This window comes from Devosia sp. LjRoot16 (assembly GCF_964252795.1).
In the GTDB taxonomy this organism is placed as follows: domain Bacteria; phylum Pseudomonadota; class Alphaproteobacteria; order Rhizobiales; family Devosiaceae; genus Devosia_A.
Genome location: NZ_CAXUPH020000007.1, coordinates 1 through 115,343, shown reverse-complemented (window position 1 = coordinate 115,343; position 115,343 = coordinate 1). Strand labels below are relative to the sequence as shown.

Below are 115,343 nucleotides of genomic sequence, written 5' to 3'. Positions count from 1 at the left end.
CGGTGGGTGGGGTTTCCGCCGAGACCACCGGCGCTTCGCTCACTTTGAAGCTCAACGCCCCGGCGCTGTGGTCGACCGAGACGCCGAACCTGCATTCCCTGAAGCTCGAACTGATCGCCAACGGCGAAGTGGTCGACAGCACCACGCATAGCTTTGGGTTCAGGACGATCGAGACCCGCGACGGCAAGTTCTTCCTCAACGGCCAGCCGCTCTACCTGCGTGGCGCGCTCGACCAGGATTACTACCCGGATGGCATCTGCACCCCGCCCTCGCTGGAATTCCTCGAGGACCAGTTGCAGAAGGCCAAGCATCTCGGCCTCAACCTCCTGCGCGTCCACATCAAGGTGCCGGATCCGCGCTATTACGAAGTCGCCGACCGGCTGGGTGTGCTGATCTGGACCGAAATCCCCAACGTCCAGTACTTCACCGCCGCTGCCGCGCAGCGCATGCGCGACACCATGGCCGGCATTATCGCCAGGGATGGCAACCACCCCTCGATCATCGCCTGGACCATCATCAACGAGGATTGGGGCACTCGGCTGATCGAGAACGCCGATCACCGCCAGTGGCTCAAGGACACCTATGACTGGCTGAAAGCCAAGGACCCGCGCCGGCTTGTCGTCGACAACTCGGCCTGTATCCCGAACTTCCACGTCAAGACCGACATCAACGACTACCACTATTACCGCTCGGTGCCGGAACGCCGCGCCGAATGGGAAAAGCTCACTGAGGAGTTCGCCGGCGCCGCCGACTGGACCTGGACGCCCTTTGGCGATGGCGAGCGTCGCGGCGACGAGCCGCTGGTGGTGTCCGAGTTCGGCGTCTGGGGCCTGCCCCATCCCGACCAGGTGAAGACCCCTGCCGGCGCGGAGCCCTGGTGGGCCGAGACCGGCGGCAACTGGGGCGACGGCGCGGCCTATCCGCACGGTATCCAGAACCGCTTCGCCACCTACCACCTCGACAAGGTGTTCCAGAGCTTCGGCGACTTCATCACCAACGTGCAGTGGTACCAGTTCGCCAATCTCAAATACGAGATCGAGTCGATGCGCGCCCACGCACCGATCCAGGGCTACGTCATCACCGAAATGACCGACGTGCATTGGGAGGCCAACGGCCTGCTCGACATCAACCGCAACCCGCGCGCCTTCCACGATCGCTTCGCCGAGATCAACACCGACACGGTGATCGTGCCGCAGCTGGCCCATCACGCCATCACTTCGGGCGACAGCTTCGCGCTGAACCTCAAGGTGGCGACCGGCGGCAAGGCGGTTCCGGCTGGCGCGACGCTCACCTGGTCGGTCGAGGGCACGAGCGGCAAGCTCGATGTCCCGGCGACGGAAGGTCTGGCGGTCGCCGACCTCGGCGCCACCACGATCACGCTGGGCGGTGAGGCACGCGTCGCCAGTATTGCGTTGAAGCTCGAAGCCGGCGGCAAGCTGCTGGCCAAAAACGAGATCCAGGTCTCGGTCTACTCGAAGCGCACGGCCGGCCCGGCAAGGATCGCCGCCGCCAGCCCCGAACTCGCAGCCTTCGCCAAGGGTCTCGGCTATACGGTGACCACCGATACCGCTGCCGCCGACCTGGTGCTCACCCATGCGCTCGGCGCCGCCGACATCGAAGCGATGCGCCACGGCGCCCGCTACCTGGTGCTGGCCGACGGTTCGGTCGAGACGCACCGGAACCTCCGCACCGACCCACCCCGCGCCGAGCCGCCGACTATGCCGGCAGGCAAGGAGCGGGCCCGTCACCTCGGCTCGGAAACCCAGCTCCCCAATATCGGGCTGGTGCTGCGTGATGGCACGCTGTGGCGCGGCGACTGGATCGCCAACTTCTCCTGGATCAAGCGGACAGGGGCATTCGCCACCCTGCCCGGCGGCCCGCTGCTTGATATCTCGTTCGATCGCGTCGTGCCGCACCACGTGCTGACCGGCTTCCGCTCCTGGGAATATGAGGGGCTGATCGATGCCGGCGTGGTCATCGGCTGGATCAACAAGCCGGCCGCCACCATCGCCCGCCGCACCGTCGGCAAAGGCGGCCTGGTGGTCACCACCTTCCGCCTGACCAATGACGCGCCGGGCGTTGATCCGGTCGCGGCGGCACTGTTCGACGGCCTTGTCACCACCACGGCAAATCTGGAGACGGACTGAAGGAAACTGAATCAGCTTTTCGGGTAGGAAACACAGGAAACGCGTCATCACCGGATGACGGTTTCCTCTAACTATCTGAAACTTAAGATGAATTTTCCGCTTTCTTTTGATACAGGATTGACAATATTGTCAGCCGCAATAGCATCAGCACCGGTCCGCGAGATCCCCAAGGGACACGCGGGCCGGGGACGACCCGGGAGGAACGCGATTTGGCCGATATCAGGCTCGTAAACGTCAGCAAGCACTTCGGTCAGGTCCGGGTCATCGAGAACGTTTCGATGACCATCGGCTCCGGCGAGTTCATGGTCTTTCTCGGCCCATCGGGTTGCGGCAAGTCCACGCTGCTGCGGATGATCGCGGGCCTCGAGGACATCGACGGCGGCGAAATCCACATCGGCGACAGGCGCGTCGACGAGCTGCCGCCCGCCGAGCGCGGCGTCGCCATGGTGTTCCAGAACTACGCGCTCTACCCGCACATGACGGTGCGCGAGAACATGTCGTTCGGGCTGCAGAACATCCGCACCCCCAAGCAGGAGATTGCGAAACGCGTCGCCGCCGCGGCCAAAACCCTCGAGCTCGAACACCTGATCGATAGGAAGCCCGGGCAGCTCTCGGGCGGCCAGCGCCAGCGCGTCGCCATCGGCCGCGCCATCGTGCGCGACCCCAAGGCGTTCCTGTTCGACGAACCGCTGTCGAACCTCGACGCGGGCCTGCGCGCCCGCACCCGCATCGAATTTGCTCAACTGCATCAACGCCTCAAGACCACCATGATCTTCGTGACGCACGACCAGATCGAGGCCATGACGCTGGCCGACCGGATCGTGGTGATGAACAATCGCAAGATCGAGCAGATCGGCACGCCGATGGAGATCTACTCCCGGCCGGCCTCGCGCTTCGTCGCCGCTTTCGTCGGTTCGCCCTCGATGAACTTCTTGGCCGTGCAGCAGCTCTCCGATCGTGACGGCAAGGCTGTGGTCCGGCTGCCCGACAACTCGGAAATCCTCACCGGCATCGCCTCATCCCGCCTGCCCAGTGACGGCCAGGTGACCTTCGGCATCCGGCCGGAATCGGTGAAGGTGTCGGCCAATGGCGCGGTCAGCGGCAAGGCCGATGTGGTCGAGCGGCTGGGCGAGCGCACCCTCGCCTATGTGCGTCTGTCAGACAATTCGGTGGTGATCGCCGAGGACGAAGGCCAGTCGCGCATCAATGTCGGCGACCAGGTGAAGCTCGATTTCGACGGCGCCTCTTCGCACCTGTTTGACGTGAGGGACGTCGCCTACAGCGCCGGCTGAAACTCGTATCCATCAATAGGGAAGATACGCCCTTATGCATCCGAATTTCTGATCCATATCACAAGATAGGTCAGCAATAATGTCCCGAACGGCCACCCCACTGCTCAATGCGCAGGGCCCGGGACAGGGACGGTCCGCACCGATCCGCAACGCCTGCGCATGGAGCTAACCCGATGGGAGGAAATGCAATGATGAAATCGTTTCTGAAGATGGCGCTGCTGTCGACGGCCCTGCTGATGCCGGCCGTGGCGCAGGCCCAGGAAGTCGTGACCTGGTGGGACTTCCTCGGCGGCGGCGACGGCGTCCGCATGAAGGCGCTGATCGAGAAGTTCAACGCCGAGAACGCCGGCAAGATCGAAATCCAGGCTACCACGCTCGAGTGGGGCACCCCGTTCTACACCAAGGTCCAGACCTCGGCCGCCATTGGCGAAGGCCCGGACGTGATGACTTATCATCTGTCGCGCCTGCCGCTCGGCGTCTCCTCGGGCGCCCTCAGCGAGATCACCACCGACGAGCTGACCGCCGCCGGTCTCTCGGGCGCTGACTTCGCCGAGTCCAACTGGAAAGCCGCCCAGGTCGACGGCAAGCAGTATGCCGTGCCGTTCGATATCCACTCGGTCGTCCTCTACTACAACAAGGACAAGCTGGCCGCTGCCGGTCTGATCGGCGACAACGGCCTGCCCACCGGCCTCGACGGCGTCGACAACTTCAAGGCGGCGCTGCAGAAGCTGAAGGATGGTGGTTCCGAGTACGGCATCTCGATCCACTCCGCCGCCGGCGACAGCCAGTGGCGCATTTTCTACTCGCTGCTCGGCCAGCAGGACGGTCAGTTCCTCGATGCCGACGGCAACTTCCTGTCGGGCGACAACCTCGACAAGGCGGTCAAGGCGACCACCGTGGTTGCCGACTGGGTGAAGGACGGGCTGGCCCCGGCCGCCACCGAATACCCGGCCTCGATCGCGCTGTTCACCGGCGGCAAGGCGCCGCTGCACATCAATGGCGTGTGGGAAGTCCCGACCATGACCGACCTGAGCGCCAAGGGTGAGCTCGGCTTCGAATGGGGCGCGATTGCGCTGCCGACCTTCTTCGATCACCCGGCAACCTGGGCCGACTCCCACTCCTTTGCCATCCCGAACCGCGTCGGCAACGAAGTCTCGCCCGAAAAGCGCGCCGCCGTGCTCCAGGTCATTGCCTGGATGAACAAGAACTCCCTCGCCTGGGCTGACGCCGGCCACATCCCGGCCTACTCGCCGGTCCGCGACAGCGAAGAGTTCAAGACCAAGCAGCCGAACGCCACCTACTCGATCCTCGCCGACACCGCCGTGTTCGACCCCTCGTCGGTGCTCGCCGGCGTTGCCTCCCCGGTCTACGACGCTGCCGGCAACTACCTGATGCCCGCCGTCAACGGCGAAATCGATCCGCAGTCCGCCATGGAACAGATGCGCGACGATCTGCAGGGTCAGGTGGAGTAATCCAACCGGCCGGCGCCCACCCGGGCGCCGGCCGGATTTTGCTCGGAGCGTTTTCAGGAAAAGTTGCAGACTTTTCCGGTTCGAAAGCGCGACAATTCAAAGGCTTGGCGCATTTCGCCGTTCGGCGAACGGTGAAAATGCACCACTGGGGAGGCCAGAACCGATGTCAGCCACTGATACCGCCACCGACGTGCCGCTGCCGGCGCGCAAGAAACGCTTCAACCGCAACGAGGTGCTGGCGGCGCTGATCTTCGTTCTGCCCTTTGTCGTCGTCTACGCCGTGCTGTTCATCTACCCGACGCTGCAGATGATCTGGCTCAGCTTCCACAAGGCGCCGCTGATCGGCCCAGGCACCTTCATCGGCCTGGACAATTACGCCAAGCTGTTCAAGGACAAGCTGTTCGGCGTGGCGTTCTGGAACACCGTCTATTTCGTGGTGCTCACCGTGGTGCCGGCCACCCTCACGGCGCTCGCCATCGCCATCGGCGTCAACCGGCTCAAGGGCTGGATGCAGTCGCTGATCCTTGCCTGCTTTTTCATTCCCTACATCCTGCCGGTCTCGGTGGTGTTCCGCGTCTGGGGCTGGATGTTCGACAGCCAGTTCGGCGTGCTGCAACCGCTGATCGCGCTGGTCGCCGGCGACAACGTGCCGGTGTTCCGCACCCTGCCGCTGTTCATGCCGACGGTCGCCTTCATCACCGTGTGGTGGACCATCGGCTTCAACATCCTCTTATTCATCGCCGGTCTCAGGAACATCTCGCCCGAGATCTACGAGGCGGCGGCGCTCGACGGCACGTCGAAATGGCGCCAGTTCACCCGCATCACCTGGCCGCTGATCTGGCCGGTGACCGTGCTGGTGCTGACCATCCAGCTGATTGCCCAGTTCAAGATCTTCGATCAGGTCTACCTGTTCGGTAATGGCGGCCGCTCGGACGCCACCATGGGGCTGGTGCAGCTGATCTACCGGAGCGCCTTCCAGAAGAACAATGGCGGCTACGGCGCCACCGTCGCGGTCGTGCTGTTCCTCATCATCGTGGTGTTCTCCGTGCTGCAGTTCCAGATGCTCCGCGCCCGAGGTGAAAAATGAGCTCCGTCGCCACCACCCCGTCTGCCGGCGAAGTCGTGGGCATGAGCCCGCGCAAACGGCGGATCATCAGGACGCTCGACATTGTCGGGCTGATCGCCACTGTCATCACCGTGCTGGGCGCCATCTTCTGGGCCTTCCCGCTCTACTGGGCGGTGGTGACGACCCTGAAGGTCGAAAACGACATCGTGCAGCCGGGCATCGACCTCTGGCCCCGGCGCTTCACGCTCGACGCCTATACCCACGTGCTGTTCAACACCAAGATCGGCACCTGGTACATCAACTCGCTGGTGACTGCGGTGTCGGTGACGGTGCTGGTGGTGATGATGTCGGCGCTCGCCGGCTACGCCATCAGCCAGCTGAAATTCCCCGGCCGCCGCATCCTCTGGTGGATCATCCTTGCGAGCTTCATGATCCCGATCCCGGCGCTGATCGTGAACCACTTCGTCCTGATCAGTCAGTTCAAGCTGTTCAACACCTGGCTTGGGGTGATCCTGCCGCAGCTGGTCTATGGGCCGGTGACCGTCATCATCTACAAGCAGTTCTTCGACTCGGTGCCCAAGGAGCTGCGCGAGGCGGCCAAGATCGACAACGCCAACGAATTCCAGATGTTCTTCAAGCTCTATCTGCCGATGAACTGGGGCATCACCACTGCGCTGGCCATCATCACCTTCATCGGCGCCTGGAACCAGTTCCTGTGGCCCTTCCTCGCCGTCACCGACGAAAAGATGATGAACGTCACCGTCGGCATCACCCAGGTCACCGATGCCTTCGGCGTGAAATATGCCCGCGACCTCGGCAGCGCCATCCTCGCCGGCCTGCCGGTGGCGATCGTCTACCTGATCTTCCAGCGCAAGGTCACCGAAGCGATCATGCTGTCGGCCGGCATCAAGGGCTGACCTTCGCCGCACGTACGCATAACGGGGGCGTCGGTATAGCCGGCGCCCTCTTCGTTTGAGAATGTGATCACGCCGCATGGCCAGGGTTAAGAAACGCTTAACCGCCTCCCTTCGATAACGATGTCACTGGCAACGGGTTCGCTATGGGTCAGGCGCTTCTCAACGACGAGTACGAACCCGCCGCGGACCGCCAGCGGCTCGCGGCCCTCGATCGCTACGACGTGCTCGATACCGGGCGCGAAGAAGCCTTCGACCGCATCGCGCGGCTGATCAAGCTCACCCTCGGCGTCGAGGTCGGCATCGTCTCGCTGATGGATGCGCACCGGCAGTGGTACAAGGCGGTCGACGGTTTCTCGACCGATGAGGTGCCGCTGCAGAGCGCCTTCTGCCGCTACCTGTTGGCCGACCCCACCCCGATCGTCGTGCCGGATGCGCGGCTCGACGACCGCTTCCGCGACAACCCTTATGTCACCGGCGACCCGCATGTGCGCTTTTATGCCGGGGCGCCGCTGACCACCAGCGACGGCTTCCATATCGGTTCGGTCTGCGCCATCGATTCCGCCACCCGCCATTTCGGACCGCGCGAGAGGGCCATCCTGACCGAACTGGCGCACGTCGCCATGAACGAGCTGGAGCTGCGGCGTCTTGCTTCTACCGACGCGCTGACCGGGGTCTCGAGCCGCCGCGCCTTCAAGGACGAAGCCGGCAAGTTCGTCGCCCTCGCCCGCCGGCATCGCAGCGCGCTGAGCTGTATCGCCTTCGACCTCGACCACTTCAAATCGGTCAACGACACCTATGGCCACGCCGCCGGCGACCAGGTGCTGTCGGCCGTATCGCAACTGGTCACCGGCCAGCTGCGTCGCACCGACCTGTTCGGTCGGCTCGGCGGCGAAGAATTCGCCGTGCTGCTGCCCCACACCGACCAGCACCGCGCCCACGAGGCGGCCGAGAAGCTGCGCACCGCCATCCGCACGCTGAAGATCCCCGGCAGCCATCCGCCGATTGCCGTGGGCGTCAGCCTGGGCGTCGCCACCCTCGATCCGGTCGGCGACGATATCGACAGCCTGCTGCAGAAGGCCGACGAAGCGCTCTATGCCGCCAAGCGCGCCGGCCGCAACCGCAGTGCCTTGTGGCAGCCCTCTAACACCGTGATGCAGACCGAGCGCCGCCGGGTGCTGAAGGCCGGCCGCATCATCTTCATGAACCGCCACGCCGTGACCGACTGCACGGTGCGCTCGCTCTGGGAGAACGGCGCCGAACTGGCGCTGAGCTCGACCCTCGATATCCCCGACACGTTCGACCTGCAGATCCGCTCCGACGGCGCCGAGTGGCCTTGCCAGGTCACCGGACGCACCGAACAGCGGCTCATCGTCAGCTTCACCTGACCGGTTTTGCCGATCGTTTGACCGCCCACCATCAGCAAACGACGAGATTCCCACCTCGATGCACGCTGTTGTTGCCGATCGCACATTATTTTTGCGGATTGATACACAGCTTGCGCCGATCCAAAAAACCCCGCACATTCAAAGCGCTTCGAGATGTCGAGCGAATTTCCCGCGGCAGGGGCTGTCTGAACTACCATTCCAGCTGTTGACTCAACCCCCATGCGCGTCTAACGCTTGAGAATATTGGGAGAAATAGCCGGGCGCTCTGGAGGGAGTTGCCGGCTCTGGTGGGGGAGACGCCAAGCCAATGCCGCAGGGCAAGATCTGACTGTCCGATGGGCAGTACCAGCGTAACGCGATGAGTGGCGGAACGGCTTCCTGACCTCGGGCAGCCGATGAGCGACTACGCGCCGAAAACCGCGACATCGCGGCTCGGCGTCCATGGCGAAGGCTCGTATGGCCCGCGATCTTCCGAGAAAGGAGATCGGCGAACATTCGGGCCCTGTCGCGCAGCAACGTGGATCGATGGCACCGCTGGTGCCTGCCATCCGCCGGCCGGCGAACCTCACCATCCAGAGAGCGATCGCAGGATAACAAGATTATCTTGGGGAGGTGTGGGGGCTTAACCGGGTCGATGGGACCCACAATTCAAACATTTGTCGCCTCAAGGCGACCTTCAGCTTTCGTCGACAGTCAAGGGAGACTCTGTCACATGGTCAAACGTAGAACAATCACAGCGGCACTGCTGGCGCTTGGCGTCATGGCATCGCCGCTGGCAGCGCTGGCGCAAAGCCCGCTTGCTGCCACAGCACCAAAGGAAATCGCTCCGGCGACTCCGCTTCCCGAAGTGCCGCGCAACCAGACCGTCGTTCTCGGCTGGGGTGTTGCACTGTCTTCGCCGATCGGCGTCACCAACCCGTGGGCCCTGCCCGGCTACACCCACCAGGAAGGCAACGCCTTCATGTGGGAGCCGTTGATGTACTTCGCCATCTTCAAGGGCGAGTATGTTCCTTGGCTGGCCGACAGCATGGAATACACCGACGACACCTTCACTGCGCTTGAGATCAAGCTGAACAAGGACGCCAAGTGGTCCGACGGCACTCCCGTCACCTCCAAGGACGTCAAGTTCACCTTCGATGGCCAGCTGAACAACTCCAAGCTGCCCTACAACGCGCACTTCACCCAGTTCGTCGCCTCGACCGATATCGTCGACGACCTGACCGTGAAGGTGAACTTCAAGGCCCCGGCGCCGCGCTTCAAGTTCGAAGTGCTGACCGAGAAGTTCGATACCGGTATCCCGATCGTCCCGGCCGACTACCTGTCGTCCAAGCCCGACGTGAACATGGAACCCGGCTCCATCGATATCCCGCACTCCGGTCCCTATGACCTGAAGGCGTGGAACGGCAACCAGAAGATCTTCGACTACCGTCCCGACTGGTGGGCCGTTAAGGCCGGCCGTATCGCCGAGCCGGCAGTCAAGCGCGTCATCATCGCCAACATCACCGGCGTCTCGATGGACACCGTCGCCCAGCGCGTCGTGAACAACGAGTTCGACTCCGCCCTCGACATGCGTTCCTCGGTTATCGGCAACATCCTTGCCCAGAACCCGGAAATCACCACGCATACCGGTTCGGAATCGCCGTTTGGTTACCTCGACTGGTGGCCGAACTCGCTCTGGATGAACACCCAGCTCGAGCCGTACAGCGACCCCAAGGTCCGTCGTGCGATGAGCCTCGTCATCAACCGCGATGTCATCAACGACATCCTGTATGAAGGCGCTCCGATCGCGACGATCTATCCGTTCCCGCTCTACCCGAACCTGCAGGCCTTTGCTGACTCGCCCGCCGTCAAGGCGCTCGAGGAGCAGTACCAGCCGCGCAAGTTCGACACCGAAGAGAGCGCCAAGCTCATGGGCGAGGCCGGCTTCACGCTGAACGGCGACGGCCTGTGGGAAAAGGACGGCAAGACCATCGACGCCACCATCCAGGGCTTCGAAGGCATCCACTCCGACATCGTGCCGATCCTGGTTGAAATGCTCCGCCAGGGCGGCTTCGACGCCGCGATCAACTTCGGTCCCGATGCGTACCAGAACATGGCGGACGGCAAGGCCGGCCTCTACATGTTCGGCCACGGCGCCTCGCTCTACGACCCGTTCGAAGCTCTCAACCTCTTCCACGGCAAGTACAGCGAAGCCATCGGCACCTCGGCCGGCAACAACCGGTTCTCGCGCTACAAGAACCCCGAGTACGACGAAATCCTCGACTCGATCGCCCCGCTCTCGTCGGACGATCCGAAGTTCCAGGAAGGCGCCGCCAAGGCTCTGGGCATCTACTGGCGTGACCAGATCGATATCCCGATCATCCAGTGGCTGCACCGCATCGCCTACAACCAGCACTACTGGAAGAACTGGCCGACCGCCGCGAACCCCGCAATGGGCACCAACGGCGCGTTCTGGGCCCACACTGGCCTCCTGGTCATCACCTCGCTGCAGCCGTCCGGCGCGCAGTAAGCTGAAGGTCCGCTATCGGGGTGCGCGTCCGCGCGCATCCCTCCACTACTCACCGTGCCGGAGATGACCCGAGTGAACTTCAAGCTGATTGCCAAGCGCCTGTCCTTCCTGGTTCTGGTCATCTGGGCCGCATCCACGATTGTATTCTTCGTCCCCCGCCTCAGCCCCCGCAACGCGCTGCGCGAACGCTTCGCCGAACTGGCGCGCTCCGGCGGTTTTGCTCCAGGCGATATCGAAAAACTCATCGCCAACATGAATCAGCAGTTCGGCCTCGATAAGCCGCTGCTCGAGCAGTACTGGACCTATCTCGGCAACATCGTGCGGATGGATTTCGGCTATTCGCTGAACCGCTATCCCGCGACTGTCACCGACATCATCAGCCAGGCCCTGCCCTGGACCTTCTTCCTCCTACTGTTCACCACCATTCTCAGCTTCATCATCGGCAACCTCCTGGGCGCCATCTCGGCCTGGCCCAAGTCGCCACGCTGGCTGCGCGGCATTGCCACCCCCTTCGTGCTGCTGACCGGCGTGCCGCCCGTTATCATGGGCGTGCTGCTGCTGTTCTTCATCGGCTTCCGTCTGAAGCTCCTGCCGCTCGGCGGCCCCTATTCGATCGGCATCGTCCCCAACTGGTCCTGGGAGTTTGCCCTCGACGTGCTGCGCCACCAGATGCTTCCCGCGCTGGCGCTGATCCTCGGCTCGGTCGGCGGCTGGGTGCTGTCGATGCGCGGCATGGGTGTCACCATCCAGGGCGAGGACTATGTCAACTTCGCCGAGCACAAGGGCCTGACCGGTGGGCGTATCTTCCGCGACTACTACCTCAGGAACACCCTGCTGCCGCAGGTCACCGGCCTCGCGCTGGCGTTGGGCACCCTGGTCACCTCGGCGCTTGTCGTCGAGCAACTCTTCGGCCTTCCGGGGTTGGGACAAGTGCTCAACAACGCCATCCGGTCCAATGACTTCCCCGTCATCTATGGGATCGTGCTGTTCATCACCATCGCCATCGCCGTGCTGATGGCCGTGCTCGAGTTCATCTATCCGCTGCTCGACCCCCGCGTCCGCAACCAGTAGGAACCGGAAAATTGACGACCGTTACCGCAACCTCACCGGCGACCGCAGACACCTCGATGGAGCAGCCGAGCGGCTTCACGCTGTTCCTGCGCTACCTCAACCGCAACCGGGGTCTCGCCGTCGGCGTGGTCATTCTGATTGCGCTGGTGCTGTTCACCGTCATCGGCCTGATCACCATCAACCCCAAGCAGGCCTATCCGCTTTCGGTGGCGACCAAGCAACCGCCCAGCCTGAAGTACCCCTTCGGTACCGACTTCTTCGGCCGTAACCTGTTGGCGGCCATGGTCGTCGGCATGTGGCAGACCGCTGTCATCGGCGTCATCGCCGGCGGGCTGGGCACTTTGATCGGCGTCGTGCTCGGCTTCACCTCGGCCTATTTCGGCGGCTGGATCGACTCGACCATCCGCACCGTCTGCCAGATCCTCACGCCGATCCCGGTGCTGCTGATCCAGGTGGTCGTCGCCGGTTCGCTCGACAAGCGCGACGTCACCATCTTCACCATGGCGCTGATCGTGGTGATGCTGGCCTGGATGGGGCCAACGCTGGTGATCCGCGCCCAGGTGCTCACCATGAAGGAGCGACAGTTCGTCTCGGTGGCGAAGCTCTCTGGCGTCGGCGATATCGCCATCATCTTCAAGGAGATCCTGCCCAACCTCTTGCCGTTCATCGCTGCGGCCTTCGTCGGCCAGGTGTTCTCGGCGGTGTTCGCCTCGTTCTACCTCGCCGTGCTCGGGCTCGGGCCGCTGCGCGAGCCGCTGCTCGGCAACATCATCTGGGCGGCGCAGTTGCAGGGCGCCTTCTTTAACGGCTGGTGGTGGTGGCCGATCGCCCCGTCCATCGGGATGATCCTGATCCTCGCCTCGCTCGCCCTCATCAATATGGGCCTCGACGAACTGGCCAATCCGCGCGTGCGCAAGACGGAGTAATGACGATGAACCTTGCAACCACGGAAAACGCCTCGAGCCGCAACGCGGCCGCGGCGGCGGGCCCCATCCTGCGGGTTGAGGACCTGGTGGTCACCTACTACACCGACCTCGGTCGCGCCCGCGCCCTCGACAACGTCAGCTTCACCCTCGAAGCCGGTATGAAGATGGGCATGGTGGGAGAGTCCGGCTCGGGCAAATCCACCCTGGCCCTTGCCATGATGCGCATGATCAAGCCCCCCGGGCGAATCGAAGGCGGCCATGTGTGGGTCGGCGGCACCGACCTGCAATCGCTCAACGACGAAGGCATGCGCAAGGCGCGGCTGAGTAAGATCGCCTATATCCCGCAGGGCGCCATGAACTCGCTCAACCCGGTCACCCGGATCGGCGAGCAGATGGTCGACGCCATCAAGTCGCATCTGTCGGGCGAGAGCCGCCAGGCGATCAATGACCGCTGCGTCTGGGCGCTGAAGTCGGTGGATCTCGATCCCGGCGTCTTCCACATGTACGCCCACGAGCTCTCGGGCGGCATGAAGCAGCGCGTCTGTATCGCCATCGGCATCCTGCTTCGCCCCGAGGTGATCATCGCGGACGAGCCGACCAGCGCGCTCGACGTGGTCACCCAGCGCCAGGTGATGGAAACCATCGACAAGGTGCAGGACGAGCTGAACTCGGCCGTCATCCTGATCGGCCACGACATGGGCCTGATGGCCCAGACCATGGACCGGGTGGCGGTGATGTATGCCGGCCGGCTGGTCGAGGTGGCGACGGTGCGCGAGATGTTCACCGATCCCAAGCACCCCTACTCGCAGGCGCTGATTTCCAGCCTGCCCACCCTCGAAAACCGCGGTCAGTTCAAGGGCATCCCGGGGCTCGCCCCCTCGCTGCTCCGCCTGCCGTCCGGCTGCGCCTTCCATCCGCGCTGCCCGCTGGCATCGGATCGCTCGCGCTCCGAAAAGCCCAAAGTGAATGTGCTTCCGGGCGGGCGTCTCGTCGCCTGCCATATCTACGACCAGGAGAGCTGAGCCCGTGTCCAACCTCTTGGAAATCCGCAACGTCACCAAGGTCTACCAGCGCGGGCTGTTGTCCGCGCACGCCAAGGTTGCGCTCAAAGAGTTCAACCTGATCCTGCCGGAAAACGATCCCTCCATTCTGACCGTCGCCGGCGAGTCCGGCTCGGGCAAGACCACCCTCGCCATGCTGGTGCTGGGCTTCATCACCCCCACGACAGGCGAGATCCTCTATCGCGGCAAGAACATCACGACGCTCCGTGGCGCCGAGCGCATGGCCTATCGCCGTGAAGTGCAGGCGGTGTTCCAGGATCCGTTCGCGGTGTTCAACCCGTTCTACACCGTCGACCACCTGCTGACCGTGCCGATCAAGCAGTTCAAGCTGGCCAAATCCGGCAAGGACGCGCGCAACAAAATGGACGAGGCGCTAACCGCCGTGGGCCTCCGCCCCGAGGACGTGCTCGGCCGCTTCCCGCATCAGCTCTCGGGTGGCCAGCGCCAGCGCATCAACGTCGCCCGTGCGCTGCTGCTCAAGCCCAAGCTGCTGATCGCCGACGAGCCGGTATCGATGGTGGACGCCTCGTTGCGCGCCAACATCCTCGAGTCGCTGAAGAACCTGCACCGCGACCATGGCGTGACCATCATCTACATCACCCACGACCTGACCACCGCCTACCACGTTGCCGACACCATCACGGTGCTCTATCGCGGCGACGTGGTGGAAAAGGGCGACGTCGAGACAGTGATCCGCAACCCGCAGCACGCCTACACCCGGCTCCTGGTCGACTCGATCCCGTGGCCCAACCTCGATCAGAAATGGGGCCAGCACTCGGTCCGCTCCAAGGAGTCGCAAGCCGAGTTCCACGCCTAGGCATCGGCGCCCCGGAGCGCCTTCAAAGGCCCGTCCCCGCCAAGGCGGGGGCTGAGAAGCCACAGCGCCGGCCGTTCGCAGCGGCCGGCATAGTTACATCCACCGCGGCCCGATATTTGCCGCACCAACTTTTGAGATCGTGTCGACATGCTCGAAATCGCTGAGGTCATCCCTCCGAAATACTCCCCCGTCTGGAAGCTCGCCAAGCAGTGCGGCGTCGATCTCGCCGTCGCCGGCCTGCCCTTCGACAGCTTGCAGGCGAATGAGCGGGTGTCCTCGCTCTCGGCGCTGCAGCGGATGAAGGACGAGTACGAGAAGGGTGGCTACGAGATCCGCGTCATCGAGAGCCGGCCGCCGCTGAACCTCGCCAAGCGTGGCCTCGAGGGCCGCGACGCCGAGATCGATGTGGTCTGCGAGCTGATCACCAATATGGGCAAGCTCGGCATCCCGGTCTGGTGCTACGAGTGGATGACCGATTTCAACTGGGTGCGCACCAACATGGCGCTGCCCAGCCGCGGCGGTTCGGTGGTCACCGCTTTCAACGTCAACGACGTGCCCGACAGCATCACCTCGAACCCGCCGATCTCGGAGGAAAAGCTCTGGGAGACGCTGGAATATCTCCTGCGCCGCGTGCTGCCGGTGGCCGAGAAGGCCGGCGTCAAACTCTCGATGCACCCCGATGATCCGCCGATCACCCCGATCAAGGGCGTCTCCCGCATCATGCGCACCGTGCCGAACTTCCAGCGGCTCGTTGACATGCTGCCGTCGGACTACAACACCATCACGCTCTGCCAGGGCAACTTCACCCTGATGACCGACGATCTGCCCAAGGTGATCCGCGGCTTCGGCAAGAAGAAGATCAGCTTCGTCCACTTCCGCGATGTCGAGGGCGTGCCGACCAATTTCCACGAAACCTGGCACGACGCCGGCAAGACCGACATGCTCGCCACCATGCGCGCCTACAAGGACATCGATTTCGACGGCGTGCTGCGCCCCGACCATGTCCCGACGGTGGAGGGCGACAGCAACGAGAACGCCGGCTATTCCGCCTTCGGCCGGCTCTACGCCATCGGCTATATCCGCGGCCTCCACGAAGCCGTCTATTCGAGCTGAGACAAAACGAAATGAAGATCGCACTCACCGGTTCGTCCGGCGGCGTCGGCCGCGCCATCATCACCGAAGCGCGCAAGCAAGGCCACGACCTGGTCTGCATCGACCGCGTCGCGGCGCCCGAGACCGAAGAAACCAAAGACCTGCACTTCATCCAGGCCGACATGGATGAGTATGACAAGCTCGTCTCAGCCTTTGCCGGCTGCGACGCGGTGATCCACATGGCCGCCATCCCCTCCCCGGGCCGGCACCCCGATCATGTCGTGCACAACAACAATGTGGTGGGCAGCTACAACGCGCTGCAGGCGGCCGTCGAGAACGGCATCATGCGCATCTGCCAGGCCTCGAGCGTCAATGCCATCGGCCACTCCTACAGCCGCGACCCGCATTACGATTACCTGCCGATCGACGAGGAGCACGCCAACTATTCCGAGGAGCCCTACAGCCTCTCGAAATGGATCTGCGAAGCCCAGGCCGACGCCTTCGCCCGCCGCTGGGAGGATATCTCCATCGCCTCGATGCGCTTCCACTGGGTGGTGCCCGAGCGCGAGCTGGCGGCCCGCAACTTCACCCCCAACTCGGCCTCGCCCAAAAAGCACCTCTTCGCCTATACGCGCTTCGACGCCGCGGCGCGGGCCTGCCTCATGAGCCTCGAAGGCAAGTTCAGGGGGCACGAGGCGTTCTACATCGTCGCCCCCGACACCACCCTCGACATGCCCAGCCTCGAGGCCGCCGCGAAATACTTCCCCGGCATTCCGATCAAGGGCGACCTCAGCGGTCGCAAAGCCTTCTTCAACTCGTCAAAGGCCGAGCGCATCCTCGGCTGGAAGCACGACCAGCCGTGATGCGCGTGGCGGGTAACGCCCGCCACACGGTGCTTTCGCTAAGACTGCCAAACCCGGAACCAACCCGCTCCGCCGCGGGTTGGACGGCCGGTCCATCCCTGGAGCAACGCCATGAGACTGTTCGCAACGTTCGCCCTCGCCGCACTGATCGCCGGCGCCGCGGCCCCCGCCCTGGCACAGGGTGCGCCGGACACCGCCGTGACAGGCACCAAGCAGTTCGAGATGAAGGAACTCGCCAATGGCTTCGAGGGCCCTTGGGAGATCACCTGGGGCCCCGATGACTGGCTGTGGGTTACCGAGCGCGTCGGCGGCAAGATCACCCGCGTCAACCCGGCCGACGGCACCAAGCAGGTGGCCATCGATATCGAGGAGGTGTCGGCTCCCGGCGGCCAGGACGGCCTGCTCGGCCTGGCGCTCGATCCGGGCCTGCTGCAGGGCACCGGCAACGACTATGTCTACGCCGCCTACACCTATGTCGACAAATCCCTGCCGCAGCATGAATGGGTCAAGGACAAGTTCAGTCCTTACGCCTTCCTGTTCGCCAAGATCGTCCGGCTGACCTACGACAAAGCGACCGGCACGCTCAGCGATCCGCAGGTGATCATCTCCGGCATGCCCGGCCAGAACGACCACAATTCCGGCCGGCTGAAATTCGGCCCCGACGGCAAGCTCTATTACACCATCGGCGATGGCGGTAAGGGCCAGCTCGGCAACTGGTGCATTCCGATCGAGGCGCAGCGCCTGCCGACCGCCGATGAGCTCTCGGCCAACAACTGGATCGCCTATCAGGGCAAATCGCTGCGGCTGAACCTCGACGGCTCGATCCCCGAGGACAACCCGGAGATCAGCGGCATCAGAAGCCACGTCTTCACCTACGGCCACCGCAACATGCAGGGCATCGACTTCGGCCCGGACGGCACGCTCTATGCCTCCGAGCAGGGTCCGAAGACCGACGACGAGGTCAACGTTCTGGTCGGCGGCGACAATTATGGCTGGCCGCATGTCGTCGGCTTCAAGGACGACAAGGCCTACCAGATGGCCCGCTGGGATCTGGCCACCACGCCCTGTGCGCAGCTGACCTTCTCCGACATCACCATCGACCCCTCGGTGCCGGTCGAGAACGAAACCGATTGGCCGGACCAGCAGCACGACCCGCTGGCGACGCTCTTCACCGTCCCCAGCGACTGGAATTTCACCGACCCGGCCTGCGGCGGCCTCGACTTCATCTGCTGGCCGACCGTCGCCACGTCCTCTATGCAGACTTATTTCCCCAAAGCGGGAGAGGGCATCCCGGGCTGGGAGAACTCGCTGCTGGTCACCACGCTGAAGCGTGGCTCGATCTATCGCGTGCCGCTTGGGCCCGACGGCAAGACCGCCGCCGGCCCGATCGAGCGCTATTTCCAATCCGAGAACCGGCTGCGCGACATGGCGCTGAGCCCCGACATGAAGACCATGTACGTGGCCACCGACGTCAGCGGCCTCGTCGGCACCATGGACGGCGGCGCCGGCACCACGCTCAAGAACCCCGGCGCCATCCTCGTCTACACCTATACCGGCGAGGGTGACGGCGCGGCGGCAGCGACCACTACCGAGGCGGCTCCGGCTGCCGAGGCGGCGACCACTGCTACGGCCGGCGAACCGGCGACTTTCACCGCCGCGCAGGCGGCGCGCGGCAAGACCGCTTACGACGCCAACTGCGTCTCCTGCCACGGCCCCGACCTGGTGAGCGCCAATTACGGCCCGCCGCTGGCCGGCCCCTATTTCGACGGCAAATGGGTGGGCCAGACCGTCGCCGCGCTCTACACCCACGTCCACGACCGCATGCCGCCCTCGCGGCCGGGCGAACTGGGCGACGAAACCTACGCCGACCTCGTCGCCTACATCCTCTCGGTCAACGGCCTCGCGGCAGGGGATGCGGAACTGCCGACGGATGTGACCAAGCTCGAGGCGATGATTATCGCGAAGTAGGACGACGAGATCCGCGAAATGAAAGAAGGGCTCCCGCGAGGAGCCCTTCACGTTCGGTACCCTCCTCACTCAAGCGGGCAGTCGGGATTCCCTCTCCCGTTTACGGGGGAGGGGGAACCACGCGAAAGCGTGGTGGGAGGGGGGTGCCCCACGCACTGATCGTAAGCGGACGGGGCAGAGGCCAGTGTTTGCGGCCCCCCCTCCCACCAGCCTTTCGGCTGGTCCCCCCTCCCCCGCAAGCGGGAGAGGGATTCCCGACTGCACCATCCGAGAGCACCCGCCCTAATAACTCACCTTGCGATAGTGCTTGGGCTCCCGCGGCTCAACCAGCTCCGGCTCGCTCTCCGGCCCCAGGAGGTTGGCATATTCCTTTTCCGCAAGGCCGTAGGCGCCGTTGGTGAACTCGGCGAGGCCGGCGCGATCGATGATCGCCACCACACCGCGCATGGTGCGGATCAGGCCGCGGGCCTCGAGGTCCTGCAGGGCCCGGGTCACCCCGGCACGGCGCACCGCCAGCATCACCGACAGGAACTCGTGCGTGATCTGGAACGACTCGCCCAGCCGGTCGCCCACCATCAGCAGCCAGCGCGCCACCCGCTGCTCCAGCAGCAGCCGCCCATTGGCCGAGGCGGTCGAGGCCACCTGCACCGCGAAGGCCTGCGCGTAACGCATGAACAGCTGATGCAGCGACGGGCTGTCGGCGAGCGCCGCGCGCAGGTGCTCGGGGTCGACGCGCACGGCGCTGCCGCCACCCTGCACCACGGTGCTGAACGGGGTCTTCTCGACCCCATGCACCACCGCGAGGCCGGTCATGCCCTCCGGCCCGATCAAGCCCACCTCGATGATGCCGCCATCGGCATCGTCGGCCACCACCGAGGCAAAGCCGCGCTCGATGAAGTAGATCGACTCGACGCTGCGGTTGGCCACCTCGAGTGCGTTCTGCGGCGCGAGATCGACCCGCTCCATTGGCCCCAGCAGCGCCAGGTCCTCGACGGACAGTCGCGACAGCAGGCCATTCTCGAACCGCGATGACAGAAAGGACAAACGCCTGCGCTCCTGCTTTGCACAGCGCCCCGCCAGTTGTTTCCCTATTCAGGGCCGGCGCAACACGCCGCAACAAATGGTCATGGGCAACTGCTCATGCCAAAAACACCAATGTCAGGTGAAACTGCGCCCCCCGCAGATTCCCTCTTGCGCCGCGGCTGCCCTCGCTAGGCAGCGGTCAGTGCGCTGGCGGCTTCTGCCGCCGGTTGCTCGCCGATCCCTGGAAACGGGTTATTGCTCGGCGATGTGCCTCAATGGTAGCAGCAGGGGTTTCCTGCAATAGGCCCGAAACTCTACCAAATACTTTCATCTAACTGTACGAATTCGTACAGACGCACCATGGATATTACCGACGCACCACAACGCTACATCACGCACGGCAGGTGATCAAGGCAACATTCAGGTCGACCGGCTCCGGACTCGGCAACGATACGTCAAGCGGAGACTGAGGAATGAATTGCGACAGAAATACGGACAGCCATCATGTATCGTTTCGCGCCGTTGAAATAACGGGGGAAATGCCGCTTTCTTTGGGCGAGCCGCAGCTACTCCCATGTTGCAGCGGGTTTCTTGGCGGCGCGGCCTTTACCGTTCGCTAACGCTGAGTGCGTTCCGCCACTACGCTCGCCCCGATGTCGAGCGAAACCGCCGCATCTGAGGCGCAGCGCCGAACTCCGCCGTCCAACATCAGACTCAACCGCCCGATCGGCGACATGACGCCGCCCAGTTGCCCCAGAAACGTCTCACAACTTTCCCGAAAGCGCTCTAGTCGGCGAGGCGCAGCAGCTCGCGCTGGCCGCGTGCCAGGACGTAGCGGTCGAGCGCCGGCCGGATCGTCACACCATCGCCGGCGCGCGATATCGGCGACAGGCAGAGCCGAGATTGCTCCCGGGCCAGCACCGGCACCGTCAGGGCCCCGATGGTCAGCAACACGATCCCGCCGAGAACCATCATCTTCACGATAGAGGTCATTTCCGAGTTCCTTTCCCGCCCAACGAACGCCGTGCGCCCGAACGTGTCTCCAGGCTCGGATCTGTTGCAGCCTTGGCGCAGAACGCCGGGCCACGGCTGGAGGGGCGACCATCCGGACGGCAGGGCCTCCACCCGGATGGTCAATCGACCGCTTGCCGTTCCGACCGCGGGTTGCATCGGTCTGTGGTGGCCTTGCAGGCTCGCGAGTCAGCGATGGGGAGCCACCTGGAACATTGTGCCGTTGGTCGAACCGAACGCAGCCAAGGCCTCACGTCTCACCTCCGTCCGACGGCCTCCATGTTATATACAAGTATTAATGAAAGTCAGAATCAACACGACTCACTTCTAGACGCTCTTCAATCAATTTTCGGAGGTTACCGTACGCTTGCGAACTCCACATCACAATTACGACAACCACAGATCGTCGACCTAAGCTTTATATTTCTGTACCATGACGTACACGGCGCCGGGATCGCCGGAGTTCTCAAGGACGAGGATTACCGGTAGCGACGGTCGCCTGCGGGAACGAGCGCCACGGGGCGGCCGCCAATGGAGATGGGGAGGGAGCTCCATTCGCATCTGGCCTCGTGGCGCCCCCCAATGTCCACTGATCCAGCGGACACGGAATTCCTGCACCTTTGTTGCCGCTTCTGCGGCGGGGGAAAAGGGATCAGGCGCGCCGGGCAACGGCCACGAACCGCTCACGATCCACACGGCGCCAGGCCCTGAGGCGCCTGCAGCAGCTATTGCTGGGAGGCTTCTGCCTATGCGCCTGCATTGTGCGCGGCCAGCAGTGAGGCCAATGTCGTCTCGACACTGGAGATCGAGACTATTCGCACCAACGGCCATCGGTCAACAACAGTCCATATTCCGTCCGCGACCGCACAACATTCGTGCGATTTGGCACACATGTCCTTTTTTTATTCTTTCCAGCCTCGTCATTTCTGCTGAATACCAGATAGCAACCGGTCACGTCGGGACCGCTCGGAAGGCGGCGGCACTGCCCCCTCGGCGCTCGAACCGGATCGGTTTTGGCATAAGCCTGTCTATGGGGAGTCCTCACTGCAGCGCCGGGCGCTTGCGAAATGGAGCCGCCCGGCGAATTGGAATGCCGAGCGGCTAAGTGAGGCCCACGCAGTATCGAGGCGGCGCTGTTCCGTTTTGATGAAGCCTATCGGCCGCAGTCTTATCTAATTGGCGGCGAATGCACCCTAACCGGCCGCCGCTGCGTCCGGCTCTCCGTCGGTCCCGCGCAGTCACCTCAGCCCGCAGTCACCCCGGCCCTCTGTGCAGGAGGGCGAGGCCCAACTGCCACTCCAACCCCTAATCCAGGAACACCTTCACCGTATCCGAGCGACCCTCGGCATCCACCACCGACAGCGTCACGAAGCCCGGGCCATCCGGACGCCAGCTGTTCTGCCGGGCGAAGGCGGAGCGGCCGAAGGGGGCGCCGTTGGCGAAGAAGGTGAAGGGTGGCACGCCGTTGCGCACCTTGACGATCAGCGGCGCCTCGTTGCCCGAGGCGAGGCCCAGATCGACGTCGACGCCGTCGGTCGGATAGGCGATCTGCGGCGCCGCATCGCGCTTCACCTTCTGCTCATCGGGATGCCGGAAGCGGCGCAGCGGCAGCGGCAATTCGGAGTTCGAGGCAAAAATCGTCCCCGGCGGCGCATCACGCAGCGGCACGGTCTTTTCGGCCAGCCGGTCAAAGCTTTCGAACAGGATCGGGGCCGCGGCGCCAATGCCGGTAATACCGGGGATCTGCGAGTTATCCGGCCGGCCGACCCACACCCCGATCACTGTCTTGCCGTCGAACCCGATGGCCCAGGCGTCGCGATAGCCGTAGGAGGTGCCGGTCTTGTAGGCGATGCGCCCGGCCGAACCGTTGAGCGGCGGCGGCACGTCGGCGAGAATGTTGCCGACATACCAGGCCGCGATCGGATCGAGCACCGGCGCCGGCGTCTCGGTTTCCTCCGCCACCGGCTTTACCCCATCGCGCAGCACCACCGGCGTGCCGCCCCGGCCGATCGCCGCATAGATCGAGACGAGATCGCGCAGCGTCACGCCGACGCCGCCGAGGCCGACCGCCAGGCTCGGCGCCGTATCGGCCGGCAGCCGCGCTGCCGCATGCGCCCGCTTGATCCGCGCCACCAGCCGCGCCGGCCCGACCGCGTCGAGCACCACCACGGCGGGAATGTTCAGCGACTCGGTCAGCGCCTGCCGGATGCTGACCGTGCCGCGGTTGAAGCCGTCGAAATTGACCGGCACATAGCCGTTGAAGGCGGTCGGCCGGTCCTCGATCAGGCTCTCGGGATGTGCCATCCCGAGTTCGAACGCCAGCCCGTAGATCAACGGCTTCAGGGTCGAGCCGGGCGAGCGCACCGCCTCGGTCATGTCGACATAGCCGTCGCTGTCGGCGTTGAAGAGCCCGGCCGAACCGACCGAAGCGAGGATATTGCCGGTCTCCTGGTCGGCGACAACGATCGCCACCGAGAGTTTCGAGCCGAGCTGCGCCGCGCGATCGGCGCCGAGCCGCTCGAGCTTGGCCTGCAGCTTCCGCTCGATGGTGAGTTCGATCCGGCGCGCATTGGGGTGCGCCTTCACTGCCGCCTCAGCGAGGTGCGCCGCATACATCGGGAAATCGCGCCTGACCTTCGGCATCGGCTCGAGCTTGGCAGCTTCCGCCTCCTCGGCGCTGATCACCTTGGCCCCGACCATGCGGTCGAGCACCAGGTTGCGCGCCGCCCGCGCCACTTCGATATCGCGGTCCGGCCGCCGCGCCTCGGGCGATTGCGGCAGCGCCACCAAGAGCGCACATTCCGCCGTGGTCAGCCGGCCCGGCTCCTTGCCGAAATAGGCAAGGCTCGCGGCGCGGATACCCTCGATATTGCCGCCATAGGGGGCGAGGGTCAGGTAGAGCGTCAGGATCTCGTCTTTGCTGAGCCTCTGCTCCAGCGCATCGGCATGCACCATCTGGCGCAGCTTGCCGGCAATGTTGCGCGTCGGCTCGCCGCCGATCAGCCGCGCCACCTGCATGGTGAGGGTCGAGCCGCCGGAGACGATCCGCCCTGCCCCGGCATATTGCACCGCAGCGCGCAGCATCGAGGGCCAGTCGATGCCGTGATGCTCGTTGAAATGCTGGTCCTCATAGGCCAGCAGCATGTCGATGAAGCGCCGGTCGACCTCTTCGATCGTCACCGGCAGGCGCCAGCGCCCATTGGCCGTGGTGAACGGCCGGAGCAGCAGCCCGGCATTGTCGACCACCGCGGTCGAAACCGGCACCGCCGACACCACCGGAGTGGGCGGCAGCGTGGCGCGGATATCGCGCAGCACGGCGAGCCCATACTGGCTGCCGACCAGCGCCACGCCGGCGAGGACGATCAGCGTCGCAGTAAAGAGCCCCGGCGCGCGGAAGCGCCGGGGCTGCTGTTTGTGCGCGGCGGTGCTCATGGCCCGGTCGCGCTGACCTCGATCTGGCCCGCGTCGGTATTGCCGCGCAGCTCCGGCCGGTACATGTCCTCGACCGTGGCGCCCGGCATCACGAAACTGCCCGGCGAGACGGCACGCACCATGTAGGCGGTGGTCACACTACTCGCGGCCGACGTGAACCTGAATGCGGCGACGAACTGGTCGGTCCGCGATTCAACATGCGCCGGCGTATCGACGGTGAGCCAGCTGAGGTCGGCGACGCCCGAGCCCTGCAGCAGGTCGGGGTTCTCGATCTCGAACCCGGCCGGCAGCGGATCGGCCACCACATACTGGCCCGAACCAAGTTGGGTCGGCTGCGTCGTCAGCACCACCACGAAGCGATCGTTCTGGTGGACATTGCTGAGGTCGGCCGGCTCGCCATTCGGCAGGTAGTAATCCCGCTGGATGGTGAAGCCAGCAGAGCTCGCCGCCGGCGGGGTCGCCGGGATGGCGGTGACGGTCACCTTCATCTCGGTCGGACGGTTGCCGTTGTTGACGATCTCGACCGCCTCGCTGTCGAACGCCTCCTGGTCGTAGCGGCGATAGACGGTGCCGGTGAGCGGATCGCCATTGATCGTCACCGAACCATCGCCCGCCTCGCGGACCAGCGCCGCGGCAGCCACCAGGGTCCACGCATCCTCCTGGGTGGAGGTCCAGCGGGCCTGGTCGCGCAGCGTCGCTAGCTTGCTCGTCAGTGCCGCGATATCGACACCCGACGGCGTGAACTCGGCGGCGAGTGCAAGCACCCCGGCCGTATCGCGCAGCTGGCTGCCATAGTCGTTGCGGTACTTCGCCCGGTCCTCACGTACCGTAAGGTCCTCGACGGCCGCCTGGAAGGCCGTCGCCGCACGGGTCCGGTCGCCATAGAGGGCGAGCGCGGCGCCGAGCTGGGCCTTGGCCAACGGCGAGCCGAAGGCGCTGAGGCGCGCCTCGAGATAGTAGCGCAGGTCGCCGATGGCGGCCCGGCCGGCGCGCGCCAGATCGTAGAGCGCGAAGGCCACGTCCTCTCCGCCGACGGTGAAGTCGGTGGCGTAGGACACCTGGTTGCCGAGGTTATCGAGCGCCCGGGTCATCGCCAGATCCGGCACCGCGTAGCCTTCCGCCTTGGCGCGGAGCAGGAACTCGGTGACGTAGGAGTCAAGCCACAGGTCGGTGCCATCATACGGTCCCCAGAGGCCGAAACCGCCGCTGGAGGTCTGCTTGGCGAGCAGGTTCTTGATCGCGTCCTTGACCCGCTGGGTGATCGCTTCGTCATCGCCCAGACCAATCATCGAGGCGACTTCGTTGAGATAGAGCAGCGGCAGGGCCCGGCTCGAAGTCTGCTCGGCACAGCCATAGGGATAGCGATCGAGCTGCATCAGGAGGCCCGGCACATCGAGGCGGGCAATCGGCCCGACTGCGAGCGTCAGTTCCCCGGTATGCGGCACCATGTCGGCGAAGAAGCTCGCATCGAGCGTCGTCGTCGCGCCCACTTCCAGCGGGATCAGCTGGCTGGTGGTCACCGGAGCGCTGGCGGCACGGACCCCGAGCGTCAGCTCCTTGGTCTGCGTCGTCCCATCCGGTGCAGTGACGCTCAGCTTGAGCGTCTGGTCGCCGATCTCGGTGCCGGTGAGGCTGAGGTTGAGCGCGGTGCGCTCGCCCGTCGGCAGGTCAACCGAGGTCTCGGCCGCATCGGTCGAGAGCCCTGTGCCGGTTTCCAGCGCCACCTTGTAGGTGCCCGGCTGGCCGGCGACGTTATTGACCTCGACCAGCAGCCGCGACGTGTCCTCGAGACGGAGGAAGCGCGGCGGGCTCAGGTTGACCACCACCGGATCGCGCACGATCACGTCGGCGGAGCCATGGCCCACGGCGCCGGCGCTCCACGCCATCGCCATCAGCCGCACCGTGCCGTTGAAATCCGGCATGTCGAAGCTGATCGTCGCGGTACCATCAGGCCCAACTTCGACAATGCCCGAGTGCAGCGCCACCAGCACGGTGGTCGCCGGCGGCGTGCCGAAGCGCGAGGCGCCCTCGTCACCACCGGTGCGGAACGCGCCAGGAGTGCCCTGCATCGGGTCGATCAGCTGGCCATAGAGGTCACGCACCTCGACGCCGAGCTGGCGCTGGCCGAAGAACCAGCCATCCGGATCCGGCACCTGGAACTTGGTGAGGTTCAGAATGCCGAGATCCACTGCCGCAACCGCGACATAGGCCTTGTCACCCGGCTGGACGTTGGCGAGCTTCACCGTGGTGGTGAAGGCCTGGCGCGGCAGCGCTTCCTTGGGCGCATCGAGGCTCAGGTCGAGCTTCAGGTCGCCCGGCTCGACATCGGCAAAAGCAAGGCCGAGCGCCCGCGCCGGCATCCGCTTGGCTTCCGCGCTGGCCGGACGATAGAGCATCGCCGTCACATAGGCGCCCGGGCCCCAGTCATCGGTGACTTCGAGCGGCACGGTGGTGCCGCCTTCCGGCACTTCGACCGCCTTCATGGCGATGATGCGATCGTCGACCACCATCACCAGCGCGGTGCCGGCGAACTGCGGATCGAGCTTCAGGTTGGCCGTCTCGCCCTTCTGGTAGGCCGGCTTGTCGAGCGCGACGGACAGCGTATCCGGCGTGTCGGAGCCCGCCTCCGGATAATAGTAACCGGCATAGAACTCGTAACTCGAAGAGGTGGCGCCTTCACCGGTGCTCGACACCTCGAGCCGGTACTGGCCCCAGCTGACGGCCGCGCCAATAGCGACCGGGCCGGAGGCGAGCGCGTCGACGGTGCCGTTGGCAACTTCGCGCGTCGTGGTGATGGCCTCCCACTTCCAGGTGCCGCTGTTGCGGTACCACTGATAGGTGGTCTCGACCCGCGACAGCGACCATTCGAGGCCGGCCTGGTCGACGGTTGCGCCATCGGGCGCCACTGCGATCACGTCGAAGGTGGCGTTGCTGCCCTCGGCCAGCCCGCTGGCATCGGCAAACTGCGGCTTCAGCCCGATGCGATTGCCATCGGCCAGCACCGGACGGGTGAGGCTGCGCTCGATGGCGCGGCCATTGCTGTCGACGAGGCGCAGGATCAACTGCGCTTCCAGCGGCCGCGTCGTCGCCTGCGGCGCGCTGACGGTAACTTCAGCGGTCACGTTGCCGGCTTCGTCGGTGGTGCCGACGACGCCGAGCGGCTCGCGCGAGGTCTCGAACGTGTCGTCGAGACGGCCGAACGTATAGCCGGGGTAAGCCGGCAGCGACGTCACCGGCCGCAGCACGGCATCCGCCTCGACCGCCAGGTCGGGCGCGGTGGCGCCATAGAGATACTTGGCGGTCACCTCGACCGGCGTCACTTCGCCGGTCTTGATGGGCTCGTCGGCGGCGCTGATTTCGAAGGCCAGCCGTTCCGGCTCGAAATCCTCGACCAGGAAGCCGACATTGGTCAGGGCTTCGGCCTTGGGGTCGGCATAGAGCCGCATCGTCCACGAGCCGCGCATGGCTTCGGGGTCGAGCGTCACGGCGCTGAAATAGCCGCCAGCGCCGGCGTCATTCAGCAGTTCGGTGCTCGAGATCACCCCATCCGGGCGCTGCACTTCCAGCGTCAGCGGCAGGTCGGTGACGGCCTTCGCCTTCACGTCGCGCAGGATTGCGGTGAGGAACACCGTCTCGCCCGGGCGATAGACGCCGCGCTCGGTGGTGGCGAACAGGTCGAGCGGGCCCGGCGACGGCCGGCCCTCGACCCCGCGATCGGTGAGATCGAACGCCGCCTTGGAGACGTCGAGGAACGCATAATCCCCGCCATCGGTCTCGGTGGTGATCAGCTGCGGCGCCCGGCCGCCTTCGCCGCGCGACAGGCCCGGCGCGAAATCAGCCCGGCCGTCGGCATCGGTCACCGCTTCGCCGAGGATCTCGTTGTTGACGGCGACGAGCCGCACCTTGGCATTGGCCACCGGCTGCGCGCTGGTCAGCGAGCGGACGAAGGCATGGACGCCGTCGTCGCCGGTCACCGTGGTCAGTCCCAGGTCAGTGACGATGAACCACTGCGTCGCGACTTCGCGCCAGTATTCCTGCTGCACGCCATTGACCTTGGCGGTCACCACATAGGCGCCCGGCTGCAACTCCTTGACGATCTCGGCGACCGGAATGGCGGTCACCGTCATGGCGTTGGGCGCGCCCTGCGCCAGGTCGACCTGGCCTTCCCAGGTCTTTTCGCCGGTCGAATTGGCGACGTCTTCGGCCGAATAGCCATCGAGCGTGCGCTGGAACACCCCGTTGCGCACAGCGGTGGCAATCGAGCGATCACCGATCCGGTAAATCACCACGTCGGCGGTCTTGGCGTTCACCGAGGTGATCGGCAGGCCACCGCCGAGCCCGGCGGGCATCACATAGGCATTGTTGGCAAAGCCGACGAACGGCGCGCGATCCGGCACAAACAGGTCGAGCTCGACATCGGCGCGCAGCTCTTCGCCATTGGCCGAGGGCAGCCCGGCGCGCAGCTTGATGTGGTAGCGCCGGCCATGCTCGACGCCGGTGATGCAGATCTGGCTCTGTTCGGTTTCCACCGCCACGGTCGGCGCGTTATCGACGACGACATAGCTCGAGAGATCGGTGTCGCCAGAGGGCAGCGAATCCGAGAACACCGCGCAGATGCGCGGGTTGGCGGCTTCGGCATCGACCTGGTTGGAGGTGACGCGGAAGCCATGCTCGGCAACCGCCTTTTCCAGCGCCGCTTCGAGCGTCGCGTTATCGACCAGCTTGAGGCTGGCGCGGTAGGTGGCAATGGTCTCGCGCCACATTTCGCGGCGCGACAGCGACACGGCGAGCGCGCCCAGTGCGTCGGCGCGTTCGGCGACGGTCTCGGCCAGCATCAGCGCGTTCATCGCCGCATAGGACGAGTTGACCGCGAGATCGTAGACGCCGTTGCCGGCGGCCGCTTCGATCACCGCGCGGGCCTCGGCCTGCGCCGCAAGCTTCAGCCAGACCGAGGGATCGTTCTTGTTGATCGCCAGCGCCTGGCGATAGGACACCATCGCAGCCGAGGGGTTCGACTGCGCCGAGGCTTCGTCACCGGCGGCGACCAGGTCGGCATAGGCGACATCCGGCGGCGGCGGATCAGTCTGCGGCAGGTTGGTGGCCATATAGCGGGCGGAATCGACCAGATCCTGCGCCGGGAACGGCAGCTCGCTCAGCCGCGCCTCGACGTTCTCGGCGAGCGGCGGAGTGAAATCGACGCGGCCGGACGTGGCGCCCTTGAACGCCGTCTCCGGGCCGACATCCCCCTTGAGGAAGCACCAGTTGGCCTTCTCGTTATAGGTGAAGGCGCGGCAGATCTTGTCGTCGGCACAGGCCGCCGAGCAGGCGTCGACATCGACATCCTTCAGCACCGAATAATCGAAACCGGGGAGATCCGTGCCGGGCAGCAGCGTGATGTTGCGGTCAGCCGCATGCGCGGGACTGAGAGCAAGGGTTCCGGCCACGACAAGCCACCAGATCGACCGAAAAAGCCGCTGCATTCCCAAACCCCTATCGTATGAATACCTCTACCTCACCCTATGATGACTGGGGCTGAACGACAAATGAATGACGGGGCAGCAATGCTCGGTATTCGTCGCTGAAGCGTGCGCGAAGCTGGCAGTCGGCGACCCTCTCCCGCCTGCGGGGGAGGGCCGCCGACTGATGGCCCGGGGGTCCCTACTCCGCCGCCTGCAACCGGTTCACCTCGATCAGCCCGCGAATCTCCGCCCGGCACGAGCCGCAATTCGTTCCCGCCTTCAGCGCCGCCCCGATTGCCTCGACCGTGTGACAGCCGCCGCGCGCCGCTTCAGCGATCTGGTTGGCGCCCACCCCAAAGCAGGCGCAGACGATCGGGCCCGGATCGGGCCGGTCGGCGCCCGGCCGACCCACCAGGATATCGGCGCGCCGCGCCGGCTTGATCGTCTCGGTCAACAGCGACACCGCCCATTGCCGCGACACCAGCACCGGGTCGGGCGACAGATAGAGCGCGAAGATCAGCTTGCCGCCCTCGAACAGCGCGAGGCTCTGCCGGCCGCTCGCCTTGTCGGCGATGCTGAGCAGTTCGACCTTCTCGCCCACCCCGAATGCCGCCCGGGCCCAGTCGACCCAATCCGCGGGCTCGGTGATGAAGGCCAGCTCCGCCCGCCAACCGCCCGTCGTCTCGGCGATCGCCCAATAGTCGGTGCCGGCGAACTCCGGCCGCCCCCGGCTGACCGCAAAACCGTAGCGCCGGGCCAAAGCCGGCCCAGCCACCACCATTGCCGATTTCAGCGCCGGCTGCCCCGATTGCGGGTCGGTCTGCCCGCCCACCAGCGCATCGACCCGGCCCTGCGCCGAGAACCGGTCGGTCCAGTGCATCGGCACGAACACCGAGCCCCTCTGCTGCCGCTCGGTCACCAGCGCTCGCACCAAGACGCTGCCATGCCGGTTCTCGAGCCGCACCAGGCTGGCGTGCCGGATGCTCTTTTCCACCGCGTCATCCGGGTGCAGCTCGGCGAACGGCTCGGCCATATGGGCCGAGAGCCGCGCCGCTTTGCCGGTGCGCGTCATGGTGTGCCAGTGGTCGCGCACCCGGCCGGTATTGAGCACCAGCATGCCCGGCGGCGGCGTCAGCGGTGGCGGCGACGCCACGGCGACGAAACGGGCCCGGCTGTCAGGCGTGAAGAACCGTCCATCGGTGAACATCCGCGCCGTGCTGCGCACCGCCCGCACCGGCCACTGCACCGGCTGCAGCCCGTCATATTCTGCATGCAGCAGACCCGAGAGGTCGAAGTCGCGGCTGCCCTCGTTCTCGAACCCCGATAGCGCCGCGTGTTCGGCGAAGATCTCGGCCGGCCGCTCATAGCCGAAAGCCTCGGCATGCCCCATCCGGCGCGCCACCTGCGTGACGATCCACCAGTCGGGCTTCGCCTCCCCCGGCGCGGCGAGGAACGGCCGCTGCCGCGAAATCCGGCGCTCGGAATTGGTCACGGTGCCGTTCTTTTCGCCCCAGCCTGCCGCCGGCAGCCGCACATGCGCTTCCACCGCCGTATCGGTCGCGGCGTTCATGTCCGACACCACGACGAACGGGCAGGCCCGGATCGCCGCACGCACCTTGTCGGCCTCGGGCATCGAATCCACCGGGTTGGTCGCCATGATCCAGAGCGCCTTCACCTTGCCCTGTGCGATGGCCTCGAACAGCTCGACCGCCTTCAGGCCCGGCTTCTCAGCCACCCGCTCCGAGCGCCAGAACCGCTTCAGCCGGTCGATATTGGCGGGTTCGAAATCCATATGCGCCGCGAGCATGTTGGCGAGCCCGCCGACCTCGCGTCCGCCCATCGCGTTGGGCTGCCCGGTCACCGAGAACGGCCCCATCCCGGGCATGCCGATCCGGCCGGTGGCGAGGTGCACATTGACGATGGCGTTGACCTTGTCGGTGCCGGTCGCCGACTGGTTCACCCCCTGCGAGTAGACCGTCACCGTCCGCGTCGTCTCGGCGAACCAGTCGTAGAATACCGCGATGTCGCGCACACTGAGCCCGGTGGCTTCCGCCACCCGCTCGAGGTTCCAGCTGCGCGCCACGTCGAGCGCCGCGCCGAACCCGTTGGTGCTCTCGGCAATGAACTCGGCATCGACGGCGTTCCGCTCGGCCAGTGACTTCAACAGCCCGACGAACAAAGCCGTATCGCCATCCGGCTTGATCGCGAGATGCAGGTCGGCCTGGTCGGCGGTGGTGGTCCGCCGCGGGTCGATCAGGACGATCCGCATCCCCGGCCGCTCGGCCTTCGCTTTGACGATCCGCTGGTACAGCACCGGGTGGCACCAGCTGAGGTTGGAGCCGACGAGGATCATCAGGTCGGCGAGTTCGAGATCCTCGTAGTTCCCCGGCACGGTGTCCGAACCGAAGGCCCGCTTGTGCCCGGCCACCGACGAGGCCATGCAGAGCCGCGAATTGGTGTCGATATTGCCCGAGCCGATGAACCCCTTCATCAGCTTGTTGGCGACGTAATAGTCCTCGGTGAGCAACTGCCCCGAGCCATAGATGGCCACCGAATCCGGCCCGTGCTCGGCGATGGTCTCGGCGAAGGTTTTCGCCACGAGGTCCAGCGCCTTGTCCCAGCTCGCCCGCTCGCCGCCGATCTCGGGATAGAGCAGCCGCCCATCCAGCGACAGCGTCTCGCCCAGCGCCGAGCCTTTCGAGCAAAGCCGCCCGAAATTGGCCGGATGCTCGGGATCGCCTGATATCGTCACCGAGCCATCCGGCTGCGGCGTCGCGAGCACCCCGCAGCCGACGCCGCAATAGGGGCAGGTGGTGCGGGTGGTAGACAAAGGACTAGACATCGTGGCTTCCCGACCCCTCATCCGTCTGCTTCGCAGCCACCTTTTCCCACAAGGGGAGAAGGCATCCCGACTGAGAGTCCTCGGTTCGATCGCCTTCTCCCCTTGTGGGAGAAGGTGCCCGAAGGGCGGATGAGGGGTGGTTAGCCACGATGCCAGCCTACTCCGCCGCCATCAGCATGACCTCGGCCGCCATGAAGATGCGGCCATCGACCACGTTCACCGCAAACGTCCTGACCTGCCCCTCGTCGGCGCCCTGCGCCTCGCCGGTCGCGAGATCGAACACCCAGTTGTGTAGCGGGCAGGTCACCGAGCCACCATGCACGATGCCTTCGCTGAGCGGCCCACCTTTGTGCGGGCAGCGGTTCTCGATGGCGTAGACTTGGTTCTCGGCAGTGCGGAACACCGCGATCTTGCCGGCTGGCGTATTGACACAACGCGCGCCGCGTAACGGAACCTGCTCGAGGCGCCCGATCTCGATCCAGTCGTTCATGTCCATCACTCCGCTGCCTGCGGCACGCCGAATTCCGCCAGTGCGGCGAACTCGTGCGCGTCCTTGCCGTTGACCCGCTCTTCCCACGGATCGACCTGGGCGAATTTCTGGCTGAACACGAACCGGTCGTAGTAGAAACGGCGCTTCGTGAGGTCGCGGACGATCGAGGCCTGGATCGACTCCATCCCCACCCGCTTCAGCCACTTGTACATGCGCTCGAGATAGCGGCCCTGCTCGCGATAGAGCTGGGTCAGCGCGGCGATCACCTCGATCGCGTCCGTCTCAGTGTCTACGTGGCAGAGCGCCTCGGTGCCCTTGATGTCGAGACCGGCGGCGCCGGCAAAGACGATGTCGTAGCCGCTGTCGACGCAGATCACGCCCACATCCTTGCAGGTCGCCTCGGCGCAGTTCCGCGGGCAGCCCGAGACCGCCATCTTCACCTTGGCCGGGGTCCAGCTGCCCCACATGAACTTCTCGAGCTTGATGCCGAGCCCGGTCGAATCCTGCGTGCCGAACCGGCACCAGTCCGAACCGACGCAGGTCTTCACCGTCCTGAGGCCCTTGGCGTAGGCAGCGCCCGAAACCATGCCGGCGGCGTTGAGGTCGGCCCAGACGCCAGGCAGGTCTTCCTTCTTCACTCCGAGCAGGTCGATGCGCTGCCCGCCGGTGACCTTCACCGCCGGAATCTTGAACTTGTCAGCGACATCGGCGATGGCGCGCAGCTCGTTCGGGCTGGTCATGCCGCCCCACATGCGCGGCACCACCGAATAGGTGCCATCCTTCTGGATGTTGGCGTGCACGCGCTCGTTGATGAAGCGCGACTGCCCGTCATCCTCGTACTCGCCGGGCCAGGTGGCGATCATGTAGTAGTTCAACGCCGGCCGGCACTTGGCGCAACCGCACGAGGTCTTCCACTCGAGCTCCTGCATCAGCTGCGGGATGGAGCGCAATTCCTTGGCGATGATCAGCCGGCGCACATCGTCATGGCCGAGATCGGTGCATTTGCACATCGGCTGCACCGCGGCGGGGTTGTAGCTGTCGCCCAGCGTCAGGAGCAGCAGCTTTTCAACCAGCCCGGTGCACGAGCCGCAGCTCGCCGAGGCCTTGGTATGGGCGCGGACATCGTCGAGCGACGTCAGGCCCTTGGCGGTGATAGTGCCGGTGATCTTCGACTTACATACGCCGTTGCAACCACAGATCTCTGCCTCATCCGGCAAGGCTGCAACGGCCGCCGTAGGGTCCAGCGGGGCACCACCCTGGTAGTTCTGGCCGAAGATCAGCGTGTCGCGCATTTCGCGCGTATCGACGTTGCGCTTCAGCATGTCGTAGAACCACGGCCCGTCGCCGGTATCGCCGTAGAGCACCGTGCCGATGATCCTGTCGTCCTTGAGGATCAGCCGCTTGTAGACGCCGGCACTGGCATCGCGCAGCACGATCTCCTCGCGGTCGTCGCCCTCGGCGAAATCGCCCGCCGAGTAGAGATTGACGCCGGTGACCTTGAGCCGGGTCGCCGTGGCGACCGGGGTAAACGTCGCCTTCTCGTCGCCGCAGAGCTGCGCGGCGAGGACGTTCGCCATGTCGTAGAGCGGCGCCACCAACCCGAAGGTCGCCCCGTTCACTTCGACGCACTCGCCCAGCGCGTAGATCGAGGGGTCCGAGGTGCGCATCTGCGCGTCGACCACGATGCCGCGATTGGCGGCGAGCTCGGCGGTCTTGGCGAGGGCGACGTTCGGCCGGATGCCGACCGCCATCACCACCAGGTCCGCCGGGATCACCGAACCATCGGCGAACTCGACGCCGGTGACCCGCTTGTCGCCGAGGATCTGCTTGGTATTGGCCGAGGTCATCACCTTGATGCCGCGCGCCTTCATCGATTCCCCGAGCAGGTACCCGGCCGCCGGATCGAGCTGACGCTCCATCAGCGTCGGCATCACGTGCACCACGGTGACGTCCATGCCCTGCTCGTTGAGCCCGGCTGCCGCCTCGAGGCCCAGTAGGCCACCGCCGATCACCACCGCCCTGCCCTTGGCCTTGGCGGCCAGCATCATGACGTTCACGTCGTCGAGGTCGCGATAGGTGACCACACCGGCGAGGTTCACCCCCGGCACCGGGATGATGAACGGCACTGAACCGGTGGCGATCACCAGCTTGTCGTAGCTCTCGGTGATGCCGTTGGCCGAGGTCACCGTCTTGTTCACCCGGTCGATGGTTTCGACCTTGCAGCCCTTGTAGAGCGTGATGCCGTGCTTGATGTACCAGGCGTCGCCGTGGATCACGATGTCGTCGAAGCTCTTCTCGCCCGACAGCACGGGGCTGAGCATGATGCGGTCGTAGTTGACCCGCGGCTCGGCGTTGAAGATCACCACATCGTAACGATCAGGGTCGGTCTCGAACAGCTTTTCCAGTGCCCGCCCGGGCGCCATGCCGTTACCGATGATGACGAGTTTTTCTTTCACTGAACCGTCTCCAGTTGAAGGTGTGCGGCCGGCTGCGCGCGAGTCTGGCGGCGCACGGCGATGTGCATGAAGGCGAAAGCCACGGCGACGAGCACGAACAGCGCCATGAAGCAGCTGCTCCACAGCCCCGTCGCGTCGTTGAGCCAGCCGAACAGCAGCGGCAGGATGAAGCCGCCGAGCCCGCCGATCATGCCGACGAGGCCGCCCACCGCCCCGACATTGTCGGGGTAGTAGGCCGGGATGTGCTTGTAGACCGCTGCTTTGCCGAGGCTCATGAAGAAGCCGAGGACGAACACCAGCCCGATAAAGGCCCAGGGGCTGATGCCGAAATTGACGGTGAAACTGCCATTGATGCCATGCACCAGCATGTCGCTGGGCGGCAGGGCGAGAATGAAGGTCGCCACGGCCGAGACGCCGAAGGTCCAGTACATCACCGTCCGTGCGCCCACCTTGTCGGAAAGCGAGCCGCCATAGGCGCGGAACAGGCTGGCCGGGATCGAGTAGGCGGCGGCCACCATGCCGGCGGTCTTGATGTCGAAGCCGTAGACCCCGATCAGGTAGCGCGGCAGCCACAGCGTCAGCGCCACGAACGCCCCGAAGGCGAAGAAGTAGTAGAGCCCGAAGCGCCAGACCCGGATATCCCTCAGCGGCGCGAACTCGGCGGCGAGGCTGCGCTGCGGCGCGCCCTCCTGGCGCCGCTTCACCAGCACCGGATCGTCCTCGGTGGTGAACCAGAACACCACTGCCATCACCGCGAGCACCGCGGCCCAGCTGAGCGCCACCGCCTGCCAGCCGAACGCCACCATGACGAACGGCGCGACGAACTTGGTCACCGACGCCCCGACATTGCCGGCGCCGAAGATGCCGAGCGCCGTGCCCTGCTGCTTTTGCGGATAGAACCGCGACACATAGGCGACGCCGACTGCGAACGAGCCACCGGCAAGCCCGACGCCGAGCGCCGCAATGAGGAACTGCTCGTAGGTCTGCGCGAAGACCAGCAGCGATGTGGCGACTGCCGCCGCCAGCATGGTCATGGTGTAGACCAGCCGCCCGCCATAACGATCGGTCCAGATGCCGAGCGCGATGCGCACCAGTGAGCCGGTCAGCACCGGGGTGCCGATCAACAGCCCGAACTGCGTCTCGGTGAGGCCGAGCTGATCCTTCAGCGCCACCCCGATGATCGAAAAGATCGTCCAGACGGCAAAGCAGACGGTGAAGGCGATGGTCGACAGCGTCAGCGCACGGCGCTGCGAGGCGATTTGAGCATCAGGGGCGCTCATGAATTCTCTCCGCTGGGATGAGAGCCAAAACAAAAAACTCCTAGGAGGCGCAGTCCGTCGTGGACCGTGCTTCTGAGGGCGACTTTGCCTGTTGGGGGTGCGCCCACCGTTGGACGCCGGATGAGAAGCGCGGAAACCGCGTCTCATAAGAACAGTAATGCACGTAGCGTGCCAAACTGCGTTGGAAGCGAAAACGCTAGTCTTGGCAGTTGGTTAGCCGGATGCCGCGAAAATGATCAGGCAGCAGCACTGACTAATTTGAGTCCAGAGTGGGCGGAGCTGTGCACAGATTTTGACCACTGGAACTGCATGGTGAAAGTTTGAGCACAGGTCACCGACCGCTCCGTGATCCTCCCCGCGTGGCGGGGGAGGGGGACCGCCGAAGGCGGTGGAGGGGGCGGCAAGACTCGCCGGCTTGGGCTCCCCCCTCCACCAGCTTCGCTGGTCCCCCTCCCCCGCCACGCGGGGGAGGATTACTGCACCGCCGGTGCTAAGCCGCCTCAACAAACCGATGCCGTTCATACAAAAACTTCAGCACCGCCTCGCGGCACTTGAGATAGGTCCGGTCACCGGCCAGCTCGAGCCGCCGGCGCGGTCGGCCGAGCGGCACAGCGAGCACTTCGCCGATCCGCGCCGCCGGCCCGTTGGTCATCATCACGATCCGGTCCGAGAGCAGCACCGCCTCGTCGACATCGTGGGTGATCATGATCATGGTGTTGTGGAGCCGCTCGTGGATCTCCATCACCGCATCCTGCAGGTGCGCCCGGGTCAGCGCGTCGAGTGCCCCGAACGGCTCGTCGAGCAAGAGGATCTTCGGCTCCATCGCCAGCGCCCGGGCAATGCCGACGCGCTGCTTCATGCCGCCGGAAATCTCCGCCGGCCGCTTGTCCCGGGCATGGCCCATCTGCACCAGGTCGAGATTGTGCATGATCCACTCATGCCGCTCGGCCCTCGACTTCTTGCCGCCGAACACCTTGCTGACCGCCAGGTTGACATTCTCATAGACCGTCAGCCAGGGCAGCAGCGAATGGTTCTGGAACACCACTGCCCGCTCCGGCCCCGGCCCGCTCACCACTTCCGAGCCAAGGACGATCGCGCCCGAGCTCACCTCGGTCAGCCCGGCGATCAGGTTGAGCAAGGTGGACTTGCCGCAGCCCGAATGCCCGATGATCGAGATCACCTCGCCCTCGGAAATCTCCAGCGAAATGTCCTTCAGCACCTCCGAGGTCACCCCGTTGCGCTCGAAGCTTTTGTCGACGTGTTCGATCTTGAGATAGCCAGTCATGTTCGGGTCCCTCAGTTCGCGGCCGTGCCGCGGGTGATGAAGGCGCCGAAGCCGGCAACCAGGCGATCGAGCATGAAGCCGATCACGCCGATATAGACCAGCGCCACGATGATGTCGGGCAGGCGCGACGAATTCCACGCATCCCAGATGAAAAAGCCGATACCGACCCCGCCGGTGAGCATTTCCGCCGCGACGATGGCGAGCCAGCTGAGCCCGATGCCGATCCGCAAACCGGTGAAAATGTACGGCGCCGCGGCCGGCACCATCACCTTGAAGAAGAACTCGATCGGGTTGAGCCGCAGGATCGCCGCGACGTTCCGGTAGTCGTTCGGGATGTTCCTCACGCCCACCGCGGTGTTGATGATCACCGGCCACACCGCAGTGATGAAGATGACGAAGATCGCCGAGGGGTGGCTATCGCGGAACGCCGCCAGCGACAGCGGCAGCCAGGCCAGCGGCGGCACGGTGCGGAGAATCTGGAAGATCGGGTCGAGCCCGCGCATCGCCCACACCGATTGTCCGATAAACGCCCCGACCGCGACGCCGACCAGCGCGGCGAGGCCGAAGCCGACAGCGACCCGCTGCAGCGAGGCGAATACTCGCCAGGCCAGCCCGATATCGCCATTGCCATAGTCGAAGAACGGGTTCCAGATCAGCTCGCCCGCCTGCTCCCACACCACCGAGGGCGGCGGCAGCGAGGCGCCCGGGGTCGAGCAGGCGATCTGCCAGATCAGCAGGATCAACAGGATAACGATCAGCGGCGGCACCACGGAGCGCGCAATGCCGGTGACCAGCTTCTTCAGGTCGATCCTGCGGTTGCCTGGTTGCGCCGGAAAGGCGAACACCTTCGCCTTCTTGGTCGGCGCGACGGTTTCGAACTGGGCCTCTGCACTCATGCTCGCGGGGTCCGTTACTGAATGAGGGAAAAAAGTGGCGCCGAGCCGGGTTGGACCCGGCGCCAGTCAGGGCTGGAGCGCTTTCAGGAAAAGTTGCAGACTTTTCCGGTTCGAAAGCGCGACCACTAAGCAAGTCAACCCAGAGCGGTGATCGCCAGGCTCTCGAGATACGCAGACGGGTTTTCGGGGTCGAACACCTTGCCGTCGAAGAAGGTCTCCGGCCCGCGCGAGCTTGAAGCCGGGATGTCGGCCGCCGCGACGCCGAGTGTCTTGGCCGCATCGCGCCACAGGTCCTCGCGGTTCACCTGGTCGACCAGCGCCTTCACGTCGGTTTCGGCCGGCAGGTACCCCCAGCGGATATCCTCGGTGAGGAACCACGCATCGTGGCTCTTGAACGGATAGGACGCATGGTCCTTCCAGAACTTCATCTCGAGCCCGGTGGCGGTGACGACCCGGCCATTGCCGTAATTGATGTCGCCCTTCAGCCGCCCCAGCACATCGGCCGGCGGCACGTTGAACCAGCCGCGCTTGCCGAGGATCTGGCTCAGCTCTTCCTTATTGGCCATGTCGTCAGCCCACTGCGCCGCCTCCATCACCGCCATCAGGATGGCGCGGGTGGCGATTGGGTTCTTCTCGATGAAATCGTTCCTGAGCCCCAGCGCCTTTTCCGGGTGGCCCTTCCAGAGCTCACCCGTCGTCGTCGCGGTAAAGCCGATGCCCTGGTTGACCAGTTGCTCGTTCCACGGCTCGCCGACGCAGAAGGCGTCCATGTTGCCGACCTTCATATTCGCCACCATCTGCGGCGGCGGCACGGTGATGGTCGAAACTTCGGTATTGGGGTTGATGCCGCCGGCGGCGAGCCAGTAGCGGATCCAAAGGTCATGCGTGCCGCCGGGGAAGGTCATCGCCACGGTGACTTCCTTGCCTTCGGCCTTGCGCTTGGCGAACACATCCTTCAGCGGCGAGCTGTCGAGCCCGACGCCGACATCCTTGTAGGCCTGCGCCACCGAGATCGCCTGGCTGTCGAGATTGAGCCGCGCCACGATCGACATCGGCAGCGGCACGTTGTTCTGCGTCACCTTGCCGGTCGAGATCAGGTAGGGCATCGGCGTCAGGATATGCGCCCCGTCGATGCCGTTGGCGGCGCCGCCCAGCACCAGGTTGTCGCGCGTCGCGCCCCAGCTGGCCTGCTTCAGCACTTCGACATCGGGCACGCCATGCTTGGCAAAGAGCCCCTTCTCTTTGGCAATGACCAGCGCCGAGGCGTCGGTCAGGGCGATGAAGCCGAGCTTGGCGCCGGTGACTTCAGGGCCCGCGCCTTGGGCAAAGGCGCCGGAGGGGAACAGGGTTTTGGCCGCCACGAGCGTTGCCGCGGTGGCCGTAGTGCCCGCGAGGAAAGCCCGGCGGGTGAGGAGGGAGGTGGTGGTCGATTTGGTCATCAAGTCTCTCCGAGTGATGCGATCAAGCCGGCGCCCCGAAGTGCCCCTCGGCCCCAAAACAACAAGGCCGCCAACAGGTCTTGCACGCTGGTCCGGAGACCAGTGGGCGTTCCCGTTGGCGGCTTTGCCTGTCGTGGGGCGCCCACCGTTGGACGCCGAATGATCGCGATTTTGCGTTCGGAGAACACAATGCACGCGCCGTGCCAAACTGGATGACGGCGATAAGTGATGGTGTTTCAGATGGTTAGGCGTGTGGTTAGAAATTGGGCAGGAGCGTATTTTGCCTAATTTGAATCCATCACCAACTGCTATGCGACAATTATGGGCATATTTCGTGTTTGCTCATTTCGTAATCGTAGTTGCGCCCGGTGTCAGCAGTCGGCGCACCCTCTCCCGCCTGCGGGAGAGGGGGGACCAGCCGAAAGGCTGGTGGGAGAGGGGTGCCACAAACACTGGCCCCTGCCCCATCTGCTTACGATCAGTGCGTGGGGCACCCCCCTCCCACCACGCTTTCGCGTGGTTCCCCCTCCCCCGCAAGCGGGAGAGGGCACGCCGACTGCCGGCTTCAGCGGAAAACCCGATAGGCGCAGACGGGAGAGGGCGCGCCGATTGCCGGCGTCGGCGAGAAAGCTAAGACAGCCGGATTACCCGCGCTGCCCCTCAATATACACCTCGACCTGGTCCGGATCGAACTGCACCCCGTCGAAGAACCCGTCCGGCCCGATGACCAGCGTCCCCGCTGTCGAGGGCACCTCGGTCGGGGCCGCCAGCAGCCCCTCGACCTTGCTGTCGGCGAGCGGCATCGGCACCCCGAGCGGCGCCAAGGCCGCGCGATAGACATCCGGACGGAAGGTCATTGCCGCGGCACGCGCCCGCTCGGCTTTGTGCTCGACTTCGCCCCAGCGCACCATCTGGCTGTAGAACCAGGCGGCGTGGCTGGTCCATGGGAAGTTGGCTGCCCCGGCATAGGGGACGAAGTGCTCCGGCACGCTCGCCGCCACCCCACCGCCGATATCGAACGCACCGCTCAGCGCCGGCAGGATCAGCTCGGCCGGCAGCCCGAGATAATGCGGCGCCGCCATGATGGCGGCGATCTCTTGATGGTTGGCGCTCTCGCCGCACCACACGGCCGCATGGTGCACCGCCCGGATCAGCCCGGCGACGATCTCGCTATTGGCCTCGGCCCAGTGCGCCCGCATGCCGATCACCTTGTCGGGGCTCGAGCGCCAGATCGCGGCCTTCACCGTAGCGATATGCGCCCCGGCATTCTTCACCCCCACCGTGTTCCACGGCTCGCCGACGCAATAACCGTCGATCCCACCCGACCCGAGCGCTTCGGGCAGGAGCGGCGGTGGCAGCACCACAATCTCGATATCGCGCTCCGGCACGATGCCGCTCGCCATCAGCCAGTAGCGCAGCTCGTAATTATGCGACGAAGTCTGGTGCACCACGCCGAACCGCAGCTTCTGCTGCGACGACGCGACCACCTGCTTGAGCGCCGCGCCGACCGGCCCGGCCGCCAGCGTCGCCGGCGCGCCGGCATCGGCGAGCCGCGCCCAGAGTGCGGCGCTCACCGTCACCCCGTTATTGCCCAGCCCCAGCATCATCGGGGTGATCATCGGCACCGATAGCGGGTTGAGCCCCAGCGTCGCGGCGATCGGCATTGGCGCCAGCATCTGGGCGAAATCGAAATGCCCCAAAGCCGCTCGGTCGCGGATATTGGCCCAGGAGGTCTCCTTGACCAGATGCAGGTCCAGCCCCTCGGCCGCCGCGAACCCCTTCTCGCGTGCCAGCACCAGCAGCACGCTATCGAGCAAGGGCAGGAAACCGGCGGAGAGGGCAATGAGCGACATGATTATTCCTCTGGGCCGAGCAGGCTGTCGGCCGTCACCAGGCTTTGGGCAATATCGACGATGCGGCGGTTCTGGTTCATCGCGGTCTTGCGCAGCAGCTTATAGGCATCCGCCTCGCTGAGGCCGCGCGTCCTGAGCAGGATCGCCTTGGCCTGGTCGATGACCTTGCGATCCTCGAGTTCACTGCGCGCCTGCTCCAGTTCCCGCGTCAGCCGGGCGAAGGCGTTGAAGCGGCTCACCGCCATGTCGAGGATCGGCTTCACCCGCTCCTTCTTCAGCCCGTCGACCACATAGGCCGAGACCCCCGCCTCTACCGCCGCCTCGATCGCCGAAGCGTCCGAGCGGTCGACAAACATGGCGATCGGCTTTTTCAGCGCCCGGCTCAGCGTGAAGAAATGTTCCAGCCGGTCGCGGTTGGGGTTCTCGAGGTCGATCACCACCACGTCGGGCATGTCGCGCTCGATGACGCGCGCCACCTCGTTGATCTCGTTGACCACGGTGACCCGGGCATGCCCGGCCTCACGCAATCCGTCCTCGATGATCGAGGCGCGGATGCGGTTCTCGTCGATCACCAGAATGGCGAGGTCTTGCACCGGCATGGGGTGTTATCGGCATGTTCGAGCTGCACAATCAAGCGCCGCTTTCGCAACCCTGCCCATCATTTCAGCGGCGATTTCTGAATTCCATTTGACTTAATAAATTCGTCGTCACAGTCTCCCCGCCAGCCTAGGAGGGACGCCTTGGGCCTGAGGGGGACGAACCAGGAATTCGGACGGCCGTACAACCGGCGCATCGTCCTTGAAGCCATCCGCGCGACTGGCCCGACCACCCGTGGCCGCATCGCAGCGGAGGTCGGCCTTACCGTGCAGACCGTCTCCACCATCATCCGCGAGCTCGAAGAGCAGGGTTACATCCTCTCCAACCGCGAGGAACCGCGCGGCCGCGGCCTGCCGCCGACGACGCTGCGCATCAACCCCGAGGGCGGCTACGCCATCGGGGTCTACATCACCCCGCTCGGGCTCGACGCGGCACTGATCAACCTCGCCGGCGACGTCGTCGGCTCGGTCCACAGCAATGCCGCCCGCAGCAGCCCGGACGAAGCCTTCACTCTGATCGGCAGCATGGTCACCGAACTGCGCGCCCCGCGTGGTGGCGCCCGCATGCTCGGCGTCGGCCTGTCGCTGCCCGGCCCGTTCGGCGTCGAGTCGATGAGCTTTGTCGGCCCCACCACCATGGTCGGCTGGGGCAATGTCGCGCTGCGCGAACGGCTCGCCGAAGTCACGGGCCTGCCCGCCTTCATCGAATCCGATATGGCCGCCGCCGCACTGGGCGAGCGGCTCTATGGCCGTGGCGCCGAGTTCGCCGATTTCTACTACCTGTTCATCGGCGTCGGCCTCGGCGGCATCATGGTGCACGAGGGAGTGGGACAGCGCGGCGCCTGGGGCAACGCCGGCGAGATCAGCCACATCCCCATCGTTCCCGATGGCGAACTCTGCCCCTGCGGCAATCGCGGCTGCCTCGAACGCTATGTATCGCTCGAAGCCTTCAACCGGCGGGGGCTCGGCGAGGCCGCCTATGCCGACGCCATCGGCCCGCAACTGCGCGCCGCCCTCATCACCATCGAGAACCTGTTCGATCCCGAGACGGTGATTCTTGGCGGCCTGGCGCCGCCGAGCCTCAGCGCCGAGCTCGCCCGCGTCGCCGCCAACCTGCCCAATTCGGTCTCGGCTCGCCACGACCGCAAGGCGCCACGGCTGATCATCTCCGATGGCGGCCCGCACACCGTGCTGCGCGGCGCGGCGGCGCTGGCGGTGGCCGGCGTGCTCTCGCCCCGCTTCGGCCAGCTTTTCGCTCCCGGCCAAACCCAGCTCAAGGGACTTGCCGCATGACCAGCTTCGCCCCCCTGCTCGTCCTCGACGACATCAGGAAGAATTATGGCGCCATCGAAGCGCTGAAGAGCATCAGCTTCACCATCGGCAAGGGCGAAGTGGTGGCGCTGCTCGGCGACAATGGCGCCGGCAAATCGACCCTGGTGAAGATCATCGCCGGCGGGCTCGAACCCACCTCCGGCCGGATGACCTTCGACGGCCGCGACTTCCTCGCCAAATCGCCCTCGGAGGCCAAGGCCGCCGGCATCGAGACGGTCTACCAGGACCTGTCGCTCGCCACCAATGTCGATGTCGTCGCCAACTTCTTCATGGGCCGCGAGCTCACCAGGAAGGTGCTCGGCATGTCGGTGCTCGACGAGAAAGCCATGGAGGCCGTCGTCGCCAAGGCGCTCGCCAGCGCCGGCACCAAAATCCCCTCGCTCCGCACCAAGGTCGAGCACCTCTCGGGCGGCCAGCGCCAGGCCATCGAGCTCAACCGGTTCGTCCATTGGGGCGGCAAGCTCGTTTTGCTCGACGAACCCTTCGCCGCGCTCGGCGTCGAGCAGACCCGCCGCGGCCTCGAGATGATCCGCGCCGTCGCCAACCAGGGGATCGGCGTCGTCATCATCACCCACATCATGCAGCAGGCCTTCCAGGTCGCCGACCGGATCGTGGTGATCCGCCAGGGCGTCGTGGCCGGCGATGTTGCAACCAAGGATACGAGCCCCGATGCGGTGGTCAACATGATCACCGGGGAAACCCTGGCCGCTGCCGGAGCGGCCGGTTGAGGGGCAGAACAGGGAAATCCGGCACCAAGGAGCGAACGAAATGAAGCGAATACTTCTATCCGTCTTCGGCGTTCTGGCAGTGGCTCTGGCCCTGCTGACGCCGGCCTTCGCCCAGACCAAAGGCAAGGTCTACTACCTCGTGCCCACCCTGCTCGACGAGTTCCAGACCGGCTCGGTCTCGGCGCTGGAAATGTTCCTGAAGCAGGTCGGCTATGAGATGCAGACCCTCAATGCCGACAACAAGACCGACGTCCAGCAATCCCAGATGAACGACGTCATCGCGCTGAAGCCGGCGGCCATCATTCTCGCCGCCGTCGATTTCAATGCGCTGAAGCCCTCGATCGAAGCGGCCATGGCCGCCGGCATCCCGGTGGTCGAGTTCGACCGCCAGATCACCTCGACGCCGTCGTCCTTCACCTCGGTCGCCGGCACCGTCGAGATCGGCTATGTCGCCGCCGAGGTGGTCGAAGGCCTCCTCACCAAGAAGAACGGCGCCGTGAAGGGCAAGGTGCTGCAGGTGCTCGGCGATCCGGGCGACCCCTACACCCTCGATATCCAGAAGGGTTTCGAGGAGAAGATGGCGGCCTACCCTGACGTCAAGATCATCTCGCTGCCGGCGCTCGGCTGGGCCGCTGATGCCGCGGGCACCATCGTCAACGACCAGCTGCTGGCCAACCCCGATATCGACCTGATCTTCAACCACGCCGCTCACCTTTCGGTCGCCGCTGCCGCTTCGCTGGAAGCTGCCGGCAAGAAGCCGGGCGACGTGCTGATGCTGTCGTCCAACGGCGCACCGGTCGGCCTCGACCTGATCCGCAAGGGCTGGATGCAGGCCGAAGTCGAGCAGCCGCTCTACGCCCAGGCTGCCGCCGTCGCCATGTTCATGGACAAGATCGTGAACAAAGAGGAGATCAAGGCCGGCTCATATGACGTGCTGGGCCTGCCCTCCACCGTGACGATCGAAGCCTGGGGCCCCAATATCAAGATCCCCGGCGCCGCCATCACGGCCGAGAACATCGACAACCCGGCCTTCTGGGGCAACCTCAAGCCCCCGACGGATACCGTGAAGTCGGTGGAGTAGCGAAGCACCGCAGTCGGGCACCCTCCCCCTCGCGGGGAGGGTAGTGAAGCTGGGAGCGAAGCGACCTAGCGGAACTAGGGTGGGGGGTGCCCCACGCCAGGACCGTGCCTGCCTCGCACCCACCCAAGCTGCGCTAGCCCGCAAGTGCGGCCAAGCTCCGCTACCCTCCCCGTCCAGGGGAGGGTAGCCCGACTGCAACATCAGTTCGAAACCGAGCGATCCTCTCAATGAACCCCAACACCCGCCGCGCCCTCGAGTTCATCCTCGATAACCTCGTCTGGTTCATGCTGCTGTTCGTGCTGCTGGTGTTCTCGATCTTCGTGCCGAACTACTTTCAGCCCGGCATCTTCGCCAACATCATCGAGGCCTCCTCGGTGCTCGGCGTCATGTCGATCGGCCTCGCGCTGGTGATCATCGCCGGCCACATGGATCTGTCGGTCGAATCCGTCGCGGCGCTTTCCGCCATGGCGGTCGGCATCGTCTTCTGCTCGGCCGGTATCGGCATGGGCGTAGAGCTCACGCCCGACTGGCTCGGCGTTCCGGTCTCGCTGCTCATCGCGCTGGCCGTCGGCAGCGCCATCGGCGCCTTCAACGGCCTGCTGATCGTCAAGCTGAAGATGAACGCCTTCATTGTCACCCTCGCCTCCTATATCTGGGTGCGCGGCGTGGTGCTGGCGCTGTCCGGCGGCCGCTCGGCGCAGGACCTGGCGCCCGCCATTCGCTGGTTCGGCGTGCAGCGCCTGCTCGGCCTGCCGCTCACCGCCTGGATCGCCATCCTCTGCTTCGTGGTGTTCTCGCTGATCATGGCCAAGAGCCGGTTTGGCCGGCACCTGATCATCATCGGCGGCAACCAGAACGCCGCCTTCCGGGCCGGCATCAAGGTCGACCGCATCCTCATCACCTCGTTCGTGCTCGCCGGCGCCATCGCGGCGCTCGCCGGCTGGCTGCTCGCCATCCGCACCTCAGGCGCCACCGCCAATCTCGGCATGGGGCTGCTGTTCAACGCCTTCGCCGCGGTGGTGATCGGCGGCGTCAGTTTGAAGGGCGGCGTCGGCGCGCTGCCCGGCGTCTATGCCGGCGTGCTGCTGCTCTCGGCCATCAACACCGCCATCAACCTGATGGGCCTGCCCGCCACCTCCACCCAGGTGATCCATGGCCTCTTGGTGCTCGCCGCCGTGCTCCTCGACACACTCAAACTCTCGATCAGGCAAAAACTCGCATGACCAAACGACTTCAAGGCAAGACCGCGCTCGTCATCGGGGCGGCGCGCGGCATCGGCAAAGCTATTGCCGTCCGCTTCGCCGAAGAAGGCGCTAACCTCATTGTCGCCGACACCGAGCGCGAGGCCGGCGCAGCCACCGCAGCTGAGCTCGGCGCGCCCTTCATCTTCACCGATATCTCGAAGCTCGCCGACGCCGAGGCCGCCGTCGCCCTGGCGCTCGAGAGCTATGGCCGGCTCGATATCCTGGTGCAGAACGCCGGCATCTACCCCTGGCAGCTGCTCGAACAGACTTCCGTCGACGACTGGGATCGGGTCATGGGGGTGAACCTGCGCGGCAGCTTCATCGCGGCGCGTGCCGCGCTCACCCCGATGAAGGCGCAGGGCTATGGCCGCATCCTCTTCACCTCGTCGATCACCGGCCCGCATGTCACCAGCCCCGGCCACGGCCACTACTCGGCCACCAAGGCCGGCATCAACGGCTTGATCCGCGCCGCGGCGCTCGAATTCTCCGGCTACGGCATCACCGTCAACGGGGTCGAACCCGGCAACATCCTCACCGAAGCGGTGCAGCAGCACCGCTCACCCGAGTTCCTCAAATCGATGGAAGACGCCATCCCCCTCGGCCGCCTCGGCAGCACCCGCGACGTCGCCAACGCCTTCCTGTTTCTGGCATCGGACGAAGCCAGCTACATCACCGGCACGACGATCATCGTCGATGGCGGCCAGCTGCTGCCCGAGGGGAACGACTTCAGGATCATGCCGGATCGGGATTAGCCGGTGCGTGGGGCCACCCCCACCCTTGATCCCTCCCCACAAGGGGGAGGGAGACGCTTTCTGCGGCTTCGGTTCAATCGTCTCCCTCCCCTTGATGGGGAGGGCAGCGCAGCTTGGCGGCTCAGCCGCCTAGCGAAGCTGGGTGGGGTGGGGCCGCTCGCGCAACCGGTAGTCCCTACAGCCCCACCACCATGAACGTCGTGTGCCGCGGCAGCACCGGGTCCTTCAGCACCTCGAACCCGAGCTTCCTGTAAAAGCTCTGCGCGCCGCGGTTCACCGGGCTCACCTGCAGGTGCATGCCCCGCGCCCCGGCCCGCTTCAGCTTTGCCATCACATGCTCCATGCCGCGCCGGCCGATGCCCCTGCCGCGGGCCTCCTCGAGCAGGTCGATATGGCCGTGCGCCGGATAGCGGTGCAGCACTTCGGGGTAGACGAATTCCGGGCGATGGATCGCGTATCGGGCCCAGTCGCTGCCCTGCCACCGGCTCTCGTCCGGCCCCGGATCGGCGAGCCGCGCTGCCAGCGGCGGGAACCACTCCGCCCCCATCCGAGCATAGATCCCCGGCGTATCCGGCGCCCCGAAAATGTAGCCGCAGACCCCGTTGGGCCCATCAACCACGAAGGCAAAATCCGGCTCGTACACCTGGTAGGGCACGGCATAGATCAGCCCGAGCAGATCCGGATCGTCCTCGCGCGCGGTCGCGTCCTTGCCGCTGTCGCCAGTCCTGAGGCACACCATGTTGAGTGCCGCATGGTCCTCGGCCAGCGCCCCGCGGAGCCGGTAGCCGCCGCCGAAATCAAGCACCATGCCGGTAGCGCCCGCTGCCGTCGCGCGGCAGCAGCTCCTGCACCGCCACGGTGAAGCCCTGCCGGTAGAAATTGTAGATCCGCTCCTTGTCGGGGAAGTCGGCGCCGCGCGGCGGATCGCCGGCCAGCCAGTCGAGATAGGTGACGAGATGCGTCATCTCCTCGCGCGCTTCCCACAAATAGGGGTGGAAGGCATAGAACAGGTCGCGGTTCTCGAGCTCGGTCATCCGGTGGAACAAGGCGGTGATGCGGTCGCGGAACTGCACCAGCGCCTCGTGCCCATCCTGCCAGCTCTCGTTGCGCACGTCGGGCCGCTTCTCGCTCATCAGCCGGCGCGCCGATTGCAGCAGGCCCTCGACCTGCGGCCCGCAGCGGAACGGCTGGTAGAACAACTCACCCAGGAGCCGGATCTCTTCCACCGTCAGCGTCTCGGTCTGCCCGGTAAAGGCCAGCCGGAAGCGCGGCTGCCAGGCCTTCAACGCCAGCGCGAAGGCCGAGGCCTCGTCGTCGGAGCCGGCGGCAAAGGCGCCGGTCGCGTGCACGGGCACGAAGTTCGCCTCGAACTCGTTATTGGGGTTGGTGATGATCCCGTCGATCAGCGGCAGGATATCGGCGTGCCGGCCGCCCAGCGGTCCGGCATAGACGCGGCGGATATCGTAGTCGTTGGCGTGGAAATTCTCCCAGATCACCGGCTTGCGCCGCAGCACCCGGCCGACTTCGATGAGGCTCTCGGCGCTGATGGTCTTCGAAACAATATCCGGCCCGGTCCAGAACACCCCGATCTCCGGGTGGAGCTCCGCTCCGATGCTGTTGAGATAGGCTGAGCCCGGCACGTCATGCCCGGCGAACGCCGCGCAATATTCGGTCGGGCAGAACAGCACGGCTGCTCCGGGAACCCGCGCCTTGACGTGCTTGAACGCCTCGTTGGCGAAATAGCTCTGCGCCGCCGCGAAGGAGGGGAAGGCCCGCTCGTCGGCCGGCATCATGGTGCGTGGGATATCGTCGAACAGCAGCGCGAAATGCGTCACGCCGAGGTCCAGGAGCTGGTCGAGCCGGCGCTTCAGCGCCTCGAGGTCGCTTGCGTCCGAGTAGACGACATCGAGACACGGGGCGATCGCCACCATGAAAATGAGCTGCCGCGCCCGTGCCGCGTCGACCAGCTCCTGGAGAGCTGCGGCTTCCGCCGCGTTGTAGAGTTCGCGCCAGCGGGCGCGGATCTTGATGTCGTCCTTGGGCCCGTAGACGAAGCTGTTCATCCCGGCATTGGCGATCCAGTCGAGCATCTCGATCCGCTGCAGATGCGTCCACGCCCGGCCGTAAAAGCCTTCGATGACGCCCGAGAGGAACGTTGTCGGCACCTTGGCGCGCCCCGCCCCTTGTCGATCCGGCTGATCCAGCAGCACATCCAGCGACCAGCCGGAAAGCCCCGGCGGCGATGCGGTGACACTCGGAAAGTCGTGAACAGTTCCCATCTGGTTCAGTCCATCGCTGTTGCGGTGAGCCCGGCGATCACATGCCGTTGCAGGATGAAGTAGAGGATCAGGATCGGCACGGTGGTGATGGTCAGGGCTGCAAAGACCAGTGAGTAGTCGGTGCTGTGATAGCCCGAGAACCGCACCAGTCCGACCGGCAGGGTGCGCTGCGCATCGTCGGTGATGAACAGCAGCGCGAAGAGCAGCTCATTCCACACGCTGATGGTGTTGAGCACCACCATGGTCAGCATCGCCGGCCACACCATCGGCACCGACACATGCCAGAAGATTTCCCAGGTATTGGCGCCATCGAGCCGCGCCGCTTCTTCCATGTCGGGCCGGATCGAGATGAAATAGGCCCGCATCAGGAACACCGTGAAGGCCAGTTGCCAGGCGGCCCCCGGCAGGATCAGCGCCCAGGGGGTATTGAGCAGATGCATGTCGCGCAGCTGCGTAAACAGCGCAATGGCGACCGAAGGCGGTGGCAGCAGCAACCCGATCAACAGGATCCGGTACATCAGCTTGCGGCCCGGAAACTCCAGCCGGGTGAAAGCGAAGGCGGCCGCCGTGGCGAACAGCACGCACATGCTCACCGCGACCAGCGTCACGAACACCGAGTTGAGGTAGAGCGTCCCGAGCCCGCCGACCTGCCAGGCCTCGATGAGGTTCTCCCAGCGCCACTGCGCCGGCAGCGCGAAAGGCGAGCGGAAGATCTCGCGGTTGGATTTGAACGACGAGTAGACCATCCAGATCGCCGGATAGAACATGACGAGGACGATCGCGCCGGCCACCCCGAACTGCAGCCATTCGGCCGTGCTGCGACGCCGTTCAGTAGCGCGTGACATTGCCGCGCTCCGAAATCTTGAGATACCCAATCGAGATCAGCGAGACGACCAGCGTCAGCACCACGGTGAGCGCCACGCCATAGCCGATCTGGTTCTGGTCGAAGGCCTGCTTGATGATCCAGGTCGCCGGCACTTCCGTCGCTCCGAACGGCTGCCCGTTGGTCATGGTGAAGAACAGGTCGAACCCGGCAAAGCCGCCGGTCACCGCGAGGAGGATGCAGACGATGACGTTCTGCTTCAGCATCGGCAGGGTGATGGCGGTGAACTGCTGCACCCCATTGGCGCCGTCGAGCCTTGCCGCCTCGTAGAGGTTGCGCGGAATGCGCCGGAGCGCCGCAAAAAAGATCACCATGTAGAAGCCGGCATATTTCCAGCCCGAGACGATGCAGATGAAGAGCAGCGCCGTCTCCGGCTGCGCGAGCCATGGCTGCGCCCAGTCGCCGAGCCCCACCGAGCGCAGCGTCGAGTTGAGCAGCCCGGTGCGGTAGTCGAGCACGAACTTCCACAGGACGCCCGCCGCCGACATCGACAGCACCACCGGCGCAAAGAACATGCCGCGCATCAGCGAGAAGCCGCGCCGATCGGAGTTGAGCAGCACCGCCATCACCAGCCCGAACGTCACCTCGAAGACGAGGGTCGCGGCGATGTAGAGGACGACATGCACGAACGACATCAGGAATGTCGGGTCGGTCAGCGCCCGGGCGAAATTGGCGAACCCGGCCCAGCGCGGCGCGCTGAACCCATCCCAGAAGGTGAAGGCATAATAGACCGACGCGCCCAATGGCAGCAGCACGAAGGTCGCGAATAACAGCATCGCAGGCGCCGCGAACAACAGGTTCGCGGCGCCGGTGCTGATAGGGGCCGAGCGGTCTTGCAAAATATGGCGCCGGTTACTGCTTGCCCATGGCGGCGAGCGTCTCGTCGAGCCAGACCAGCGCGTCCTTGGCGCTCTTTTCCCCCGAGGCGGCAAAGGCGGCAGCCTGGTAGAAGGCCTCGGCGACCGGCACCGGATACTTGTTGTCCGGTGGCGGCACGATGCCCGAGGCACCGCTCATCAGCGCCAGCATCGCCTGGGTCTGCTCGTCGAGCTTGGCCTTGTCGCTGACCCCCTGCACCGGGCTCATCTGGCCGCTCTCGGCCCACTTGATCTGGCTGGCCTCAGAGGTCAGGAACTTGAGGAACTTGATCGCTTCGACCGGGTGCGGTGCGTTCTTGTGGACGACGAGACCGGTGATGGTGCCGATCACGCTGTTGGCCAGCGGATGGGCCGGGTCGATCACCGGGGTGTTGAACTGGCCGTATTCGAAGCCCTCGTCGGCGAGGTTGGCGGTCTCCGACACCAACCACGAGCCGATCGGGTGCATCACTGCGCCTTCCTGGAAGAACGTCGCCATCGCCGGGTCGGCGCCGAGCGCCTGCATGTCCTTGTTGAAGGCCCCGACATCGTGGAGGCCGACCAGGAGGTTCAGCGCCTTCTCGAACTCGGGGGTGTTGAACGGCGCTTCCTGCTTGAAGGCGGCGATATAAGCGTCCGGCGGCACCACCATGGCGGCGATGTGGCCGGCCCAGTTGCCCAGCGGCCAGAACTCGTTATTGCCCTCGACGATCGGCGTCTCGCCCGCCTCGGCCAGCGTCTTGTTGAGCGCCACGAACTCGTCCCAGCTCTTGGGCGGCGTCAGGTTGTGCTCGGCGAATATCTTCTTGTTGTACCAGATGGTGTTGGTCAGATCGAGCGACAGCGGCACCAGGTACGGCTTGCCGTCGACCATGGTGCCGGCGCCGTCGGTCCACACGGCCGGCGAGAAGCTATCCTTCCAGCCATCGGCGGCCATCGCTTCGCTGAGGTCATAGGCATAGCCGGCGGCAACATCGCGCTGCACCGGGAAGCCCGCCCACTCGAAGAAGATGTCCGGAACCTCGTTGCTCTTCAGCTGGGTGATCAGCCCCTGGTTGGAATACTGATCGTCGTCGAAGACGATCTCCTTGATCTTGATGTCGGGATTGGCCGCCTGGAAATCGGCAATGATCGAATCGAGCGCCTCGCGGCTCGCCCCGCCGGTGATGGAGTGCGTGAAGCGCACTTCGGTCTGCGCCATCGCGGCCGTGCTCAGCAGCAGCAATGCGGTCGCTGTAGTCAGCGCCAACCTTTTGGTCGTCAGCGCCAATCTTTTGGCCATCATCGGTAACACCCTGTTTTCGCCCCAAATCTCTTGGCAGCTATCTCCCCTGCCAACTGGTATGTTATTGGTTTAAACCAGTTTGTCCAGCGCTCAAACTTCCGGCGAAGTTCCGCGCTAAGGCGCTTGCAAGTTTCCGCGCAAGCCGCTTGCAAACGCCAGTCCAAAATCATACCAGTTGCGCGAGAACAACCACGGCTCACTGGTCGGAGGACGCTTGGACTTTTACGCGGCGGTACGCGAACGGATGGAGGCCCGGCATGGCCCCTTGGGCGAGCGCCTGCGCAACGCGCTGACCGCCGTGCTCGATTCTGGCGCCATCGCCCCGGGCGAGTCGCTGCCCTCCGAACGCGAAATGGCCGAGGCGCTCGCCGTCTCCCGCTCGACCCTGCGCCAGGGGCTGAAGGAACTGGCCCAGCAGGGCATCATCGCCACCCGGCCGGGGGCCGGCACCGTAGTGATCGGCCGCATTCCCAAGGCGCTGTCGCAGCTCTCGGGCTTCACCGAAGACATGCGCCAGCGCGGGCTCGAGCCGACCTCGCGCGTGCTCGAATGTTCGATCGGCCGGGTCGGCGCCGATGCTGCCTTTCGCACCGGCTTGCCACTCGGCTCCCCCATTCTCACGCTGGTCCGCCTGCGCCTTGCCGGCGGCGAGGCCATCGCGCTTGAGCGCGCCGTGGTGCCGGTCGAAGCGGTGGGCGCCGATTACGATGGCTCCGGTTCGCTCTACGAACGCATGGACGCACGCCACGCCCGGCCACACCGCGTGCTGCAGAGCCTCTCGGCCACCGAAGCCGACGAGGCGCTCGCCGCGCACCTGGGCATCCGGCCCGGCGCCGCGGTGCTCGAAGTTTCACAGCTCGGCTACGGCCTGTCCGGCACCGTCGTCGAGGATGCAATGACCTGGTATCGCGGCGATCGGTACAAGTATGTCGGCGAGATCAGAGGCTAGAATGACCACCCCGCGCCAGCGCTATCGCGACCAGCTCGCCATCATCTTCGACCGCATCCTCGGCGAGCAGTCCGCTGCCCTCGACGCGGCCCGTGACGCCGTCGCCACGGCGCTCGGCACCGACCACCTGGTCTATGTCGCCGGCTCCGGCCACTCGCATCTCATCGCCGAGGAAGCCTTTTACCGCGCCGGCGGCATTGCCGCGGCGCAGGCCATTCTCGATCCCGACCTGATGCTGCACCTCGGCGCCGAGCGCTCCACCCTGCTCGAGCGCGAAACCGGCCGGGCCGAACGGGTCCTCGCCGACTATCCGGTCGAGGCCGGCGACGTGGTGTTCATCGCATCCAATTCCGGGCGCAACGCCTATCCGATCGAAATGGCGCTCGCCTGCAAGGCCCGCGGCGCCACCACCATCGCGCTCACCTCGCTGCGCCACGCGCGCGCCATCACCTCGCGCCACGACTCGGGCAGACTCCTCTATCAGGTGACCGATCTCGTCCTCGACAATGGCGGCGAATACGGCGATGCCGCTCTCAGTGTCGGTAACGACATCCGCATGGGACCGACCTCGACCATCGCAGGGGTGTTCATCCTCAACGCCGTGCTGGCAGAAGCCGTCGACCAGCTGTCGCATAACGGTGTCGATGTTGACGTTTATCAGAGTGCAAACATGCAGGGCGCCGAAGCCGCTGCAGAGGAAATGATCCGCCGGTGGCAATCGCGGATCAGGGGGCTGTAGGGTCGTCCGGGCAGGCGACTCTACAGCCTCGACCGTTCTAGCCGGGGCGTGGCGCGGTAATAGAATACCGCGAAATCTGCTGACCTCAGCTGTCAGCAGCCCGGCGGCAAGGTTGGGCGTCAACCAAGGAGACGTCCCATGCCCGTCCAGCACCTCAACCCCGAGACGCTGCATTCCAATCCGGTGTTCACCCAGGCTATCCTGGTGCCGTCAGGCGCGCGCACCCTGCTGATCGGCGGCCAAAATGCCGTCGACCGGCACGGCCACCTGGTCGGCAAGGGCGATGTCGTCGCCCAGTCGACGCAGGCGCTCGGCAACCTCAAGGCGGTGCTCGACGCCGCCGGAGCCACACTCGAGGATCTCGTGAAAGTCACCGTCGTCATCGACCAGCACGCCGATCTCCGCGCTGCCTTCGGCGCGTGGATGAACTTCTGGGGCGCCCGCGGCAACCCGCCCACCGTCACGGTGCTGCGCGTCGCCGGCCTCGCCAACCCCGATTACCTGATCGAGATCGAGGCCCAGGCGGTGCTCGCATGAGCCCGGCGCTGCGGCCATTGCGCAAGCGCGAGGAGATGCCGGACTTCGTCCGCGACGCGCTGGACCGCTCTGACCTCCGCGCCGCCTACGACGCCCGCCCACCCTACCAGCGCAACGATTACCTGCTCTGGATCAACAAGGTGAAGCGCGAGTCCACCAAGTACAAGCATCTCGCCCAGATGCTCGAAGAACTGGAGGTCGGCGGGGTCTATATGGGGATGAAGTGGAACGGCTGAGCGGGTCGGGCCGGCACAGACGGTGAGCTCCCCTCCCCCTTGAGGGGAGGGGAGCCCGCGGGCTGTGACAGAGAACAAATGTCACAACCGTCCCTCCCGCTTGCAGCCCGCGCCGCATCCCCCTACACCCTCCCGGACCAACTGGAGGGGCAGCAGTGGACTACGCGTTTGCATTCAAGCCGGGCGAGCTCGATCGCGTCGCGCACCTGCGCACCACCGACGGGACCCGCATCGATCCGAGCGCCAGGACGCTGGTGTTCTGGCGCGGCAAGCTGCTCGCCGATGCCGAAGGCCGCCCCGCTGCGGTGCCGCTCGATCACCCTGCCCTTTCGGACAGCCGGGAGGCGCCGCTCTTCGTTGGGCTGACGCCCGAGGGCCCGCGCTTTGCCGCCGACCTGCCGCTCTGGTCGCCGCCCGAGGACGCCACCACCATCGGCCAGTTCATCGACCAGACGCAGCAGGTCCACCCCGGCTTCCCCGAGATGAAGTTCGTGGAAATCCGCGGGCTGATGCCGACCCTTACTCGGCTCGAAGGCGAGAGCGTCGCCACCGGGCGCGCGTTGATCAGCTGGCATTCGAGCCACCGCTTCTGCGCCAATTGCGGAGCGCCGAGCGCCGTCGAGAGCAGCGGCTGGGTCCGCAAATGCCCGCAATGCGGCACGCAGCATTTCCCGCGCACCGACCCGGTGGTGATCATGGCCATCACCCGCGGCGATCTCTTGCTGCTCGGCCGCAGCCCGAGCTGGCCCGAGCGCATGTATTCGCTGCTCGCCGGCTTTGTCGAGCCGGGCGAAACCATCGAAGCGGCGGTACGGCGCGAAACGCTGGAAGAAAGCGCCATCAAGGTCGGCCCGGTCCGCTATGTCTCCTCGCAACCCTGGCCGTTCCCGATGTCGCTGATGTTCGGCTGCCAGGGCGACGCGCTGAGCGAGGCGATCACCATCGACCCGGTCGAACTCTCCGACGCCCGCTGGGTCACTCGCCGCGACGTGCTCGAAATCCTCGCCGGCACCCACCCCGAAATCAACCGCCCCCGCCCCGGCGCCATCGCCGGCGCCCTGATCGAAGCCTGGGCCCACGGGAAGCTGCTCGACCCGGATTATTGGGGGAATTGAGGGCAGGCTGGCACGCGAGCGGTCTCGCGTCCCCTCGCCCCTTTGGGGAGAGGGTTAGGGTGAGGGGTAGCCAAGCACACCGGCCGAGCAGTCGCCGCTGCAGCGCGAGAAGCAATCCCGGCGCGCTTGGCGCCCCTCACCCCAGCCCTCTCCCCAAAGGGGAGAGGGGGCGTTGTGGGACGGCCGGTGCTATTCGCTTCCCACCGCCTTCGTCGAAAAATGCACATACGGGAACAGCTCGGGCACGTGCGAATCCCACACCCCGTGCGCGCTCCAGGCCCAGCCGCCCGAATCCTCGGCGGGCTTGGCGGCGCGGTAGGTGTTGAAGCGCGAGAAATCCATCCGCCAGGTATCGCCGTCACGCGGCGGCAAAGCGCGGCCGTCGGTGGCGAGCCAGCCCAGGCTGGCCCAGGGAATGGCAATCTCCGCCGTCCAGCCGCGATCCCGGTCGGCATTGTCGTTGAGCGTCCCGTCGATCGACGCCGCGGCCCTCAGCCCCGGCATGTCCCAGCTGAACAGCCCGAGCCGCGTTCCCCTGGGATGCTTGTCGAACCCCACTCCGTTCCACGGTTTGGCGCCCGGTGCGCTGCGTGAAAACTCTGCCGCCTTGCTGAAGCCAGCCCGCTCATAGGCATCGTCCCAGACGAAGAAGGCCTCGTAGATCGTCCCCAGCGCGTTGAGTTCGAGCTCGTAATAGGCATCGGCGCCGGCGACGAACAGCTCGACGTCGTTCTCGCTCCAGATCAGCGCGTCGCGCTCGGTGAGTTTCGCCTCGACGAACGGCTCTTCTACCCAGAACCCGACATAGAGATGCGTGTCGTCCCACAGCACCGCGGCGCGCGTATCGTGCACCGTCGGCTTGCCGCTGATCAGGTCGACAAACCTGGGTGAGCGCGGCGCCAGCGCCCAGGCTGCTGCATCGAGCCGACCGTCGATCAAGGGTGGCTCGGGCACGCGATAGGCGGTGTAGTGCTGGATGCGCTTCTCGGGCCACGGGAACGGTGATGTCATGGCGTCTCGTAGCTCCCCGTCGGCGGATAGGCATGCACCCCGCCCTGCCAGTCCGACACCTTGTAAGTGTCTTCGCCCGTCGCCTCGACATTGCTCGCCGCGATCGGCGCCTTGCCGTAGCCACCGGGGATATCGAGCACATAGGTCGGCTGGCAGAGCCCTGACACCCGGCCGCGCAGGCTTTTGACCAACGCCTGCCCCTCGGCGATCGACAGTCGGAAATGCGCCGTGCCCGGCGCCAGATCCGGATGGTGCAGGTAATAGGGTTTGACCCGCATCTCGACGAAGCCACGCATCAGCTCGGCCAGCACGTCAGGGTCGTCGTTGATGCCGCGCAGCAGCACCGACTGGCTGAGCATCACCACGCCCGCATCGACCAGCCGCCCGGCCGCCGCCCGCGCCGCCGGGGTCAGTTCGCGCGGGTGGTTGGCATGCAGCGCCACATAGGTGGTCTTGCCGCTGGCCTTGAGCGCCGCGATCAGCTTGTCGTCGACCCGCTGCGGTTCCACCACCGGCACCCGGCTATGGAAGCGCACGATCTTGACGTGTGGGATGTCCTTGAGCCGGACCATCATCTCCTCGAGCCGCCGCGCCGACAACACCAGCGGATCGCCGCCGGTGAGGATCACCTCCCAGATCTCGGGATGGTTGGTGATGTAGCCGATGGCGGCATCCATCGCCTCGGGCGCCAGCGTCCCGAGCCCTTCCGGCCCGACCATTTCGCGGCGGAAGCAGAACCGGCAATAGACCGGACAGACATGCACAGCCTTGAGCAGCACCCGGTCGGGATAGCGATGCACAATCCCCTCGACCGGCGAGTGCGACAGGTCGCCGATCGGGTCGGCCCGTTCCTCCGGCGTGGTGCTGAGCTCAGCGATGTCTGGCACGAACTGCCGGGCAATTGGATCGTTCGGGTCCGCCCGGTCGATCAGCCCCGCCATGTCAGGCGTCACCGCAATGGCATAGCGCTTCGCCACCGCTTCGGCGTCGCCGAGGCGGTCTGCTCCGAGCAGGCCGGCCGAGACCAGGTCCTTCGCCGTCCGGATCGCGCGATCCTGTTTCATCTGTCGCCTCCGACCACCGGCACCCACAGGACATCCTCGATCCGCCGCGCCGCGACCGCCAGCATCACCAGCCGATCGAAGCCGAGCGCCACGCCGCTGGTTTCGTCCATCAGCGGCAGCGCCGCCAGCAAGTCTTCATCCAGCGGATAGGTTTCGCCATAGAGCCGTTGCTTTTCTTCCATCTCGGCGGCAAATCGACGGCGCTGCTCTGCTGCATCGGTGAGCTCACCAAAGCCGTTGGCCAGCTCCACGCCGCAGGCATAGAGCTCGAACCGCTCCGCCAGCCGCCGATCGTCTCCGGTCCGCCGCGCCAGTGCCGCTTCCGCCGCCGGGTAACGGTCGAGCACTGTCACCCGCCCCAATCCCAGGTTCGGCTCGACCTTTTCCACCAGCACGCGGCTGAACAGGTACGACCAGGTATATTCCCTCGGCACATCGAGCCCGATGCGCCGCATCTCGGCCGCCAGCGCCGCTGCATCCGTCTCGCCCGCCGCATTCATGGTCGCGAACAGGTCAACCCCGGCATAGCGCTCAAACGCCTCGACCACGCCCAGTCGCTCGGGCTCCGCGAACGGGTCGCACGCGCGGTCGCGGAACTTCAGCGCCGTCACGCCCGTCGTCTCGGCCGCAATCCGCAGCAGGTTGATACAATCAGCGATCACCGCGTCATACGGCTCCCCCGCCCGATACCACTCGAGCATGGTGAACTCGGGGTGGTGCAAAGCGCTCCGCTCGCGATTCCGCCACACGTGTCCGAGGCTGGCGATGCGCCGCTCTCCCGCCGCTAGGAGCTTTTTCATCGAGAATTCCGGCGAGGTGTGGAGATAGAGCGTCTCCCCCACCCCGTCATTGCCGATCGCCGTGGTGGCAAAGGCATGCAGATGCGTCTCGTTGCCCGGGCTGCGCTGCAGCCCCGGCGGGTCAACCATCAGAAAATCCCGATCGGCGAGATACTTGCGCACCGCCAGCTCGATGCGGTTGCGCGCCAAGAGCGCCGGACGCCGGTCGGCGTGCACCGAGGCCGTCCACCATGGGGAAACTGGCGGGACTGGTGAGGAGGCGGGCAAGGCTACGTCTTTCGGCTCGGGACTGGCGGTTTTCGCGGAATTAGGGTATCGGCGGCACCGATACATCAGATTAGCGCGTTCGGCCCGGCCTTTTGCTGCCGCTCTCTAGGCCCTCGCCAACCGTTGAACAAGGAAGAACTAATGGTCAAGGTCATCGCCTCGTCGCTGCGCAAGGGCAACGTCGTCGAGCACGACGACGGCAAGCTCTACATCGTGCTGGTCGCCGAGAACATCCATCCCGGCAAGGGCAACTCGGTGACCAAGGTCGACATGCGCCGCATCTCGGACGGCGTGAAGGTTGCCGCCAGCTGGCGCACCGTCGAAATGGTCGAGAAGGCCGACGTCGACGAGCGCGCCTACCAGTTCCTCTATAACGATGCCGAGGGCTTCCACTTCATGGAGCCCACCACCTACGAGCAGATCGCCGTCTCGGAAGACGTGGTCGGCGATCAGGCCGCCTACCTCACCGACGGCATGGAAGTTTACATCCGCACCTTCGACGGCGTGGCGCTGTCGATCGAACTGCCGCAGCGCGTCAGCCTCGAGATCGTCGAGACCGAGCCGGTGGTGAAGGGCCAGACCGCCTCCTCCTCGTTCAAGCCGGCGACCCTCAACAACGGCGTCAAGACCATGGTCCCGCCCCATATCGGCGTCGGCACCAAGGTGGTCGTCATGACCGCCGACGGCAGCTACGTCGAGCGCGCCAAGGACTGACCTTCGGCCGCAAAGCGGCAAAATCACTCCAGTGGAACGATTTTAGGAGGTCAGGCCCGAAGAGCTACGCTTGCAGGGCTGGGATGCTGACTATGCACTGATACAAAGCAATGGGGCACTCAGTGCCCCATTGCTTTGCGCACCTCCCTGAGGTCGGCGACGAACCGCTCGCGCTCCCGCTCTGCCTCCGCCCGATCCGGCATCCGCAGCAGGTAGGACGGGTGCACTGTCGCGAGCATCCGCGTTCCGTCGGCCAACTCGGTGACCCGGCCGCGCACCGAGCCCAGCGTCGTACTGCTGCCGGCAAGACTGGCGACCGCCGTCGCGCCCAGCGCCACGATCAGCTTCGGCTTGACGAATTCCCGCTCCAGATCGAGCCAGAATTTGCAGGCCTTCACCTCCCCCATATTGGGCCGCTGGTGCAGCCGCTTCTTGCCGCGCGGCACAAACTTGAAGTGCTTGACCGCATTGGTGACGTAAGCCCGCTCCCGGTCGATGCCGGCCTCCGTCATCGCCGCATCGAACACCTTGCCGGCCGGCCCGACGAAGGGTTTGCCCGCAAGGTCCTCCTGATCGCCCGGCTGCTCGCCGACGAACATCACCTCGGCATTATCAGGCCCCTCGCCGAACACCGGCTGCGTCGCCATCTCGTAGAGCGGGCAGCGCCGGCACTGGTCGATCGCTTGGCGGGCCGCGCCGAGCGAGGTGATCTCGACCTCGGGCACCTCGTCCTCGACCTGCCGCTCGGTCCGCCGCAGGTGTTTCGATGATGGGATGCTGGCCTGCCGCTCGATCATTTCCGCCTCCGCTGCCTTGGCGCCGCGTATCAGGGAAGGAATGAGTTCGGCCTCCGGCAGGTTGCGCCAGTATTTCACCGGCATTTCCGACTTCATCATCCGCACCTTGAGCCGCGCCGGGTTGAAGATCGAGGCGAAGTAACTCTTCCACACCCCCTCCATGGCATCCTCGGCAGGCACATCGGCCTTGTGCCCACCCGACCCGAACTCGAGGCTCTCGCCATCCCAGAATACCGAACGGTAGGGCGTGACGATCGCCCACATCATGCCGGTGAAGCGCCTGACAAAGAACGGCGCCACCCGCTCCAGCACGTAATGTTCCGGCTCGAACCAGGCGACGAACCGCTCGAGCCCGGAATCGTCGGCGATGGACTTGAACCGCACGAAGGCCTTGAGCTTGTGCGCATCGCGCCGCACTGCAGACACCCGCCGGTCGAGCCGGCCAACATCGGGGTCCGAGCGCGCCTCCATCAACGCCTTGTCCTTCTGCAGCCGCCACAGCAGCCGATAGAGCAGCGCGAAACGTTCGGGATCGCTGTGGCAGATCCCCGCCTCGGCCCAGTCGATGAAGCGCTGCGGCACCACCCCGACCTTGCGCTCGGTCACCTCTGCCGGCGCGTTCTCGGTGACGAACAGATCCTGCGGCGTCGAGGGATCGAGCCACACCACCTCGTCCGGTGGCACCGCGTCGAGCAACAGCCGTCGCGCTGCCGCCCGCCACTGGTCGAAATCGTTGAGCGCTTCGAGCCGCACCGAGCGCATCAGAACAACTCCAGCTGCTTTGGGGCCGGGGTCAGCTTCCCCCTGAGTTTGGCGTCATCGGTCAGCCCGCCCGGCGACCAATCGTCCGCTTCGACGAACGGCCGCAGCTTGTCGATCGATCCGGCCATCCGCGCCAGGTCGGCCAGCGTCAACCGGTGATGCCGCCGCGAGCTGAGGATGCGGTCGACCACCCTTACGCCGAGCCCCGGCACCCGCAGCAGGGTCTCCCGCGCCGCCCGGTTCACATCGACCGGAAACTGCCCGCGGTTACCCAGCGCCCAGGCGAGTTTTGGGTCGAGCTTCAGATCGAGCAGCCCGTCTTCGCCGCCCGAAACGATCTCGTCGACGTCGAAGCCATAGAACCGGATCAGCCAATCCGCCTGGTACAGCCGGTGCTCGCGCATCAGCGGCGGCGGCGCCAGCGGCAGTTTCGAGCTCGCATCGGGGATCGGCGAAAACGCCGAGTAGTAGACCCGCTTCAGCCCATAGCCCGAATAGAGCGCCGCGCTGCGCCCGAGTATGGTGGCATCCGTCGCCTGGTCGGCACCGACGATCAGCTGGGTCGATTGTCCGGCCGGCGCGAGCCTCGTGGGCTTGCGCTTGCCTTCGAGCTTGCCGTCCGGCCGACTTTCCTCGCGCTTTGCTTGGATATGCGCCATCGCCGTGCGGATGGCGCTCGGCTTCTTCTCCGGCGCCAGCGTCTCGAGGCTGACATCGGTCGGCAGCTCGATATTGGTCGAGAGCCGATCGGCGTGAAGACCGGCCTCCGCCAGCAGCTCCGGCGCGGCATTGGGGATCACCTTCAAATGGATGTAGCCGCCGAACCGATGCGTCTCGCGCAGCGTGCGCGCCACCCGCACCATCTCCTCCATGGTGTAGTCGGGTGAGCGGATGATGCCGGACGAGAGGAACAACCCCTCGATGTAATTGCGCTTGTAGAAATCGAGCGTCAGCCCGACCACTTCCTCGACCGAGAAGCGGGCCCGCTGCACGTTGGAGGACGAGCGGTTGACGCAATAGACGCAGTCATAGACGCAGAAATTGGTCAGCAGCACTTTCAGCAGCGAGATGCAGCGCCCGTCCGGCGCATAGGAGTGGCAGATGCCACTGCCCTCGGTCGAGCCGATGCCACCGGTCGCAAGGCTCGAGCGTTTCACCGTCCCGCTGGAGGCGCAGGACGCGTCGTATTTCGCCGCATCCGAGAGGATCGACAGCTTTCGCTGCAGGGTCAGCTGGGTCATCTGTTCACTTTATGTTCGCAACGGAGCTTGCCTCCGAGGCCTGCAGTGGAGCAACTCAAAAAGACATGTTCGGAAGTGATCGCGGAAACACCTCACGCGGCATCGTTCAGGATTGCTGGACAATGCGTCGGCGTCGGGCGGCTATCTCGCTGGTCCGAGACCGCCTATCTGGTTGTCACGAGCTTTCATCAGGAGGTCCACATGACCCTCGAACTCAAAGGCATTCACCACCTCACCGCCATTACCGCGGCGGCGCAGCGTAACGTCGAATTCTACACCCGCACGCTCGGACTGCGGCTGATCAAGAAGACCGTCAACCAGGACGATGTCAGCGCTTATCACCTGTTCTACGGCGACGCGATCGCCTCGCCCGGCGCCGACCTGACCTTCTTCGATTGGCCGGCCGCCCCGAACAAGCGCGGCAACCACGAAGTCTCCCGCACCGGGCTGCGCGTCCATTCGGAAGCCGATCTCAGCTGGTGGAAGGAACACCTCAAGGAAAAGGACATCGCCTCGGGCAACATCAAGGAGCGTGCCGGGCACCTCTCGCTCGACTTCGAGGACTTCGAGGGCCAGCGCTTCCGGCTGATCGCCGACCCCAAATCCGCCCCGGCCCACCCCTGGGCCGAAAGCCCGATCCCGAGTGAGCACCAGATCATCGGCCTTGGTCCGATCACCCTCGCCGTCCCCGATCTCCGCCGCTCCGAGCCGGTGCTGAGCAAGGTGATGAACCTGCGCGAAGTCCGCTCCTACCCGGCCCGCGAGAAGAACGGCGAAATCCACGTCTTCGAGATGGGGGAAGGCGGCGCCGCGGCCGAACTGCATGTCGAGGTGAACCCCGACCTGCCGCAGGCGCGCCAGGGCGCCGGCGGCGTGCACCATGTGGCCTTCCGTACCCCCAACAAGGAAGAGTTCGACGAGTGGGTGAAGCGCACGGCTGAGTTCGGCGTCCGCTCCAGCGGCGAAGTCGAGCGTTTCTACTTCAAGTCGCTCTACTTCCGTGAGCCCAACGGTATCCTGTTCGAGATCGCCACCGACGGCCCCGGCTTCACCGCCGACGAACCGCTCGAAACCCTCGGCCAGCGCCTTGCGCTCCCGCCGTTCCTCGAGGGACGTCGGGCGGAGATCGAAGCTGGGTTGAAGCCGCTATCATAATAGTTGTCTGAGCGCTCGCGGAGGATTGCCGACACCCGAGCCTTTCGCTACCTGTAGCGCTGACCGGGAAGCAGTGTGCGGTCTTGTACACTGCTTCGTCATGGCACAGTGTCACGGAGCTTCTATGCAGGACCCCAGAAAATCTGCCAAGCCGAAGTCTCGCCGGCCCCTCGCGCTCGCGGCAATTCCCGTTGCCGGGCTTTTGTTCTTGGGCAGTACCGTCACCAGCCAGGCGTTTTTCACGCCCGACGTCGTCGCGCAGATCGACCATTTCGTCGAGTGTTTCGGCTGGATGATCACCGACCCCGAGTTGCACCAGGCCAACTGCTCGCCGGCACGGAACTTCACGAACGAGTGGCTGGGATCGGGCAGTGGTAGCGGTAGTGGCGGCATCGTGATCGTCACGACGACGACCACCACCACCACAACGACAACATTCACCGGCACCGTGAATTAGGACGGGAACGGCCAGGGCGGCGATATCAACTAGGTCCGTGTGACGACCATCGAGCAACCGATCGCGGCGGCGCCGCCGCACTATGGCGGGGCGGTACCGTACCGGCACCTTGCGATGCTCGTGCTACTGGCGCTTGCCGGGATTGCGTTGAGAGGCGCCGTCTTTGCCGCCATCAAGGGTGGGACGGACGTCAGCGGCTATGTCCACGCGCTCTGCGTTTGGGACTGCGGCTGGTACAGAACCATTGCCGAGGGGGGCTACGACCTGGCGCCAGGGGTTCGACTCCGCCCCGGCGCCGCCAACTGGGCCTTCTTCCCGCTCTCGCCAACCCTTGCGGCTCTGCTCGGTCGCCTTACCGGGCTGTCGGCCGAATGGGCCGGCTTCATCGTTTCGAACACCGCGGCAATCCTCGCCGCTTTGGCGGCACGGCCCCTGTTCAACAGTGGCCGGGCCTATTGGCTGTTCGCTACCGGCCTCCTCGTCGGCCCTTTCTCCTTCCTGTTCTCGAGCCTCCATACCGAAGCGCTGTTCATTCTGATGACGACGCTGGCATTGCGCGCCCTCAGCAATTCGCGCTTTGTGGTTGCGGGATTGGCCACGGCCCTGCTGTCGGCCACACGGGTCACCGGTGTGCTGATGGTGTTCGCCATGCTGGCCAAGGCGGTCGAGGATCACCTTACCCAGGGCGGTCGCTGGCGTGACCTGCCGCTCGCCCTGATCGGCAATCCCCCGCTGCTCCTCGGCCTCGCACTCGCCCCGGCAGGGCTGTTCGCCTATATCGCCTGGCTGCAGTTCCAGGTCGGCGACGGACTGGCCTTCGTCCACATCCAGCGGGCTTGGGGAAGGGAACTCGTCAATCCACTGAGTTCCCTCGCCGTGCTGACCGAACTGCAATGGCCGATGACGCCGGCCGGCATGGTCGTTGCGAGCTGGGCGGCCGCCGCCGTCATCGGTCTGGTCCTCTGTGTCGTGTTGCTGTTCCAGCGCCGCGTGCCGGCGGCCATCTTTTGTGCGCTCTGCATCCTGGTGTCGCTGTCGGCCGGCCAGACCTCGCTGGTGCGCTTCGTTGCCGGCCTCGCCCCGCTCGGCTGGGCATTGTCGGCGCTGCTCGCACGCTGGACTCCCGCTTGGGTTCTCGGCTTCCTCGTCGCCATAGTCCTCGATGTCGTGCTCACCATCGGCTGGATCAACAGCTCCCTGTTCGTGATGTGATGCCGAGCAAGCGCAACCATTGGATGTACGGACTTTCCGGGGCGCTACTGCTAATCGAGGCGGCGATCTTCGCTGCAGCGCTCTTCCCCTCGGTCACGCCCGAATATCGTGCCTACTACCTCGATCGCAGTACCGACTGCTACCCGTTGCCGGTCAGCGGCGCCTACCGTCTGGGTGACCGGGTGTCGTTTGGCGCAGCATCCGAGGGGAAGCGGGTTGACCTTGCCCGGTGTGGCTGGCGCGACCCCGAGGCGCGCGGCTCCTGGTCGGATGGCAACCGCTCGATGCTGCGATTCGCCATCGCGCCGCCGCCCGCCGATCTCGTGCTCCAACTCAGCGTCCAACCCTATCTCGATGCCGAAACTCCGAGGCAACGCATCGAGGTCACGGCCAATGGCACGCCGCTTGAAACGTTCGAGCTGGTTGAGAAAAGCCCGGCCATTCACCGCATTAGCGTTCCCTCGGACATCGTCGGAACCACCGGCTGGCTCGACATCACCTTGAACTACCCCGATGCGCGGCCGCTCACCGCTGCTGGCTCGGGCACCCGATATTACGCCCTGTTCGTCCTCGACGTCGCATTGATGGGGGCGGTCGATTGACGCTCCGAGAGCGCCAACAGTCGAGCGCGGCTCCGACAGCAGCGGGGCCGCGCTCATAAGCGCCGTGGGGGGCAGCGGCGCTATCGCTTACCGCCTCAGCGGCAGTTGCGGTTGCCTTCCGGCGCCGTGCAAAGCGGCTCTTCCGTCTCCGGCGCCAGCGATTTCGCCATGTCGATCAGCTGCATGAACTCGGCGCGGTAGCCGTTTTCGTCCGTGCCGCGGGCGCCCTGGGCCAGCGACCGGATATCGGCCCAGCTCATCTCGCCATAGTTCGAACCCCTCAGCTTCTGCCCGAACGCGGCGACCGCCGCGGCGAAGCGCGAGTCCTCGGAGGCTTCGGCGAGGCTCGAAACCGCCTGGTCCTTGCCGATCGCCTGCTCGATCAGCTTGCTGGTCTCCTCGTCGGGCAGCTTGTAGCGCATCTTGAGGAAACCGATCTCGCCATTGCCGGCCGTTTCGGCCGTGGCGTCGGTGCTGTAGCGCAGGGGGTCGTTCAGTTCGGCGCCCGAGCCGACCGGGGTGATCTCGTAGAGCGCGGTGACGGTGGTGCCCGCCCCGATCTCGCCGGCATCGACCTTGTCGTTGTTGAAGTCCTCGCGGTTCAGCGCCCGGGTCTCGTAGCCGATCAGCCGGTACTCGCTGACCACCGCCGGGTTGAACTCGACCTGGATCTTCACGTCCTTGGCGATGGTTTCGAGCGTGCCGCCGGCATCCTCGACCAGCACCTTCTGGGCTTCCTTGAAGCTGTCGATGTAGCTGGCATTGCCGTTGCCGTTCTGCGCCAGCGCCTGCATCGTATCGTCGCCCAGGTTCCCCTGGCCAAAGCCGAGCACCGACAGGAACACCCCGCCGTCGCGCTTGGATTTGATGTAGGTCTTCAGGTCTTCCGGATCGTCGATCCCGACATTGAAATCGCCGTCGGTGGCGAGGATCACCCGGTTGACGCCATCGGCAACCTTGTTCTGCTCGGCCAGCCGATAGGCGAGTTCGATGCCTTCGGCGCCGGCAGTCGAGCCACCGGCCGAGAGGTTCTCCAAGGCGCCGATGATCTTGGCCTTGTCGGTCGCCTTGGTCGGCTCCAGTACCACGCCGGCCGAACCGGCATAGGCAACGATCGAGATGGTGTCGTTGGCCCCGAGCTGATCGACCAGCAGCGCAAACGCCCGCTTCAGCAGCGGCAGCTTGTCCGGCTCATCCATCGACCCCGAAGTGTCGATCAGGAACACCAGGTTCGACGCCTTGTCCTCGGTCACCGCGGGGACATAACCCTTGATACCGATCTGGACGATCTGCGTCTTGCCGTTCCACGGCGTCGGATAGACCGAGACCGTCGGCTTGAACGGCGTCGAAGCGTCTGATGGCGCCGGGTAATTGTAGTTGAAGTAGTTGATCAGCTCTTCGAGCCTGACCGCATCGGGCTCCGGCACCCAGCCCTCGGTCAGCGAGCGCCGCACATAGGCATAGGAAGCCGTATCGACGTCGATCGAGAAGGTCGAGACCGGATCGGTCTTCACCAGCTTGAGCGGCGATTCGGTGAACTTCGAGAACTCGTCGCCGCTCGGCTCAGTCGGCTTTGCCATCGTCGCATCGGCAGGCGCCGGCGCAGCCATAAAAGCTTCCGTTTGAGCCACGCCAGGGGCGGCCATCTGCTTGGGCGCTGCCATCCGCATCTCGACCGTCGGCGCCACCGGCATCACCGGTGGGACCGCATCCACCGCCATGCTGTTCTGCGGGGCGACTTCGTCACCCAGCATCAGGCTATCCTGACGCATCACGTCGGCCTCGCCGTCCGGCGCAGCGGCCGCGAGGTTCGAGGTGCTGGCATCTGCCCCGACCGTAGCCGGAGCTTCCTGCGCCGTGGTCGCGGCTGCGGTAGTGCCGGCCGCTTCGGTCTTCAGTTCGTCGGCGCGGCCGAGTTCCATCGGCGCCGGTTCGGGCTGCGCCACCGGCTCTGGTTCGACCATCGCCATCGGCTGGTCTGCATCTTTGCTGCTGACCGCAACTGGCGGCACGCCGATCGGGGTGATCGCGGTGCTGTTGTAAAGCTGGTAGCCGAGCGGCAGCAGCAGCAGTGCGACAGCTGCGGTGCCGAGGCCGTAAGTGAGACGGTTATCCATGATCCAGGTCCCTTTCGCATTGGCGAAGATGGACCTGAGACGCTGGGTGATCGGATTTCCTTGGGTAGCTTTTTTCGCGTTCGCCTGTTCGGCATCGAAAGCCAACATGGCGGCATCGAGCGCGCGGCGGCGCGCCGCCTCGGAAGGGGCCGGGGGTTGCGCCTGCTGCAGCGCGTTGAGCTTGTCGTCGTCGTGGTTGCTCATAGGAGCCCCCTCAGGGTCTTTTTGGCTTCGTGGATGTGCCAGGAGACGGTTGCCTCCTTGCACCCCATGATCACGCCGGCTTCGGCGTGGCTCATCCCCTCCGCGTAAATCAGCAGCACTGCATCCCGTTGCTGTTCGGGAAGTCTGCGTACTGCGGTCCACAGCTCCTTACTGGTCGCTGCGTCTTCCTGCTCGGGCAGGTATTCATCCGGCGTCACCTCGGCATAGCGGTCGGCATTGTGCCCGCGCCGGCTGCGCGCCCGCTGCATGTCGCGCACCGCATTGAGGGTAACGCGATAGAGCCAGCTGGTGAATGCGGAGCGCCCGTCGAAACTCTTGAGGATCGAGGCGAGCTTGATGCACACATCCTGCGCCACATCCTCGGCATCCGACACCTTGCCGCACCATTTGCACGCCGTGCGGAAGATGAAATCGTAGTGCCGTTCGACCAGCTCGCCAAACGCACGCCGATCGCCACCGACCGCCCGCGCGATCAGCGTTTCATCGGCCGTTGGGGCGTCGAGCACCCCACTATTGCTGAATTCAGGCGTCAAGGACCGTAGCACCTATGTGAGCTTTCAGCCGGTGTTCTAGGACTGAGACGATGAACGACGACTGATCCTTGGGGTAGTGGTGAAGATTTTTCTTGCGAAGTTCGGAGCGTGTGGCCACCCCCACCCTTAATCCCTCCCCACAAGGGGGAGGGAGAAGCTTGAACCGAGACGGTGCAGCTATCGCCTCCTTCCCCCTTGTGGGGAGGGTAGCGCAGCTTGGCGAAGCCGTAGCGAAGCTAGGGTGGGGTGGCCACACGCGCTACCACCCGCAGCCACACGCCGCACCTGCTGCACTTGCGACGAGGGCATCGGAGGGCTAACCCATTCTCATGTCCGAAGATCCGAAAAAGCCCGATAGCCCGTTCCGCCTCAACCGCAGCCGCATCCTGTTGCTGCTGCTCGGGGCGCTGCTCTTGACCTACATCATCTCGGCCATGCTCGGCGGGCTCGGCAACTACCAGATGCTCAAGGAGTCGGCGACGCAGCCGGCTAGCGAAACCACCAGCACCACGCCGTCGCCCTGACAATCGACCGGCGTCATCCCCGCGAAGGCGGGGACCCAGCGCCCCACGCACCATCAGTGCAACTAGGCTCCCGCCTTCGCGGGAATGACGGCAGCGCGAGGTCTAGGCTACCAGCGCCGTCGGCACCGCTTCGGCGATGAAACCGCCGCCCAGTACTTCGCTGGTCCCGCTCTCATCGGCATAGAACACGCAGGCCTGCCCGGGCGAGATGCCGTATTCGCCGGCAAACAGCGTGACGAACACCTCGCCATCGGCCATGTGCACGGCGCCTGACTGTGGCGGCCGGGTCGAGCGCACCTTCACTTCGATCGGCATGCCATTGCCGGCCGCCAGCGAGGCGAGTTGGCGCTCGCCGAGCCAGTTCACGTCGCGCAGCCGCACCGTCTTGGTCATCAGCGCTTCACGCGGGCCGACGATGACCCGGCCGGTACGGTGCTCGAGCTTGACCACGTAGAGCGGCTCGCCTGCCGCGACGCCGAGACCCTTGCGCTGGCCGATGGTGTAATTGACGATCCCCTCGTGCTTGCCCAGCACGCGCCCGTCGAGATGGACGATCTCCCCCTCGGCCAGCGCTTCGGGGTGCATCTTGCGGATCACGTCGGCATACTTGCCCTGCGGCACGAAGCAGATGTCCTGGCTGTCGTGCTTTTCGGCGATCTCCAGCCCGAACTCACGCGCCAGCTCGCGCACCGCCGGCTTGGTCATGCCGCCGAGCGGGAAGCGCAGGAAATCCAGCTGCTGTTCGGTAGTGGCGAACAGGAAATAGCTCTGGTCGCGCGAGTCATCGACCGGCCGGAACAGCCGGCGCTTGCCGTCAACGAGCTTCGATTGCACGTAGTGCCCGGTCGCCAGCACGTCGGCGCCGAGGTCCCTGGCCACTTCCATCAGGTCGACGAACTTGACGCTCTGGTTGCAGGCGATGCACGGCACCGGCGTCTCGCCCTGCCGATAGGCATTGGCGAACGGCTCCATCACCGAGTTCTTGAAGCGCTCTTCATAGTCGAGCACGTAGTGCGGGATATTGAGCGCCTGCGCCACGCGCCGCGCATCGTGGATATCCTGGCCGGCGCAGCAGGCGCCCTTGCGGTGCGTCGCTTCGCCATGGTCGTAAAGCTGCAGGGTCACCCCCACCACATCGTAGCCCTGGCGGGCCAGGAGCCCGGCGACCACGGAACTATCGACGCCCCCCGACATCGCGACCACGACGCGCGTGTCCTCGGGACGCTTGGGCAGATCAAGCGAATTCAGGTCCATATCTCTCATCCAGAAGGGTTCAAGGTCCGACGGATCGGGCGCGGTATAGTCGTTCTCACGGGCGGTGTCACGTGCCTCGGATCCGGTGCGCGTTGACCCCCACCCCTATCCCCTCCCCCTCAAACAGGGGGAGGGAGACCCTCACACCGACATCGAGGCGATCGTCTCCCTCCCCCTCCTTCAGGGGGAGGGGACAGGGGTGGGGGTCAGCCCGCACCGGCCGGGCGATTACCCGGCAAATTCTGCCGCCACCGGCGCAAACTGCCGCTGTTGCTTCCGGGCGACCAGGGCCAACCCATTGAGATTGCTTGCTTCACCATCCGGCACGCGCCTTGCATCACCCTTAGTGGAGCATTGTTTCCCGCGAGGCGTTTGTGACGGTTACGGTTGGATTTGCGGCGGCGGCAACTCCCGGTTTGATCACCGGGGGTGACACGGCTGCGCCGGAGGAAGCGGCGCCCGATGGCCTGTTCGCAGCGCTGCTGGCGCTGCTCGTCCCACAACCCACGCCCGAAAGCGAAACCCCAGCCACTGCTCTTGCCGAGACGGCCGTCCCGCGCCAGGCGGCCGTGCTGCCCGAGACGGCCACGGTAACGCCGCTGATCGCCATCAACGACCGGCCTCCGATGCAGACCGAGCAGGGAAAATCGCTGCTGAAGACACTCAGCGACGCCCTGATCGCCATCAACGACGCGCTCGACGCCGGCAAGCCTGTCGATCCGGCGCTCCACAACAAGCTCAGCGACGCCCTCGATGCCGTCGCCGTCTATCTCGGCACCTTCGCGCCGCCCGCCCCGCAGATCGATCCCAGGATCACTGCGCTCGCCAGCGGCGACGGCGTCATTCCGAGCGTGGTGGACACCGCCCCTGCCCCTGCCCCTGCCCCCGCGACGCCTCCGGCGGCAGCGGCTCCCGCGACTGATGTCCCCGAGACTGCCGCGACTTCGGGCACGACCCAGCCGGCGTCGCCCACAACCCAGCCGGCGCCTGACGCAAACCTTCCCGAACTGCCCGAAACCTTTGCCAAGCTGGTGGCCGATGTCGCCCCGGATGCCGCTGCGCCCGAAACCGCCGGTCCCGAAGCCACGACTCCCGAGCCCACCCCTTCCAGCGGCGCGACGACGCTCGAGCAAGCCCCGCCGGCTCTCCGCCAGCTCGGCCTCTATATCGGCAAGCTCAGCGAGAAACTGGCGGCCCAGGATCCTGATCTGGCAAAGAAGCTCGACGCCCTCGCCACCACGCTGAAATCCGGAACACTGCCCGAGGACCTGAAGGCCGCGCTCGGTCTCGACCAGGCGGTCACCGAGCGTGAATTGAAGCGCATCATCGAAGCGCTCGCGACGCCCAAGCCCGACGCCGCCAAGCCAGTCGCAGCAAAGCCCTTCACCGCACCGACGCTCGAGCTGCCACAGGCCGTCACCGCGCCAACCAAGCAGGCCGAACCCGCGACCACCGTCGCGGCGGCCCCTGAGCCGGCGCCCACGCCAAAGCTCGAAGCCAGCGAACCCGAGATCGCCCGGCCGGTCACCGCCGCGACCACCCCGAAAACCGAAAAGCCGGAAGCGGGCGACAGCAAGCCGGCGGCCGCCCCGGCGCAGGCCTCGCAGCCGCAATCGACGCCTGTCGACGCCGCGGCCGCCAATACACCGGCCACCCAGCCCGCCGCGGTCCCCGTCGCCCGCGCCGTGCACGCCGCCTACCAGACGCCGCTGCAGCAGGTGAATCTGCCGCAGGTGGCCTTCGAGGTGGTGCGCCAGTTCGAGGCCGGCAACACCCGCTTCCAGATCCGCCTCGATCCGCCCGAGCTCGGTCGCATCGACGTGAAGCTCGACGTGGACAAGTCCGGCGCCGTCAATGCCCGGCTCACCGTGGAGCGCCCGGAAACGCTCGACCTGATGCAGCGCGATCAGCGCGCCCTGCAGCAGGCGCTGCAGCAGGCCGGGCTCGATGGGTCGAAAACCAACCTCGAATTCTCGCTGCGCCAGAACCCCTTCGCCCAGCAGGGCGGCATGGGCGACGGCCGCGGCGACCACCAGAGCTTCAATGGCCGCGGCGACAGCTTTGCCGGCGGCGACGACGTTGGCGCGGAAACCGCCACCACCACCTATCGCGGCACGGCTTCGGCCAGTGGCCTCAATCTCTTCGTCTAGAGCGATGTCGCTCTAGTCTTTTCTGTCTTGGGGTCAGGAGAGTCTGCCCCCTCTAGGGAGCCACAGATGGCCGTAACCGGTGTCAGCTCGAACAATAACAGTGCCCTGACCGGCACCCGCCAGACCATCGCGCAGAACTTCGATACCTTCCTGCAACTGTTGACCACGCAGCTGAAGAACCAGAACCCGCTCGATCCGCTCGACACCAACCAGTTCACCCAGCAGCTGGTGCAGTTCACCGGCGTCGAGCAGCAGCTGAAGACCAACGAATTCCTCGAGGCGATGATGACCTCGACGCAGACCGCCAACAATTCCCAGGCGGTGAGCTATGTCGGCAAGATCGTCACTGCCTCGGGCGTCAAGACGGAACTGCTGAAGGGCGAGGCCAAGTGGCACTTCGCCGTCGACAGCAAAGCCGACATCGTCGCCACCGTGAAGGATGCGAAGGGCAACGTCGTCTACACCAAGGCCGGCACGGTCGATAAGGGCGAGAGCGTCTTCACGTGGGATGGCATCGGCAATGACGGCCAGAAAAAGCCGGAGGGCACCTACTCGGTCAGCATCGAAGCCCGCGACACCGCCACCGGCAAACTGGTTGGCGTCGCCACCGAAATGACCGGCGAAGTCACCGGCATCGACTTCTCCGGCTCCGAGCCGGTGCTCATTGTCGGCGGCGCCCGCGTCAACCTCTCCGCCATCCTCTCGGTCCGTGCCAAGACGGCGGCCGACGAGCCGAAGGATGAGGAGACCGCGGTTTAAGGCCATCGGGCTGCAAGACGAGATGGATCAGGAGTTAGGCACCGAGCTGCCCCAACCACCGGCTGTCATCCCAGCGAAAGCTGGGACCCAACTATCGGCTGGCGCGGGGGGCGAGATGGGTCCCAGCTTTCGCTGGGATGACACCGGGTTGGAGGTGCTGCCAGTGGGCCACCGGCGAGCCTGGGGCCGAGACAGGTGAGGGTCGCTCCCCCTACTCCCCAAACCCCGTCGGCAACCCATCCATGCTGAGCATGTTCTTTTCCTGCCAGTAGGCCTCGAGCCCGTCCTGCCCCTTGGCTTCGGCCCAGCGATCCATGGTGTCGCGCTCGCCTTCATAGCTCATCAACGGCACGCCGTAGCCGCATGAGGTCTTGACCAGGTCGAAATCCAGCCAGGTGATCTGCCGGGCGCCGAGTGGCTCGGTGTCGGCGAACTGCTCGTGCAGCAGCCGGGCGTACTCGTCGCCGCCGCGCCCGATGATGCGGCCGCGGCCATAAAGCCTGAGGATCAACGGCGGCCCTTCGACGGCGCAGAACATGATGGTCATCCGCCCGTCGGCCTTGAGGTGCGCGGCGGTTTCGTTGCCGCTGCCGGTGCGGTCGAGATAGCAGGCGGCATTGTCGCCCATCACCCGGAACATGTCGGTCGAGCGCGGCGAGATGTTGATGCGTGTTCCCACCGCTGCCGAGGCGGTGAAAAAGAAGTGCTGCCGGCTGATGAAGTCACGGTGATGCGCTGATAGCGCGGGGAAATCCTTGGCCATGGCGAGCCCCCTTTCATGGCAGCCGATAACGACAAATAGAGACGCATTCCATGCAACTTGCGACCAAGCCTTGTCGCTGGAATCGGTCGCGCTTAGCTCCTGCAATTGTTAATACCGAGACATCCCGAGAGCCCCGGCTTTTAACGCATTTTAAGTAATGCCTTAGCCGAATTTTAAGTGCGATGGGCTACGGTTCGGGATGTGGTCAGGTTGAGTAAGTGAGTACAATGACCGTACAAATGCGTCCGCGTGTAAAGTACGTGATCGGCCCGGATGGAAGTCCGTTGACGATTGCGGATCTGCCTCCCAGGGACACCCGTCGCTGGGTTATCCGCCGCAAGGCTGAGGTTGTCGCCGCCGTTCGCGGTGGATTGTTGAGCCTCGAGGAAGCCTGTCAGCGTTACACGCTTTCCGTCGACGAATTCCTGAACTGGCAGGCCGCCATCGACAAGCATGGCCTTGCTGGTCTGCGCACGACCTGGATCCAGCACTACCGCGAAGGCTGAGACCTTCCGGAGCTGACGACCAACCCGCCCGGGCAGCCGAGGCGGGTTTTGTCGTTTGTGGCTTCACACTATCAGTCGGTGCCTTCTCCCCTTGTGGGAGAAGGTGCCCGAAGGGCGGATGAGGGGTTCGCGAAACGAAGTGCAGCGCGATCGGAGCGCAAGCGACGAGCGACACGGTACGCGGAGAGATACCCCTCATCCGGCCTTCGGCCACCTTCTCCCACAAGCGGAGAAGGCGATCCCCCGCCGCTACGGGTGCCTCGTCAAGGCGTCGCCTCACCCAGATACTTCTGCCCGGCCTCGGTCGCCTTGAGCCGCTGGTAGTGTTCCGTCACCGCCGGCAGTTCCGGCCGGTCGAACGGGGTCGAGAACCAGCGGTGTGAAGACAGCGCCAGCGCCAGATCCGCCAGGCTGAGCCGCCCGTTGGCGACATAGCCGCCGCCCTCGGCGAGCCGCGCCTCTGCCATCCGCATGTTGGCCGACCACTTGTCCACCGACTGCGCGATCCGCTCCGGATCGTCAAAGGCCAGGTTTTTGGCGAGGAACGCCGTCACTGCGTAGAGCCACGAAGGCAGGAGCTCCGTCGCCTGCCAGGTGAGCCACTGGTCGACCAACGCCCGCTGCCGCACCTCCTCGGGCCACAGGTCGCTGCCGGATTTCTGCGCGAGATAACGCATGATGGCGCTGCTCTCCCACATGACGAACCCATCGTCGATGATCACCGGCACCGTGGCATTAGGATTGAGCGCAAGGAACTCCGGCACCCTGGGGTCGCGATGCGGCATACCCCAGATCTCGTGCTCGTAGTCGATGCCGCAGAGGTCGGCCGTCCACAGCACCTTGCGGACATTGCTCGAGCTCGCCCGACCGAGGACCTTGAGCCGCGTCACGGCGTGTCGGCGCTCATATACTTCTGCCCTTCCGCCGTCGCCTTCAACCGCTCGTAATGCTCAGTCACGGCCGGCAGCTCGGGCTTGTCGAACGGGGTCGAGAACCAGCGGTGGGTCGAGACGGCGAGCCCTATATCGGCGATGGATAGCCGACCATTGGCGGCAAAGCCTCCGCCCGCCGTAAGCTGCGCCTCGAGGATCTGCATCCTCGCCGTCCAGTTGCGGATCGAATCGGCGATGCGGGTCTCGTCGGTATAGGCCGGGTTCTTGCGCATCAGCGCATAGACCGCATAACCCCATTGCGCGTTGAGCTCGGCCACCTGCCAGGTCAGCCACTGGTCGACCAGCCCGCGCTCCTTCACCGCCACCGGCCACAATCCACTGCGGCGCGATTCCGACAGGTAGCGCATGATGGCGTTGCTCTCCCACAAGACGAACCCGTCGTCGATGATCACCGGCACCTGCGCATTGGGGTTGAGCTTGAGGAATTCCGGCGCCCTGGGGTCGCGATGCGGCATCCCCCAGATCTCGACCTCATAGCCGATGCCGATCAGGTCGCAGGTCCACATGACCTTGCGCACATTGATCGAGGTCACCCGACCCAGGATGCTCAGCGTTCCCATACTCACGTCTCCTTAACCTCACCCGGCAAAGCTTGCCGCCTTTTTGCATTCTGCAACCGCCGGTTAATCACTTGTTTACCATCCACTGGGTAATTTTTGCCTATGGGCTCGGTGCGTTTGCGCGCACCCAAGAATAACAAGGGTACGGTCCGCGTGGACGGGTTGCTGCAGTTCTTCAACCGCCTCGGTTTGGCGCGCGTCGCCGCCATGGCCGTTATCGCCGTGCTGATGCTGGGGTTCTTTGCCTTCCTCATCATGCGCGCCTCGACGCCGCCGCTGGCGCCGCTCTATTCCGGGCTCTCCTTCGAGGATTCGGCGGCCATCGTCTCCGAACTCCAGACCCAGAACGTCAACTACGAAATCCGGGGCGAAGGCGACACCATATTGGTGCCGCGCGACCAGATCACCCAGATTCGCATGTCGCTGGCGCAGAACGGCCTGCCCAACAAGGGCCAGGTCGGCTACGAGATCTTCGACCAGCAGTCGACGCTGGGCGCCACCAGCTTCGTCCAGAATATCAACAACGTCCGGGCGCTCGAAGGCGAACTCGCCCGCACCATCTCGTCGCTGGCCCGCATCAAGAGCGCCCGCGTCCATCTCGTCCTGCCCGAACGCGCCCTGTTCAGCCGCGAGCAGAAGGACCCCACCGCCTCGATCGTGCTGTCGGTGCGCGGCGAACTCTCGGCCGGTGAAATCCGCGCCATCCAGCATCTCGCCGCCTCCGCCATCGAGGGCCTGACCCCGGCGCGCGTCTCGGTGGTCGACGATACGGGGCGCCTGCTCGCCTCCGGTGCCGGCAACGGCCCCGAGGATGTCATCGCTGGCGAGACCGAGGAGCGTACCCTCAATGTCGAGAATCGCCTGCGCAGCCGCGTCGAAGACCTGCTCGCCAATATCGTCGGCTCCGGCCGCGCCCGGGTGCAGGTTTCGGCCGAGCTCGACCTCAACCGGCTGAGCAAGACCTCTGAGACGTTCGACCCGAACGGCCAGGTGATCCGCTCCACCCAGACCCGCGATCTCTCCAACACCGCCCAGAACGGCGATAGCGGCCAGGTCAGCGTCTCCAACGAACTGCCCGGCGCGTCGGCCAATTCCGGCAGCGGCAGCTCGACCATGGAGCAGGGCTCGACCACCGAAGAGACCACCAATTTCGAGATCTCCAAGGTCACCGAGACGGCGCTCACCGAAGCCGGCGGCATCAAGCGGTTGTCGATCGCCGTGGTGGTCGATGGCACCTATGTCGCCGACGCCACCGGCAACTCGGTCTATACCCCGCGCGCCCAGGCCGAGATCGACCAGATCACCTCGCTGGTGAAATCCGCCATCGGCTTCTCCGACGCCCGCGGCGATCAGGTGCAGGTCGCCAACCTGCAGTTTGCCGATCGCCCTGAACTCGCCGCCGCCGGCACCAGCGAGCCGGGCTTGCTCGACTTCACCCGCGACGACCTGATGAACGGCGCCGAGATGGCGGTGACCCTGTTGATCGCCCTGGCGCTGGTGTTCTTCGTGCTCCGCCCGCTGCTGAAGCGCGTGCTGGCCCCCGAGGGGAAGACTTTGGCCCTCCCCGCCAGCGCCGAGCTCGGCGGCGGCCCGGCCCATCACGGCCCGGGCGATTTCGGCTCCAACGCCATGGTTTCCTCGCTCCCCAACCTCAATGGCGGCAACTACGTCGAGGAAGACGAGCAGCCGCGCAAAGCCCGCGTTCCCGCCTGGATGAACAGCGCCAAGGCGATGGGCGAGACCCAGGCCAATACCTTGAAGACCGTCGGCGAACTGGTCGACGAAAACCCCAAGCAGGCCGCACTGATCGTGCGCGACTGGCTGGCGAGCGCCACGTGAGGATGAACTAGATGGCCGCCGCAGCCGCACTCGACCAGACCACCGACCAGGTGCTGAGCAAGCAACTGGTCGTCGGCGCCAACGCCAGCCAGCGCGCTCTCCTCGGTGATGAGAAGGCCGCCGTGCTGCTCCTGGCGCTCGGCCCGGATTTCGGCAAGCCGATCCTCGAAGAGCTCGACGAGATGGAAATCCGCCAGCTGTCGCGCGCCATGGTCAAGCTCGGGCCGATCACCCCGGATATGCTCGATTCGCTGCTCATCGAATTCGTCACCCGCGTCTCCTCCAACGGCACTATCGCCGGCAACTCCGACACCACCGAGCGCCTGCTGCTGAGCTTCTTGCCGCAGGATCGCGTCGACTCGATCATGGAAGAAATCCGCGGTCCGGCAGGCCGCAACATGTGGGAGAAACTGAGCAACGTTCAGGAGGATATTCTCGCCAGCTATCTGAAGAACGAGTACCCGCAGACCATCGCCGTGGTGCTCAGTAAGATCGCCACCGATCACTCCGGCAAGGTGCTCGCCGCCCTGCCCGAGGAGCTGGCGATGGAAGTGGTGCAGCGCATGCTGGCGCTCGATCCGGTGCAGAAGGAAATCCTCGAGAAGATCGAGACGACGCTGCGCACCGAGTTCATGTCGACCCTCAGCCACACCAAGCGCCGCGACAGCCATGAGCAGATGGCCGAGATCTTCAACTCGTTCGATCGCCAGACCGAGGCGCGCTTCATCACCACGCTGGAGGAACGCGACCGCGACGGCGCCGACCGCATCAAGGCGCTGATGTTCACCTTCGAGGATCTGGCCCGCCTCGAGCCCTCGGCGATCCAGACGCTGGTGCAGAAGATGGACAAGAAGGAACTCGGCCTGGCGTTGAAGGGCGCCAACGACACGGTCAAAGAGGTGTTCTTCGCCAATATGTCGGCCCGCGCCGGCAAGATGCTGAAGGACGACATGGAAGCCATGGGCCCGGTTCGCCTGAAGGATGTCGACGAGGCGCAGGGCCGCATGGTCGCCACCGCCAAGGACCTCGCCGCCAAGGGCGAGATCATCATCACCAAGGGCAAGGCCGATGAGGAGATGATCGGCTGATGAGCGCCGCGCCCGCCAAGTTCACCTTCGATCTCGATCTTGGCCGCCGCCAGGAGCACAACTCGCTGGTCACCGAGACCGCCATGGCGAGCCTGCTCGAGGAGGCCCGCCGCGAAGGCCGCGAGGCCGGCCTCGCCGAGGGCGAGCGCACCGCCGTCGCCAGGGCCGCCAAGGCCGAAGCTGCCGCCGCCGAAGCCCTCGCGGTGCGCGTCGCCGCCATGGCCGCCAGCATGGACGATGCGCGCAAGCAGACCATTGCCGAAGGCGTCGAGCTGTCGCTGTCGATTGCGAGGAAACTCGCTGGCGGCCTCATTGCCCGCGAGCCGACGGTCGAGATCGAGCAACTGGTGGCCGAGTGCATGGCAACGCTCGATGGCGTGCCGCACCTCGTCATCCGCTGCGACCCGGCGCTTGCCGACGCCGTCCGCGACATCGCTACAGCCAAGATGACCACCTCCGGCTTCACCGGCCGGCTGGTCGTCCTCGGCGACCCCGACATCGCCATCGGCGATGCCCGCATCGAGTGGGCCGATGGCGGCGTGGTCCGCGACATCAGGAAGCTCAGCGCCGAGATCGACGCCCGCATCGCCCAGTATTTCGCCGCACGCGGCATCCGACTTAACGAGGAGACCGAGCAATGAGCACCGGCGATACCGGGGTCACCTTCGAGGAAATGGCCGCTCCCGGCCGCGAGGGCTACACCCCGCCCGGCGAGAAGACCGCCGCCGACCTCGAGGCCGTATTCGACGTTCCCGTCCGCATCTCGGTGGTGCTCGGCCGCGCCAAGGTGCCGGTGGCGAGCCTGCTCAAGATGGATGTCGGCAGCGTCGTCGAGCTCGACCGCCAGGTCGGCGAAGCCGTCGAAATCTACGTCAATGATCGCCTCGTCGCCCGCGGCGAAATCGTCCTCGTCGAGAACCGTCTCGGCGTCACCATGACCGAAATCATCAAGGCAGCGTGATGCTCGGACGCGACACACTGCACCATCAGTCGGGCCTTCTCCCCTTGTGGGAGAAGGTGGGCGAAGCCCGGATGAGGGGTCCGCGGGCGAAGCCTGCGCGCTCGGAGCGAAGTGACGAGCGGCCGGTGTCGGCTGAACCAACCCCTCATCCGCCCTTCGGGCACCTTCTCCCACAAGGGGAGAAGGCATCAATCCGAGAGTTCGGAGACCAATAATGCGGCTTCTCATCGTCGGCGCCCTCGAAGGCCAGCTCACCACCGCCACCAAGCTCGCCATGGATGGCGGCGCCAAGGTGGCCCACGCCCCCTCGATCGAGATCGCGCTTGCGTCGCTGCGCGCCGGCCGCGGCGCCGACCTGCTGCTGGTCGACGTGATGATGGATATTGCCGGGTTGATCGCCGGGCTCGATGGCGAGCGTATCGTCATCCCGGTGGTCGCCTGCGGCACCGAGAGCAACGCCGCCGCCGCGGTGAACGCCATCCGCGCCGGCGCCAAGGAATATATCCCGCTGCCGCCCGACGCCGAGCTGATCGCCGCCGTCATCGCCGCCGTCGCCCGCGAATCCTCTGATTTCCTCTATCGCGACCCGGTGATGGCGCGCGTGGTGAAGCTCGCCGAGCAGGTCGCCCCGTCCGAAGCCTCGGTGCTGATCACCGGCGAGAGCGGCACCGGCAAGGAGGTGATGGCGAAATACCTCCACTCCCGTTCGAAGCGCGCCTCGCGTGCCTTCATCTCGATCAACTGCGCCGCCATCCCCGAGGCGCTGCTCGAAAGCGAGTTGTTCGGCCACGAGAAGGGCGCCTTTACCGGCGCTGTCGCGCGCCGCATCGGCAAGTTCGAGGAAGCTTCGGGCGGCACCCTGCTGCTCGACGAAATTTCCGAAATGGACGTGCGCCTGCAGGCCAAGCTCCTTCGCGCTATTCAGGAGCGGCTGATCGACCGTGTCGGCGGCACGAAGCCCGTGCCGGTCGATATCCGCATCATCGCCACCTCCAACCGCAACCTCAGCGAAGCGGTGAAGGACGGCAGTTTCCGCGAGGATCTGCTGTTCCGCCTCAACGTGGTGAACCTGAAACTCCCGGCCTTGCGCGAGCGCCCCGGCGATACCGCGGCGCTGGCCGAGCACTTCGTCGAGAAGTACGCCAAGGCCAACGGCCTCGGCCGCCGCGTCCTCTCGGCCGAAGCCCGCGACGCGCTGCTCCGCGCCCCCTGGCCGGGCAACGTGCGCGAGCTCGAAAATACCCTCCACCGCGCCGTGCTGCTGTCGGGTGGCGAGATCATCGGCCCCGACGCCATCTCGATGCCTGATGGCACCGGCCTCAGCGAGGTGGTCGCCATGGCCTCGGTCGCGACGCAGGCCGCCCAGACCGCCGAGACCATCTCGCGCGCCATGGTCGGCCGCACCGTCGCCGACGTCGAGCGCGACCTGATCCTCGATACCCTCGACCACGTGCTGGGCAACCGCACCCACGCCGCCAATATCCTCGGCATCTCGATCCGCACCCTGCGCAACAAGCTCAACCAATACGCCGACGAAGGCCTCGCCATCGCCGCGCCAGGCGAGCAGCGGAACTCGGCAGCGTGAGGGGCCATCGCTTGGCGCCCTCCCCCCTCCCATCCTCCCCCACAAGGGGGGAGGTGCCGCATCGAGGACTCGGCACGATCGAGCCACAGCCTCGACTCTTCACCTCCCCCCTTGTGGGGGAGGTCGGGAGGGGGGTGCCCCACGCTCTGACGTCAAGGTGTACCCGTGGCTGATCTCTCCGCCCCCGGCCCATCCGGCCTGAAGCTTCCGACCTTCTCGATCCAGGGGCTGTGGAAGTCGTTCGGCACGTCCGATATCGGGCTCGCCATCGGCATTATGGGGATCATCGTCGTCCTCATCGTGCCGCTGCCGCCGCTGCTGCTCGACCTGTTGCTGGCCATCTCGATCGTCTTTTCGGTGCTGATCCTGATGACGGCGCTGTTCATCCAGACGCCGCTCGAGTTCTCGGCCTTTCCAACGGTGCTGCTGATCGCCGCCATGTTGCGCTTGGCGCTGAACCTCGCCACCACCCGCCTGATCCTCGCCGAGGGCCATAACGGCACCGATGCCGCCGGTCACGTCATCGAGGCGTTCGGCAACTTCGTCATGCGGGGCAACTTCGTCATCGGCGTCGTCGTCTTCGCCATCCTGATCATCGTCAACTTCATCGTCATCACCAAGGGTTCGGGCCGCATCGCCGAAGTCGCGGCGCGCTTCAACCTCGACGCCATGCCCGGCAAGCAGATGGCCATCGACGCCGACCTCTCGGCCGGCCTGATCGATGAGACCACCGCGCGCAAGCGCCGCGAAAACCTCGAGGCCGAGAGCGCCTTCTTCGGCAACATGGATGGCGCCAGCAAGTTCGTGCGCGGCGACGCCATTGCCGGCCTGTTGATCACCTTCATCAACATCATCGCCGGTCTCGTCATCGGCATGCTGCAGGAGGGCCTGAGCTTCGCCGAAGCCGGCCACAACTACACCCTGCTCACCGTCGGCGATGGCCTCGTCAGCCAGATCCCGGCCCTGATCGTCTCGACCGCCGCGGGCCTCCTGGTTTCGAAGGCCGGCGTTACCGGCTCGGCCGACAAGGCGCTGGTCGCCCAGTTCACCGGCTATCCCAAGGCGCTCGGCATGTCGGCCGCCGTCATCGGTGCGCTGGCCCTGCTGCCGGGCATGCCGATCATCCCGTTCCTGGCGCTTGCCGCCGGCTGCGGCTGGCTCGCCTTCAAGTCGGGCAGGAAGAAAACCGCAACCGCCGATCGCGCCATCGTCGAGGCTGCCATGGAGCATGCCCAGGCCAACCCGGTCGCCACCGAAGCGCCGATCTCCGACAGCCTCAGGATCGACGAGCTGAAGCTCGAGCTCGGCTATGGCCTCTTGTCACTGGTCAAGGAAGACGACACCGGCACCGATCGGCTCACCGAGCAGATCAAGGCGCTGCGCCGGCAGCTCGCCACCGAGCTCGGCTTCATCATGCCGCCGGTCCGCATCCTCGACAACATGCAGCTCGAGCCGAACGACTATAAGGTCAAGATCAAGGAGGTCGATGCCGGCCGCGGCCAGATCTTCGCGCACCAGCTGATGGTGATGGATCCGATGGGCCGGGAGATCAACCTGCCCGGCGTCCACACCACCGAGCCGACCTTCGGCCTGCCCGCTACCTGGATCGAGCCGGCTTTGCGCGACGAAGCGGAACTGCGCGGCTACTCGATCATCGACCCTTCGACGGTGATCTCGACGCATCTGACCGAGGTGCTGAAGGCCAACGTCTCGGATCTGCTGAGCTATGCCAACGTGCAGTCGCTGCTCGCCGGCCTTTCCAAGGACCAGCAGAAGCTGGTCGAGGACATCATCCCCAGCCAGATCTCGGTCTCGGGCGTGCAGCGCGTGCTGCAGACCCTGCTCATCGAGCGGATATCCATTCGCGATCTCCCCACCATCCTCGAAGGCATCGCCGAGATCGCCGGCCCGGGCCGTACCGCCCAGACCATCGCCGAGCACGTGCGTTCGCGCCTCGCCCGCCAGCTCTGCGCCGCCAATCTGGGGCCGGACGGCAACCTGCCGCTGCTCACCCTGTCGCCGCAATGGGAACGGGATTTCGCCGAGGCGCTGGTCGGCGACGGCAATGACCGCCACCTCGCCATGGCCCCGTCGCGCCTGCAGCAGTTCATCGTCGGCATCCAGCAGGGCTTTGAGAATGCCGCCCAGATGGGCGAAATCCCCGTCCTCATCACTTCCCCCGGCATCCGCCCGCATGTCCGCGCCATCATCGAACGCTTCCGCCCGCAAACCGTGGTGATGAGCCAGAACGAGGTACACCCGCGCGTACGGCTGAAGACGATCGGGAGCGTCTGATCGAGCCGGAAACCAGGAAGCGTGGGCCGCACCAGTAGTTTTCCGGGGTGGCGCCCGGAACCACGCCACGCCAGCGTGCATTATGGTCCCGCGTCACCCCACGAGCCCCGATGAAGCTCTTCCGCTGCGACCATTGCGGTCACCTGCTCTACTTCGAGAACACCCGCTGCGAGCGCTGCGGCCGTGCGCTCGGCTATGGCCCGCTCACCAACAACCTGTTCTCGCTCGATGGCGGCCCCGGGATCTGGATGGCGCCGGCCTTCTTCAACCGTTCCTTCGTTTACTGCGCCAATGCCGCGCATGGCGCCTGCAACTGGCTGCTGCTGCATGCGCCGGGCGCCGATCCCTACTGCCTCGCCTGCCGCCATAACGGGCTGATCCCCGATATCAAGAACCCGGTCGATCTCGGCCGCTGGCAGGTAATCGAGCGCGCCAAGAAGCGGCTGATCTACTCGCTGCTGCGGCTGCATCTGCCGCTCGCCACCCGCAACGAAGACCCGGTGCACGGCCTGAGCTTCAGGTTCCTCAACGAGGAGGTTTCGCGCGCCCCGGTGCTCACCGGGCACGACAGCGGCATCATCACCCTGGCGCTGAAAGAGGCCGATGACGCCGCGCGCGAATACCGCCGCACCCAGTTCAACGAGCCTTACCGCACCCTGCTCGGCCATTTTCGCCACGAGATCGGCCACTATTACTGGGATCTGCTGATCGCCGGCCGCCCGGCGCATCAGGAGTTCCGCACGCTGTTCGGCGACGAGAGCGCCGACTACGAGAGCGCGCTCGCCGCACACTACGCCAACGGCGCTCCCGCCGGCTGGCAGCAGCACTACATCTCGGCCTACGCCACCTCCCATCCCTGGGAAGATTTCGCCGAGACCTTCGCGCACTACCTGCACCTCGTCGACACCACCGAGATGGCGGCCTCCTTCGGCCTCAACCTCCGGCCCGCCGTCGACCAGAGAGGCGAACTGACCGCCCGGCTCGACTACGACCCCTATGACGATGCCGACATCGACGAGCTGATCGAGAATTGGATTCCGCTCGCCTCGCTGATGAACAATCTCAACCGCGCCGTCGGGCAGCACGACGCCTACCCATTCGTGCTCACCCCCGAGGTGATCGCCAAGCTCGGCTTCGTCGCCCGGCTGGTGCATGATGCCGGCACCGTGCAATGGACCGTCCCCAGCGCCGCCGGGCCGATCCCGATCAACGTCCCCAGCGGCCCAGCCGAGTTGCCCCGTACCTGAGGCTGGAGCGGTCGGCGCTGATGTGATCTCTATCCGGCATGCACGACATCACGCTTCTCACCGTTCCGGTGTTCTCCACCCTTTGCAACGCCGCCTTCGCGCTGCGCCGCGAGGTCTTCGTCATCGAGCAGCAGATCCCCGAGGCTGAGGAATTCGACGCCGACGACCTTACCGCCACGCATCTGGTGGCGATTGCCGCCGGCAATGTCGTCGGCACGCTGCGTATCATATGGACGCCGGAGCACGTGAAGCTTGGCCGCGTGGTCGTTGCGCAGCTCTGGCGCGGCCAGGGCATCTCCACCCGGCTGCTCCGCCACGCCATGGCCCTGGCGCGCGACAAGGGCGAGAGCCGCTTCTATCTCACCGCCCAGCACGACAAGCTCGCCGTCTACGAAAAGCTCGGTTTCGTCGCCTTCGGCGAGCCGTTCGACGATGGCTCAGGCATTCTCCACCTCAAGATGAAGACGTACTGAGGCGGATGGACGGGGACAAGCAGTACCAGAACTGCCCCAACCACGGCTTGGTGCTGGCAGTGAGGAAGCGATGGGCACGGTTGTTCCATTGGGCGTTCGTGCTGGTCTCGTTTGGAACCTCCTGACCGGACTACCCCTACCGTTGCCCCAAATGTGGTCGGCTCACTGAGCGGCCTGAGGATCAGCCGCTCTAGGCCGCGCCCCCGCAGCCGCGCCCCGGCGAAGAGACTACCAAGCCCTTACCGAATTAATTCAATCTTTACCGGTTAACCCGGCAAACCGCGCGCCGCCGTCAATTCTCCGCTAGCTTGCTGGACGTGGGGCGCCTCGCCGCCCCGACAGAACGCTGGGAGGCGTGGAAGGCCGGACCTCGGAAAACGGGGCCGGCCTTTGATTTTTGCAGCGACGAGAAGCAGTCGTGGTCGAGCTGACCCACCGCGATCACCCCACCCACATCCCAGCGAAAGCTGGGACCCATCTATCCTCCGGCGCAGGTTGAGAGCTGGGTCCCTGCTTTCGCAGGGATGACAGCCGGTGGGGGTTCAGAGATCGAGCCCATCATCCTCGCCAATGCCGCCCAATCACAACAGCCTAAGCCAGCTTCTTGACCCAAACCGAAACCTCGTCGCCGCTGCTCATGTCAGCCTGGACGATCCCGTCGATCATGAAGCTGGGTGATACGTGGATGCCGTTCTGCCGGGCATAGCGCGCATCCCAGCGGGTCGATTTGTCGAGCAGCGGCTCGTCGAACGCCGCCATCAGCCTGAGCCCGGTATAGCCTTCGATGCGCCGGATCAGGTCGTTGGGCGTCGCGTCGCGGTTCGGCCCGGTCGCATGCCGTTCGAACTCGAACTCCTCGCGATGCTCGTAGACCGCCTGCATCACCTGCCTCGCCGCCGCCTTGCCCGCCGGCAGGCTCGCCGCGGCATAGATCGCCCTGACGATCACCGGCGAGAACATGTGCCAGGGCTGCGAGTGCAGCCGGATCTTCACCGTCAGCTTATCCTCGCCCACTGCCGCCAGCAGCGGCTCGAGCTTGCCGAAGGCCTTGCCCGAATAGGGACAGGTCGGCTCGAGGAACACCTCGAACTGTCGCGGCCCGTGGCCCCATACCAGTGGATCGACCCGGAACTCAGCCACGGCAAATACCTCTCATCAAATCAGAGCGCCAAGCTACCCGACCCGGTGGCCTGGCCTATCGGACATTGGTTGAAGTTCGCGCAGACCAAACTGAAAACGGTCGCCCGGTTTGATTTCCGGGGGACCGGAACGCTCGCCTCGTGATGACGTTGTGTCTGCATCGGGCCGTGCGGCACGCCACAGCCAAGCGATGTGCCGCACGGCCTTGTTCATGAACCCACGAACGAGAGAACCTTAAATGTTCCGTACCCTTATGACCACCACTGCCGTCGTCGCCCTGCTCACTGCAGGTGCCATGGCCCAGGATGCCGCTGCGCCGGCCGCCGAGGCTCCCGCAGCCACCGAGGCCACGCCGGCCGCACCGCTCGACACCTCGATCCTCGCTTCCGGCTACACCGTCACCGACAAGGATAACCTCGCGACTGAAATTATCGGCAAGCAGGTCTATTCCTCGTCCGCGGCGGACGCCGAGCATATCGGCGACGTCAATAACCTGGTGATCGGTGAAGGCGGCGAAGTCGCCGCTGTGGTCATCGGCGTTGGCGGCTTCCTCGGCATCGGCGAAAAGAACGTTGCCGTGAACTATGCCGAGCTCGAGTGGATCACCGCCGAAGACGGCAGCGAGCGCTTCGTGCTGGCGACCACCAAGGAAGCGCTGGAGACCGCCCCGAACTTCGAGACTACGGATGACGCTGCCGACGCCGCTCCGGCGGATACGGCAGCGCCGGCAGCCGACGCCAATGCCCCTGCGGCAACCGCACCGGCTGACAACGCCGCTCCGGCCGATCAGCCCGCCGACGCCATGGCTCCGGCCGATCAGAGCACTACCCCGGCAGCCACCACCGCGGCCGGGCCGATCGACCGCGCCACGTTGACCGATGCGCCGCTCACCGCTGAAGAGCTGATCGGCACCAATGCCTATGGCCCGGGTGACGAGCACCTCGGCGCCATCGGCGACGTGATCCTCGGCGCCGACGGCAAGGCCGTTGATGCGGTGATCATCGATTTCGGTGGTTTCCTCGGCATCGGCACCAAGCCAGTGGCCGTTTCGGTCGAGAACCTGCGCTTTGCCACCAACGCGAACGGCGACAAGTTCCTGTTCCTCAACGTGACGCGCGATCAGCTCGACAAGGCCGTGGCCTACAACAAGGACACCTGGGAAGCCGAGCGCGACACCCAGCTACTGAAGACCGACGTTCTGCAGTAAGTATCCGCTGTCGCAAGCACGAAAGGCCCGCTCCGGCGGGCCTTTTTCATTGTCTGACGGCGAAGAGCCTCAGCGGCGGATGTGCCGGAGGCGGCCGATCTCGTCGTATTCGGCCTGCTCGGACTTGGCTTCCGCCGCAGTCTCGCGGCCATGCTCGCGCTGGTCCAGCAGTTCGACCTTCTTGAGGTCCTCCACTGCTTCGGCCAACGCATCCTGCGCCGCCTCGAGATTGCCCTTCATGTCGTTGGCCGAGGCCAGCAGGTTGTCCCTGCGGGCGATCGCCGCCTTGGCGAAGGTCGAATAGGCGAAATGCGCGATATCCGAGATGCCGGTCTTCTGCTGCTCGATTTCGATCTGCTGGTCGAGTTCGGCGGCCATCCGCTCGAAATCGGCGATCATCATCTCGATCTGCGTGACCTGCCGGCGCTTCTCGTCGACCTGAAACTTCTTAAGCCGGATCAGGCTCTCGCTGCGCGACTTCATGACTTGTACTCCTTACACCTCAAGTCATTCACTTCACTGACGCGGTTTGCTCGCCCACCTTGTCCAGAATTGCTTCCAGCATGACATAGCCGTCGGCAATAGAGGTGCGTTCTTCCCGCTGCTGGCTCAAAAACGCCTCCAGCGCCGGGTTGATCGCGATGGCACGGTCCACGCCTGGATCCGATCCCTTCCGGTATGCCCCCAGCCGGATCAGTTCCTCCATGTCGGCAAATGTCGACATGAGCTCTCGCGCCTTCTGCAGGGTGGGCCGCACATTGGCCGGCACGCACCCAGGCATGGTTCGCGAGATAGACCGGAGCACATTGACCGCCGGATAGCGTCCCCGCTCGGCGATCGAGCGCTCCATCACGATGTGCCCATCGAGAATGCCGCGAACGGCGTCCGCAATGGGCTCATTGTGATCGTCACCTTCCACCAAAACGGTAAATAGACCGGTAATGGAGCCCGATTCAGCAAGGCCTGGACCGGCTCTTTCGAGCAGCCTGGGAAGTTCGGTGAAAACCGTCGGTGGGTAGCCCTTGGCGGTCGGCGGCTCGCCGATGGCAAGGCCGATCTCGCGCTGCGCCTGGGCGAAGCGGGTGAGGCTGTCCATCATGCACAGCACCCGCTTGCCCTGGTCGCGGAAATACTCGCTGAGCGTCAGCGTCAGGTAGGCCGCCTGCCGCCGCATCAGCGCCGCCTCGTCGGAGGTCGCGACCACCACCACGGCCTGCTGGATGCCGACCTCGCCCAGATAGTCGGTGACGAATTCCTGCACCTCGCGACCGCGCTCGCCGATCAGCCCGATCACCGCCACGTCCACCTGGGCGTTGCGCGCCAGCATACTCATCAGCACCGACTTGCCGACACCCGAGCCGGCAAAGATCCCCATGCGCTGGCCTTCGCACATGGTGGTGAAGGTGTTGAGGGTGCGCACCCCCATATCGAGCGGATCGCCCACCCGCATGCGCTCATGCGCCGGCAACGGCACCTGGCGCAGCGGATAGGGCGTGGCGCCCGGCATCAGTGGACCCTTGCCGTCGATCGGCTCGCCATCGGCGTTGATCACCCGCCCCAGCCAGTACTCGGAGGGCTGCACCGCCCCATCATGGCTCTTGAACAGCGCCCGGCAGCCGAGCCGCACCCCGTTCAGCGCCCCGAACGGCAGGCACAGCGCATGGCCATCGCGGAAGCCGATGATCTCGGCGCCCAGCACGCCGCCATTGGTGGTTTCGATTTCGACGCGCCCGCCGACGCGCAACTCGCGCACCGGCCCGACCACCTCGATGAGCAGGCCCTGCACGGTTTTGACGCGCCCGAAGACTTCAACGTCCTCGATGGCGTCAATTGCGGCTCTCAGGGACTGCATCGGCCTCTTTCACGGTGCCCGAATCGCTTGAGGACCACGGTAACCGAACGTTAAGCAAAAAGCGTTAACCATGGGCCCCTACCCCGACATCCGCCTGGCGCGCCGCGAGCCGCTTTTCGAGCCCTCAAGGGCCCCAAATCCTTGAGTCGGCAGAGTCGATTGAAGGGCTTTCTTAACCTAGTTTCTTAAGTCGGTTAGGTGCGATTTCTGTAGCATTTTCAACGATTTAACATATCACTAACGGGAGACCCATTGCATCTTGCGGATCAGAATTAAACTTTGTTAACTAATTGCGCTTAGGTTTGGGTCATATCCAGTAGGGTTCGGTTAAGGGTGAACGCGCAGGGCGCCTCATCCATAGTTCCAGCAGGGAACGGTTTAAGGGGATTGACGGCATGCGTGTACTCTTGATCGAGGACGACAGCGCGACAGCGCAGAGCATCGAGCTGATGCTCAAATCAGAGAGTTTCAACGTATACACGACGGACCTCGGTGAAGAGGGCGTCGACCTAGGCAAACTCTACGATTACGACATCATCCTGCTCGATCTGAACCTTCCCGACATGTCGGGCTACGAAGTGCTGCGCACCCTGCGCGTAGCCAAGGTGCAGACCCCGATCCTGATCCTTTCTGGTCTCGCCGGCATCGAAGACAAGGTGCGCGGCCTCGGCTTCGGCGCTGACGACTATATGACCAAGCCGTTCCACAAGGATGAGCTGGTCGCCCGCATCCACGCCATCGTCCGCCGTTCCAAGGGTCATGCGCAGTCGGTCATCTCCACCGGCGACCTGACCGTGAACCTCGACACCAAGACCGTCGAAGTGCAATCCGCCCGCGTCCATCTCACGGGCAAGGAATACCAGATGCTGGAGCTGCTCTCGCTCCGCAAGGGCACTACCCTCACCAAGGAAATGTTCCTCAACCACCTCTATGGCGGCATGGACGAGCCCGAGCTGAAGATCATCGACGTCTTCATCTGCAAGCTCAGGAAGAAGCTCTCGGTCGCCACCGGTGGCAAGAACTACATCGAGACCGTCTGGGGCCGCGGCTACGTGCTGCGCGAGCCGGACGAGAACGAGAGCTTCGCGGAATCGAGCGTCGCCTAATTCATTCAGTCCTGCGTTGCGGCAGACCTGGGGAACCCCGTACCAGAAGGTGCGGGGTTTTCGCTATTCTGGACTGCCCCCAGGAGGCGTCCATCAACGGCGATGGCGCGCGAAGAACTGCTCGGCGGTTATCGTCACAAAGCTCGCTTCAGGAGCCGAGAGCGCCAGCTGCAACTCGGCCTTCAGGTTTTCGAACGCGGCGTTTTCCACCCGTTCCTTGTCTCGCCGGATCAGATCGCGCACATACTCGCTGATGGTCTCATAGGATCCCGTTTTGCTCACATTCGAAGCGACAAACTCGTGGAGGTCCTCGCCTAACCGCACCGTCATCGCCATTGCTTGGACCATGCCGCCCTCCATCCGCGTCCCAGGATCCGTGCAATTGGAGGCACAGCAAGGTCGATGCGGCAAGAGAAGAACAGCCCACGCCTGACAGGCCCTTGAGCGGACTGCCGGCCAATGGCAGCTTCGGCCCATGAGCGACATCGAGTGGATTGCACCGGACCGGGCTGCCGTCGCGGCGGCATTGGCGAGTATCGGCGTCGCCATCGATCCGGCCGAGATCGCGCTGCTGCTGCGCGACAATCGCTTTGCGGTCCGCCTCCCCGGCCACCGGATCGCCTGGTTCCCGACCGATCCGCACGGCCGGCAGCGCCTCGCCCGCGAGGCTCGTACTCTCGCCCTCATCGAACGCCACTGCAGCTTCCGCGCCCCGCGCCTCATCCACCGGTCGGCGACGGGCTGGCAGTTGCGCTCCGAAGTGCCGGGCACGGCCGATCCGTTCGCGGTCTATCACCGGGTTCGCGACGATCGACACTTCGCTGCCGCACTTGGCGCCAATCTGGGTCGTCTGCTGGCCGACCAGCACCACAGCATCCCTTCAGTGGAGCTCGGCGACTGGCTGCTGCCCCGCCCCGGCTGGCCGCCGCCGCTGCCGCAGGTGGCAGCAGACCTGCCACGCGTCACCGATGATCGCGATCTGATCGATGGCGCGCTGGCTGTCCTGGCCCGCGGCGAAACAGCGGAGTCGGAGATCACCGATCGAGTCCTCGCCCACACCGATTTCGGCTTTCACAACATGGTGGTGACAGCGGACGGCGCCGTGGTGGGCGTGTTCGATTATGACGAAGCCTCGCTCACCGACCGGCATTACGACTTCCGCTACCTGCTGCTCGATACCGAAGACGAGGCCTTGTTCACCGCCGCCGTGGCAGCCTACGAGGCCGCCGGCGGCCAACCGATCGACCTGCGCCGCGTCCGCCTGCTCAACGCCGCCTCGGCCGTCGCCTTTCTTGCCTTGCGTGGCGATGCCGGACCGGAGGAAAAGCCGGCCGGCCGCACGCTCGCCGAAGACCTGCGCTGGGTTCGCATGGCGCTTGCACGCGCCAGCTAGGGCGCATCGGATGCCTTCACCGCGCCCCGCTCCGGTCGGCGCCGAGCCAGGGGCTGATCAGCCTCAACGCGCGGACGATTGTGTCCCACGGAGCCCGCGCGGCGTGAAAGGAAGTGGCAGAATGTGCCATTGCATCGCGAAGAATTAGCGGCGATTCTCCCACGGCACGATACTGATTTGTACTTTTGTGGAGTTGCATGTTGTTTGACACCGTATGCAACGTCGATGCGGTCAGTGCCTCCTTTCATGCCCTGGCAGCTCGTGGCGCCTCCAAGGCCGACGCGTTGCCGAGAGTCAGCGCTGCGGTTCTGGTGCTGGCGGGGGCCCTTGCAGGCGCGGTGCCTGCAGCGTCGGCAGCCAGCTTCACGGTCAGCACCGCTACTGAGTTCGAGGACGCGGTCACCGACGCCAGCACCGATCCGAACAACGCCGACATCACGCTGCTCAACGACATCACGATCAACGGCACGGGCCTGACCGAGGCGATCGATCCGGACTCGTTGGAAATCTACACCGACGGCGGCCACACCCTCACGCTGGATGGGGCCGGCACGGTCTGGGACGCTGGCAGTTACACCAATTTTACTATCCTGGGATCGACCGATGGCGGGCTGACCGTTTCGAGTGGCGCCCAGCTCACCATCACCGATAATCCCGCCAATCCGCAGCCCTACGGCCTGCTCGACATGCAGGCGGGCATCCTGACGGTCACCGGCGACGGAACAACCGTGAAGTCGACTCATTTCGCAGCTGGACGCGACGACGACACCACCGTCATGGTCACCGACGGCGCGCACGTGATTACCACGGGAAGCGTCACATTGGGCGAGGATGCGGGCACAACCAACGCGACCGACATCACGGTCGTGGTGGACGGCGAGGGCACGGTCTGGGACGCTGGCTACTTCGCTGCCGGTGGCGCGACCAACAATGTCGATGTGACGCTGTCGGATGGAGCCGTCATCAAGGTCGGTATCGCCAGCATCGGCCGGAATGGCAACGCCACCATGCTGGTGACCGGCTCCGGCTCGGCCCTCAAGGTTTCCGGCAGCCTCGAGGTCGGCGCGCGTTCGACCTGGATCTCCGACGCGGGCGTGGGCGACGGCGCCCTGACCATCAGCGATGGCGGTCTCGTCTCCGCCAAGAACGTGTTTCTGGGCGTGACCGGTAACGCCAGCCCGGATCCCGGCATTACCGGCGACCTGCTCGTCGATACCGGCGGCACGCTTGCGACCGGGGAGTTGGCCCCAGGCCTCGGCACCGGCACCGCGACCTTCGACAACGGCACCCTGCGCGCTACCGACAATGCGGCATCGCTGATTCACGGCTTCGATCCCGGTCAATTCGTCCTCATTGGCGAGGGGATGTTCCTCGATTCCAATGGTCTCAACGTGGTGGCCGAGAGCGGCATGTCGGGCGATGGCGCGCTGACCAAGCAGGGGCTGGGCAAGCTGACCGTGACTGGCCCCAACACCTATCAGGGATCGACCTTCGTCACCGCCGGTACGCTTGCCGCCGGCGTCACCAACACGTTCAGCGCCGCATCCGACCATCACGTGGCGGCCGGCGCCACGCTGGCGCTGCAGGGTTTCGACCAGACGATCGCCTCGCTGCAGAATGCCGGCACCGTCAGCCTTGGCGGCGCTCCAGGCACTGTGCTCACCATCACCGGCAACTATCAGGGCGACGCCGGCGTCATCCTCATCAACACGGCGCTGGGCAACGACAATTCGCTCACCGACCGGATCGATGTCGGCGGCAACACCACCGGCACCGGCAGCATCCGGGTCACCAATGTCGGCGGCACCGGTGCGCAGACGGTCGAGGGTATCCGGATCATCGATGTCGCGGGGACCTCGAGCGCCAGCTTCGCGTTGCTGGGCGACTACGTGTTCGAAGGTGACCAGGCCGTCGTCGGCGGCGCTTACGCCTACCGGCTCTATCAGGGCAGCACCAGCAGCCCGAACGATGGCGATTGGTACCTGCGCTCGACCCTGCTCCCAGATGGGCCCGACCCCCTCTATCAGGCTGGCGTGCCGCTCTATGAGAGCTACCCGCAGGTGCTGGCCATGCTCAACCAACTCGGCACGCTGCAGCAGCGTGTCGGTAACCGCTCCTGGGGTGGCAGCGACAGCACCGCCGGCATCATCGACCTGGACGACCGGCAGGTCGAAGCCGGCGGTATGTGGGCGCGCATCGAGGGCACCTATGCGCACGAGGAGCTGGACACCACGTCCGGCGGAACCGACTACGACGCCAGCCTCTGGCGGCTGCAGGGCGGGCTCGACGGGGTTGTTCAGCAAGGCGAGCGAGGCGCGCTGATCGGCGGCGCGTACCTGAGCTATGGCACTGTCGGCGCCGATGTCTCATCGCTGTTCGGCAACGGCGACATCACGACCTCCGGCTTCGGCATCGGCGGCACGCTGACCTGGTACGATGCCAGCGGCTTCTACCTCGACGGTGTCGCCCAATTGCAGTGGTTCGACAGCACGCTGAGGTCCAGTACTGCCGGACTTGACCTCGTCGCGGGCAATGATGACTTCGGCTACGCCCTCAGCCTCGAGGCGGGTAGCCAGATCAACCTGGGCGACGGCTGGTCGGTGACGCCACAGGGCCAGATCGTCTATAGCGAGGTCGCCTTCGCTGATTTCACCGACGCCTTCGGCACGGTGGTCGGCCTGACCGATGGTGGCGGGCTCTATGGCCGACTGGGCATTTCCATCGACCACGAGGATGCGAAACAGGCCGATGATGGGCTGTCGCGCACCCATTTCTACGGCATCGCCAACCTCTACTACCAGCTCGACAACACCACTGGCGTCGCCGTCGGTGGCACCGCACTGACAGCAAGCCGCGACCAGCTTTCTGGCGGGCTGGGCGTGGGTGGCAGCTACAACTGGGGCGACGACGCGTATTCGCTCTATGGCGAGGCTTCGTTCCGCACCGGGCTCGGTTCTCCCGGCGACAGCTACAGCCTCAACACCAATGTCGGCCTGAGGGGGCGCTGGTAGCTTCGCGCCTGCGCCCGAATGCCGAGACCGATATGGCGTCAGCTAGCCCGCGCGCCGATGTCGCATCGCGCGCCGCAACCGGCGTGCGCACATTATGCCTATGCGCGCCCGTCCGTTTCAGTTGCCGCTCACCAGCCTCCTGCGCAAGCGGATCGGCCCGGGTGATTTCGTCGACTCCTATGCCGTCCCGCTCGCCGACCCCGACCTGACCCCGATGCAACTGGCAGCGCGGCTGACCGTCATGCCGGGCTGGGTCAACGGCCTGCTGTGGCTGCGTGACGGGCTGGTGTCGCCGCTTGGGCTGAAGACCGGCGCCGACGTGCCGCCGGCCAACGGAGATCCCGGCATCGGCGATTACGTCAGCTTCTTCCCGCTCGAGGAGTTGTCGCCCAACGAGGCGATCCTCGGCGAAGACGATCGGCATCTCGATTTCCGCGTTTCGGTGCTGAAGACCGCGGGCCCACACCCCCTGGCCGCGATCTCCACCTGGGTGCATCCGCACAACCTGGGTGGCCGGCTTTATCTCGCCGGCGTGCTGCCGTTCCACAAGCTGATCATTCGCCGCATGCTCGCCAACGTCGCGGCCTGATCGATATGTATCCTGCCCTCGTCCGGCACCATCATCGGAAGTAATTCCGTCGATGGGTTGCCGAGTTGCTTGTTTCTCGCGCCGCGGCCCTACGAAACACCGCCCGTTCGATGTACAACCTCCGCCATGGACGAGGCACAACATCGGTTCGGCCCATTTGTTCTGACGCCGGGCCGTGAGTTGCGGCGCGACGGCCACCCCGTGGCGCTTGGGCCGCGGGCGCTGATGATGCTCGAGACCATGCTCGAGGCTGAGGGCGAGATCGTCACCAAGGCCGAGATACTGGAGCGGGTCTGGCCCGGTGTGACGGTCGAGGAAGGCAACATCACCGTGCAGATCGCTGCGCTGCGCAAGGAGCTCGGCTCCCGCCCAGGCGGCGAGGAGTGGATCGTCACCGTGCCCCGCGTCGGCTATCGGCTGGTGCGGGGTCCTGTCCCCACCCCCGCCGAAGCGCCGCCCGCCGACGCCAGCGGCAAGCCCAGCGTCGCCGTCCTCCCCTTCGTCAACCTCAGCGGCGACGCGACGCGCGACTACTTCGCCGACGGCCTGGTCGAAGACCTGATCACCGCCCTCAGCCGCTTCAAGTCCTTCGCCGTCGTCTCGCGCTACTCCTCCTTCGCCTACCGCAACCGCACCGCCGACATCCGCCAGGTCGCTCGCGAGCTCGGCGTCCGCTATCTGCTTGAAGGCAGTGTCCGGCTCTCCGGCGAGCGGGTCCGGGTCACCGTGCAATTGGTCGATGCCGCCAGCGGCACCCATCTCTGGGCCTCGAGCTTTGATGGCGAGATGGGCCAGATCTTCGAGTTTCAGGACAAGATCACCGAGTCAGTCGTCGGCCTCGTCGAACCGCAGCTCCGCCGGGCCGAGATCGAGCGTACCCGTCGCCGCTGGCCCGACAACCCGCAGGCCTATGACCACTTCCTCCGCGCCCTGCCCTTTTTCAGCTCTCGCAATCCGGCCGACTACCTGACGGCGCTAGGCCACCTCGAGCACGCCGTATCGCTGCAGCCGGACTACGCCGCCGCCCTTGCCTATGCCTCATGGAGCCTCGCTCGCCACGGCACGGTAGCACTCACCGCGCTCGACACAGCCGGCGTCGCTCGTTGCCTCGAGCTGGCTCGGTTGGCATTGCAGTATGGCGACGACGACCCGCTGGTGCTGGCCATCTGCAGCCACTCGCTGCTTGCCATCGGCAACATGCGCGCTGAGGGCCTCGCTATGGCCGACCGGGCGCTCGCCGCCAACCCGCACAATGTCATCGTTCAGGTGCTGGGTGGTATCTGCAACATGCTGGCCGGCGACCCGGCCAAGGCCGAAGCCTGCTACAGGCGCGCCTACACCCTGAGCCCGGGCGCTCCCGAGGCCTCCGAAAGCCTCGCCGGCATCGGCTTCGCCCGCTTCTTTATGCACGATTTCGAAGGCGCGCTCGTCTGGCTCGACCGCTCCCGCGCCACCCTGATGGATTGGCCCCCGACGTACTGGATCCAGACCGCCGCCTATGCGCATCTTGGTCGGCTGGACGAGGCCCAAGCGACGCTGGCCCGCCTCAAGAGCTTTGCCCCGTACACGTCAATCGCCGGCGTCGAGACCGTGGCGCAGCGCTCCGACGGCCGCTTCGCGCTCATCATTGAGGGCCTGAGGAAAGCCGGTCTCACCTGACGGGCCGATTTAGCAACTCATTTGGAACTGCCTAAGGACCCAAAGCACGCCGATCGGCCAGATTTGTCCTCACAGCGCCGCCTGGCGCCAACTGAAGAGGGTCGAAATGGACATGCTTCTTGCCGCCGCCATGGATGCGCTGGCCCGACCGCCCATCGCCACCGGACGCCGCCTGCTGACACCGACCGACGAGAATGACTACTACGCCAGACATACCCTGAACATCATCGTGCCGGCTTGGCTGCCGGCCCTCATTACCCTGCTCCGCCGCAATCACCGCACCGCGCCCGAGCGCATCGGCGCTACGCGCCACGCTTGACAGAACGCATCACGAGGGGACGAAAAATGGCACTTGATATCATCGGTCCGGGCTTCGGACGCACCGGCACCAACTCGCTGAAGGTCGCGCTGGAGCACCTGGGCTTTGGACCAGCGCACCACATGTTCGAGGTCCGCGACCATCCGGAGCAACTGCCCGGCTGGCAGGCGCTGGCCGACGGGGCACGCCCCGACTGGGACGCCCTGTTCCGCGGCTATCGCGCCCAGGTTGATTGGCCCGGGGCCCGTTACTGGCGCGAGCTCGCCGCCCACTACCCCGAGGCCAAGGTAATCCTGACGGTGCGCGACGCCGATGAGTGGTTCGACAGTGTCGAAGCGACCATCGCCAAGTTCATGGCCGGTCGCGGCAGCTACGACGATCCGCATGCCAACGGCGTCGCCAACATGGCCCACAAGCTGATCGTTGATGGCGTCTTCGATGGGCGGATGTTCGAGCGGGCCTACGCCACGACGCTGTTCAATGCCCATATAGCTGAAGTGCAGGCCAGTATTCCCGGCTCGCACCTGCTGACTTTCGACGTGAGCGAAGGTTGGGAGCCGCTGTGCGCCTTCCTGGGTCTGCCGGTGCCGGCAATCTCGTTCCCGCGGCTCAACTCGTCCAAGCAGTTCCTCAGCGAGGAATGGGCGGAAGAGGCCTGAGGCTTGGCCGGCGCTAGGCGACGCTGGCGCGCTCGGCGGCGCTCACGGTGAACTTGCCCTCGAGATGGTCGCGCTCGAACGGCTTCATCATGTAGTCGTCGACCCCGGCTTTCAGCGCCAGCGCGATTTGCCCGATATCGTTCTCGGTGACCATGTAGACTACGCGCGGCGTGTGTCCGCCGACATAGCCGCGCAGCAGCTTCAGGAACTCGAGCCCGTTCATCACCGGCATCTGCCAGTCGAGCAGGATCGCGTCCGGCATTTCCTGGCGGCACTTGTCGAAAGCTTCCTGCCCGTCCTCCGCCTCATCCACAATGTAGTCGAGATCCTCCAGGATGCGGCGCGCAACCTTGCGCACCACGCTGGAATCATCGACCACGAGGCAGGATTTCATGACGCTTCTCCCAAGTCGGCAGAAGCGCGAGGCCCGTCCGAGGCTCTGCCCATCCACCGCACGACGCGCGCTCGATCTTGCCGGGATGGCTCCGGGCGCAGACCGACCGACGCTTGTCGTTCGCCCACACTATCCCGCAAATCTGCGTATGAATGGTTAGCGAAACTTGAACCCTTCTCCGCATCGGCGAGATTTTTGAGAGCAACGACAGGTTTGCCTGCTTGAGCGGCGTGAAATGGGCCAATAGCGCGCCTGCGCAGAACTTGCGCATACAACGCGCACAGACCTTTCCGGCTCGAAAGCCCGATCACTCAATCACGAAGCATTTCGCTGTTTCGCTCAGGGCTCGATCGCGGCGTAGGTCGGAGCCGGCACGCGCATCTCGATCGGCGCATTCCAGTATCTGGCAAAGGCCAGCATGTCGAAATAGCCGTTCCCGTCGACCCCGGGGCCCATCGCCTCATCGAGGAAGGCCGACATCATCTCGACGCTGATATTGAGCTTGCCCAGGTACCAGCCGAAGATCGCGATGGTCTTGTCATCCGGCCGGCCGACGCTGGCGCCCTGGATCGCCACCGGCAGGTGGTTGGAAATCTCGACGCCTTCGTCGGCGATCATCTTCAGGCCTGAGATCCAGATATAGGCGCAGGCCGAAAGACAGGTGCCCACGGCGTGGGTCCTGAGGTAACGCTCATGGATGATCACGCCGATCCGCACGGCGCTCAGCATGTCGCCGCCGGGCCCCTCCAGTTCGATGATCCGCGGCTCGTGCTCACGCACTTCGGCGAGGAAGATCGCACCATCCACAGCGGTGATCCGCCCCGCAAGCCGCATCACCACCTCGTCGCGCTCGTTCGTCCGATAGCTGTATTCGGCCGCACCTGCTCCAGCGACACTGCCCGCGCCAAGCGCCACAAGACCGGCAAGCAGCAGCGCACGGCAACGATCCCACCTGTTGCGCATCAGTCCATTCCCTGCGAGTGCCGCCATCAGACGATCACCGATAAACGGCAACAGCGCATCACCCGATTGGGGTATTACCGGCCGAAAACAGCCGTGCTATAAAGACATCATTCGCTATCGCCGCGCTTGTGGCCGTATTTCTCTCCAGCGACTCATAATCAAATCCAATTTACGTCGATAATTTCTGCAGGTCATACTAAAGCGACCTGACGAATGACTACGCGTTTTGGCTGACAAGGACTCAGAGTGCATGATAGCGACTCCACATTGAAATCGATTACAAGGACAGTGAAATCGATTACAGAGCCGTCGCCAGGTATTTCTATGCGACGCCGCGCCCGCATCCCAACCGATGGTGTGGCGACGCCGCGCGCCGGACGCGCCATGAATGCCCCCGCCGAATTGATCGATCTGATCTATGAGGCGGCAGCCGTGCCCGAGCTTTGGTCCACCGTGCTGTTGCAGCTGTGCGGTATGGCCGGGGCTCATGCCGGGGCATTGACCTGCATGGATGCGTCCGGCCTCGCCGGCTACATCGCGACCGACACCTACGAGGCCGCCTATCGTGATTACTGGGAGCACGGCAACGCCGTAGAGAACGTCCGGCTGGAACGCTCGCTGCGCGATTATCCGATGGCGTTCTCATCCGATCTTGAGCTCTGTTCCGAGGCGGAACTGGCCACCGATCCGCTCTATCTCCGCTTCCTCCGCCCGCATGGGCTGGAATGGACTGCCGGCACGGTCATCCCGGTGCCGAGCGGCGACATGCTGGTCTTCGACCTCGCCACCCGGGCCGGCGCCGGCCGGTTCAGTCGCGAGGCCATGGCGCTGCTCGATCGCGTCCGCCCGCACCTCGCCCGCGCCGCGCTGCTGTCGCACCGGCTCGGCCGGCGCGCTGCGGCCAATCAGGCCGCGGCCATGCAGGTGGTGGGGCTACCCTGTGCCGTATGGGGGCGCTCGGGTCGGCTGCTCGCCGCCAACGATCTGTTCGAGACGCTGGCGCCGCGCGTGCAGTTTGCGGCCTTCGGTCGTCTCGCCTTCGCCGATCCGGAAGTCGATCGGCTGGCCCAGGCGGCGATGGCCTCCATCGCCTCGGAGGCCGAACCTGCCATCCGCTCGATCCCCGTGCGCGCCGCCCCCGACGCACCGGCGCTGGTCGTCCACCTGTTACCGGTGCGGCGCGCCGGCGGCGATATCTTCGTTGCGGCCGAAGGGGTGATCGTGGTGACGCCGGTCGCGGCGCCCGCCGCACCGCTGACCCAGGTGCTGATGGGGCTGTTCGACCTGACTCCGGCCGAAGCCAAGGTGGCCCGCGGCATTGCCTCGGGCCTGGATGTCCAGCACCTCGCCGCTGCGCTTGCCCTCTCACGCGAGACGGTACGCAGCCAGCTCAAGGCCGTGCTGGCCAAGACCGGCACGCGCCGTCAGGCCGAACTGGGGTTGATGCTGACAGGAGCCCGACCACTGCCGGACCCGAAATGATCGTCAGGCGGCGGCCGCGACTGCCTTGGGCGTGGCCGAGAACTCGAACACATCGTTCTCGATGCCGATCTTCAGCTCCATGTCGGTCATCCGCGCCAGGATGCCGGTGTAGAAAGGCTGGATGCCGCGGGCATCGACCCCACCCTCGGGCGAACCGGACAGCAGCCCTTCGGCGCCCGACGGCATCAGCGTCTTCTGCCGCTTCTCGGGATCCGATTTCGAGGTCAGGGTGAACACCTCGGCGCCCGCGGCGCCTTCGATCCTCGCCGTCACCACGCCGCCGCGCGGCACCGCCATGGCGGCGATCAGCAGCATGTTCATGAACAGCTTGGCCTTGTGCTTGGGGAGCAGGATCAGCGGCACCTGCCAGTCGAGGTCGGCCTTTTCGATCTCGAAATATACCCGCGCCACCCGCTCGCACTCGCGCGTGTCGAAATCGGTGCCCGCCGTCGACGAGGCGCCATAGGCCAACCGCGCGAATTCGAGCTTCGCCCGCGCCTGCTTGGCGGCATTGGCGATCAGCTCCTGCGCCCCGTCGGCCATCGCGGTCTGCGTCGGATCGGCCAGCACCTCGAGCCCATTGCCGATCGCCCCTACGGGGTTGATCAGGTCATGGCAGACCCGAGAACACAGCATCGCCGCGAGGTCGGTCGCCTTGAGCTCGATGAAATCCGCCATTCTATGGGTCCTTGCCGTCGAATCATTTTGGCGTAGCCTAACCGCAAGGGCCCGCAGACCCTAGGGGGTGCGGCGCTCTGCCTGGTTGGCAGCCATCACCGCAATCAGCTGCTCGTAGGCATCCTTGACCCTCGGGCCGTCACCGAAGGCAAGTAACACCTGCCGACCATCTGGCAGCTTCAGCGTACACTGGTAGCCAGGGGAGCCTTCTGTGCTCGCGACGCTGGACAGTTTCGGTGCCGCGACATCGCTCAGGGCCCACTCCTTCGTTCGCTCGCCCCAGAGGTGGCGGTCGATAACTCTGAGCTTGCCTCTTGATGCTCTGACCGTGGTGATCGGCAGACGAAGCAGGACAATCTCGATGAACAGCACCAGGCCCCAGAGCACCACTACCCCCCATCCGAATGAGGGATCGGCGGCGTCTGGACCGCCCTGGAGCGATACGGCGAACGCAAAGATCGGAATTACCGGAGCCACGACCCAACCCAGTATTGCTGTCCGGTTGGTTTCCTCAAAAACCACTCCGCGAGGCGTGTTCAATGCGACGCTTCCGGCTCGGTCAGCGCCGTCTCAGCCGGCGCCACGTCCGCCGCCTTGCCCACCGCATCCGCGACGCTGCCCTCTTCGCCGGTCAGCGTGCCCGAGAGCTTGCCCCAGCCGCTATTGGCTTCAAGCAGCGAGCTCTCCTCGCTCTTGAAGAACGCCTCGCGGTTGGCCACCGAGTAGAACAGGTAGAGCTTCATCCCCGAGATAACGTAGAGCCGCGGCTTGCCATCGGAGAGATAGCCCCGGGCGAGACCGGTGACGCAGTGTCCCCCGAACTGCGGGGCGTAGATCTCGGGGTTGCGCATGAACACGTCGCGGTTCGCCGCCGAGGCGAAGTACCACGGCACCCCGCCCCACTGGTACTCGAAGTCGGCGACGCCCTGGATCGGCTCGGGTTCGGTGAAATAGCTCACCGGATCATAGCCCTCGAGCGCCACCCCGGTCAGCGGGTCGGTGACGATGGCGGTGACCAGTGCAGCAGCGCTTACCGGGGCACTAAGTAGAAGCCCAAGGGTCAACCACAGAGCTACAAGAAGCCGGGTTATGGTTAAGTTTTGTTTACGCTTTTGCCGCATCATTGCCGCCATGAACGCCTAGCTTGAGCACACCCTCAGGCAAGCCGGATGCGCCGAACCTAGCGTCGTCATGGTAAGTACCGCGTAAATGGCCTGCCGCTCGAACTAAGCCCCTCCGGAGTGCCCTCATGCTCGACCGCATGGTCTACCTCATTCTTGCCGCCTTCGTCGCGCTGACCGCGGCCACGCTGGTGCTGACCCCGACCTTCAGCCAGGCGCAGGAGCAAGGTTCGCTCTCCGACACCTTCTCCGGCGACGAACTGGTCGATACCGGCCACCAGTTCTTCGGCTCCGTCGCCCAGGGCCTCGCCTCGCTGGTCGAGCGCGCCGTCAGCCAGTTCGGGCTGCCCAATGCCTATATCCTCGGCGAGGAAGCCGGCGGCGCCATCTTCGCCGGCGCCCGCTACGGCGAAGGCACCATGTACACCCGCAACCAGGGCGAGCATTCGCTGTTCTGGCAGGGCCCGACCGTCGGCCTCGACTTCGGCGGCGACGGTTCCAAGGTGATGATGCTGGTCTACAACCTGAACTCCGTCTCCGACGTCTACGGCCGCTACCCCGGTGTCGATGGCTCCGCCTACGTCATCGGCGGGCTCGGCATGACGGTGATCAAGTACGGCGACGTAGTGATGGTGCCGATCCGCTCCGGTGTCGGGGCGCGCCTCGGTGTCAATGTCGGCTACCTGAAGTTCACCCAGGAGCCGACCTGGAACCCCTTCTGAGCGGCCCGGCACGCAGCGATCGCGAAAACCGTCCGGAATCCGTTCAACCGCTGTTCATCGCAGCGGCGCATCGTGACCGCGTGCCCGTCTTCCGGTAAGGTTACGGCCTGACAGCAATAGCCGGGGGCGGCCATTGCTGCCAACGTAACGGGCGCGAACACCCGGGACCGGGCAGTTGCCGGTGGCGGAGTTGAGTTATGGTCATAGAAAACATCATGTATTTCGTGCTCGGCCTGCTCGTGGCCGGGCTCTTGGCGCTGATCATCATGCCCGCCGTCTGGCGCCGCGCCGTCCGCCTCACCAAGAAGCGCATTGAAGCCGCGACGCCGATGACCATGGCCGAGTTCCGCGCCGACAAGGACCAGCTGCGTGCCGAATTCGCCTTGTCCACCAGGCGCCTCGAGATGAACGTCGAGGCCCTGCGCCGTCGCCTCTCCGACCAGCTCCGTGACATCAATCGCAAGAAGAACGAGCTCGGCGGCATCAAGGGCGAGCGCGACAGCCACCTGCAGGTGGTGCGCGAGCTCGAGGAGCGCGAAGCCGAAGCCCGCCGCCGCATCCTCGAACTGGAAAAGGACGGCGCCGATCTCGCCCAGAAACTGCGCATGCGCGACCGCGAGCTGGGCGAAAAATCCAGCCAGCTCGACGCCGCCCGCGAAACCCTGCGCGGCAGCGCCCCGCGTGCTTTCGCCGTCGACGGCAAGGCGCTGAGCGGCAACTACAACACCGATATCGACGAGTTGCTGCAATACGTCGAGATCGAAAAGAAGCGCTCGGAATTCCTCGAGACGCAGAACCGCACGCTGATCGAAAGCCTCGAGAATTCCGACAAGAGCGGCGCTGAAGCGCGGGCCGCGGCGACGGAGCTGCGCGAAAAACTCGCTAAACGCGACGACGTGGTGAGCGACGCCCAGTCCGACCTCGCCGAGGCCGAAGCCCGCATCGCCGACGCCGAAAGCCGCGTCTCGACCCTCCTCGCCGAGACTACCAAACTGGTCGGCGACGGCGAGGAAAAGCGCGACATGCTGCTGGCCGAAAAGCTTGGCCTCGAAGAAGAAATGGAAAAGCTGCGCGCCAAGGTGGCCAGCGTCGAAGACACCGTCATGGCCGACTGGGACAGCGACCGCATCGAGCAGTCACACCTGCGCGAACGGCTCAACGACATCGCCTCGGACGTCAGCCGCCTGGTCTACGCGCTCGAAGGCAACGGCCCGATCGACGAGGAAGAGAGCCTCGCCTCCCGCATGCAGAAATTCGTCGACGCCGAGGAAGCCGAAGCCGCACCGGTCAAGGGCCCCAAGGCGAGGAAAGGCGGCGCGCCTGAAGGCCAGGCGGTGTCAGACCGGTTGAAGGCGCTGCGGGAACTGCAGGACGGCAACTGACCAATACGCCGCACCATCAGTCGGCCACCCTCTCCCGCCTGCGGGGGAGGGGGGACCAGCCGACAGGCTGGTGGGAGGGGGGTGCCACACACTGGTTACTACCCCAGCCGCGCACCGACGGTGGGTACGGCACAGTCGGTCAATCGCGCGTGGGGCCCCCCCTCCCACCACGCTTTCGCGTGGTCCCCCCTCCCCCGCAAGCGGGAGAGGGACGCCGACTGCACGTTCCGCTGTACGCCGACCTACTCGCTGACCACAGGCACTTCGCGGATCATCTCGCCCGACTTACCATCGAAAATGCGCACGCTGGTCAATGGCCCGAGCTTGTAGGTGACGGTCACCCGGCCATCCGCCGCTACCGCCGAAACCACTTCGCCACCGGCCGGAATCTTCAGCGCGGCGATGACGTAGTCGCTGCCGGCTTTGCTGTCGCTCTGCGATGCGCGGTAGACAAGTGCGCCGCCGATGGCGATAAGGCCCACCACCAGCAGCCCCATCGATATGATGAAGGACTTTCGCGCCCGGGCCAGCACGGCCTTGGCTTCCGGCGTCAGTTCCGGGGTGGTTTCGGGTTTGTCTTGAGGATCGCTCATGCAGGAAATTTCCGGCGAGGAACAGGAGTGGCAGTTGCTGGTCGATGCCGCAGACGCCGGCAGCCGGCTGGATGCCGCACTCGCCCGTGCCGTACCGGTCTTCTCGCGCAACCGGATCAAGGACCTGATACTGGCCGGAAGCGTCGCGATCAATGGGCGAGCTGTCACAGAGCCCAAATACAAGCTGCGCGATGGCGAAGAAGTCACGCTCATCGCCCCCGAGCCGATCGAGGCCGAGCCGACCCCCGAGAACATCCCGCTCGATATCCTCTACGAGGACGACCAGCTGATCGTCATCAACAAGCCGGTCGGCATGGTGGTCCACCCTGCCCCCGGCAATTACACCGGCACCCTGGTCAATGCGCTGCTCTACCATTGCGGCGACAGCCTCAAGGGCATTGGCGGGGTGAAGCGCCCGGGCATCGTCCACCGCCTCGACAAGGATACGTCCGGCGTCATGGTCGCCGCCAAGACCGAGCAGGCGCATAACCACCTCGCCGCGCAGTTCGCCGATCACGGCCGCACGGGGCCCCTCCACCGAGCCTACATGGCTTATTGCTGGGGCCGCACCCAGCAGGCCTCTGGCACCGTCGAGGCGCCGCTCGGCCGCGACCCGGCCAACCGGCTGAAGCAGGCGGTGCGCCAGGATGGCCGCGAGGCCATCACCCATTACTGGGTCGAGGCCCGCTTCGGCGACGAGGGCTGGGACATTACCCGCATCCGCTGCGAGCTCGAGACCGGCCGCACCCACCAGATCCGCGTCCACATGGCTCATATCGGCCACCCGCTGGTTGCCGACATGGTCTACGGCCCAGGCTTTGCCACCAAGGTCAACCGCCTGCCCGACCAGGCCAAGACGGCCGTAGCGGCGCTGGGCCGGCAGGCATTACACGCCGCCGAACTCGGCTTCGAACACCCGACAAGCGGCGAGGAAATGCAGTTCGAGGCGCCGCTGCCGCCTGATCTCGAGGCGCTGGAAGCGGCGATCGAACCATTCGATCGGGCGTTTGCGCGGTAGAGTGCTTCGCCGTCGGCGGCAGCGGCGTGCACGAGTTGACCCGCTGCCTCACCTCCCCACCGGATGTCATCCCTGCGAAAGCAGGGACCCAACCATCAGCTGGCGCAATCGGTGAATTGGGTCCCTGCTTTCGCAGGGATGACACCGAGTAGGTGGGGCAAGCGGTGCCCCCAGGGTGAGCTCCGGAGGGGAGTGGCAGACCACAAACCCGCCTGCAAGGTTCACGCAACCTTCGTGGTCTACCAACGTTTTCATGCAGGGTCGGTGGGTCTTATCAAGACCGATTTTCGACCTATATATCTCTGACAGTCAGCCGTGTGCCGGACTGGACACGGCTGCGTATCTGCCCGTGACTACGGGGGAAAGACGAGGGTGCATTATGGCCCAGACCAATCTGCCAATTCTTTCGGCTGAGGGTGGACTCAGCCGCTATCTCCAGGAAATTCGTAAGTTTCCGATGCTTGAGCCTGACGAGGAGTACATGCTCGCCAAGCGCTACAAGGAGCATCAGGATCCCGGTTCCGCCCAGAAGCTGATCACCTCGCATCTGCGCCTCGTGGCGAAGATCGCCATGGGGTATCGCGGCTATGGCCTGCCTATCTCCGAGGTCATCTCGGAAGGCAATGTCGGCCTGATGCATGCGGTGAAGCGCTTCGAGCCCGAAAAGGGCTTCCGCCTCGCGACCTATGCGATGTGGTGGATTCGCGCTGCCATTCAGGAATACGTGCTGCGCTCGTGGTCGCTGGTGAAGATCGGCACCACCGCGGCGCAGAAGCGGCTGTTCTTCAACCTGCGCAAGATCAAGGGGCAGATCGCCGCCCTCGATGACGGCAACCTCCACCCCGACCAGATCAAGCAGATCGCGACGACGCTGCACGTCACCGAAAGCGACGTCGTCTCGATGAACCAGCGCCTTTCGGGCGATGCTTCGCTCAACGCGCCGATGCGCGCCGACGAAGGCGCCTCGGAGTGGCAGGACTGGTTGGTCGACGATACGCCGAGCCAGGAGACCACCCTCGGTGAGACCGAGGAATTCTCCGAGCGCATGGGCTTGCTCACCAACGCGATGAGCGATCTCAACGAGCGCGAGAAGGCGATCTTCCAGGCCCGCCGCCTCCGCGACGAGCCGGCGACGCTCGAAGAGCTGGCGCAGGAATACAATGTCAGCCGCGAGCGCATCCGGCAGATCGAAGTCCGCGCCTTCGAGAAGGTGCAGGAAGCCGTGCAGAAGGCAGCCCACGCCAAATCGCGCGAAGCCAGCCTCTGAGTGGCATCGATGAATGAGAAAGGGCCGCCCAGTGGGCGGCCCTTTCTGTTTGGGCTGCGTACCTGCCTAAGCGTCCTACCCGTTCTGCGGTGGCCCGATCACCGGCACCACGGCCGGGCGTGGCTGTTGCGCCCAGGCGAACTCGCCCTTGCCCCATTTGGCGAACCGCGCCAGCAGCGCATCGCGGGCTCGCATGCCGGCCGGGCCGGCGGTCTTCTTGTTCTCGCGGATCAGGTAGGCGAAGGCCAGCCGCTCGCCATCGCGTTCGGCCCAGCCGACGAACCAGCCGGTCTGCCGGCGCGAGTTGAAGGTGCCATCGGCGTTGCGCTCGTAATAGGTGCCGGTCTTGCCCGAGACGGTCCATTTGCCGGCCGTAAAGCTCGGCATGATGGCGACCACCGCGGCCTGCGCCGCCGCCGTTGCCGGCAGCTCGCCCGCCAGCATCCGCCGCACGAACCGCACCTGCTCTTCCGGGGTGATCAGCAGCGACGAGTTGATCCACGAACGCAGCAGGCTGTTGTTCTTGCCCGGGTCGCCCGAGATATCGGCATTGCCATAGTCGAAATCGCTGACGTACTTGCCGAACCGGTCGGCGCCCATCTCGGCGACCAGCACGCGCGAGTACCACAGCACCGAATCGCGCAGCCAGGTGGCGGGCGTGGTGGTCACCTTCCAGTCGGCCCGGTTCGCGTCATACTCGGCTTTATACGGCCAGGCCGGCTCGTCCGCGCCGGTGAGGATGCCGGCATCAAACCCCATGACCGCCAGCGGCACCTTGAACGTCGAGGCCGGCGAGGTCGGCGTGTCGCAACCGCCGCCCTCCTGCAGCCGCACCGCGCCGCTCTCGGTGTCGACGATCAACGTGCATACCACTTCCGCCCGGCTCGCGGACACGGCGGCAAGGCTCAGCAATAATGCTGCAATCAGAACTTTCACGAATGGCCCCAAGCTCTTAAAGACCGCGACATGTAGCGGGGATTTAGGCGGAATTTCGCCGGAACGGGGGTTTTCGACCGATAGAGACGGCCCCCTCCCGGCCTCCCCCATAAAGGGGGAGGTGAAGAGTCGGGCTTGTGGCCCGATAGTGCCTGAAACTCGATGCGGCACCTCCCCCTTTATGGGGGAGGATGGGAGGGGGGCCGTCTCTATCAGTCAGCGTTTCTCCAGCAGCAGCTTCGCAATCAGCTGCGCCAAGTACTTCCGCGGCAGGATCAGCAAATACGGCGCATGCACGCCTTCCTCCGGCACGATCCGGAACGGCCCGGTCAGCGCCTCGTTCGAGGTGCCCGTCCGCACCCCTGGCGCGAGCTTCACCGCGTCGAGCGGGTATTTCAGCCCTTCCGAAGTCCAGAAGGTTATCGCCGCCAGCGGGTGGATCGAGACGCGCTCGCCCGGATCGACGGTGAACGAGAACGCCTTGGTCAGCGGCAGCGCCACGTCCTCTTCGTCGACCAGCACGATCTTCCGCTTTGCCGCATATTTGGCCACCGCATCGAGCGCCGCCAGCGTGTGGTCGAAGCGCCGCCCGGTCATCCCCAGCGCCACCGTTACCGGGGCGCGGGTCGAATAGAGCGACTTCTCGAAATCGGTGGTTTCCTGTTCGCTGATCTGCATCAGCCGGGTCTTGCCCAGCCAGGAGTGCGGGTTCTTCAGCGAATCGAAATCGCCGATGATCAGCTCGGGCTTGAGGCCGGCCTCGACGATCTGGTCGGCTCCGCCATCGGCTCCGACCAGATGGCCGCCCGAAGCGTAGAGCTCGCGCAGGAGGTCGAAATCGACCGTCCCGCCGCCAACGATGACCATCAGGTCGTCAAAGACCGCAACGGAAGTCTGGGGGGCACGCGCTTGCACGGAGGGAAAACTCTGTCTATCTGTCAGCTGTCTCGCTGGGGTGTTCCGGGCCTTCCGGAGCTGAGAGTTACCCATTGAACCTGAACCAGGTCATGCTGGCGGAGGAAGTTCGAGATGGCAAGGGCGCGACAGCGTCCGATCCATTGACGTCCCCTTCATTCACATGGCCGCAACCGAAGGGAACGATTTATGCGCTCGTTCGCACACTTCGCGTTGGCGGCAGTCATCTGCGCCACCGCCCTGCCTGTCCTCGCCGAGGACAAGCCGATCCTCAACATCTACACCTATGATGGCTTCGCCGCCGAATGGGGGCCCGGCCCCGGCCTGAAGGCCGGGTTCGAGCAGACCTGCAACTGCACCATCGAGTGGACGACCTCCGAGGACGCTATCTCGAACCTCCGTAAGGTGCAGCTCGAGGGCACCGCGACCAAGGCCGATGTCGTGCTCGGCCTCGATACCGCGACCTCGGGCGAAGCTCGCGCCACCGGCCTGTTTGCCCCGCACGGCCTCACTCCTGAGGGCCTGGTGCTGCCGTGGAACGACGCCGAGTTCGTGCCCTTCGACTACGGCTATTTCGCCTTTGTCTATGACAAGCAGAAGACACCCAACCCGCCGACCTCATTCGAGGAGCTCATTGCGCTGCCCGCGAGCTTCAAGATCGTCATCGAGGACCCGCGCTCGTCGACACCCGGCCTCGGCAATGTGCTGTGGGTCGAGGCCGCCTATGGCGACCGCGCGCCGGAGATCTGGAAGGGCCTGAAGCCGCATGTCCTCACCATGACCCGCGGCTGGTCCGAGGCCTATGGCCTGTTCCTCGACGGCCAGGCCGACATGGTGCTGAGCTACACCACCTCGCCCGCCTATCACGCCATCGCCGAAGACAAGCACAACTACGCCTATGCGCCGTTCTCCGAGGGCTATGTCGCGCAGGTCGAGGTGGCCGGCGTGCTGAAGAGCTCCGATCAGCCGGATCTGGCCAAGGCCTTCCTCGCCTACCTCACGACGCCGGAAGCGCAGAAGATCATCCCCACCACCAACTGGATGTACCCGGTGATCGACCTCGGCGCCGACCTGCCTGCCGAGTTCGGCAAGCCGCCCGCAAAGGTGCTGACGATCGACGAGGCGGCGCTTGCCGCCAATGGCCGGGCCTGGGTCGATGCTGCTCTCGCCGCGCTCCAGTAACCTGGTGCTGCCGCACCGTCCGCTCCGGCTCATCGCCGGGGCGGGCATCGCGGCGGCCATCGCCGTGCTGGTGGCGCTGGTGCTGCTGGCCATCCTCGCCACCGCGGCGGGCGAACCGTCACGCCAATCGAGCGTCGACGTCTGGCACCTGGTGTCGATGACCGCCATCCAGGCCGGGCTCACCACCGTACTGTCGCTGCTGGTTGGCACGGCGCTGGCCTGGGCGCTGAACCGGCTGCGTTTCCCCGGCCGCGACCTGATCGTCGGGCTGTTCGCCTCCGCCATCGTCACCCCCGGCCTGATCGTCGCCTTCGGGCTGCTGTCGGTCTGGGGCCGCGCCGGCTGGGTCAACCAGGCCTCGCTGGCGCTCACCGGCCAGCCGCTCGAAGTGCCGCTGTTCGGCCTCGGCGGCATTCTCGCTGCCCATGTCATCCTCGATGCTTCGTTTGCCGCCCGCATCCTCCTGGCGCGGCTCGACGCCATCCCGGAAAAGCGCCTGAAGACCGGCCAGAGCCTCGGGCTCGGCGCCTGGCAGCGCTTCGCCGTGATCGATTGGCCGATGCTGCGCACCACGCTGCCCGGCCTCGCCGCCATCATCTTCCTCCTCGCCTTCACCAGTTTCCCCATCGTCTTGCTGCTCGGCGGCGGCCCAGCCAACCAGACGCTGGAAGTGGCGATCTACGCCGCGGTGCGCCTTGATTTCGACCTCCGCGGTGCCGTCACCCTGGCGCTGGTGCAGATCGGCATCTGCTCGGCCATCATCATCGCCGCTTCCGCCTTCGCCCCGATCTCCGCCAGCACCGGCGGCTCGACCCCGCCGCGCTGGCGCGACGGCACTGGCGCGCGGCTGGCGCAATGGACGGTGCTGGTCTTCGGCATCGTCGGCTTCGCGCTGCCGCTGCTCGCCATCCTCATCGACGGCATCGGCCCCGGCATCATCGAGGTGGCGAGCCGCCCCAGCTTCTGGAAGGCTGTCGGCACCAGCCTCCTGCTCGGCTCGGGCTCAGCCATCCTGACGCTGATGTTGGCGCTGGGCATCGGCATGGGCCGCGCCGCCTCCAGTATCCCGCTGCTCCGCGTCGGCATCGGCGCCCCAGCCAATGCCTACCTCGCGGTGCCGGCCGTGGTGCTGTCGCTCGGCGCGTTCCTGTTGGTGCGCAATGCCGGGATGCTGCCCGAGGCCGCGGCCCCGGTGGTGGTGCTGCTCGCCAACGCGCTGCTCTCCCTGCCCTTCGCGCTGGCGACGCTGGCGCCGCCGCTCGATGCCATTGCCGAACGGCGCGGCCGGCTGATCCGCTCGCTCGGTCTCAGCGGCTGGCGGCAGTTCGTCGCCGTCGAGTGGCCGCTGCTCGGCCGCGAAGCCGGCGTCGTCCTGGCGCTGAGCTTCTGCTTCTCGCTCGGCGATCTCGGCGTCATCGCGCTGTTCGGCACCGAGGATTTCGCCACCCTGCCGCTGCTCATGTACCGGGCACTGGGCGCCTATCGCAGCAACGACGCCGCCGCCATCGCAGCGCTGATGCTGATCATCACCATCGCCGCCTTTGTTCTGCTGCCAAAACTGTTCGGAAAGCTCACCGATGCTTCAAGCTGAACACCTGCGCTTCATCCACCCCGGCGCCACCAGGCAGTTCGACCTAAGCCTGGTGGCCAAACCCGGCGAGATCACCGCCGTGAGCGGGCAGTCCGGCTCCGGCAAGTCGACCTTGCTCGACCTGATCGCCGGCTTCCTCGTACCCTCGGCCGGCCGGCTGACGCTCGCTGGACAGGACCTGCTGCCCTTGCCGCCCGAGCAACGGCCGATCTCCATCCTGTTCCAGTCCGAAACCCTGTTCGAGCACCTCAGCGCCTACCAGAACCTCGAACTCGGCCTGCCCCGCGGCGTGACCGGCGGGCGGCAGAAGATCGAGGCAGCGCTGAACGAGGTCGGGCTGCCGGGCGTATTGAAGCAGCGCGCCGACACCCTGTCGGGCGGCGAGAAACAGCGCGTGGCTCTGGCCCGCACTTTGCTGCGCGACCGACCGGTGCTGCTGCTCGACGAGCCGTTCTCCGCCCTCGACGACGACACCCGCGGCACTATCCGCACGCTGGTGAAGTCGCTGACCGAACGGCAGCAGTGGATCACGCTCCTGGTCAGCCACCATGTCGACGACGTCGAAGCGCTCGCAACGCGGCGCTACCAGCTGCGCGACGGCATGCTGTTCGAGGGGTAGAGGGCTGAGGGTCGCGTGGCACCCCATTGGCCGGCGCGGGCTGCCCCCCACCCCTGTCCCCTCCCCGCAAGGGGAAGGGCGACCCTCACACCAGCATCTCAGTCTGCGTCTCCCTCCCCCTTGCGGGGAGGGATCAAGGGTGGGGGTCAGGTTGCGCCGGTAGTAGCAGCGAGTCGCTGTCCAGCCCGCGCTGAACGCGCGCTACACTAACCGCCCGATTCTCCCCGGATGCCCCGCCATGTCCGAAGCCAATCCTGCCCGTTCCCCCGAGGGGCGGCAGATGTTCGAGAACCTCAAACGCGCCGTGCGGCTGAGCGCCCGGCTGAGCGACATCGGCTTTGATGACCTCGAGAGGCTCTGCACCGCCTTCAGCGAGCTGATCGGCAAGCCGGTGGGCGAGCGCTTCATGATCATCCCGCCCTTCTCCACCGATTGCGGCCTCAACATCACCGTCGGCAACAACGTCTTCATCAACCAGGGCTGCCACTTCATGGACCTGGGCGGCATCAGCATCGGCAATGACGTGATGATCGGACCGAAGGTGAACCTCGTTTCCGCCGGCCATCCGACCGATCCGGCGCAGCGCCGCAACGGCATCGTCAAAAAGCCCATCACCATCGGCAACAATGTCTGGATCGGCGCCGCCGCGACGATCCTGCCGGGGGTGAGCATCGGCGACAACGCAGTGATTGCAGCCGGAGCGGTGGTGAGCCGCGATGTACCGGCGAACACCATTGCAGCGGGCGTTCCGGCGCGGGTGTTGAAGCGGCTGTAGTGCTGGTGGGGCGGAGCGAACGTCCCTTCTCCCCTCAGGGGTCGCGGGACGAGGGCGTAGCCCTCGCTCGGAGGTGGCCGAAGGCCGGTTGAGGGTGAAGCGGCGAAATGCGCACTCGCTGAGAAGCTGAACCCCTCACCCGAGTTCCGCTACGGACCTGAAGGTCCTAGCTGCACTACCCTCTCCCCTCA

Annotated in this window: 98 protein-coding genes, 1 pseudogene and 1 riboswitch (1 of these 100 running past the window's edge); of the genes and pseudogenes, 58 read left to right on the top strand and 41 right to left on the bottom strand. The window is 65.4% G+C overall.

All coding sequences use genetic code 11. The annotated features are described in order from the left end of the window. The 14 genes from ACSQ23_RS27040 to ACSQ23_RS26975 form a co-directional block, all read left to right on the top strand. Positions 1–2,147, top strand: partial view of a glycoside hydrolase family 2 protein gene (locus tag ACSQ23_RS27040; RefSeq protein ID WP_436092526.1) — the 3' portion only. The gene continues 598 nt to the left of window position 1, outside the view; the window shows 2,147 of its 2,745 coding nt (coding positions 599–2,745); its start codon lies off the left edge, out of view; its stop codon occupies positions 2,145–2,147. A 209-nt stretch (positions 2,148–2,356) separates the two neighbouring features. Next, on the top strand, positions 2,357–3,439 hold the full coding sequence (locus ACSQ23_RS27035; protein ID WP_055999921.1) for an ABC transporter ATP-binding protein: 1,083 nt from the start codon (positions 2,357–2,359) through the stop codon (positions 3,437–3,439). 191 nt (positions 3,440–3,630) lie between these two features. Continuing rightward, positions 3,631–4,911, top strand: a complete 1,281-nt coding sequence (locus ACSQ23_RS27030; protein ID WP_436092525.1) for an ABC transporter substrate-binding protein — start codon at positions 3,631–3,633, stop codon at positions 4,909–4,911. Positions 4,912–5,074: 163 nt separating this feature from the next. After that, positions 5,075–5,998 (top strand): carbohydrate ABC transporter permease, encoded by a 924-nt coding sequence (locus ACSQ23_RS27025; RefSeq protein WP_055999918.1) that lies wholly within the window; start codon positions 5,075–5,077, stop codon positions 5,996–5,998. Between the two features lie 65 nt (positions 5,999–6,063). Continuing rightward, entirely contained in the window at positions 6,064–6,894 is an 831-nt protein-coding gene (locus ACSQ23_RS27020) for a carbohydrate ABC transporter permease (RefSeq protein WP_407065073.1), read from the top strand. Between the two features lie 143 nt (positions 6,895–7,037). After that, the gene (locus tag ACSQ23_RS27015; RefSeq protein WP_436092524.1) at positions 7,038–8,279 is read left to right on the top strand and encodes a GGDEF domain-containing protein; all 1,242 of its coding nucleotides are present in this window, start codon (positions 7,038–7,040) and stop codon (positions 8,277–8,279) included. Positions 8,280–8,991: 712 nt separating this feature from the next. Continuing rightward, the gene (locus tag ACSQ23_RS27010; RefSeq protein WP_055876934.1) at positions 8,992–10,788 is read left to right on the top strand and encodes an ABC transporter substrate-binding protein; all 1,797 of its coding nucleotides are present in this window, start codon (positions 8,992–8,994) and stop codon (positions 10,786–10,788) included. Between the two features lie 72 nt (positions 10,789–10,860). Beyond that, entirely contained in the window at positions 10,861–11,859 is a 999-nt protein-coding gene (locus ACSQ23_RS27005) for an ABC transporter permease (protein WP_244488484.1), read from the top strand. 11 nt (positions 11,860–11,870) lie between these two features. After that, positions 11,871–12,785 (top strand): ABC transporter permease, encoded by a 915-nt coding sequence (locus ACSQ23_RS27000; RefSeq protein ID WP_436092523.1) that lies wholly within the window; start codon positions 11,871–11,873, stop codon positions 12,783–12,785. Positions 12,786–12,790: 5 nt separating this feature from the next. Next, positions 12,791–13,807 carry an ABC transporter ATP-binding protein gene (locus ACSQ23_RS26995; RefSeq protein ID WP_055877050.1) on the top strand — a complete coding sequence of 339 codons (1,017 nt, stop codon included), beginning with the start codon at positions 12,791–12,793 and terminating at the stop codon, positions 13,805–13,807. A gap of 4 nt (positions 13,808–13,811) precedes the next feature. After that, complete coding sequence (locus tag ACSQ23_RS26990; RefSeq protein WP_055876928.1) at positions 13,812–14,663, top strand: ABC transporter ATP-binding protein; 852 nt, start codon at positions 13,812–13,814, stop codon at positions 14,661–14,663. A 147-nt stretch (positions 14,664–14,810) separates the two neighbouring features. Beyond that, entirely contained in the window at positions 14,811–15,776 is a 966-nt protein-coding gene (locus tag ACSQ23_RS26985; protein ID WP_436092522.1) for a mannonate dehydratase, read from the top strand. Between the two features lie 11 nt (positions 15,777–15,787). Continuing rightward, the gene (locus tag ACSQ23_RS26980; RefSeq protein ID WP_436092521.1) at positions 15,788–16,618 is read left to right on the top strand and encodes an NAD-dependent epimerase/dehydratase family protein; all 831 of its coding nucleotides are present in this window, start codon (positions 15,788–15,790) and stop codon (positions 16,616–16,618) included. A 111-nt stretch (positions 16,619–16,729) separates the two neighbouring features. Next, entirely contained in the window at positions 16,730–18,586 is a 1,857-nt protein-coding gene (locus ACSQ23_RS26975) for a glucose/sorbosone family PQQ-dependent dehydrogenase (protein WP_436092520.1), read from the top strand. Between the two features lie 282 nt (positions 18,587–18,868). Here ACSQ23_RS26975 and ACSQ23_RS26970 read toward each other — a convergent pair whose 3' ends face one another. The 13 genes from ACSQ23_RS26970 to ACSQ23_RS26910 all read right to left on the bottom strand — a co-directional run bounded on the left by ACSQ23_RS26970 (position 18,869) and on the right by ACSQ23_RS26910 (position 42,651). Beyond that, positions 18,869–19,630 carry a Crp/Fnr family transcriptional regulator gene (locus ACSQ23_RS26970; protein ID WP_055876919.1) on the bottom strand — a complete coding sequence of 254 codons (762 nt, stop codon included), beginning with the start codon at positions 19,628–19,630 and terminating at the stop codon, positions 18,869–18,871. Positions 19,631–20,395: 765 nt separating this feature from the next. Then, positions 20,396–20,602 carry a hypothetical protein gene (locus ACSQ23_RS26965; RefSeq protein ID WP_436092519.1) on the bottom strand — a complete coding sequence of 69 codons (207 nt, stop codon included), beginning with the start codon at positions 20,600–20,602 and terminating at the stop codon, positions 20,396–20,398. 1,323 nt (positions 20,603–21,925) lie between these two features. Beyond that, the gene (pbpC, locus tag ACSQ23_RS26960; RefSeq protein WP_436092518.1) at positions 21,926–24,052 is read right to left on the bottom strand and encodes a penicillin-binding protein 1C; all 2,127 of its coding nucleotides are present in this window, start codon (positions 24,050–24,052) and stop codon (positions 21,926–21,928) included. After that, on the bottom strand, positions 24,049–29,532 hold the full coding sequence (locus tag ACSQ23_RS26955) for an MG2 domain-containing protein (protein ID WP_436092517.1): 5,484 nt from the start codon (positions 29,530–29,532) through the stop codon (positions 24,049–24,051). The genes pbpC and ACSQ23_RS26955 overlap by 4 nt, the downstream gene beginning before the upstream one ends. Before the next feature lie 178 nt (positions 29,533–29,710). Continuing rightward, entirely contained in the window at positions 29,711–32,353 is a 2,643-nt protein-coding gene (locus ACSQ23_RS26950; RefSeq protein ID WP_436092516.1) for a nitrate reductase, read from the bottom strand. A gap of 157 nt (positions 32,354–32,510) precedes the next feature. After that, a complete protein-coding gene (gene nirD, locus ACSQ23_RS26945) occupies positions 32,511–32,849 on the bottom strand; it encodes a nitrite reductase small subunit NirD (protein ID WP_055876908.1) in 339 nt (112 codons plus the stop codon). Then, positions 32,849–35,299, bottom strand: a complete 2,451-nt coding sequence (gene nirB / locus ACSQ23_RS26940) for a nitrite reductase large subunit NirB (protein WP_436092515.1) — start codon at positions 35,297–35,299, stop codon at positions 32,849–32,851. The genes nirD and nirB overlap by 1 nt, the downstream gene beginning before the upstream one ends. After that, the gene (locus ACSQ23_RS26935) at positions 35,296–36,579 is read right to left on the bottom strand and encodes an MFS transporter (RefSeq protein WP_055876902.1); all 1,284 of its coding nucleotides are present in this window, start codon (positions 36,577–36,579) and stop codon (positions 35,296–35,298) included. Before ACSQ23_RS26935 ends, nirB begins: the two co-directional genes overlap by 4 nt. Before the next feature lie 490 nt (positions 36,580–37,069). Next, positions 37,070–37,864 carry an ABC transporter ATP-binding protein gene (locus ACSQ23_RS26930; RefSeq protein WP_436092514.1) on the bottom strand — a complete coding sequence of 265 codons (795 nt, stop codon included), beginning with the start codon at positions 37,862–37,864 and terminating at the stop codon, positions 37,070–37,072. Between the two features lie 11 nt (positions 37,865–37,875). Beyond that, a complete protein-coding gene (gene ntrB / locus ACSQ23_RS26925; RefSeq protein WP_436092513.1) occupies positions 37,876–38,760 on the bottom strand; it encodes a nitrate ABC transporter permease in 885 nt (294 codons plus the stop codon). 134 nt (positions 38,761–38,894) lie between these two features. Beyond that, the gene (locus ACSQ23_RS26920) at positions 38,895–40,199 is read right to left on the bottom strand and encodes a CmpA/NrtA family ABC transporter substrate-binding protein (protein WP_436092512.1); all 1,305 of its coding nucleotides are present in this window, start codon (positions 40,197–40,199) and stop codon (positions 38,895–38,897) included. 644 nt (positions 40,200–40,843) lie between these two features. Beyond that, positions 40,844–42,052, bottom strand: coding sequence for a CmpA/NrtA family ABC transporter substrate-binding protein (locus tag ACSQ23_RS26915; protein WP_436092511.1), 1,209 nt, complete (start codon positions 42,050–42,052; stop codon positions 40,844–40,846). 2 nt (positions 42,053–42,054) lie between these two features. Then, positions 42,055–42,651, bottom strand: a complete 597-nt coding sequence (locus ACSQ23_RS26910; RefSeq protein WP_055876888.1) for an ANTAR domain-containing response regulator — start codon at positions 42,649–42,651, stop codon at positions 42,055–42,057. 141 nt (positions 42,652–42,792) lie between these two features. Here ACSQ23_RS26910 and ACSQ23_RS26905 point away from each other — a divergent pair, with 141 nt between their 5' ends. The 5 genes from ACSQ23_RS26905 (at position 42,793) to ACSQ23_RS26885 (ending at position 47,785) form a co-directional block, all read left to right on the top strand. Beyond that, the gene (locus tag ACSQ23_RS26905) at positions 42,793–43,941 is read left to right on the top strand and encodes an ROK family transcriptional regulator (protein ID WP_436092510.1); all 1,149 of its coding nucleotides are present in this window, start codon (positions 42,793–42,795) and stop codon (positions 43,939–43,941) included. Beyond that, complete coding sequence (locus tag ACSQ23_RS26900; RefSeq protein WP_436092509.1) at positions 43,938–44,708, top strand: ATP-binding cassette domain-containing protein; 771 nt, start codon at positions 43,938–43,940, stop codon at positions 44,706–44,708. Before ACSQ23_RS26905 ends, ACSQ23_RS26900 begins: the two co-directional genes overlap by 4 nt. 40 nt (positions 44,709–44,748) lie before the next feature. Further along, positions 44,749–45,789, top strand: coding sequence for a sugar ABC transporter substrate-binding protein (locus tag ACSQ23_RS26895; protein WP_436092508.1), 1,041 nt, complete (start codon positions 44,749–44,751; stop codon positions 45,787–45,789). A gap of 227 nt (positions 45,790–46,016) precedes the next feature. Beyond that, positions 46,017–47,012, top strand: coding sequence for an ABC transporter permease (locus ACSQ23_RS26890; protein WP_436092507.1), 996 nt, complete (start codon positions 46,017–46,019; stop codon positions 47,010–47,012). Next, the gene (locus tag ACSQ23_RS26885; RefSeq protein WP_436092506.1) at positions 47,009–47,785 is read left to right on the top strand and encodes an SDR family oxidoreductase; all 777 of its coding nucleotides are present in this window, start codon (positions 47,009–47,011) and stop codon (positions 47,783–47,785) included. Before ACSQ23_RS26890 ends, ACSQ23_RS26885 begins: the two co-directional genes overlap by 4 nt. A 175-nt stretch (positions 47,786–47,960) precedes the next feature. On the opposite strand, the gene ACSQ23_RS26880 is transcribed toward ACSQ23_RS26885, so the two are convergent. From ACSQ23_RS26880 to ACSQ23_RS26860, 5 genes are all read right to left on the bottom strand, one after another. Continuing rightward, positions 47,961–48,593 (bottom strand): GNAT family N-acetyltransferase, encoded by a 633-nt coding sequence (locus ACSQ23_RS26880; RefSeq protein ID WP_436092505.1) that lies wholly within the window; start codon positions 48,591–48,593, stop codon positions 47,961–47,963. After that, positions 48,583–50,064, bottom strand: a complete 1,482-nt coding sequence (locus tag ACSQ23_RS26875) for a beta-N-acetylglucosaminidase domain-containing protein (RefSeq protein WP_436092504.1) — start codon at positions 50,062–50,064, stop codon at positions 48,583–48,585. Before ACSQ23_RS26875 ends, ACSQ23_RS26880 begins: the two co-directional genes overlap by 11 nt. Positions 50,065–50,069: 5 nt before the next feature. Next, the gene (locus ACSQ23_RS26870; RefSeq protein WP_436092503.1) at positions 50,070–50,909 is read right to left on the bottom strand and encodes a carbohydrate ABC transporter permease; all 840 of its coding nucleotides are present in this window, start codon (positions 50,907–50,909) and stop codon (positions 50,070–50,072) included. Then, on the bottom strand, positions 50,893–51,723 hold the full coding sequence (locus tag ACSQ23_RS26865) for a carbohydrate ABC transporter permease (RefSeq protein ID WP_436092502.1): 831 nt from the start codon (positions 51,721–51,723) through the stop codon (positions 50,893–50,895). The genes ACSQ23_RS26870 and ACSQ23_RS26865 overlap by 17 nt, the downstream gene beginning before the upstream one ends. A gap of 76 nt (positions 51,724–51,799) precedes the next feature. After that, a complete protein-coding gene (locus ACSQ23_RS26860; RefSeq protein ID WP_436092501.1) occupies positions 51,800–53,086 on the bottom strand; it encodes an ABC transporter substrate-binding protein in 1,287 nt (428 codons plus the stop codon). 217 nt (positions 53,087–53,303) lie between these two features. On the opposite strand from ACSQ23_RS26860, the gene ACSQ23_RS26855 reads away from it, so the two are divergent. From ACSQ23_RS26855 to nudC, 5 genes are all read left to right on the top strand, one after another. Then, the gene (locus tag ACSQ23_RS26855) at positions 53,304–54,038 is read left to right on the top strand and encodes a GntR family transcriptional regulator (RefSeq protein WP_436092500.1); all 735 of its coding nucleotides are present in this window, start codon (positions 53,304–53,306) and stop codon (positions 54,036–54,038) included. Between the two features lies 1 nt (position 54,039). Further along, complete coding sequence (locus tag ACSQ23_RS26850) at positions 54,040–54,777, top strand: sugar isomerase domain-containing protein (protein WP_436092499.1); 738 nt, start codon at positions 54,040–54,042, stop codon at positions 54,775–54,777. A 138-nt stretch (positions 54,778–54,915) separates the two neighbouring features. Beyond that, positions 54,916–55,314 carry a RidA family protein gene (locus ACSQ23_RS26845; protein ID WP_436092498.1) on the top strand — a complete coding sequence of 133 codons (399 nt, stop codon included), beginning with the start codon at positions 54,916–54,918 and terminating at the stop codon, positions 55,312–55,314. Beyond that, positions 55,311–55,550: a YdeI/OmpD-associated family protein gene (locus tag ACSQ23_RS26840; RefSeq protein ID WP_436092497.1), complete on the top strand. Its 240-nt coding sequence runs from the start codon at positions 55,311–55,313 to the stop codon at positions 55,548–55,550. The genes ACSQ23_RS26845 and ACSQ23_RS26840 overlap by 4 nt, the downstream gene beginning before the upstream one ends. Before the next feature lie 155 nt (positions 55,551–55,705). Continuing rightward, entirely contained in the window at positions 55,706–56,665 is a 960-nt protein-coding gene (gene nudC / locus ACSQ23_RS26835; protein ID WP_436092496.1) for an NAD(+) diphosphatase, read from the top strand. 189 nt (positions 56,666–56,854) lie between these two features. Here the strand turns inward: nudC and ACSQ23_RS26830 are convergent, their stop codons facing one another. From ACSQ23_RS26830 to epmA, 3 genes are read right to left on the bottom strand one after another with little or no spacing between them, the layout of a single operon-like run. Further along, positions 56,855–57,676: a carbohydrate-binding family 9-like protein gene (locus ACSQ23_RS26830; protein WP_436092495.1), complete on the bottom strand. Its 822-nt coding sequence runs from the start codon at positions 57,674–57,676 to the stop codon at positions 56,855–56,857. Continuing rightward, on the bottom strand, positions 57,673–58,740 hold the full coding sequence (locus tag ACSQ23_RS26825; protein WP_436092494.1) for a lysine-2,3-aminomutase-like protein: 1,068 nt from the start codon (positions 58,738–58,740) through the stop codon (positions 57,673–57,675). Before ACSQ23_RS26825 ends, ACSQ23_RS26830 begins: the two co-directional genes overlap by 4 nt. Continuing rightward, positions 58,737–59,756, bottom strand: coding sequence for an EF-P lysine aminoacylase EpmA (gene epmA / locus ACSQ23_RS26820; protein ID WP_436092493.1), 1,020 nt, complete (start codon positions 59,754–59,756; stop codon positions 58,737–58,739). Before epmA ends, ACSQ23_RS26825 begins: the two co-directional genes overlap by 4 nt. Positions 59,757–59,948: 192 nt before the next feature. Between epmA and efp the strand changes: the two genes are divergently transcribed. After that, positions 59,949–60,521: an elongation factor P gene (gene efp / locus ACSQ23_RS26815; protein WP_055999876.1), complete on the top strand. Its 573-nt coding sequence runs from the start codon at positions 59,949–59,951 to the stop codon at positions 60,519–60,521. A gap of 119 nt (positions 60,522–60,640) precedes the next feature. On the opposite strand, the gene ACSQ23_RS26810 is transcribed toward efp, so the two are convergent. Continuing rightward, a complete protein-coding gene (locus ACSQ23_RS26810) occupies positions 60,641–62,080 on the bottom strand; it encodes a UdgX family uracil-DNA binding protein (RefSeq protein ID WP_055999873.1) in 1,440 nt (479 codons plus the stop codon). After that, complete coding sequence (locus ACSQ23_RS26805) at positions 62,080–63,321, bottom strand: putative DNA modification/repair radical SAM protein (RefSeq protein ID WP_436092492.1); 1,242 nt, start codon at positions 63,319–63,321, stop codon at positions 62,080–62,082. The genes ACSQ23_RS26810 and ACSQ23_RS26805 overlap by 1 nt, the downstream gene beginning before the upstream one ends. A 201-nt stretch (positions 63,322–63,522) precedes the next feature. Between ACSQ23_RS26805 and ACSQ23_RS26800 the strand changes: the two genes are divergently transcribed. From ACSQ23_RS26800 to ACSQ23_RS26785, 4 genes are all read left to right on the top strand, one after another. Further along, a complete protein-coding gene (locus tag ACSQ23_RS26800; RefSeq protein WP_436092491.1) occupies positions 63,523–64,476 on the top strand; it encodes a ring-cleaving dioxygenase in 954 nt (317 codons plus the stop codon). Between the two features lie 124 nt (positions 64,477–64,600). Further along, a complete protein-coding gene (locus tag ACSQ23_RS26795) occupies positions 64,601–64,933 on the top strand; it encodes a hypothetical protein (RefSeq protein WP_436092490.1) in 333 nt (110 codons plus the stop codon). A 39-nt stretch (positions 64,934–64,972) separates the two neighbouring features. Further along, complete coding sequence (locus ACSQ23_RS26790; RefSeq protein ID WP_436092489.1) at positions 64,973–66,145, top strand: hypothetical protein; 1,173 nt, start codon at positions 64,973–64,975, stop codon at positions 66,143–66,145. Further along, on the top strand, positions 66,145–66,747 hold the full coding sequence (locus ACSQ23_RS26785; protein WP_436092488.1) for a hypothetical protein: 603 nt from the start codon (positions 66,145–66,147) through the stop codon (positions 66,745–66,747). The genes ACSQ23_RS26790 and ACSQ23_RS26785 overlap by 1 nt, the downstream gene beginning before the upstream one ends. A 95-nt stretch (positions 66,748–66,842) precedes the next feature. On the opposite strand, the gene ACSQ23_RS26780 is transcribed toward ACSQ23_RS26785, so the two are convergent. After that, positions 66,843–69,068, bottom strand: a complete 2,226-nt coding sequence (locus tag ACSQ23_RS26780) for a vWA domain-containing protein (RefSeq protein ID WP_436092487.1) — start codon at positions 69,066–69,068, stop codon at positions 66,843–66,845. Next, on the bottom strand, positions 69,065–69,595 hold the full coding sequence (locus tag ACSQ23_RS26775) for an RNA polymerase sigma factor (protein ID WP_436092486.1): 531 nt from the start codon (positions 69,593–69,595) through the stop codon (positions 69,065–69,067). Before ACSQ23_RS26775 ends, ACSQ23_RS26780 begins: the two co-directional genes overlap by 4 nt. Positions 69,596–69,951: 356 nt before the next feature. Between ACSQ23_RS26775 and ACSQ23_RS26770 the strand changes: the two genes are divergently transcribed. Beyond that, entirely contained in the window at positions 69,952–70,146 is a 195-nt protein-coding gene (locus ACSQ23_RS26770; RefSeq protein WP_055999849.1) for a hypothetical protein, read from the top strand. Positions 70,147–70,248: 102 nt separating this feature from the next. Here ACSQ23_RS26770 and mnmA read toward each other — a convergent pair whose 3' ends face one another. Then, positions 70,249–71,400, bottom strand: coding sequence for a tRNA 2-thiouridine(34) synthase MnmA (gene mnmA, locus ACSQ23_RS26765; protein WP_436092485.1), 1,152 nt, complete (start codon positions 71,398–71,400; stop codon positions 70,249–70,251). 374 nt (positions 71,401–71,774) lie between these two features. Here mnmA and ACSQ23_RS26760 point away from each other — a divergent pair, with 374 nt between their 5' ends. Continuing rightward, positions 71,775–73,550 (top strand): flagellar hook-length control protein FliK, encoded by a 1,776-nt coding sequence (locus ACSQ23_RS26760; RefSeq protein ID WP_436092484.1) that lies wholly within the window; start codon positions 71,775–71,777, stop codon positions 73,548–73,550. Positions 73,551–73,616: 66 nt separating this feature from the next. Then, complete coding sequence (locus ACSQ23_RS26755) at positions 73,617–74,309, top strand: flagellar hook assembly protein FlgD (protein ID WP_055877473.1); 693 nt, start codon at positions 73,617–73,619, stop codon at positions 74,307–74,309. A gap of 211 nt (positions 74,310–74,520) precedes the next feature. Here ACSQ23_RS26755 and ACSQ23_RS26750 read toward each other — a convergent pair whose 3' ends face one another. After that, positions 74,521–75,072, bottom strand: coding sequence for a pyridoxamine 5'-phosphate oxidase family protein (locus tag ACSQ23_RS26750; protein ID WP_436092483.1), 552 nt, complete (start codon positions 75,070–75,072; stop codon positions 74,521–74,523). A gap of 227 nt (positions 75,073–75,299) precedes the next feature. Between ACSQ23_RS26750 and sciP the strand changes: the two genes are divergently transcribed. Then, positions 75,300–75,578 (top strand): CtrA inhibitor SciP, encoded by a 279-nt coding sequence (gene sciP / locus ACSQ23_RS26745; RefSeq protein ID WP_055877479.1) that lies wholly within the window; start codon positions 75,300–75,302, stop codon positions 75,576–75,578. Between the two features lie 263 nt (positions 75,579–75,841). Here sciP and ACSQ23_RS26740 read toward each other — a convergent pair whose 3' ends face one another. Then, positions 75,842–76,468 carry a glutathione S-transferase family protein gene (locus ACSQ23_RS26740; RefSeq protein ID WP_436092482.1) on the bottom strand — a complete coding sequence of 209 codons (627 nt, stop codon included), beginning with the start codon at positions 76,466–76,468 and terminating at the stop codon, positions 75,842–75,844. Continuing rightward, entirely contained in the window at positions 76,465–77,091 is a 627-nt protein-coding gene (locus tag ACSQ23_RS26735) for a glutathione S-transferase family protein (protein WP_436092481.1), read from the bottom strand. Before ACSQ23_RS26735 ends, ACSQ23_RS26740 begins: the two co-directional genes overlap by 4 nt. A gap of 153 nt (positions 77,092–77,244) precedes the next feature. Here ACSQ23_RS26735 and fliF point away from each other — a divergent pair, with 153 nt between their 5' ends. The 8 genes from fliF to ACSQ23_RS26695 all read left to right on the top strand — a co-directional run bounded on the left by fliF (position 77,245) and on the right by ACSQ23_RS26695 (position 86,579). Next, complete coding sequence (gene fliF, locus ACSQ23_RS26730; protein ID WP_055877557.1) at positions 77,245–78,930, top strand: flagellar basal-body MS-ring/collar protein FliF; 1,686 nt, start codon at positions 77,245–77,247, stop codon at positions 78,928–78,930. 11 nt (positions 78,931–78,941) lie between these two features. Then, a complete protein-coding gene (gene fliG / locus ACSQ23_RS26725) occupies positions 78,942–80,018 on the top strand; it encodes a flagellar motor switch protein FliG (protein WP_055877489.1) in 1,077 nt (358 codons plus the stop codon). Beyond that, positions 80,018–80,659 (top strand): FliH/SctL family protein, encoded by a 642-nt coding sequence (fliH, locus tag ACSQ23_RS26720; RefSeq protein ID WP_436092480.1) that lies wholly within the window; start codon positions 80,018–80,020, stop codon positions 80,657–80,659. The genes fliG and fliH overlap by 1 nt, the downstream gene beginning before the upstream one ends. Then, on the top strand, positions 80,656–80,979 hold the full coding sequence (gene fliN, locus ACSQ23_RS26715; RefSeq protein WP_055999828.1) for a flagellar motor switch protein FliN: 324 nt from the start codon (positions 80,656–80,658) through the stop codon (positions 80,977–80,979). Before fliH ends, fliN begins: the two co-directional genes overlap by 4 nt. A 214-nt stretch (positions 80,980–81,193) precedes the next feature. Next, positions 81,194–82,564, top strand: coding sequence for a sigma-54-dependent transcriptional regulator FlbD (gene flbD, locus ACSQ23_RS26710; RefSeq protein ID WP_055999825.1), 1,371 nt, complete (start codon positions 81,194–81,196; stop codon positions 82,562–82,564). A 165-nt stretch (positions 82,565–82,729) separates the two neighbouring features. Continuing rightward, the gene (gene flhA / locus ACSQ23_RS26705; RefSeq protein WP_055999822.1) at positions 82,730–84,859 is read left to right on the top strand and encodes a flagellar biosynthesis protein FlhA; all 2,130 of its coding nucleotides are present in this window, start codon (positions 82,730–82,732) and stop codon (positions 84,857–84,859) included. A 110-nt stretch (positions 84,860–84,969) separates the two neighbouring features. Next, positions 84,970–86,106, top strand: a complete 1,137-nt coding sequence (locus ACSQ23_RS26700) for a zinc-binding metallopeptidase family protein (RefSeq protein WP_436092479.1) — start codon at positions 84,970–84,972, stop codon at positions 86,104–86,106. 38 nt (positions 86,107–86,144) lie between these two features. Continuing rightward, complete coding sequence (locus tag ACSQ23_RS26695) at positions 86,145–86,579, top strand: GNAT family N-acetyltransferase (RefSeq protein ID WP_436092478.1); 435 nt, start codon at positions 86,145–86,147, stop codon at positions 86,577–86,579. 591 nt (positions 86,580–87,170) lie between these two features. Here ACSQ23_RS26695 and ACSQ23_RS26690 read toward each other — a convergent pair. After that, positions 87,171–87,719, bottom strand: a complete 549-nt coding sequence (locus tag ACSQ23_RS26690) for a DsbA family protein (RefSeq protein ID WP_436092477.1) — start codon at positions 87,717–87,719, stop codon at positions 87,171–87,173. A 238-nt stretch (positions 87,720–87,957) separates the two neighbouring features. Here ACSQ23_RS26690 and ACSQ23_RS26685 point away from each other — a divergent pair, with 238 nt between their 5' ends. Continuing rightward, positions 87,958–88,926, top strand: a complete 969-nt coding sequence (locus ACSQ23_RS26685) for a PRC-barrel domain-containing protein (protein WP_436092476.1) — start codon at positions 87,958–87,960, stop codon at positions 88,924–88,926. 69 nt (positions 88,927–88,995) lie between these two features. On the opposite strand, the gene fliJ is transcribed toward ACSQ23_RS26685, so the two are convergent. Continuing rightward, positions 88,996–89,409 (bottom strand): flagellar export protein FliJ, encoded by a 414-nt coding sequence (gene fliJ, locus ACSQ23_RS26680; RefSeq protein WP_055877511.1) that lies wholly within the window; start codon positions 89,407–89,409, stop codon positions 88,996–88,998. A 28-nt stretch (positions 89,410–89,437) separates the two neighbouring features. Next, positions 89,438–90,778: a flagellar protein export ATPase FliI gene (gene fliI / locus ACSQ23_RS26675; RefSeq protein WP_436092475.1), complete on the bottom strand. Its 1,341-nt coding sequence runs from the start codon at positions 90,776–90,778 to the stop codon at positions 89,438–89,440. Between the two features lie 395 nt (positions 90,779–91,173). Between fliI and ctrA the strand changes: the two genes are divergently transcribed. After that, positions 91,174–91,884, top strand: coding sequence for a response regulator transcription factor CtrA (gene ctrA / locus ACSQ23_RS26670; RefSeq protein ID WP_055877515.1), 711 nt, complete (start codon positions 91,174–91,176; stop codon positions 91,882–91,884). 93 nt (positions 91,885–91,977) lie between these two features. On the opposite strand, the gene ACSQ23_RS26665 is transcribed toward ctrA, so the two are convergent. Further along, on the bottom strand, positions 91,978–92,232 hold the full coding sequence (locus tag ACSQ23_RS26665; RefSeq protein ID WP_436092474.1) for a ribbon-helix-helix domain-containing protein: 255 nt from the start codon (positions 92,230–92,232) through the stop codon (positions 91,978–91,980). 127 nt (positions 92,233–92,359) lie between these two features. Between ACSQ23_RS26665 and ACSQ23_RS26660 the strand changes: the two genes are divergently transcribed. The 6 genes from ACSQ23_RS26660 (at position 92,360) to ACSQ23_RS26635 (ending at position 99,514) form a co-directional block, all read left to right on the top strand. Then, positions 92,360–93,277 carry a phosphotransferase family protein gene (locus ACSQ23_RS26660; RefSeq protein WP_436092473.1) on the top strand — a complete coding sequence of 306 codons (918 nt, stop codon included), beginning with the start codon at positions 92,360–92,362 and terminating at the stop codon, positions 93,275–93,277. Between the two features lie 200 nt (positions 93,278–93,477). Then, positions 93,478–96,288: an autotransporter outer membrane beta-barrel domain-containing protein gene (locus ACSQ23_RS26655; protein WP_436092472.1), complete on the top strand. Its 2,811-nt coding sequence runs from the start codon at positions 93,478–93,480 to the stop codon at positions 96,286–96,288. A 94-nt stretch (positions 96,289–96,382) separates the two neighbouring features. Further along, positions 96,383–96,877, top strand: coding sequence for a DUF2867 domain-containing protein (locus ACSQ23_RS26650; protein WP_436092471.1), 495 nt, complete (start codon positions 96,383–96,385; stop codon positions 96,875–96,877). Between the two features lie 126 nt (positions 96,878–97,003). Further along, a complete protein-coding gene (locus ACSQ23_RS26645; RefSeq protein WP_436092470.1) occupies positions 97,004–98,536 on the top strand; it encodes a winged helix-turn-helix domain-containing tetratricopeptide repeat protein in 1,533 nt (510 codons plus the stop codon). Positions 98,537–98,642: 106 nt separating this feature from the next. After that, positions 98,643–98,855, top strand: coding sequence for a hypothetical protein (locus tag ACSQ23_RS26640; protein WP_436092469.1), 213 nt, complete (start codon positions 98,643–98,645; stop codon positions 98,853–98,855). Between the two features lie 26 nt (positions 98,856–98,881). Continuing rightward, on the top strand, positions 98,882–99,514 hold the full coding sequence (locus ACSQ23_RS26635) for a sulfotransferase family protein (RefSeq protein ID WP_436092468.1): 633 nt from the start codon (positions 98,882–98,884) through the stop codon (positions 99,512–99,514). 13 nt (positions 99,515–99,527) lie between these two features. Here ACSQ23_RS26635 and ACSQ23_RS26630 read toward each other — a convergent pair whose 3' ends face one another. Both ACSQ23_RS26630 and ACSQ23_RS26625 read right to left on the bottom strand, forming a co-directional pair. Next, positions 99,528–99,908: a response regulator gene (locus ACSQ23_RS26630; protein WP_055877535.1), complete on the bottom strand. Its 381-nt coding sequence runs from the start codon at positions 99,906–99,908 to the stop codon at positions 99,528–99,530. Positions 99,909–100,247: 339 nt separating this feature from the next. Next, positions 100,248–100,871 carry a hypothetical protein gene (locus ACSQ23_RS26625; protein WP_436092467.1) on the bottom strand — a complete coding sequence of 208 codons (624 nt, stop codon included), beginning with the start codon at positions 100,869–100,871 and terminating at the stop codon, positions 100,248–100,250. Between the two features lie 324 nt (positions 100,872–101,195). On the opposite strand from ACSQ23_RS26625, the gene ACSQ23_RS26620 reads away from it, so the two are divergent. Beyond that, a complete protein-coding gene (locus ACSQ23_RS26620; RefSeq protein WP_436092466.1) occupies positions 101,196–102,353 on the top strand; it encodes a helix-turn-helix transcriptional regulator in 1,158 nt (385 codons plus the stop codon). A gap of 3 nt (positions 102,354–102,356) precedes the next feature. Here the strand turns inward: ACSQ23_RS26620 and ACSQ23_RS26615 are convergent, their stop codons facing one another. Genes ACSQ23_RS26615 through ACSQ23_RS26605 form a run of 3 tightly spaced genes read right to left on the bottom strand, consistent with a single transcriptional unit; the run spans position 102,357 to position 104,095 of the window. Then, positions 102,357–103,031 (bottom strand): histidine phosphotransferase family protein, encoded by a 675-nt coding sequence (locus ACSQ23_RS26615; RefSeq protein WP_055877543.1) that lies wholly within the window; start codon positions 103,029–103,031, stop codon positions 102,357–102,359. A gap of 60 nt (positions 103,032–103,091) precedes the next feature. Then, positions 103,092–103,571, bottom strand: a complete 480-nt coding sequence (locus ACSQ23_RS26610; RefSeq protein ID WP_436092465.1) for a hypothetical protein — start codon at positions 103,569–103,571, stop codon at positions 103,092–103,094. Beyond that, complete coding sequence (locus tag ACSQ23_RS26605; RefSeq protein WP_436092464.1) at positions 103,568–104,095, bottom strand: YHS domain-containing (seleno)protein; 528 nt, start codon at positions 104,093–104,095, stop codon at positions 103,568–103,570. The genes ACSQ23_RS26610 and ACSQ23_RS26605 overlap by 4 nt, the downstream gene beginning before the upstream one ends. Before the next feature lie 185 nt (positions 104,096–104,280). Between ACSQ23_RS26605 and ACSQ23_RS26600 the strand changes: the two genes are divergently transcribed. Together ACSQ23_RS26600 and ACSQ23_RS26595 are read left to right on the top strand one after the other, a co-directional pair. After that, positions 104,281–104,874, top strand: coding sequence for a DUF1134 domain-containing protein (locus tag ACSQ23_RS26600; protein ID WP_055877551.1), 594 nt, complete (start codon positions 104,281–104,283; stop codon positions 104,872–104,874). 197 nt (positions 104,875–105,071) lie between these two features. After that, positions 105,072–106,256, top strand: coding sequence for a hypothetical protein (locus tag ACSQ23_RS26595; RefSeq protein ID WP_055999795.1), 1,185 nt, complete (start codon positions 105,072–105,074; stop codon positions 106,254–106,256). Positions 106,257–106,498: 242 nt separating this feature from the next. Here ACSQ23_RS26595 and ACSQ23_RS26590 read toward each other — a convergent pair whose 3' ends face one another. After that, complete coding sequence (locus ACSQ23_RS26590; protein WP_436092463.1) at positions 106,499–106,849, bottom strand: hypothetical protein; 351 nt, start codon at positions 106,847–106,849, stop codon at positions 106,499–106,501. On the opposite strand from ACSQ23_RS26590, the gene ACSQ23_RS26585 reads away from it, so the two are divergent. Together ACSQ23_RS26585 and rpoH are read left to right on the top strand one after the other, a co-directional pair. After that, positions 106,848–107,867, top strand: a complete 1,020-nt coding sequence (locus tag ACSQ23_RS26585) for an RluA family pseudouridine synthase (RefSeq protein WP_436092462.1) — start codon at positions 106,848–106,850, stop codon at positions 107,865–107,867. The genes ACSQ23_RS26590 and ACSQ23_RS26585 overlap by 2 nt on opposite strands. Before the next feature lie 379 nt (positions 107,868–108,246). After that, positions 108,247–109,134, top strand: coding sequence for an RNA polymerase sigma factor RpoH (gene rpoH, locus ACSQ23_RS26580; RefSeq protein ID WP_055883274.1), 888 nt, complete (start codon positions 108,247–108,249; stop codon positions 109,132–109,134). A gap of 171 nt (positions 109,135–109,305) precedes the next feature. Here the strand turns inward: rpoH and blaOXA are convergent. Then, a pseudogene (gene blaOXA / locus ACSQ23_RS26575) lies at positions 109,306–110,082 on the bottom strand (class D beta-lactamase); the annotation flags it as partial. Positions 110,083–110,286: 204 nt separating this feature from the next. Continuing rightward, a complete protein-coding gene (locus ACSQ23_RS26570) occupies positions 110,287–110,937 on the bottom strand; it encodes a thiamine diphosphokinase (protein ID WP_055883271.1) in 651 nt (216 codons plus the stop codon). Positions 110,938–111,011: 74 nt separating this feature from the next. After that, positions 111,012–111,109, top strand: a riboswitch (TPP riboswitch). A 65-nt stretch (positions 111,110–111,174) separates the two neighbouring features. On the opposite strand from ACSQ23_RS26570, the gene thiB reads away from it, so the two are divergent. The 4 genes from thiB (at position 111,175) to ACSQ23_RS26550 (ending at position 115,152) form a co-directional block, all read left to right on the top strand. Further along, positions 111,175–112,167, top strand: a complete 993-nt coding sequence (thiB, locus tag ACSQ23_RS26565) for a thiamine ABC transporter substrate binding subunit (RefSeq protein WP_436092461.1) — start codon at positions 111,175–111,177, stop codon at positions 112,165–112,167. Next, complete coding sequence (locus ACSQ23_RS26560; protein WP_436092460.1) at positions 112,124–113,758, top strand: hypothetical protein; 1,635 nt, start codon at positions 112,124–112,126, stop codon at positions 113,756–113,758. Before thiB ends, ACSQ23_RS26560 begins: the two co-directional genes overlap by 44 nt. Then, positions 113,745–114,377 carry an ATP-binding cassette domain-containing protein gene (locus tag ACSQ23_RS26555; RefSeq protein WP_436092459.1) on the top strand — a complete coding sequence of 211 codons (633 nt, stop codon included), beginning with the start codon at positions 113,745–113,747 and terminating at the stop codon, positions 114,375–114,377. Before ACSQ23_RS26560 ends, ACSQ23_RS26555 begins: the two co-directional genes overlap by 14 nt. Positions 114,378–114,615: 238 nt before the next feature. Then, entirely contained in the window at positions 114,616–115,152 is a 537-nt protein-coding gene (locus tag ACSQ23_RS26550; protein WP_055999775.1) for a sugar O-acetyltransferase, read from the top strand. Positions 115,153–115,343 lie beyond the last annotated feature (191 nt).

Excerpts from the sequence above, each read along its gene's own strand:
- ACSQ23_RS26915 (WP_436092511.1), bottom strand. The coding sequence starts at position 42,052 with ATGTCGCTCATTGCCCTCTCCGCCGGTTTCCTGCCCTTGCTCGATAGC.
- ACSQ23_RS26780 (WP_436092487.1), bottom strand. The coding sequence starts at position 69,068 with ATGAGCAACCACGACGACGACAAGCTCAACGCGCTGCAGCAGGCGCAA.
- ACSQ23_RS26625 (WP_436092467.1), bottom strand. The coding sequence starts at position 100,871 with ATGCGCAACAGGTGGGATCGTTGCCGTGCGCTGCTGCTTGCCGGTCTT.
- ACSQ23_RS26615 (WP_055877543.1), bottom strand. The coding sequence starts at position 103,031 with ATGGCGGATTTCATCGAGCTCAAGGCGACCGACCTCGCGGCGATGCTG.
- ACSQ23_RS26560 (WP_436092460.1), top strand. The coding sequence starts at position 112,124 with ATGGCCGGGCCTGGGTCGATGCTGCTCTCGCCGCGCTCCAGTAACCTG.
- ACSQ23_RS27010 (WP_055876934.1), top strand. The coding sequence starts at position 8,992 with ATGGTCAAACGTAGAACAATCACAGCGGCACTGCTGGCGCTTGGCGTC.
- ACSQ23_RS26665 (WP_436092474.1), bottom strand. The coding sequence starts at position 92,232 with ATGGTCCAAGCAATGGCGATGACGGTGCGGTTAGGCGAGGACCTCCAC.
- ACSQ23_RS27025 (WP_055999918.1), top strand. The coding sequence starts at position 5,075 with ATGTCAGCCACTGATACCGCCACCGACGTGCCGCTGCCGGCGCGCAAG.
- ACSQ23_RS26570 (WP_055883271.1), bottom strand. The coding sequence starts at position 110,937 with ATGGTCATCGTTGGCGGCGGGACGGTCGATTTCGACCTCCTGCGCGAG.
- ACSQ23_RS26975 (WP_436092520.1), top strand. The coding sequence starts at position 16,730 with ATGAGACTGTTCGCAACGTTCGCCCTCGCCGCACTGATCGCCGGCGCC.
- ACSQ23_RS26955 (WP_436092517.1), bottom strand. The coding sequence starts at position 29,532 with ATGCAGCGGCTTTTTCGGTCGATCTGGTGGCTTGTCGTGGCCGGAACC.
- ACSQ23_RS26860 (WP_436092501.1), bottom strand. The coding sequence starts at position 53,086 with ATGGCCAAAAGATTGGCGCTGACGACCAAAAGGTTGGCGCTGACTACA.
- ACSQ23_RS26965 (WP_436092519.1), bottom strand. The coding sequence starts at position 20,602 with ATGACCTCTATCGTGAAGATGATGGTTCTCGGCGGGATCGTGTTGCTG.
- ACSQ23_RS26700 (WP_436092479.1), top strand. The coding sequence starts at position 84,970 with ATGAAGCTCTTCCGCTGCGACCATTGCGGTCACCTGCTCTACTTCGAG.
- ACSQ23_RS26995 (WP_055877050.1), top strand. The coding sequence starts at position 12,791 with ATGAACCTTGCAACCACGGAAAACGCCTCGAGCCGCAACGCGGCCGCG.
- ACSQ23_RS26980 (WP_436092521.1), top strand. The coding sequence starts at position 15,788 with ATGAAGATCGCACTCACCGGTTCGTCCGGCGGCGTCGGCCGCGCCATC.
- ACSQ23_RS26770 (WP_055999849.1), top strand. The coding sequence starts at position 69,952 with ATGTCCGAAGATCCGAAAAAGCCCGATAGCCCGTTCCGCCTCAACCGC.
- ACSQ23_RS26920 (WP_436092512.1), bottom strand. The coding sequence starts at position 40,199 with ATGACCAAATCGACCACCACCTCCCTCCTCACCCGCCGGGCTTTCCTC.
- ACSQ23_RS26630 (WP_055877535.1), bottom strand. The coding sequence starts at position 99,908 with ATGAAATCCTGCCTCGTGGTCGATGATTCCAGCGTGGTGCGCAAGGTT.
- fliN (WP_055999828.1), top strand. The coding sequence starts at position 80,656 with ATGAGCACCGGCGATACCGGGGTCACCTTCGAGGAAATGGCCGCTCCC.
- ACSQ23_RS26695 (WP_436092478.1), top strand. The coding sequence starts at position 86,145 with ATGCACGACATCACGCTTCTCACCGTTCCGGTGTTCTCCACCCTTTGC.
- ntrB (WP_436092513.1), bottom strand. The coding sequence starts at position 38,760 with ATGAGTGCAGAGGCCCAGTTCGAAACCGTCGCGCCGACCAAGAAGGCG.
- ACSQ23_RS26985 (WP_436092522.1), top strand. The coding sequence starts at position 14,811 with ATGCTCGAAATCGCTGAGGTCATCCCTCCGAAATACTCCCCCGTCTGG.
- efp (WP_055999876.1), top strand. The coding sequence starts at position 59,949 with ATGGTCAAGGTCATCGCCTCGTCGCTGCGCAAGGGCAACGTCGTCGAG.
- ACSQ23_RS26895 (WP_436092508.1), top strand. The coding sequence starts at position 44,749 with ATGAAGCGAATACTTCTATCCGTCTTCGGCGTTCTGGCAGTGGCTCTG.
- mnmA (WP_436092485.1), bottom strand. The coding sequence starts at position 71,400 with ATGGACCTGAATTCGCTTGATCTGCCCAAGCGTCCCGAGGACACGCGC.
- pbpC (WP_436092518.1), bottom strand. The coding sequence starts at position 24,052 with ATGAGCACCGCCGCGCACAAACAGCAGCCCCGGCGCTTCCGCGCGCCG.
- flbD (WP_055999825.1), top strand. The coding sequence starts at position 81,194 with ATGCGGCTTCTCATCGTCGGCGCCCTCGAAGGCCAGCTCACCACCGCC.
- ACSQ23_RS26555 (WP_436092459.1), top strand. The coding sequence starts at position 113,745 with ATGCTTCAAGCTGAACACCTGCGCTTCATCCACCCCGGCGCCACCAGG.
- ACSQ23_RS26865 (WP_436092502.1), bottom strand. The coding sequence starts at position 51,723 with ATGCTGTTATTCGCGACCTTCGTGCTGCTGCCATTGGGCGCGTCGGTC.
- ctrA (WP_055877515.1), top strand. The coding sequence starts at position 91,174 with ATGCGTGTACTCTTGATCGAGGACGACAGCGCGACAGCGCAGAGCATC.
- ACSQ23_RS27030 (WP_436092525.1), top strand. The coding sequence starts at position 3,631 with ATGAAATCGTTTCTGAAGATGGCGCTGCTGTCGACGGCCCTGCTGATG.
- ACSQ23_RS26845 (WP_436092498.1), top strand. The coding sequence starts at position 54,916 with ATGCCCGTCCAGCACCTCAACCCCGAGACGCTGCATTCCAATCCGGTG.
- rpoH (WP_055883274.1), top strand. The coding sequence starts at position 108,247 with ATGGCCCAGACCAATCTGCCAATTCTTTCGGCTGAGGGTGGACTCAGC.
- ACSQ23_RS26900 (WP_436092509.1), top strand. The coding sequence starts at position 43,938 with ATGACCAGCTTCGCCCCCCTGCTCGTCCTCGACGACATCAGGAAGAAT.
- ACSQ23_RS26600 (WP_055877551.1), top strand. The coding sequence starts at position 104,281 with ATGCTCGACCGCATGGTCTACCTCATTCTTGCCGCCTTCGTCGCGCTG.
- ACSQ23_RS26635 (WP_436092468.1), top strand. The coding sequence starts at position 98,882 with ATGGCACTTGATATCATCGGTCCGGGCTTCGGACGCACCGGCACCAAC.
- fliH (WP_436092480.1), top strand. The coding sequence starts at position 80,018 with ATGAGCGCCGCGCCCGCCAAGTTCACCTTCGATCTCGATCTTGGCCGC.
- ACSQ23_RS26735 (WP_436092481.1), bottom strand. The coding sequence starts at position 77,091 with ATGGGAACGCTGAGCATCCTGGGTCGGGTGACCTCGATCAATGTGCGC.
- ACSQ23_RS26750 (WP_436092483.1), bottom strand. The coding sequence starts at position 75,072 with ATGGCCAAGGATTTCCCCGCGCTATCAGCGCATCACCGTGACTTCATC.
- fliG (WP_055877489.1), top strand. The coding sequence starts at position 78,942 with ATGGCCGCCGCAGCCGCACTCGACCAGACCACCGACCAGGTGCTGAGC.
- ACSQ23_RS26755 (WP_055877473.1), top strand. The coding sequence starts at position 73,617 with ATGGCCGTAACCGGTGTCAGCTCGAACAATAACAGTGCCCTGACCGGC.
- ACSQ23_RS26590 (WP_436092463.1), bottom strand. The coding sequence starts at position 106,849 with ATGAGCGATCCTCAAGACAAACCCGAAACCACCCCGGAACTGACGCCG.
- ACSQ23_RS26935 (WP_055876902.1), bottom strand. The coding sequence starts at position 36,579 with ATGAGCGCCCCTGATGCTCAAATCGCCTCGCAGCGCCGTGCGCTGACG.
- thiB (WP_436092461.1), top strand. The coding sequence starts at position 111,175 with ATGCGCTCGTTCGCACACTTCGCGTTGGCGGCAGTCATCTGCGCCACC.
- ACSQ23_RS26870 (WP_436092503.1), bottom strand. The coding sequence starts at position 50,909 with ATGTCACGCGCTACTGAACGGCGTCGCAGCACGGCCGAATGGCTGCAG.
- ACSQ23_RS26830 (WP_436092495.1), bottom strand. The coding sequence starts at position 57,676 with ATGACATCACCGTTCCCGTGGCCCGAGAAGCGCATCCAGCACTACACC.
- ACSQ23_RS26620 (WP_436092466.1), top strand. The coding sequence starts at position 101,196 with ATGCGACGCCGCGCCCGCATCCCAACCGATGGTGTGGCGACGCCGCGC.
- ACSQ23_RS26595 (WP_055999795.1), top strand. The coding sequence starts at position 105,072 with ATGGTCATAGAAAACATCATGTATTTCGTGCTCGGCCTGCTCGTGGCC.
- ACSQ23_RS26950 (WP_436092516.1), bottom strand. The coding sequence starts at position 32,353 with ATGTCTAGTCCTTTGTCTACCACCCGCACCACCTGCCCCTATTGCGGC.
- ACSQ23_RS27015 (WP_436092524.1), top strand. The coding sequence starts at position 7,038 with ATGGGTCAGGCGCTTCTCAACGACGAGTACGAACCCGCCGCGGACCGC.
- ACSQ23_RS26875 (WP_436092504.1), bottom strand. The coding sequence starts at position 50,064 with ATGGGAACTGTTCACGACTTTCCGAGTGTCACCGCATCGCCGCCGGGG.
- ACSQ23_RS26800 (WP_436092491.1), top strand. The coding sequence starts at position 63,523 with ATGACCCTCGAACTCAAAGGCATTCACCACCTCACCGCCATTACCGCG.
- ACSQ23_RS26785 (WP_436092488.1), top strand. The coding sequence starts at position 66,145 with ATGCCGAGCAAGCGCAACCATTGGATGTACGGACTTTCCGGGGCGCTA.
- nirD (WP_055876908.1), bottom strand. The coding sequence starts at position 32,849 with ATGGACATGAACGACTGGATCGAGATCGGGCGCCTCGAGCAGGTTCCG.
- ACSQ23_RS26645 (WP_436092470.1), top strand. The coding sequence starts at position 97,004 with ATGGACGAGGCACAACATCGGTTCGGCCCATTTGTTCTGACGCCGGGC.
- ACSQ23_RS26640 (WP_436092469.1), top strand. The coding sequence starts at position 98,643 with ATGGACATGCTTCTTGCCGCCGCCATGGATGCGCTGGCCCGACCGCCC.
- ACSQ23_RS26805 (WP_436092492.1), bottom strand. The coding sequence starts at position 63,321 with ATGACCCAGCTGACCCTGCAGCGAAAGCTGTCGATCCTCTCGGATGCG.
- ACSQ23_RS26890 (WP_436092507.1), top strand. The coding sequence starts at position 46,017 with ATGAACCCCAACACCCGCCGCGCCCTCGAGTTCATCCTCGATAACCTC.
- fliI (WP_436092475.1), bottom strand. The coding sequence starts at position 90,778 with ATGCAGTCCCTGAGAGCCGCAATTGACGCCATCGAGGACGTTGAAGTC.
- ACSQ23_RS26660 (WP_436092473.1), top strand. The coding sequence starts at position 92,360 with ATGAGCGACATCGAGTGGATTGCACCGGACCGGGCTGCCGTCGCGGCG.
- ACSQ23_RS26550 (WP_055999775.1), top strand. The coding sequence starts at position 114,616 with ATGTCCGAAGCCAATCCTGCCCGTTCCCCCGAGGGGCGGCAGATGTTC.
- ACSQ23_RS26880 (WP_436092505.1), bottom strand. The coding sequence starts at position 48,593 with ATGGTGCTTGATTTCGGCGGCGGCTACCGGCTCCGCGGGGCGCTGGCC.
- ACSQ23_RS26840 (WP_436092497.1), top strand. The coding sequence starts at position 55,311 with ATGAGCCCGGCGCTGCGGCCATTGCGCAAGCGCGAGGAGATGCCGGAC.
- ACSQ23_RS26810 (WP_055999873.1), bottom strand. The coding sequence starts at position 62,080 with ATGCGCTCGGTGCGGCTCGAAGCGCTCAACGATTTCGACCAGTGGCGG.
- ACSQ23_RS26650 (WP_436092471.1), top strand. The coding sequence starts at position 96,383 with ATGCCTATGCGCGCCCGTCCGTTTCAGTTGCCGCTCACCAGCCTCCTG.
- ACSQ23_RS26685 (WP_436092476.1), top strand. The coding sequence starts at position 87,958 with ATGTTCCGTACCCTTATGACCACCACTGCCGTCGTCGCCCTGCTCACT.
- ACSQ23_RS26930 (WP_436092514.1), bottom strand. The coding sequence starts at position 37,864 with ATGACTGGCTATCTCAAGATCGAACACGTCGACAAAAGCTTCGAGCGC.
- ACSQ23_RS26825 (WP_436092494.1), bottom strand. The coding sequence starts at position 58,740 with ATGAAACAGGATCGCGCGATCCGGACGGCGAAGGACCTGGTCTCGGCC.
- sciP (WP_055877479.1), top strand. The coding sequence starts at position 75,300 with ATGACCGTACAAATGCGTCCGCGTGTAAAGTACGTGATCGGCCCGGAT.
- ACSQ23_RS26850 (WP_436092499.1), top strand. The coding sequence starts at position 54,040 with ATGACCACCCCGCGCCAGCGCTATCGCGACCAGCTCGCCATCATCTTC.
- fliJ (WP_055877511.1), bottom strand. The coding sequence starts at position 89,409 with ATGAAGTCGCGCAGCGAGAGCCTGATCCGGCTTAAGAAGTTTCAGGTC.
- ACSQ23_RS26795 (WP_436092490.1), top strand. The coding sequence starts at position 64,601 with ATGCAGGACCCCAGAAAATCTGCCAAGCCGAAGTCTCGCCGGCCCCTC.
- ACSQ23_RS26585 (WP_436092462.1), top strand. The coding sequence starts at position 106,848 with ATGCAGGAAATTTCCGGCGAGGAACAGGAGTGGCAGTTGCTGGTCGAT.
- ACSQ23_RS26885 (WP_436092506.1), top strand. The coding sequence starts at position 47,009 with ATGACCAAACGACTTCAAGGCAAGACCGCGCTCGTCATCGGGGCGGCG.
- ACSQ23_RS26910 (WP_055876888.1), bottom strand. The coding sequence starts at position 42,651 with ATGCCGGTGCAAGACCTCGCCATTCTGGTGATCGACGAGAACCGCATC.